General features: G+C 69.3%; 91 protein-coding genes, 1 tRNA gene and 1 pseudogene (1 of these 93 cut by a window edge). 53 read left to right on the top strand and 40 right to left on the bottom strand.

All coding sequences use genetic code 11. The annotated features are described in order from the left end of the window. The 9 genes from VEC11_RS02345 to VEC11_RS02385 form a co-directional block, all read right to left on the bottom strand. Positions 1-953, bottom strand: partial view of a glycerophosphodiester phosphodiesterase family protein gene (locus VEC11_RS02345; RefSeq protein ID WP_464128776.1) — the 5' portion only. 10 nt of this gene lie to the left of the window's left edge; only the first 953 of its 963 coding nucleotides appear in the window; its start codon is at positions 951-953; the stop codon falls past the left edge of the window. Continuing rightward, positions 950-1,516 (bottom strand): GNAT family N-acetyltransferase, encoded by a 567-nt coding sequence (locus tag VEC11_RS02350; RefSeq protein ID WP_464128778.1) that lies wholly within the window; start codon positions 1,514-1,516, stop codon positions 950-952. The genes VEC11_RS02345 and VEC11_RS02350 overlap by 4 nt, the downstream gene beginning before the upstream one ends. Beyond that, positions 1,513-2,439, bottom strand: coding sequence for a bifunctional riboflavin kinase/FAD synthetase (locus tag VEC11_RS02355; RefSeq protein ID WP_464128779.1), 927 nt, complete (start codon positions 2,437-2,439; stop codon positions 1,513-1,515). Before VEC11_RS02355 ends, VEC11_RS02350 begins: the two co-directional genes overlap by 4 nt. A 26-nt stretch (positions 2,440-2,465) precedes the next feature. Continuing rightward, a complete protein-coding gene (locus VEC11_RS02360; protein WP_464128781.1) occupies positions 2,466-2,933 on the bottom strand; it encodes a dihydrofolate reductase in 468 nt (155 codons plus the stop codon). Further along, a complete protein-coding gene (locus tag VEC11_RS02365) occupies positions 2,930-3,724 on the bottom strand; it encodes a thymidylate synthase (RefSeq protein ID WP_464128782.1) in 795 nt (264 codons plus the stop codon). Before VEC11_RS02365 ends, VEC11_RS02360 begins: the two co-directional genes overlap by 4 nt. Before the next feature lie 52 nt (positions 3,725-3,776). Further along, complete coding sequence (locus tag VEC11_RS02370) at positions 3,777-4,472, bottom strand: methyltransferase domain-containing protein (RefSeq protein ID WP_464128784.1); 696 nt, start codon at positions 4,470-4,472, stop codon at positions 3,777-3,779. Then, positions 4,462-5,589, bottom strand: coding sequence for a peptide chain release factor 2 (gene prfB, locus VEC11_RS02375; protein ID WP_464128785.1), 1,128 nt, complete (start codon positions 5,587-5,589; stop codon positions 4,462-4,464). Before prfB ends, VEC11_RS02370 begins: the two co-directional genes overlap by 11 nt. A gap of 31 nt (positions 5,590-5,620) precedes the next feature. Next, positions 5,621-8,095 (bottom strand): penicillin-binding protein 1A, encoded by a 2,475-nt coding sequence (locus tag VEC11_RS02380; RefSeq protein ID WP_464128787.1) that lies wholly within the window; start codon positions 8,093-8,095, stop codon positions 5,621-5,623. Between the two features lie 169 nt (positions 8,096-8,264). Continuing rightward, positions 8,265-9,119, bottom strand: coding sequence for an N-acetylmuramoyl-L-alanine amidase family protein (locus tag VEC11_RS02385; protein ID WP_464128788.1), 855 nt, complete (start codon positions 9,117-9,119; stop codon positions 8,265-8,267). A 433-nt stretch (positions 9,120-9,552) separates the two neighbouring features. Between VEC11_RS02385 and VEC11_RS02390 the strand changes: the two genes are divergently transcribed. From VEC11_RS02390 to VEC11_RS02405, 4 genes are all read left to right on the top strand, one after another. Then, positions 9,553-12,132, top strand: a complete 2,580-nt coding sequence (locus tag VEC11_RS02390; protein ID WP_464128790.1) for an Rne/Rng family ribonuclease — start codon at positions 9,553-9,555, stop codon at positions 12,130-12,132. Positions 12,133-12,198: 66 nt separating this feature from the next. Then, the gene (locus VEC11_RS02395) at positions 12,199-13,587 is read left to right on the top strand and encodes a M48 family metalloprotease (protein WP_464128791.1); all 1,389 of its coding nucleotides are present in this window, start codon (positions 12,199-12,201) and stop codon (positions 13,585-13,587) included. 14 nt (positions 13,588-13,601) lie between these two features. After that, complete coding sequence (locus VEC11_RS02400; RefSeq protein WP_464128793.1) at positions 13,602-14,348, top strand: DsbA family protein; 747 nt, start codon at positions 13,602-13,604, stop codon at positions 14,346-14,348. Positions 14,349-14,422: 74 nt separating this feature from the next. After that, positions 14,423-14,884 carry a VOC family protein gene (locus VEC11_RS02405; protein ID WP_464128794.1) on the top strand — a complete coding sequence of 154 codons (462 nt, stop codon included), beginning with the start codon at positions 14,423-14,425 and terminating at the stop codon, positions 14,882-14,884. Here the strand turns inward: VEC11_RS02405 and VEC11_RS02410 are convergent. Both VEC11_RS02410 and VEC11_RS02415 read right to left on the bottom strand, forming a co-directional pair. Further along, positions 14,871-15,533: an RlmE family RNA methyltransferase gene (locus VEC11_RS02410; RefSeq protein WP_464128796.1), complete on the bottom strand. Its 663-nt coding sequence runs from the start codon at positions 15,531-15,533 to the stop codon at positions 14,871-14,873. The two genes, VEC11_RS02405 and VEC11_RS02410, sit on opposite strands and share 14 nt — an antisense overlap. After that, positions 15,530-16,612, bottom strand: coding sequence for a Ppx/GppA phosphatase family protein (locus tag VEC11_RS02415; RefSeq protein ID WP_464128797.1), 1,083 nt, complete (start codon positions 16,610-16,612; stop codon positions 15,530-15,532). The genes VEC11_RS02410 and VEC11_RS02415 overlap by 4 nt, the downstream gene beginning before the upstream one ends. A gap of 323 nt (positions 16,613-16,935) precedes the next feature. On the opposite strand from VEC11_RS02415, the gene VEC11_RS02420 reads away from it, so the two are divergent. The 3 genes from VEC11_RS02420 (at position 16,936) to VEC11_RS02430 (ending at position 18,865) form a co-directional block, all read left to right on the top strand. Next, positions 16,936-17,009: transfer RNA gene (locus tag VEC11_RS02420), tRNA-Gln, on the top strand. An 85-nt stretch (positions 17,010-17,094) separates the two neighbouring features. Further along, positions 17,095-17,964, top strand: a complete 870-nt coding sequence (locus VEC11_RS02425) for a hypothetical protein (protein ID WP_464128798.1) — start codon at positions 17,095-17,097, stop codon at positions 17,962-17,964. Next, positions 17,945-18,865: a glutaminase gene (locus VEC11_RS02430; RefSeq protein WP_464128800.1), complete on the top strand. Its 921-nt coding sequence runs from the start codon at positions 17,945-17,947 to the stop codon at positions 18,863-18,865. The genes VEC11_RS02425 and VEC11_RS02430 overlap by 20 nt, the downstream gene beginning before the upstream one ends. A 379-nt stretch (positions 18,866-19,244) precedes the next feature. Here VEC11_RS02430 and VEC11_RS02435 read toward each other — a convergent pair whose 3' ends face one another. Beyond that, positions 19,245-20,012, bottom strand: coding sequence for a LytR/AlgR family response regulator transcription factor (locus VEC11_RS02435; protein WP_464128801.1), 768 nt, complete (start codon positions 20,010-20,012; stop codon positions 19,245-19,247). Between the two features lie 103 nt (positions 20,013-20,115). Beyond that, on the bottom strand, positions 20,116-21,201 hold the full coding sequence (locus tag VEC11_RS02440) for a sensor histidine kinase (protein WP_464128803.1): 1,086 nt from the start codon (positions 21,199-21,201) through the stop codon (positions 20,116-20,118). Between the two features lie 310 nt (positions 21,202-21,511). On the opposite strand from VEC11_RS02440, the gene VEC11_RS02445 reads away from it, so the two are divergent. Further along, positions 21,512-21,796 (top strand): hypothetical protein, encoded by a 285-nt coding sequence (locus VEC11_RS02445; RefSeq protein ID WP_464128804.1) that lies wholly within the window; start codon positions 21,512-21,514, stop codon positions 21,794-21,796. Between the two features lie 35 nt (positions 21,797-21,831). Here VEC11_RS02445 and VEC11_RS02450 read toward each other — a convergent pair whose 3' ends face one another. Then, positions 21,832-23,271, bottom strand: a complete 1,440-nt coding sequence (locus tag VEC11_RS02450; RefSeq protein WP_464128805.1) for a M6 family metalloprotease domain-containing protein — start codon at positions 23,269-23,271, stop codon at positions 21,832-21,834. Positions 23,272-23,596: 325 nt separating this feature from the next. Here VEC11_RS02450 and VEC11_RS02455 point away from each other — a divergent pair, with 325 nt between their 5' ends. After that, positions 23,597-25,012 carry a cytochrome ubiquinol oxidase subunit I gene (locus VEC11_RS02455; RefSeq protein WP_464128807.1) on the top strand — a complete coding sequence of 472 codons (1,416 nt, stop codon included), beginning with the start codon at positions 23,597-23,599 and terminating at the stop codon, positions 25,010-25,012. A gap of 37 nt (positions 25,013-25,049) precedes the next feature. Then, entirely contained in the window at positions 25,050-26,045 is a 996-nt protein-coding gene (cydB, locus tag VEC11_RS02460) for a cytochrome d ubiquinol oxidase subunit II (RefSeq protein WP_464128808.1), read from the top strand. Here the strand turns inward: cydB and VEC11_RS02465 are convergent. Beyond that, a pseudogene (locus tag VEC11_RS02465) lies at positions 26,046-26,429 on the bottom strand (diacylglycerol kinase). It abuts the gene before it with no gap. A gap of 65 nt (positions 26,430-26,494) precedes the next feature. On the opposite strand from VEC11_RS02465, the gene VEC11_RS02470 reads away from it, so the two are divergent. From VEC11_RS02470 to typA, 4 genes are all read left to right on the top strand, one after another. Then, on the top strand, positions 26,495-26,617 hold the full coding sequence (locus VEC11_RS02470) for a DUF2474 domain-containing protein (RefSeq protein WP_464128809.1): 123 nt from the start codon (positions 26,495-26,497) through the stop codon (positions 26,615-26,617). Positions 26,618-26,807: 190 nt separating this feature from the next. Further along, positions 26,808-27,233 (top strand): MarR family winged helix-turn-helix transcriptional regulator, encoded by a 426-nt coding sequence (locus VEC11_RS02475; protein ID WP_464128810.1) that lies wholly within the window; start codon positions 26,808-26,810, stop codon positions 27,231-27,233. 10 nt (positions 27,234-27,243) lie between these two features. Continuing rightward, the gene (locus tag VEC11_RS02480) at positions 27,244-27,828 is read left to right on the top strand and encodes a DUF922 domain-containing protein (protein ID WP_464128812.1); all 585 of its coding nucleotides are present in this window, start codon (positions 27,244-27,246) and stop codon (positions 27,826-27,828) included. Between the two features lie 85 nt (positions 27,829-27,913). After that, positions 27,914-29,752 (top strand): translational GTPase TypA, encoded by a 1,839-nt coding sequence (gene typA / locus VEC11_RS02485; RefSeq protein ID WP_464128813.1) that lies wholly within the window; start codon positions 27,914-27,916, stop codon positions 29,750-29,752. A 98-nt stretch (positions 29,753-29,850) separates the two neighbouring features. Here the strand turns inward: typA and VEC11_RS02490 are convergent, their stop codons facing one another. From VEC11_RS02490 to VEC11_RS02505, 4 genes are all read right to left on the bottom strand, one after another. Further along, complete coding sequence (locus VEC11_RS02490; protein WP_464128815.1) at positions 29,851-30,237, bottom strand: hypothetical protein; 387 nt, start codon at positions 30,235-30,237, stop codon at positions 29,851-29,853. Positions 30,238-30,288: 51 nt separating this feature from the next. Then, positions 30,289-30,672: a hypothetical protein gene (locus VEC11_RS02495; protein WP_464128816.1), complete on the bottom strand. Its 384-nt coding sequence runs from the start codon at positions 30,670-30,672 to the stop codon at positions 30,289-30,291. A gap of 379 nt (positions 30,673-31,051) precedes the next feature. Further along, positions 31,052-31,876 (bottom strand): hypothetical protein, encoded by an 825-nt coding sequence (locus VEC11_RS02500; RefSeq protein WP_464128817.1) that lies wholly within the window; start codon positions 31,874-31,876, stop codon positions 31,052-31,054. Between the two features lie 209 nt (positions 31,877-32,085). Then, a complete protein-coding gene (locus VEC11_RS02505; RefSeq protein ID WP_464128819.1) occupies positions 32,086-32,487 on the bottom strand; it encodes an EVE domain-containing protein in 402 nt (133 codons plus the stop codon). A 236-nt stretch (positions 32,488-32,723) separates the two neighbouring features. On the opposite strand from VEC11_RS02505, the gene VEC11_RS02510 reads away from it, so the two are divergent. Further along, on the top strand, positions 32,724-33,368 hold the full coding sequence (locus tag VEC11_RS02510; protein WP_464128820.1) for a cell wall hydrolase: 645 nt from the start codon (positions 32,724-32,726) through the stop codon (positions 33,366-33,368). On the opposite strand, the gene VEC11_RS02515 is transcribed toward VEC11_RS02510, so the two are convergent. Beyond that, a complete protein-coding gene (locus tag VEC11_RS02515) occupies positions 33,365-33,934 on the bottom strand; it encodes an alpha-ketoglutarate-dependent dioxygenase AlkB (protein WP_464128822.1) in 570 nt (189 codons plus the stop codon). The two genes, VEC11_RS02510 and VEC11_RS02515, sit on opposite strands and share 4 nt — an antisense overlap. A 98-nt stretch (positions 33,935-34,032) precedes the next feature. Here VEC11_RS02515 and VEC11_RS02520 point away from each other — a divergent pair, with 98 nt between their 5' ends. From VEC11_RS02520 to VEC11_RS02575, 12 genes are all read left to right on the top strand, one after another. Next, the gene (locus VEC11_RS02520; protein ID WP_464128823.1) at positions 34,033-35,109 is read left to right on the top strand and encodes a glycosyltransferase family 4 protein; all 1,077 of its coding nucleotides are present in this window, start codon (positions 34,033-34,035) and stop codon (positions 35,107-35,109) included. Beyond that, complete coding sequence (locus VEC11_RS02525; protein ID WP_464128825.1) at positions 35,110-37,305, top strand: amylo-alpha-1,6-glucosidase; 2,196 nt, start codon at positions 35,110-35,112, stop codon at positions 37,303-37,305. It begins immediately after the preceding gene. Between the two features lie 367 nt (positions 37,306-37,672). Continuing rightward, positions 37,673-38,734 carry an anthranilate phosphoribosyltransferase gene (gene trpD / locus VEC11_RS02530; protein WP_464128827.1) on the top strand — a complete coding sequence of 354 codons (1,062 nt, stop codon included), beginning with the start codon at positions 37,673-37,675 and terminating at the stop codon, positions 38,732-38,734. After that, positions 38,727-40,100 (top strand): bifunctional indole-3-glycerol-phosphate synthase TrpC/phosphoribosylanthranilate isomerase TrpF, encoded by a 1,374-nt coding sequence (gene trpCF, locus VEC11_RS02535; protein ID WP_464128828.1) that lies wholly within the window; start codon positions 38,727-38,729, stop codon positions 40,098-40,100. The genes trpD and trpCF overlap by 8 nt, the downstream gene beginning before the upstream one ends. Continuing rightward, positions 40,091-41,260, top strand: coding sequence for a tryptophan synthase subunit beta (gene trpB / locus VEC11_RS02540; RefSeq protein ID WP_464128830.1), 1,170 nt, complete (start codon positions 40,091-40,093; stop codon positions 41,258-41,260). The genes trpCF and trpB overlap by 10 nt, the downstream gene beginning before the upstream one ends. Continuing rightward, entirely contained in the window at positions 41,257-42,030 is a 774-nt protein-coding gene (gene trpA, locus VEC11_RS02545; RefSeq protein WP_464128831.1) for a tryptophan synthase subunit alpha, read from the top strand. Before trpB ends, trpA begins: the two co-directional genes overlap by 4 nt. A gap of 30 nt (positions 42,031-42,060) precedes the next feature. Then, positions 42,061-42,918, top strand: coding sequence for a 3-methyl-2-oxobutanoate hydroxymethyltransferase (gene panB, locus VEC11_RS02550; RefSeq protein ID WP_464128833.1), 858 nt, complete (start codon positions 42,061-42,063; stop codon positions 42,916-42,918). Positions 42,919-43,051: 133 nt separating this feature from the next. Continuing rightward, positions 43,052-43,867 carry a tetratricopeptide repeat protein gene (locus tag VEC11_RS02555; protein WP_464128835.1) on the top strand — a complete coding sequence of 272 codons (816 nt, stop codon included), beginning with the start codon at positions 43,052-43,054 and terminating at the stop codon, positions 43,865-43,867. Then, positions 43,864-45,183 carry an outer membrane protein assembly factor BamB family protein gene (locus tag VEC11_RS02560; RefSeq protein ID WP_464128836.1) on the top strand — a complete coding sequence of 440 codons (1,320 nt, stop codon included), beginning with the start codon at positions 43,864-43,866 and terminating at the stop codon, positions 45,181-45,183. Before VEC11_RS02555 ends, VEC11_RS02560 begins: the two co-directional genes overlap by 4 nt. Before the next feature lie 40 nt (positions 45,184-45,223). Further along, entirely contained in the window at positions 45,224-46,594 is a 1,371-nt protein-coding gene (gene der, locus VEC11_RS02565; RefSeq protein ID WP_464128838.1) for a ribosome biogenesis GTPase Der, read from the top strand. Between the two features lie 125 nt (positions 46,595-46,719). After that, complete coding sequence (locus tag VEC11_RS02570) at positions 46,720-47,136, top strand: Hpt domain-containing protein (RefSeq protein ID WP_464128839.1); 417 nt, start codon at positions 46,720-46,722, stop codon at positions 47,134-47,136. 66 nt (positions 47,137-47,202) lie between these two features. Next, on the top strand, positions 47,203-47,937 hold the full coding sequence (locus VEC11_RS02575; RefSeq protein WP_464128841.1) for a hypothetical protein: 735 nt from the start codon (positions 47,203-47,205) through the stop codon (positions 47,935-47,937). Here VEC11_RS02575 and VEC11_RS02580 read toward each other — a convergent pair. After that, complete coding sequence (locus VEC11_RS02580) at positions 47,934-49,214, bottom strand: DUF418 domain-containing protein (RefSeq protein ID WP_464128843.1); 1,281 nt, start codon at positions 49,212-49,214, stop codon at positions 47,934-47,936. The genes VEC11_RS02575 and VEC11_RS02580 overlap by 4 nt on opposite strands. Positions 49,215-49,310: 96 nt before the next feature. On the opposite strand from VEC11_RS02580, the gene VEC11_RS02585 reads away from it, so the two are divergent. Beyond that, the gene (locus VEC11_RS02585; protein ID WP_464128845.1) at positions 49,311-49,586 is read left to right on the top strand and encodes a hypothetical protein; all 276 of its coding nucleotides are present in this window, start codon (positions 49,311-49,313) and stop codon (positions 49,584-49,586) included. Positions 49,587-49,601: 15 nt separating this feature from the next. Here the strand turns inward: VEC11_RS02585 and bfr are convergent, their stop codons facing one another. The 6 genes from bfr to VEC11_RS02615 form a co-directional block, all read right to left on the bottom strand. Then, positions 49,602-50,081 (bottom strand): bacterioferritin, encoded by a 480-nt coding sequence (bfr, locus tag VEC11_RS02590; RefSeq protein WP_464128846.1) that lies wholly within the window; start codon positions 50,079-50,081, stop codon positions 49,602-49,604. 114 nt (positions 50,082-50,195) lie between these two features. Then, on the bottom strand, positions 50,196-50,366 hold the full coding sequence (locus VEC11_RS02595; RefSeq protein ID WP_464128847.1) for a (2Fe-2S)-binding protein: 171 nt from the start codon (positions 50,364-50,366) through the stop codon (positions 50,196-50,198). Between the two features lie 95 nt (positions 50,367-50,461). Beyond that, the gene (locus tag VEC11_RS02600) at positions 50,462-50,905 is read right to left on the bottom strand and encodes a hypothetical protein (RefSeq protein ID WP_464128848.1); all 444 of its coding nucleotides are present in this window, start codon (positions 50,903-50,905) and stop codon (positions 50,462-50,464) included. 61 nt (positions 50,906-50,966) lie between these two features. Next, positions 50,967-51,434, bottom strand: coding sequence for a hypothetical protein (locus VEC11_RS02605; protein WP_464128849.1), 468 nt, complete (start codon positions 51,432-51,434; stop codon positions 50,967-50,969). 36 nt (positions 51,435-51,470) lie between these two features. Then, the gene (gene purL, locus VEC11_RS02610; RefSeq protein WP_464128851.1) at positions 51,471-53,759 is read right to left on the bottom strand and encodes a phosphoribosylformylglycinamidine synthase subunit PurL; all 2,289 of its coding nucleotides are present in this window, start codon (positions 53,757-53,759) and stop codon (positions 51,471-51,473) included. A 48-nt stretch (positions 53,760-53,807) separates the two neighbouring features. Beyond that, positions 53,808-54,260, bottom strand: coding sequence for a CHRD domain-containing protein (locus VEC11_RS02615; protein WP_464128853.1), 453 nt, complete (start codon positions 54,258-54,260; stop codon positions 53,808-53,810). Positions 54,261-54,540: 280 nt separating this feature from the next. On the opposite strand from VEC11_RS02615, the gene VEC11_RS02620 reads away from it, so the two are divergent. Continuing rightward, positions 54,541-54,786 carry a hypothetical protein gene (locus tag VEC11_RS02620; protein WP_464128854.1) on the top strand — a complete coding sequence of 82 codons (246 nt, stop codon included), beginning with the start codon at positions 54,541-54,543 and terminating at the stop codon, positions 54,784-54,786. 88 nt (positions 54,787-54,874) lie between these two features. Here the strand turns inward: VEC11_RS02620 and VEC11_RS02625 are convergent, their stop codons facing one another. Continuing rightward, on the bottom strand, positions 54,875-55,237 hold the full coding sequence (locus VEC11_RS02625; protein ID WP_464128855.1) for a hypothetical protein: 363 nt from the start codon (positions 55,235-55,237) through the stop codon (positions 54,875-54,877). A gap of 172 nt (positions 55,238-55,409) precedes the next feature. On the opposite strand from VEC11_RS02625, the gene VEC11_RS02630 reads away from it, so the two are divergent. The 23 genes from VEC11_RS02630 (at position 55,410) to VEC11_RS02740 (ending at position 81,873) form a co-directional block, all read left to right on the top strand. Beyond that, positions 55,410-55,670, top strand: coding sequence for a hypothetical protein (locus VEC11_RS02630; RefSeq protein ID WP_464128856.1), 261 nt, complete (start codon positions 55,410-55,412; stop codon positions 55,668-55,670). A gap of 277 nt (positions 55,671-55,947) precedes the next feature. After that, on the top strand, positions 55,948-56,412 hold the full coding sequence (locus tag VEC11_RS02635) for a division/cell wall cluster transcriptional repressor MraZ (RefSeq protein ID WP_464128858.1): 465 nt from the start codon (positions 55,948-55,950) through the stop codon (positions 56,410-56,412). Continuing rightward, entirely contained in the window at positions 56,409-57,392 is a 984-nt protein-coding gene (gene rsmH / locus VEC11_RS02640) for a 16S rRNA (cytosine(1402)-N(4))-methyltransferase RsmH (RefSeq protein ID WP_464128860.1), read from the top strand. Before VEC11_RS02635 ends, rsmH begins: the two co-directional genes overlap by 4 nt. Next, positions 57,389-58,210: a hypothetical protein gene (locus VEC11_RS02645; RefSeq protein WP_464128861.1), complete on the top strand. Its 822-nt coding sequence runs from the start codon at positions 57,389-57,391 to the stop codon at positions 58,208-58,210. The genes rsmH and VEC11_RS02645 overlap by 4 nt, the downstream gene beginning before the upstream one ends. After that, positions 58,210-59,922 (top strand): peptidoglycan D,D-transpeptidase FtsI family protein, encoded by a 1,713-nt coding sequence (locus VEC11_RS02650; protein ID WP_464128864.1) that lies wholly within the window; start codon positions 58,210-58,212, stop codon positions 59,920-59,922. Before VEC11_RS02645 ends, VEC11_RS02650 begins: the two co-directional genes overlap by 1 nt. Then, positions 59,922-61,337: a UDP-N-acetylmuramoyl-L-alanyl-D-glutamate--2,6-diaminopimelate ligase gene (locus VEC11_RS02655; protein ID WP_464128866.1), complete on the top strand. Its 1,416-nt coding sequence runs from the start codon at positions 59,922-59,924 to the stop codon at positions 61,335-61,337. The genes VEC11_RS02650 and VEC11_RS02655 overlap by 1 nt, the downstream gene beginning before the upstream one ends. Continuing rightward, on the top strand, positions 61,334-62,713 hold the full coding sequence (locus VEC11_RS02660) for a UDP-N-acetylmuramoyl-tripeptide--D-alanyl-D-alanine ligase (protein WP_464128868.1): 1,380 nt from the start codon (positions 61,334-61,336) through the stop codon (positions 62,711-62,713). Before VEC11_RS02655 ends, VEC11_RS02660 begins: the two co-directional genes overlap by 4 nt. Continuing rightward, entirely contained in the window at positions 62,713-63,783 is a 1,071-nt protein-coding gene (gene mraY / locus VEC11_RS02665) for a phospho-N-acetylmuramoyl-pentapeptide-transferase (protein WP_464128869.1), read from the top strand. The genes VEC11_RS02660 and mraY overlap by 1 nt, the downstream gene beginning before the upstream one ends. Next, positions 63,780-65,087, top strand: a complete 1,308-nt coding sequence (murD, locus tag VEC11_RS02670) for a UDP-N-acetylmuramoyl-L-alanine--D-glutamate ligase (protein WP_464128871.1) — start codon at positions 63,780-63,782, stop codon at positions 65,085-65,087. Before mraY ends, murD begins: the two co-directional genes overlap by 4 nt. Positions 65,088-65,101: 14 nt before the next feature. After that, positions 65,102-66,298, top strand: coding sequence for an FtsW/RodA/SpoVE family cell cycle protein (locus VEC11_RS02675; protein ID WP_464128872.1), 1,197 nt, complete (start codon positions 65,102-65,104; stop codon positions 66,296-66,298). Continuing rightward, positions 66,295-67,455 carry an undecaprenyldiphospho-muramoylpentapeptide beta-N-acetylglucosaminyltransferase gene (gene murG, locus VEC11_RS02680; RefSeq protein ID WP_464128874.1) on the top strand — a complete coding sequence of 387 codons (1,161 nt, stop codon included), beginning with the start codon at positions 66,295-66,297 and terminating at the stop codon, positions 67,453-67,455. The genes VEC11_RS02675 and murG overlap by 4 nt, the downstream gene beginning before the upstream one ends. Beyond that, a complete protein-coding gene (gene murC, locus VEC11_RS02685; protein WP_464128876.1) occupies positions 67,452-68,870 on the top strand; it encodes a UDP-N-acetylmuramate--L-alanine ligase in 1,419 nt (472 codons plus the stop codon). Before murG ends, murC begins: the two co-directional genes overlap by 4 nt. Continuing rightward, positions 68,867-69,766: a UDP-N-acetylmuramate dehydrogenase gene (gene murB, locus VEC11_RS02690; protein WP_464128877.1), complete on the top strand. Its 900-nt coding sequence runs from the start codon at positions 68,867-68,869 to the stop codon at positions 69,764-69,766. The genes murC and murB overlap by 4 nt, the downstream gene beginning before the upstream one ends. Next, on the top strand, positions 69,733-70,683 hold the full coding sequence (locus VEC11_RS02695) for a D-alanine--D-alanine ligase (RefSeq protein ID WP_464128879.1): 951 nt from the start codon (positions 69,733-69,735) through the stop codon (positions 70,681-70,683). The genes murB and VEC11_RS02695 overlap by 34 nt, the downstream gene beginning before the upstream one ends. Then, positions 70,680-71,618, top strand: a complete 939-nt coding sequence (locus VEC11_RS02700; RefSeq protein ID WP_464128881.1) for a cell division protein FtsQ/DivIB — start codon at positions 70,680-70,682, stop codon at positions 71,616-71,618. The genes VEC11_RS02695 and VEC11_RS02700 overlap by 4 nt, the downstream gene beginning before the upstream one ends. After that, on the top strand, positions 71,618-72,886 hold the full coding sequence (ftsA, locus tag VEC11_RS02705; RefSeq protein WP_464128882.1) for a cell division protein FtsA: 1,269 nt from the start codon (positions 71,618-71,620) through the stop codon (positions 72,884-72,886). The genes VEC11_RS02700 and ftsA overlap by 1 nt, the downstream gene beginning before the upstream one ends. A gap of 130 nt (positions 72,887-73,016) precedes the next feature. Then, positions 73,017-74,516, top strand: coding sequence for a cell division protein FtsZ (ftsZ, locus tag VEC11_RS02710; protein WP_464128883.1), 1,500 nt, complete (start codon positions 73,017-73,019; stop codon positions 74,514-74,516). Between the two features lie 184 nt (positions 74,517-74,700). Then, a complete protein-coding gene (locus tag VEC11_RS02715; RefSeq protein ID WP_464128885.1) occupies positions 74,701-76,776 on the top strand; it encodes a tetratricopeptide repeat protein in 2,076 nt (691 codons plus the stop codon). Beyond that, complete coding sequence (locus VEC11_RS02720; RefSeq protein ID WP_464128887.1) at positions 76,721-77,866, top strand: deoxyguanosinetriphosphate triphosphohydrolase; 1,146 nt, start codon at positions 76,721-76,723, stop codon at positions 77,864-77,866. The genes VEC11_RS02715 and VEC11_RS02720 overlap by 56 nt, the downstream gene beginning before the upstream one ends. 309 nt (positions 77,867-78,175) lie before the next feature. Continuing rightward, positions 78,176-78,850, top strand: a complete 675-nt coding sequence (locus VEC11_RS02725; protein WP_464128888.1) for a hypothetical protein — start codon at positions 78,176-78,178, stop codon at positions 78,848-78,850. 98 nt (positions 78,851-78,948) lie between these two features. After that, a complete protein-coding gene (locus VEC11_RS02730) occupies positions 78,949-80,490 on the top strand; it encodes a DUF1800 domain-containing protein (RefSeq protein WP_464128890.1) in 1,542 nt (513 codons plus the stop codon). A 3-nt stretch (positions 80,491-80,493) separates the two neighbouring features. Further along, positions 80,494-81,645, top strand: a complete 1,152-nt coding sequence (locus tag VEC11_RS02735; protein ID WP_464128892.1) for a DUF1501 domain-containing protein — start codon at positions 80,494-80,496, stop codon at positions 81,643-81,645. A 54-nt stretch (positions 81,646-81,699) separates the two neighbouring features. Continuing rightward, positions 81,700-81,873, top strand: a complete 174-nt coding sequence (locus VEC11_RS02740; RefSeq protein WP_464128895.1) for a DUF1328 family protein — start codon at positions 81,700-81,702, stop codon at positions 81,871-81,873. On the opposite strand, the gene VEC11_RS02745 is transcribed toward VEC11_RS02740, so the two are convergent. From VEC11_RS02745 to VEC11_RS02800, 12 genes are all read right to left on the bottom strand, one after another. Continuing rightward, positions 81,866-82,264: a DUF4345 domain-containing protein gene (locus tag VEC11_RS02745; RefSeq protein WP_464128898.1), complete on the bottom strand. Its 399-nt coding sequence runs from the start codon at positions 82,262-82,264 to the stop codon at positions 81,866-81,868. The genes VEC11_RS02740 and VEC11_RS02745 overlap by 8 nt on opposite strands. Then, on the bottom strand, positions 82,261-82,548 hold the full coding sequence (locus tag VEC11_RS02750) for a hypothetical protein (RefSeq protein WP_464128900.1): 288 nt from the start codon (positions 82,546-82,548) through the stop codon (positions 82,261-82,263). Before VEC11_RS02750 ends, VEC11_RS02745 begins: the two co-directional genes overlap by 4 nt. Before the next feature lie 54 nt (positions 82,549-82,602). Continuing rightward, positions 82,603-83,604 carry a beta-N-acetylhexosaminidase gene (gene nagZ / locus VEC11_RS02755; RefSeq protein ID WP_464128902.1) on the bottom strand — a complete coding sequence of 334 codons (1,002 nt, stop codon included), beginning with the start codon at positions 83,602-83,604 and terminating at the stop codon, positions 82,603-82,605. 159 nt (positions 83,605-83,763) lie between these two features. Then, positions 83,764-84,471, bottom strand: coding sequence for an SPOR domain-containing protein (locus VEC11_RS02760; RefSeq protein ID WP_464128904.1), 708 nt, complete (start codon positions 84,469-84,471; stop codon positions 83,764-83,766). 38 nt (positions 84,472-84,509) lie between these two features. Beyond that, complete coding sequence (argS, locus tag VEC11_RS02765; RefSeq protein ID WP_464128906.1) at positions 84,510-86,240, bottom strand: arginine--tRNA ligase; 1,731 nt, start codon at positions 86,238-86,240, stop codon at positions 84,510-84,512. 93 nt (positions 86,241-86,333) lie between these two features. After that, entirely contained in the window at positions 86,334-86,711 is a 378-nt protein-coding gene (locus VEC11_RS02770; protein ID WP_464128908.1) for a surface-adhesin E family protein, read from the bottom strand. A 19-nt stretch (positions 86,712-86,730) separates the two neighbouring features. Beyond that, positions 86,731-87,141 carry a surface-adhesin E family protein gene (locus VEC11_RS02775; protein WP_464128910.1) on the bottom strand — a complete coding sequence of 137 codons (411 nt, stop codon included), beginning with the start codon at positions 87,139-87,141 and terminating at the stop codon, positions 86,731-86,733. A gap of 16 nt (positions 87,142-87,157) precedes the next feature. Next, on the bottom strand, positions 87,158-87,586 hold the full coding sequence (locus VEC11_RS02780; RefSeq protein WP_464128912.1) for a surface-adhesin E family protein: 429 nt from the start codon (positions 87,584-87,586) through the stop codon (positions 87,158-87,160). Further along, positions 87,583-88,017: a surface-adhesin E family protein gene (locus VEC11_RS02785; protein ID WP_464128913.1), complete on the bottom strand. Its 435-nt coding sequence runs from the start codon at positions 88,015-88,017 to the stop codon at positions 87,583-87,585. The genes VEC11_RS02780 and VEC11_RS02785 overlap by 4 nt, the downstream gene beginning before the upstream one ends. Before the next feature lie 13 nt (positions 88,018-88,030). Further along, positions 88,031-88,819, bottom strand: a complete 789-nt coding sequence (locus tag VEC11_RS02790) for a surface-adhesin E family protein (RefSeq protein WP_464128916.1) — start codon at positions 88,817-88,819, stop codon at positions 88,031-88,033. A gap of 11 nt (positions 88,820-88,830) precedes the next feature. Beyond that, positions 88,831-89,250 carry a surface-adhesin E family protein gene (locus tag VEC11_RS02795; RefSeq protein WP_464128917.1) on the bottom strand — a complete coding sequence of 140 codons (420 nt, stop codon included), beginning with the start codon at positions 89,248-89,250 and terminating at the stop codon, positions 88,831-88,833. Positions 89,251-89,283: 33 nt separating this feature from the next. Further along, the gene (locus tag VEC11_RS02800; protein WP_464128919.1) at positions 89,284-89,703 is read right to left on the bottom strand and encodes a surface-adhesin E family protein; all 420 of its coding nucleotides are present in this window, start codon (positions 89,701-89,703) and stop codon (positions 89,284-89,286) included. A gap of 1,100 nt (positions 89,704-90,803) precedes the next feature. On the opposite strand from VEC11_RS02800, the gene VEC11_RS02805 reads away from it, so the two are divergent. Further along, positions 90,804-99,764 (top strand): tandem-95 repeat protein (locus VEC11_RS02805; protein ID WP_464128921.1); only part of this gene is annotated, 8,961 nt, incomplete at its 3' end.

A 99,764-nucleotide genomic window follows, 5' to 3' on the forward strand; every position in this document is an offset into this window, starting at 1 on the left:
AAGGCCCGCCCGACATTCTCCATGTCCTCGACCAGCAGCATCCCCGTATAATCGTGCGGCACCTCGCCGAGCTGCTCGGGCTCGGTGAGGCCGACCCAGCGGTCGCCGGCCGTGCCGTCGCCGGGGATGAAGAAGCGGGCGCCGGCGCCGCTCATCCGGGCGAGGAAGCGATAGGGCCAGCCCCAGAGCGTGAAGCTGCCGTGCCGCGAGAGGATCAGGGTGGTGCCGTTGCACGCCTCCGGGACGGTCCCGAGCCAGCCCGTCCGGTAATATGGCGCCATGCAGGCCTCGCTCGCCCGGTTGTCGAGCACGAACCCGCTCTGCGTCAGCTGCCGCAGCCGGGCGCGGGCCGCGGGCGGGCCGGCAAAGCCGTGGCCCGGCCCGATCTCGACGCCGGCCTGCCGGAAGGCGGCCACCGTCGCGTCCGCGGCGCGCGCATCGGCGAGGTCGAAGATCAGGGTCGCCCGCCGGTAGGAGCGGAGCACGTCATAGACGGTCGGCATCGCGCCGATCGCAAGCCCGCGCAGCGGGAAGGTGCGGCCATTGTCCTGGCTGTAGCCATAGCCGATGTCGAGCGTGCGCAGATAGGAAAGGTCGCGCTCGGCGACCGCTCCGGTGCCGTTGGTCCGGCATTCGAGCCGGGCGTCGCGGAAGATCACCGCATGGCCGTCGCTGGTCGCGCGCACGTCGAGCATCAGCCCGTTGGCGCCGTCGCTCATCGCCTTGGTCAGCGCGCCGGCGCTGTTCTCGATCAGATTGCCGTGCTGGCCCGGCCGGACGTGGCGCGCATTGCAGTCGCCGGGCGCGTCGGCCGCGATCGGCTGGCCGCTGCCGCGATGCGCGATCAGGCTCAGCCGGCCGGCGGGCCGGCCCGCCAGCCAGGAGGCGTTGATCAGGCTCAGGGTCACGATGACGAGCGCCACCGCGATCAATGCATATCTGGATTTCCTCATGCCCCTGCCGACCGATGATCCTTGTAGACCGCTGTTTGCGTGAAGCTGTCCCAGCGCGTTGTCCAGATGTTGACGGTGCCGCCCAGCGGGGTGTCCCACTGGCCGGTGATCGCCGCCCCGAGCTTGCGCGCGACCCGTTCGCTGGCAAGGTTGGCCGGGTCGATCAGGTGGATGACATGGTCGCGGCCCAAGGCTTCGTGCGCCCAGATCAAGGCCGCGGCGGCCCCTTCCGCGGCATAGCCCTTGCCCCAATGCGCCGGGAAGATCGACCAGCCGATCTCGAAATCGGGCCAGCCTTCCGGCGCCCAGGGCCCGAGCCGGCCGACGGGCTGCCCGGTGGCGCGCTCGTCGACCATCCACTGGCCGTAGCCATTCACCGCCCACATGCCGGGCACGGTGGCGATTGGCCGCCACGCCTCCAGGCGGCTGAGCCCGCGTTGCTCGCGGGTGATGAAGCGGGAATAGCCGTCGTCGGCAAAGGCGGCCATCAACGGTTCGGTGTCCGACGGCCGCTGGGCGCGGAGGATCAGGCGCGGCGTGTGGAGGGTCGGGACCTCCGTCATCGCGCGAGGATCGCCTTCGCCGCCTCGCGGTCGCGCGCGATCTGCGCCTTCAGCGTCTCCAGGTCGTCGAACGCCGCCTCGTCGCGGATGAAGTCGATCACCTCGACCTCGATCACCTGGTCGTACAGGTCGCCGTCGAAATCGAAGAAATAGGGCTCGAGCAGCTCCCGGGGCGGGTGGAACATCGGGCGGGTGCCGAGATTGGCGACGCCGTTCGCGACGCGCCCGCCCGGCAGGAGGCCGCGCACGGCATAGACGCCGAAGCGCGGGCGCAAATAGCGGTCGAGCGCGATATTGGCGGTCGGATAGCCGATCGTCCGACCCCTCTTGTCGCCATGCACGACCATTCCCTCGATCGCGAAGGGGCGGGTGAGCAGGCGTGCCGCGCCCCGGCAGTCGCCCGCCTGCAGCGCCTCGCGGATCCGGCTGGAGGAGACGGGCTCGCCATCCTCGTCCACCGCCGCCACCGCATCGACCGAGATGCGATTGGCCTGGCCGAGCAATTTCAGCACCTCGACATTGCCGCCGCGGCCCTTGCCGAAGGTGAAATCCTCGCCGGTCGTCACGCCCGCGGCGCCGGCGCGGCTCACCAGATAGTCGGCGACGAAATCGGGCGCGGTGACGGCCGCGAGCTCGGCGTCGAACCGGTAGACCAGCATCGCGTCCGCGCCGGCCTCCGCGAACAGCCGCTGGCGCTGGTCGAGCGTGGTCAGCCGGAAGGGGGGCAAATCGGGCTTGAAGAAGCGGACCGGATGCGGGTCGAAGGTGGCGACGAGCGCCGGCTGCCCCTCGGCATGGGCGCGGGTGACGGCGCGGCCGACCACCGCCTGGTGGCCGCGATGAAAGCCGTCGAAATTGCCGAGCGCGACGATGCCGCCGCGAAACGCCGCCGGAACCGTCGAGCTCCCGTCCAGGCGCTCCATGCCGGCTCGTATAGGAAGCGGCAGCGCTAGCGGGAAGCCCGTTCGAGCCGGACGAAGCTGTGCGTCTCGAAATCCTCGCGCGAGACCTCGCGCCAGCGCGCCGGATCGAAGGGCGGCATCACCGCGTCGCCCTCGGGTGACAGCCGCACCTCGGTGAGCTCGACCGCGTCGGCGAGCTCCTCGAACATGCGGAAGATCTCGGCGCCGCCGATCACCGCGGTCTCGGGCACGTCGCCGGCGAGGGCGATCGCCTCCTCGCGGCTATGCGCGACCTCGGCGCCGGGCGCGGACCAGGCGGGATTGCGGGTCAGCACGATATGGCGGCGGCCGGGCAGGGGGGCCGGGAAGCTCTCGAATGTCCTGCGGCCCATGACCATGGGCTTGCCCATCGTCATCGCCTTGAAGCGGCGCTGCTCGCCCGGGATGTACCAGGGGATGATATTGTCCAGCCCGATCACGCCATTGTCGGCGCGGGCGAGATAGAAGGTGATCACACCGCCACCTCGGCCTTGATGTGCGGGTGCGGGTCGTAGCCCTGGATCTCGAAATCCTCGAAGCGATAGTCGGTGATGTCCGTCGGGCGGCGGAGCAGGCGCAGGGTGGGCAGCGGCCGCGGGTCGCGGGCCAGCTGCTCGCGCGCCTGGTCGAGATGGTTGGAATAGAGATGGCAGTCGCCGCCCACCCAGACGAAGTCGCCCGGCTCCAACCCGCATTGCTGGGCAAGCATGTGCGTGAGCAACGCGTAGCTCGCGATGTTGAACGGCACGCCGAGGAAGACGTCGGCGCTGCGCTGGTACATTTGCAGCGAGAGCCGGCCGTTCGCGACATAGGTCTGGAACATCAGGTGGCAGGGCGGCAGCGCCATCCGCCCGATATCGCCGGGATTCCAGGCCGAGACGATCTGCCGGCGCGAGCCCGGGTCGCGCCTGATCAGCGCGATCAGGTCCCTGATCTGGTCGATCTCGCGCCCGTCCGCCGTCTCCCAGCGCCGCCACTGCTTGCCATAGACCGGGCCGAGCTCGCCCGCCTCGTCGGCCCACTCGTCCCAGATGCTGACCCGGTTCTCCTGCAGCCAGCGGACATTGGTGTCGCCCTTCAGGAACCAGAGCAATTCGATCAGGATCGAGCGGATGTGGAGCTTCTTGGTGGTCAGGAGCGGGAAGCCCTTCGCCAGGTCGAAGCGCATCTGGTGGCCGAACACCGACAAGGTGCCGGTGCCGGTGCGGTCGGTCTGGCTGGCACCCTCGTCGAGGATGCGGCGCATGAGATCGAGATAGGGCTGCATGGAGTCGGATATGGCCGCTTCGGGCCGCCGCTCCAATCGAAAATCGTCCCCGTCAGGGGTTGCAGGCGGGAATCGCCGAAGGCTCCGGCCGGGGCCCGCGCGCCTCGAACTGGGCGAAATAGGATTCGCTGTCCGGCAGCCGCTCGAACTTGGTCAGCGTATAGCCGACCGCGTTGAACTCGCAGACCAGCAGCCGCTGCGGGGTGCCGTGCTGGCTGGTCGGGCGGTCGGCATCGACGACGATCACCCGGCCGTCGCTCTTCAGCGAGGGGCGCATGTTCCAGAGGAACTCCGAGGGCCGCGCGATCTCGTGATACATGTGGATCATGAAGATGCGGTCGAGCGAGCGGCCGGGGAGCTGCGGGTCGTTCGGCTGGCCGAGGCGGATCGCGACATTGTCGAGCCGCTCGCGGGTGATGCGCTGGCTGAGCGTCTGGATGGTCTGCGGGACGATGTCCTCGGCGAGCACGCGGCCCTTCGCCCCGACCAGAGGCGACAGGCGCACGGTATAATAGCCGCCCCCCGCGCCGATATCGGCGACGAACATCCGCTCGCGGACCTCGGCGAGGCGGCTGACCGTCTCGAACTCGCCGACCCGGTCGCGGGAATCCTCGTTGAGATAGCGCGACGAGATCGGCGCCACGGGCCGGTGCGGCTCGGGGAAGGGCGAGGCCTGGTTGTTCGCCGCGCCCCCGCCGCAGGCGGCGAGCGGGAGCAGCAGCAGGACGGGAAGCGCCCTAGTCCACATCTTCCACCTCGACCTTTTCGCCGGTGACGCGCTGCGAGAGGGCGGCGGCCATGAAGCGGTCGAGATCCCCGTCGAGCACGTCGGTCGGCGAGGTTGAGGTGACGCCCGTCCTGAGATCCTTCACCAGCTGATAGGGCTGCAGCACATAGGAGCGGATCTGGTGGCCCCAGCCGATGTCGGTCTTGGCGGCCGCGGTCGCGCTGGCCTCGGCCTCGCGCTTCTGCAGCTCGTTCTCGTAGAGGCGGGCGCGCAGCTGGTTATAGGCTTCCGCGCGATTCTTGTGCTGCGAGCGCTGGTTCTGGCACTGGACCACGATTCCCGTCGGCAGATGGGTGATGCGGACCGCGCTGTCGGTGGTGTTAATGTGCTGGCCGCCGGCGCCCGAGGCCCGGTAGGTGTCGATCCTGAGGTCCGCCTCGTTCACCTCAATATCGATATTCTCGTCGACCACCGGATAGACCCAGACGCTCGAGAAGCTGGTGTGGCGCCGTGCATTGCTGTCGTAAGGGCTGATCCTGACGAGGCGATGAACGCCGCTCTCGGTCTTCGCATAGCCATAGGCATTCTCGCCCTTGATCATGAGCGTGGCCGACTTGATCCCGGCCTGCTCGCCGGCATGATAGTCGATCACCTCGACCTTGTAGCCGTGCCGCTCGGCCCAGCGCGTGTACATGCGCTGCAGCATCTCCGCCCAGTCCTGGCTCTCGGTGCCGCCGGCCCCGGCATTGACCTCGATATAGGTGTCGTTGGCATCGGCCTCGCCGGCGAGCAGCGCCGCGACCTTGTCCTTCTCGGAGCGCTCCGCGAGCTCGGCCAGCGCCTTCACGGCGTCGTCGACCAAGCCCTCGTCGCCCTCGGTCTCGGCCATCTCCATCAGCTCGACCGTGTCGTCCAGCTCCTTCTCGATCGCGCGGGTCGCGCCGATCGCCTCGTCGAGCCGGCGTCGCTCGCGCATCACCGCCTGCGCCGCCTTGGGGTCGTCCCACAGGCCAGGGTCCTCGACGCGCCCGTTCAGCTCGTCGAGGCGCTTCAGGGCGCGGTCCCAGTCGAGAAAGCGGCGCAACAGATCGAGGGCCGACCGGATCTGGTCGATAGAGGCTTGCGCTTCGGCGCGCATGAGATGTCCTTTGAGTGGGTGGAGGAGGGAGTTAGTAAATCCCACCCTCTCTTTGCAAGAAATCGCTGTCGCCGCGGCGCTCGTTCGCATTGCTGGCCTGCGTCGGTGCGGCGCGGCGGGCGGCCGGGTCGACGACCTCGCGGGCGACGGTCCGCCGCGGCTCGCTCTCCGGCTTGAACGCCTCCCAGATGATCGCGGCGCGCGGATCGCTGGTCGGCCAGGCGCCGTAGACGCGCTGGCCGGAGCGGCGTTCGATCCGGACCATGCGGATGCCGGTCGGCGCGCGGAACGGGATGACCGGCATGCCCTCGAAGGCGGTACGGGCGAACTGGCGGAAGATCGGTGCCGCGATCGTGCCGCCCTGCGCATAGCCGCCCATCGGCCGCGGCCGGTCGAAGCCCAGATAGACGCCCGCAACCACCTGCTGGGAGCCGCCGATGAACCAGACGTTGGTCGGCCCCGAGGTCGTGCCGGTCTTGCCGAACAGCGGCCGACCCAGGTCGCGCAGGATCGTCGCAGTGCCGCGCTGGACGACGCCCTCGAGCATGTGGACGATCTGATAGGCGGTCATCGCGTCGACCACCTGGCGGGTGCGCAAGGGGGGCCGCGGCATCGGCCGGCCGTTCCAGTCCGGCGCGTTGCACCCCTCGCAGGGCCGCGTGTCCGCGCGCCAGATGACGCGGCCATTCCGGTCCTGGATATAGTCGATCAGGGTCGGGGTCAGCGCGCGGCCCTGATTGGCGAAGACGGCGAAGGCGTTGACCATCTTCAGCACCGTAGTGTCGCCGGCGCCCAGCGAGATCGGCAGATAGGGCGTCGAGCGATAATCGCCGACGTCCATCTGGCGGGCCCGCTCTATGACATTGGCCATGCCGATCTGGTTGGCGGTGCGCACCGTCATCAGGTTGCGCGACTGCTCGAGGCCCCAGCGCATCGTCTGCGGGCCGGCATAGCCGCCGGAGAAATTGCGGAAGCATTTGTTGTTCGCGCAGAACGGGCCGTCGATGATGATCGAGGCCGGGGTCATGCCCGCGTCCAGCGCCGCCGAATAGACGATCGGCTTGAAGGTCGAGCCGGGCTGGCGAAGCGCCTGGGTGGCGCGGTTGAAGCCCGAGCCGCGCACGTCCCAGCCGCCCTGCATGGCGAGCACCCGGCCCGACTGGACTTCCTCGGCGACGAAGCCGCCCGACACTTCGGGAATGGAGCGCAGGGCATAAGTGCTGCCGCTCTCGCCCTGCCGTTCGACCGCGATCACCGCGCCCGGGCGGAGCGCGTTGAAGGCGGCGGTGGCGGTGCCCCGCCTGGGCATGGCGGCGAGCGAGGCGGGGAGGGTGCCGCGGCTGCCGTCGGCAAAGCCGAGCTCGATCTCGCCGCCCTGCCTGGCGAGCACCACCGCCGCCCGCCAGGTCGGATAGCCGGGGCCGAGCGCGGCGCCGGCGAGGCGCTGGCGCCAGCCGTCGAGCGGGATGGAAAGGCCCGGGTCGCGCCAGCCCCGGCCGCTCTCGTAGCGGCGCAGGCCGTCGCGCAGCGCGGTCTCGGCCGCCTCCTGCATGCGCGGATCGTAGGAGCTGCGCACCCAGAGGCCGCCGGCATAGACGCTGTTCGGCCCGCTGGCCGCCTCCTCGCCATAGCGCGCGATCAGCGTGCGGCGGACCTCTTCCATATAATAGCCGCCGACATTGCGGACTGAATCCGGGCTGCCGCCGCGCGCCGTCTGCAGCGGCTCCGCCACCGCCGCGTCATGCTGGGCCTGGGTGATGAAATTGTTCCGCAGCATCTCGCTCAACACGAAGTTGCGCCGCTGCAGCGCCGCCTCGGGGTGGCGGACCGGATCGTAATTGGACGGGCTCTTCGGCAGCGCCGCCAGGAAGGCGCATTCGGCCAGGGTCAGCTGGGCCACATCCTTGGCGAAATAGGCCCGCGCCGCGGCCTGTACGCCATAGGCGTTCCGGCCGAGGAAGATCTGGTTCATGTAGAGCTCGAGGATCTGCTCCTTGGTCAGCGTCGCCTCGATGCGGCGGGCGAGGAAGGCCTCGCGGATCTTGCGGGTCACCGAATATTCGTCGCCGACGAAGAAGATCTTGGCGACCTGCTGGGTGATGGTCGAGCCGCCGCGCGCCCGGTCGCCGCTGCCGGACTTGGAAACATAGTCGATCACCGCGCCGACCAGGCCCGGATAGTCGATGCCGCCATGGCTGAAGAAGGTCCGGTCCTCCGCGGCGAGGAAAGCGTTGATCAAAGGCGCGGGGAATTCGCCATAAGCGAGCTGGACGCGGCGCTCCCGGGCGAAGACCTGCGCCGGGCTGCCGTCGATGTCGCGGACATAGGTGGGCAGCTCCGGCTGATAGTGGAGCAGGCTCTCCGCCGAGGGCAGGCCGCGCGCGAACATCAGCCAGAGCAGGAAATAGAGGATGAAGGGGGAGGCGAGGATCAGGACGATGATCTTCCCCCACCAGCGCCGCCACATCCAGCGCAGCAGGCGCCAGGGCGCGGTTGCGACGGCCATCAGCCGGCCGCCGGACACAGCCCCGCCTCCGCTCCCGAATCCGCCGCCTCCGCGGCGAAGGACGATACGCTGGCTGGCCGTGTCTGCACTCATGGCGGGGCGGGTCTAGCCGAAGCGCGCTGGCAGGTGAAGCGGGCGCGTGGGCCGCTGCGGCGAGGCCCGGCGCGGCTCAGGCCCCTGCGCCGCGCCTCAGCCCGCGCCGGGCGAAATGCGCCTCGATCGCGCGGCGCATGCCCTCGGCGATCTCGCGCCGGCCCGCGGCGGAATCGATATAGGCCGCGTCCGTCTCGTTGGTCAGATAGCCGCTCTCGAACAGGATCGAGGGGATGTCGGGCGCCTTCAGCACGATGAAGGCGGCGAAGCGGTGCCAGTCCGGCCGGAACGGGAAGACCGGCGCGGCCTCGCGGTAGAGCAGGCGCGCAAACTCGGCCGAGACGTTCATGCTCTCGCGCTGCGCGAGGTCGATCAGGATGAGGTTGACGTTGGGATCGGGGCTCATCCGCGCGCCGCCGACCCGGTCGGCCGCATTCTGCCGCTGGGCGAGCAAAGCCGCCTCGCGGTCGGAGGCGACCTCGGACAACGTATAGATGGTCGCCCCGCGCGCCCGGTCGTTCTCCGGCGCGGCGTCGGCATGGATGGAGATGAACAGGTCCGCATCGAGCCGGCGCGCGATCGCATAGCGGTCCTCCAGCACCAAATAGCGGTCGTCCTCGCGGGTCATCGCCACCCGCACCCGACCCGAGGCGGCGAGCGCGTCGCGGATCGCGAGCGCGATGGCGAGGGTGATGTCCTTCTCCGGCCGGTCGGTAAAGGGGGAGGCGGCGCCCGGATCCTGCCCGCCATGGCCGGCGTCGATGACGACCAGCGGCGGATTGTCACCGCGCGCCGGCGTCACGCGCGGCAGCGGGCCGCTCTGGTCGCTGGCGAGCGGATCGAGCGGGATGGTCACGCCCTGGCCCGGCGGCGCGGGCGGCGCCGGCGACGGCCAGAGCAGGGCCACCAGGGCATAGAGGAGCCAGTCCATCGCCGCGCACTTTGCCGTCCCCGGCCTTTCACGGCAAAGCAAAAACCCGCCACCGCGCCCCCGGCCGCGGAAATTCGCGGAAAAAAGCGCGCTTTTCCCCCTGCGGAGGTTGTCGCGGGGCATGGGCGATGCTAGCTCGGGCAAATCGCAGCCATCTGGCGCGATGAGATTGCGCCGGCGTCCCTCGCCGGCCCGCTAGGTTGACGCTGTATGTGGCATTTTTCCTCCAGGCTGACGCGCCGCCTTTCCGGCGACGGCGGGCTTGGCGGACGTCGGCCCGTCCCGGTGACGGGCCTGCCCCAGACAGCAGACGCAATGCTTTATCTTTCAACCCGGACACTGGACGCGCGGCCGGATTTCGCCGCGCCTCCGTCCATATTCGAGCGCGCGCCGCTTACTCTCGGGAGCAGGCTGCGCGCGTGGAGACTGTTTAATGACCATGCGCATGCTGATCGACGCGCGCCACCAGGAAGAGACAAGGGTGGCGGTGCTCAAGGGAAACCGGATCGAGGAATTTGATTTCGAGTCCGCCGAGCACAAGCAGCTCAAGGGGAATATCTATCTCGCCAAGGTGACCAGGGTCGAACCGTCCCTGCAGGCGGCGTTCGTCGACTATGGCGGCAACCGCCACGGCTTCCTGGCCTTCAGCGAGATCCACCCCGATTATTACCAGATCCCGAAGGAGGATCGCGAGGCCCTGCTCCGCGAGGAAGCCGAGCACGCCGCCGAGGAGGAGCGCCTGCGCGCTGCCGAGCTCGAGGCGGACGACGATGAGAACGAGGTGATCGAATCCGACGAGGAGCCGATCGAGGCCGAGACGATCACCGCCGACGGCGAGGGCGATGAGGGCGACGAGGAGGTCGCGGACGACACGCCGCCGCCCGCTCCCGAGGAGGCCGAGAGCGCCTCCGAGGAGAGCGCCGCCGAGACGCTGCGCCGCAAGCGCCAGAATCTCCGCCGCCGCTACAAGATCCAGGACGTGATCCGCCGCCGCCAGGTGCTGCTCGTCCAGGTCGTGAAGGAGGAGCGCGGCAACAAGGGCGCCGCCCTCACCACCTATCTCTCGCTCGCCGGCCGCTATTGCGTGCTGATGCCGAACACGTCGCATGGCGGCGGGATCAGCCGGAAGATCTCCAACGGAGCCGACCGCAAGCGCCTCAAGCAGATCATGGCCGAGCTGCAGCTGCCCTCGACCATGGGCTGCATCGTCCGTACCGCCGGCCTGTCGCGCACCAAGACCGAGATCAAGCGCGACTTCGACTATCTCGCCCGCCTCTGGGACGAGATCCGCGAGAATACGCTGAAGTCCGAGGCGCCGGCCCTGATCTACCAGGACAGCGACCTCATCAAGCGCGCCATCCGCGACATCTACAACAAGGATATCGACGAGGTGATCGTCGAGGGCGCCGGCGGCTATCGCGATGCCCGCGCCTTCATGAAACTGCTCATGCCGAGCCACGTGAAGCGGGTGAACGAATATATCGACCCGGTCCCGCTCTTCCAGCGCTACGGCGCCGAGGACCAGCTCAGCGCCATGTATCAGCCGCTCGTGCAGCTGAAGTCCGGCGGCTATGTCGTGATCAATCCGACCGAGGCTTTGGTCTCGATCGACATCAACTCGGGCCGCTCGACCCGCGAGCACAATATCGAGCAGACCGCTTACTCGACCAATATCGAGGCGGCGCACGAGATCGCCCGGCAGTTGCGCCTGCGCGACATGGCGGGCCTGATCGTCATCGACTTCATCGACATGGAAAGCTCCGGCCATATCCGGAAGGTCGAGAAGGCGATGAAGGAGGCGCTGAAGAACGACCGCGCCCGCATCCAGGTCGGGCGGATCTCGTCCTTCGGCCTGATGGAGATGAGCCGGCAGCGCCTGCGCACCGGCGTGCTCGAGGCTTCGACCCGGCCGTGCCCGCATTGCGACGGCAGCGGGCTGATGCGCACCGCCTCCTCGGCGGGCCTGTCGGCGCTCCGCATGCTCGAGGATGAGGCCGGGCGCGGCCGCGGCAGCCGGATCGTGCTGCGCGCGGGCCGCGAGGCCGGGGTTTACCTGCTCAACAAGAAGCGCGCCGAGATCGCCGAGGTGGAGAGCCGCTTCGGCGTCCTCATCGAGGTGCTGATCGACGACAATCTCGAAGGCGCCCGGATGAGCGTCGAATCGCACGGCCCGCCGCCGGCCGAGCGGCCGCGCCTCGCGGAGCGTGCGCCGGTCGTCGAGGAGGAGGACCTCGTCGAGGAAGAGTTCGAGGAAGAGGAAGAAGAAGAAGAGGAAGAGGCCGGGGAATCCCGCCGCGATTCCGGCCGCGGACGGGGCCGGGGCCGTGGCCGCGGCCGTGGGCGGGACCGGGACGACCGCGGTGAGCGCGGCGAACGCGAGGAAGGCGGCGATCGCGAGGCCGGCGACGAGCGCGATGACAGCGAGGACCGGGGCGACGGGGAAGGCCGTCGCCGGCGCCGCCGCCGTGGCCGGCGTGGTGGCCGTCGCCGGGATCAGGAAGGCGCTGAGGGCGAGGTCCAGCCCGTCGAGGCCGGGGAGGCCGACGAGACCGAGGAGGCTGTCGAGACGCCCGCGGCCGAGCCGGTCGCCGCGCCCGAGGAAGAGGCAGGCGAGCCCGCCCGCAAGACCCGCCGCCGCCCGCGCGCCCGCAAGCGCGACGAGGCCGAGGAAGCGTCCGAGCCCGCCGCCGCGCCCGAGCCGGCTCCTGCGCCCGCGCCGGAGCCGGTCGCCGAGGAAGAGGCGCCCAAGCCAAAGCGCGGCCGCCGCAAGAAGGCCGAGCCCGAGGCCGCACCCCCGGTCGAGGCGTTCGTCGAAACTCCGCTGGCCGACGAGGCGCCGGCCCCGGAGGCCGCTAACGATGCCGCGCCGCCCAAGCGTCGCCGCTCGAAGAAGGCGGTCGCCGAAGCCGCCGCCGAGGCTCAAGCCGCCGAACCGGTCGCTGCTGAGGCGGGCGACGAGGACGAGGACGGCACGCCTCGTCGCGGCTGGTGGCAAAGGACCTTTGGCGCCTGAGCGATCGGGGCTAAGATGACCCGGCTTTCATCTGGGGTTCAGGCTTTGACGGGGAGAGACGTTGCGATGGCTGATGCTCCCCACGCTGCGGGGCGGACGACCTGGTACGCCCGTCTGCTCATGTTCCTGGCGCTTGCGATCTTCGCGGGCGCGCAGCCGGCACGGGCCCAGTCCATCCTGCGCGACGCCGAGACCGAGGCGTTCCTGCGGGACATCTCGCGGCCGCTGATCGTCGCGGCCGGGCTCCAGCCGGAAAACGTCCGGGTGGTGCTGATCGGCAATAGCGAGATCAACGCCTTCGTCGCCGGGGGCCAGATCGTCTACATCCATTCGGGCCTCTTCACCTCGGCCGAAAATGTGAACGAGCTGCAGGGCGTGATCGCGCACGAGCTCGGCCACATCACCGGTGGCCACATCCTGCGCTCGCAGGAGGGCGCGAGCCAGGCGACAGGCATCATGATTCTGTCGATGCTGCTCGGCGCCGCGGCGATCGCCGCCGGCGCCGGCGAGGCCGGCATGGGCGTGATCGCCGCCGGCCAGCAGGCTGCGCTCGGCCGCTTTCTCTCCTTCACCCGTGTGCAGGAAAGCAGCGCCGACCAGGCCGGCGCGACCTATCTCAGCCGCGCCGGGATCAGCGGCCGCGGCAGCCTCGCCTTCTTCGAGCGGCTGCAGAATCTCGAATTCCGCATGAACATCGCGCAGGACAATGGCTATCAGCGCACCCACCCGGTGAACGGGGAGCGTATCGCCGCGCTGCAGACCCGCTACCAGGCCGACCCGGCCTGGGACCGGCCGACCGACCCCGCCCTCGAGGCGCGCTTTCGCCGGGTCCGCGGCAAGCTCAGCGGCTATGTCGACGATCCCGCGCTCGTCATGCGCCGCTTTCCGGCCAGCAACCGGTCCATCGAGGCGCGCTATGCCCGCGCCTATGCGTGGCATCGGACCGGCCATCCGGACGAGGCCAATGCCGAGGTCGCGGCCCTGATCGCCAGCGCGCCGCACGATCCCTATTTCCTCGAGCTGCAAGGCCAGGTCCTGCTCGAATCCGGCCATCCCCGCGAAGCGGTAACGGCGCTGCGCGAAGCGGTCGAGCGGTCGAACGACACGCCCCTGATCGCGACCCTGCTCGGCCATGCGTTGATCTCGACCGAGGATCCCGCCAATTTCGCGGAGGCCAAGCGCGTGCTGCGCATCGCCGTCGGTCGCGACAATGACAATCCCTTCGCCTGGTACCAGCTCGGCATCGTCTACGACCGCGAGGGCGACGAGGCGCGCGCCGCGCTCGCCACTGCGGAGCGCTACAATCTTCAGGGCCAGCCGGGCCTCGCCTTGCCCAATGCGGAGCGGGCGATGATGGGCCTGCCGGCCCATTCCGGCGACTGGCTGCGCGCGCAGGACATCGCCATGGTCTCGCGTACCGCCATGCAGCGCCGCAACCGACGCGACCGCCAATGACGGATGCAAAGGGGGTGGCACCCTCTCAGGGCGGCCCGGCGCTCGCGGGCTGGAAATTGTCGCTGCTCGCGGGGATCGGCGGCGTCCTGGTCGGCGCGCTCGGCGTGTCGCTCTACTTCAACCTCCGCGGCGGCGCCGGCCAGGCCCAGACCGAGGCGATCGTGCGTAACTATATCCTCGAACATGGCGAGATCCTGCCGGAGGCGGTGGAGCGGATGCAGCGCCGCCAGGCACGCGCCGCCGTGCTGCAGAATCGCGAGGCGCTGGAGCGGCCCTATCGCAGCGCCTGGGCCGGCGCCGAGAATGGCGACGTCGTGATGGTCCAGTTCTTCGACTATGCCTGCCCCTATTGCCACCAGATCAACGGCGACGTGGAGCGGCTGCTGCGCGAGGACAACCGGCTGAAGGTGGTCTGGCGCGAATATCCCGTGCTCGGCCCGAACAGCGAGGCCGCGGCCGTGGCCAGCCTCGCCGCCGCCGAGCAGGGCCGCTGGCGGCAGTTTCACGCGCGCATGTTCGCGCTCGGCCGGCCGACCGACGCGGTGCGCCAGCAGGCGATCCAGGAAGCCGGCGTCACGCTCCCCGCCTCACCCAGCGAGGCGATGCGCACCGAGGTGACCCGCAATGCCGAAATGGCCCGGGCGGTCGGCGCCACTGGGACGCCGACCTTCGTGATCGGCGAGCAGGTGCTGCAGGGCGCGGTCGGCTACGAGGCGCTGAAGGCCGCAATCGCCGAGGCCCGCGCGAACCGGCGGAGCTGAACGTTCGACGAGAACAGGGGGGACTAATGAGGCTTATTGCTTCGCTTCTGTTCTCCGTGGCGCTTATTCAGGAGATGGCGCCGGCCCGGGCTCAACCCGCTCCCGCCGTGGAGCCCGTCTTCACAACCAGCGGCGCGTTCTTCGCGGCCTCGGTGGCCGATCTCGACGCCAGCATCCTGTGGTATCGGGACAAGCTCGGCATGCGGGTGATCATGCGTCCGCCGCCGCGGGACGGGGTCACCATGGCCCTGCTGTCCGGCGGCGGGCTGGAGGTGGAGCTGATTCACGACCCGGCGGCGCGGCCGCTGCGCGAGGTCGCGCCCGCCATCCGCCACGCCACCCACGTCCACGGCATCTTCAAGGCCGGCATCAGGGTGGACGACTGGGACAGGCTCGTCGCGACCCTGCGGGCGCGGGGCGTCCCGATCGCGGTCGGGCCGTTCCCAGCACGGGCCGACCAGCGCGCCAACCTCATGATCCGCGACAATGAGGGCAATTACATCCAGTTCTTCGGCGACTTCGCTACGCGCCCTTGAACCCCTGCGCCACGACATACCATTCGCTCGAGCCCTTGCGGCTCGCGGGCGGCTTGGCGTGCTTGACGGTCGTGAAGCTGCGCTTGAGCTCGGCGACGAGATGGCTGTCCGCGCCGCCCGCGAGCACCTTGGCAACGAACGTCCCGCCGGGCGACAGTATCTCGCAGGCGAAATCCAGCGCCGCCTCGACCAGGCCCATCGTGCGCAGGTGATCGGTCTGGGGATGGCCGACGGTATTGGCGGCCATGTCCGAGAGGACGAGATCGGCGGGGCCGCCCAGGGCCGCCTTGAGTTCGTCCGGCGCCGCTTCGTCCATGAAGTCCATCTGCAGCAGGGTCGCGCCCTCGATCGGATCGGTCGGCAGCAGGTCGATGCCGACCAGCCCCGCCTGCGGCAGCCGCTGGCGCACCACCTGCGCCCAGCCGCCGGGCGCGACGCCGAGATCGACGACCCTTTTCGCGCCTTTCAGGAAGCCGAAACGCTCGTCCAGCTCGATCAATTTGTAGGCCGCCCGCGAGCGATAGCCGTCGGCCCTGGCCTTCTTCACATAGGGGTCGTTGAGCTGCCGCTCGAGCCAGCGCGTCGAGCTGACCCGGCGTCCCTTGGCGGTGCGCACCCGCGTGCGCGGGCCGCTCCCGCTCCGGCTCACAGCAAGTGCCCGTCGCGCGCCATCAGGGAGCGGAGGATGCCTTCGCGGATGCCGCGATCGGCCACGCCCAGCGTCTCGGCCGGCCAGATGTCCATGATCGTCTCGAGGATCGCGCACCCGGCGACGACGAGGTCGGCGCGCTCATGGCCGATGCAGGGGAAGGTGGCGCGGCCATCATGGTCCATGCTGGAGAGCGTCTCGGATACCTTGCGCATTGCCGAGGCGGGCATCTTCAGCCCGTCGACCGCGCGCCGGTCGTAGCTCGGCAAGGCGAGATAGACACTGGCGAGGGTGGTCACCGTGCCGCTCGTCCCCATCAGGCGGATGTCGCGCTTGTTCGCGGGCAGCAGGTCGACGAAATGGCGGAAGGCGTGGCGGACGCGTTCGCGCATCCGGCCATAGGCGGCGAGCCGTTCCTCGGGCGTGGCGAAATGGCGGCCCTCGCTCTCGGTCAGCGAGACGACGCCCCAGGGCGCGCTCCACCAGCATTTGATCCGCGGCTCGCCCTGGTCGGTGTCGATCAGCACGAGCTCGGTCGAGCCGCCGCCAATGTCGAAGATCAGGGCCGGACCGTCGCCGGGCTCGAGCAGCCGGTGGCAGCCGAGCATCGCGAGCCGCGCTTCCTCCTCCGGCGCGATGATCTCGAGGCAGATGCCGGTCTCGCGCTTGACCCGCTCGACGAAATGGCGGCCGTTGACCGCGCGCCGGCAGGCCTCGGTGGCGACGGAGCGGGCGAGGCTGACGCGGCGGCGGCGCAGTTTCTCGGCGCAGACCGCGAGTGCGGCGACCGCCCGGTCCATCGAGCCTTCGGAGAGCTTGCCCGAGGTCGCCATGCCTTCGCCGAGCCGGACGACCCGGGAGAAGGCGTCGATGACGGTGAACCCTTCCTCGGTCGGGCGGGCGATCAGCAGGCGGCAATTGTTGGTGCCGAGGTCGATCGCGCCATAAGTATGGCGGGGAACCCATCGGCGTGCGGGATTCTCGGCAGCTGCCGCCGGGTGGCCGGAAGGGGTTTCTGGAAGCTCCTCTGCCGGTCCTGGAGCCGGCGCCTGCGGAGCCTGGACGGCTTGCTGCGGCATCGAACGGACTTCTCGTTATGCTTTCGTTTCGGACGGCCGGAGCCGCCCGTGACTTGCCGCCTTTGTACATGAGGGCGACCGGCGCGGCAAGGACGGGTGGTTAACCGCTATCAAGCAGGGGCTGACGCCTGCACCAGTCATCCCGGTGAAAGCCGGGATCCATGAACTCCGGAGTTATGGAATTGGCGACGATGCCAGCGGGCCGGGTTCCAGAATCCGGTGGTCGCGGGTGCCGGCTTTCGCCGGGATGACTCAATGTGTGAAAAGCCGTTCTGCGGCCTTGACCCGTCGCCGGTCGCCGCCTATCTCGCGCGCCTTCCGGTTGCCCCGTCGTCTAACGGTAAGACTACGGACTCTGACTCCGTCTATCGAGGTTCGAATCCTCGCGGGGCATCCAGCTTCCCCTTCATCCGCCCTTCTCCGCCGCCCGCATCGGGCGTAAGCTTGGCTCGACTCCGGGGCCCGCTCGAAGGGGGATTATCATGCGCCGCTCGTTTCTGCTTGCCGCTCTCGCCGGCAGCCTCATCGCCAGCCCGGCGCTGGCCGACGTCACCGTCCGCTATCGCGCGGTGATACCGGAAAATGCGCCGGCCAATGTCCGCCAGCATCCGCCGACGCTCACCGTCTCGGCCGACGGCGCCGGCCAGGCGCGGATGGAGATGACCGCGCCCGGGGACGCCGGAGCGCAGCCGCCGGGCGTCGCCTTCATCACCCGGGAAGGCACGGGCTATGCAGTGCTGAGCGCGCCGGGCGGCGGGCCGCAGATCGTCGCCCGGGTCGACGACGCCCTGGCCCTGGTCGGCCAGTTCGCGGCGCCGCTGATCCGCGGCGGCTCGATGCAGGACGGGGCGCAGCAGGTGCTGCAGCAGCGCGTCGAGATCCATCCGGTCGGCCCGGAAGTGGTCAACGGCGTGCAGGGCAATCTCTATCGCATCGTCCTGATCAACGGCGAGACGCGCGCCCCGCCGATGGAGGTGGTCATCGCCACCGATCCGCGCCTGGCGCCGGTCGGACAGGAATTCGCCCGCTTCTTCGAATCGGTGCGGCCCACGATCGTGTCGCTGCTCGGCCGCGAGCCGCAGGTCTATATGGCATTGCGCGGCATGATGGGCCTGGGTGCTCCCTTGCGCGTCGGCGACCAGCTGCGGATCGATTCGGTCAGCACCGAGGACGTGCCCGACAGCCGCTTCGCCTTGCCCGGCCCGGCGATGAGCCGCGAGCAACTGCAGCAGATTGCGCAGATGATGATGGGGATGATGCGGCAGGGGCAGGGCGCCCAGATTCCGGGCATGCCCTCCGCAGCCCCGCCGGCGCCGGCCACGCCGCCTGCCAATGCAACAAATCCTCACTGAGGCGCTCGCCGTCGCCGCGCCGCGGCGCGCCGAGGGCAAGGTCGCCGACTATATCCCCGCGCTCGCGCGCGTCAGCCCGGACCGGCTGGGCATCGCCTTTGCCGGCGCGGACGGCGTCGTCCACGGCGCCGGCGATTGCGACGAGCCCTTCTCGATCCAGTCCATCTCCAAGATTTTCATGCTCGCGCTGGCGCTGGAGAGGGTCGGCGTCGATCTCTGGCGGCGCGTCGGGCGCGAGCCATCGGGCGGCGCCTTCAACTCGATCGTCCAGCTGGAGAGCGAGCAGGGCATTCCGCGCAACCCGCTGATCAATCCCGGCGCGATCGTCGTCACCGACGCCCTGATCGGCGAGCAGGGCTCGGCCGACGCGGCGATCGAGGCCTTGCTCGCCTTGCTGCGCGCGCAGTCGGGCGACCCGTCGGTGGCGGTGGACGAGGAGGTGGCGGCCTCGGAGAGCGAGACCGGCGCGCGCAACCGCAGCCTCGCCTGGTTCATGAAGAATTTCGGCAATCTCGCCAATCCGGTGGAGATCGCGGTCGGTGCCTATTTCCGCCAGTGCGCGGTCGCGATGAGCTGTCGCCAGCTCGCCAGAGCGGGCCGCTTCCTCGCCTTCGACGGCCGCAATCCCGAGACCGGCGAGGTGGTCTGTCCGCCGCACCGCGCCCGGCGGATCAACAGCGTGATGATGCTCTGCGGCCATTACGACAATAGTGGCGAGTTCGCCTTCCGCGTCGGGCTGCCGGGCAAGAGCGGCGTCGGCGGCGGCATTCTCGCCATCGCCCCGGGCCATGGCGCGCTCGCCGCCTGGTCCCCGGCGCTCAACGATTCCGGCACCAGCGCCGCCGGCGCCGCGGCGCTCGAGGCCGTGGTGGACCGCACGGGCTGGTCCGTCTTTTTCTAGGAAAAAGGCCCGGAAACCCGACCTTTCGTCGCTGCGTCCGCGCCTTTGGTCGACGAAATCCGCGCTGGTCGAACCATGTGTGACGATTGTCGCATCGTCGCTGCGCTCTGCCACAGGGGCGTCTAGAGCCAATTCATCGGCGCCGTTGGGGCGCCGTTTGATTTGGAGAGATCGAGATGACTGCCGACACGTTCCGCACCGTTTCCACCTGCTTCGCCGCGATGTTCGTGAGCGTCCTGCTGGTGGCCGCCAGCACCTCCACCGCGCTCGTCGCGTAACGTGGTGCCGCAAGACCGGAGGCCGGGGATCGGCGACCGGACGTCCTGAACGAGGGGCGTCCAGACGCCGCCCCGGTCATCCGCGCCGACTGAATGAAGCTCTATTCCAGGCCGAGCGCGGCCTTCGTCGCCGCCACATAGGAGGGGCCCACCTGGACCTCCGCCCCGCCGGCCAGCACCAGGGACAGCGACCGTCCGTCCCTCTTCACTTCCTCCACCCGGTCCGGCCGCACGAAGGCCGAACGATGCACGCGCACGAGCTGCGTGCCCGCGAGCCGTTCCTCGAGCGCCGCCATGGTGATTCGCAGCAGGTGGCTCCTGAGATCGGTGTGCAGCAGCACATAGTCGCGCGCCGCCTCGATCCAGTTGATGCTGTCGGTCGGCACCCGGCGCTGGCCGTGCCGCTCCGGGATCCAGAAGCCGTCGTCCGCGTCGCCCGCGGCCTGGCCGCCCGCGCGCACCGTCTCCAGCTCCGCCTCCAGCGCCGCCGCCCGGTCCTCCGAGGCGCGCAGCGCGCGACGGCGGCGGGCGCGTTCCACGGCCTGGCGCAGCCGGTCGAAGCGCACCGGCTTCAGCAGATAGTCGGCCGCGTCCACCTCGAAGGCGTCGGGCGCATAATGTTCGTGGGCGGTGACGAAGACCAGCTCCGGGCGCGGCTCGACGTCGATGTCGGCAGCGGCGCGAAGGCCGGTCCGGCCCGGCATCTGGATGTCCATGATGACGAGATCGGGCAGCAGCTCGCGGATCTTGTCGAGCGCCATATTGCCGTCGGTCGCGCGGCCGACCACCTCGACCCCCTCGATGTCTCCGAAAAAGCTGGTCAGCCGGTCCAGCGCGAGGGCTTCGTCGTCAACCAGCAATACCCGCATCGTTCCCGTCCCCGGCCTTCTCGCTGTGCGCGGATGCTTTCCGTCAGGCGGGCGCGCAAGTCAATTATTCGCGTTCTTTCCAAGGGGATTGGAATGCGTTTCGCTACGGGGCGAGCGTTACCCTGGGAATGGAGATGGTCGCGACGAAGCGGCCGTTGGCAGGGCCGGCGGTCAGCGAGGCGCGCTTGCCGAAGACGGCGTTGAGGCGGTGGCGGACATTGTCGATGCCGACGCCGGCGCCCTCGGAATCCGGTAGTTTGTCCGCCTGCTCGGCGGCGATGTCGTTGGCCACGCTGATCCTGAGCGCGCCATTGTCGAGCGCTGCGTCGATCTGGATCTCGATCGGCCTGGTCGAGCGGGCGACGCCATGCTTCACCGCATTTTCGACCAAGGGCTGGACGAGGAAGCTCGGCACCAGAGCATGGCAGGCCTCGTCGGCGCAGTGGATGTCGATCTCCAGCCGGTCCCCGAAGCGGACGCTCTCTATGGAAAGATATTCTTCAGTGAGCGCCAGCTCCTCGTCGAGCGGGATGAGCTCGGACGGCTCCGCGTTGAGCGAGGAGCGCAGGAAGGAAGAGAGCTTCTCGGTCATCTCCTCGGCATCGTCGTTGCGCCTGGTGACGATCAGGGCGGAGATCGAGTTCAGCGCATTGAACAGGAAATGCGGGTTGAGCTGGTAGCGGAGCGCCGCGAGCTGGGCCTGCTGTGCTGCGAGCTGGGCCTCGGCGAGCTGGCGCGCCTGCTGGATCGAGGCGCGGCGCGCATAATTGACGTGGAACAGGATCATGTTCACGCCGTAGACGAGGATATAGTTGAGCATCGACACGTAGTAGCGGTCGAAGTCGGTGGGGATGGCGCGCCAGGTCGCCACCAGATTGTTGGCGATCCAGGCTTGATAGACCGCATCGACCAGCGTGTTCAGCGCGGCGAAGAACAGCACGGCGGCGGCGCGCAGCGGCAGGCGGGTCCAGTAGGGCAGCCCGATCGTCGCCCGCGAGCTCAGGAACATGAGCAGGGAGAAGCCGATCGATACCAGGATCGTCGCGCAATCGATCACGACGCTCGTCCAGGAGTCTCCCGCGTGACGCTGGACGATTCGCGGGAGGAAGACGAGCAGCACGAACAGCCAGAGGGCGACCGTCGTGCGGATCGCGTCGGACCACAGGGCATGGCTCTTTGATGAAAGCACTTTTCGCTTCGGCCCCCGGACAGCAGGGCGCCTTTCCTGCCGCAAGAACGGCAGGGTGTCACGAACCATGTTCGCCGAGGTCGCCATATTTACCGGGAGATGTTCCATCGCATCATGACACCGGTGCCCAGGCCGGTCGATTCGGCCAATCGCGGTGGGACGAAGCCGACCGCCCGAGCGACGAACCTGCAGCCGGAGGCTTTCGTTTCGCCTTCGGTCGCAATCCGGTGGGCGGGCGACCGGCCGCGGGACCGGCGTTGAATGGCCCGTCCCTCCTCTTATATTCGTCGCATTCGCCCCGGAGTGTCGCATGAGGATCAAGCCGAATCGGACTGTCGTCGAGGCGACGGTGGAGCGCATCGCCAGGGATCCCGGCGGCTTCGGCTGCAACGTCGAGATCCTGGTCGCGAAGAGCAAGGCCGCCCAGGGCTTTGAGGACTTTCTCCAGGCAAAGCCCGGCAGCAAATTGACGCTGTTCGCGCCCGATCCGACGGGTATCAAGACCGGCAAGAGCTATGCCCTGACGGCATCCGTGCTCGGCGGTCCAAGCGGCGAGCGCGTCGTCCTGGAAAAGGCCGAGGCGAAGGGCGGGTAGCCTGCCGACTTTCCCGCCGCCGCGCTGCGGCCGCCCTAGACCGTCACGTCGACTGAAATGTCAGTTCCATTCTGGGTGATTCCGGACAGCGCGACGCCGGTGGCGGTGCCGTCATTGGCTCGGGTGTGCGGATGGGCGCCGGCATCGTCGAGCGCCGTGACGTTGCCGGAGCCCGGGAAGAGATCGCCCGGGTCGCCGTCATTCCTGGAGAATTCCAGCTCTCGCTTGCCGTCGGCCTGGATCAGCGCGACCCGGTAGGAGAGCGGGTTGGTATTGTCCGATTGCGTTTCGTCGATATGCCAAACGGCGAGGCCGCTGCCCGGCAAGCCGATGTCCCGGCCCTGCTGCTGCCGGTTCTCGATCAGGAAATATTCGCTGCCCGGGTCGCCGTTCGACCAGAGCCGGTAACAGGCACCGGCATCCTGCTCCAGCGGCGCGAGCGCGAGGGTCTCCGGCCCGGTGACGTTGACCGGCTGAATCCAGTTCAGCTGGGCGAGGCACCAGGCCGAAAGCCGGACCGGAGTCTGGCCTCCTCCGGCCCAGGAACCGCCGGCCATCAGGCACCAGTCGCCAAGGCCCTTGCTGCGATAGCTGGTGTCGTAAAGGTCGGGCAATCCGAGGAAATGGCCGAATTCGTGAGCGAAAACGCCCAGCAGCCCGTCCTCGGGCGCGGTGAAATAGGCGAAGGCGGAAACGCCGTCATTCTCGAACGCCTCGGGGAGAACCCATTTGTGGGACCAGATCATGTGGGGACGCCGGGTCCGGTCGCGCTCGGCCTCCGCGCCGCCGCCCGCATGGACAAGGAACAGTCCGTCCATGAAGCCGTCGCCATTCTGGTCGAAGGGCGCGAGGCTGTTGTTGGCGCAATATTTCTGAAGAACCTCATGGAGAAGGCCGGGCGTGTTGTTCGGGTAGTTGCCGCCGGTGCCACTCTCGCCGGCGGTATAATAGTCATAGGGGTGATCGGCCCGGATCCATTCTGTCACCACGCCGTCGATGTCGAGCGCGCCATAGGAAAGGTCCTGGTAGAAGCTGCGCATCGAATCCGGATTGCCGTCGTCGAACAGCAGGCTCTCGAAATGGGAGGCGGGCAGGCTTCCCTGATTGTCCTCGAAGTCGACCAGCAGCACGAGGCAGTTCAACCTTCCGGCCGCGCTCGGAATGGCGGCCTGTTGCGAGGGCTGGATGCCGCCCGTGTCGGCGACCGTGCTCTCGAAGCCGAGCACCAGCTTTTGCGGCGCCTCCTGCAGGGTGGCAGGCGGGTAGATGACCCCGTCGTTGAACCCGATCTTGCCAACCGAGGGAATGGCCAGGAGTCCGGCCATGGTTGCGATCCGCGCATCGGCGACGGACAGGATATTCTCCTGGCTGATCTGTTCGCTGATGTCGGCCATCACCTCGGGGCTGGCAATGCAGGTTGTCGGCCCGCCGGCATAAGATGAACCGCAGCAATGCCCCGTCGTGTGATTCGCCATTTTCCCCTCCCGCAATAATCGCCAAGTTAACATGTTCCACAGCGCGGGAACAGCGTGGCCGCATTACTGTCGGGTAACGGAAATGCTGGTGCCGGACTGCGCAATTCAGGTCCAAAGTGGAGGCTTTGAGCGTTGAGGGGCCTCGGAACGATTGTGCGCCCTGCGCGCCATTTGGTGTGGAATGCGGTCGCCGGGCGGTCAGTCTGCGTCGCCTCGGCGCGTGCGGAAAGTGCATCCACAGGGTCAGCTTTTGCACGCCCCCGGGAGGGGTGACATTTCCGCGCACGGCGCTAGGAGGCGGCAGGCAAAAGGAGCTTGGGGCGACGTGCCCGATCCGGACGGCATTGCACTCATTCTCGCGCGGGCCCAGTTCGCGTTCACCGTTTCGTTTCACTTCATCTTCCCCGCCTTCTCGATCGGCCTCGCTTCCTACCTGGCGGTGCTCGAGGCGCTGTGGCTCAAGACGGGGCAGGAAAAGTATCTCAACCTCTTCAAATACTGGCTGAAAATCTTCGCGCTCGCCTTCGCCATGGGCGTCGTCTCCGGCATCGTCCTGTCCTACCAGTTCGGCACCAACTGGTCGGTCTTCTCCGACCGCGCCGGGCCGATCATCGGGCCGCTCATGGCCTATGAGGTGCTCACCGCCTTCTTCCTCGAGGCCGGCTTCCTCGGCGTGATGCTGTTCGGCATGGGCCGCGTCGGCAGGAAGCTCCATTTCGCCGCCACCCTGATGGTCGCGCTCGGCACCTTCCTCTCGGCCTTCTGGATCCTGTCGGCGAACAGCTGGATGCACACGCCGGCCGGCTATGCGGTGAACGAGGCGGGCCAGTTCGTGCCGGCGGGGTCTTGGCTCGACATCATCTTCAACCCCAGCTTCCCCTACCGTCTCGCCCACACCGTGCTCGCCGCCTACCTGACGACCGCGCTGGCCGTGGGCGGAGTCGCCGCCTGGCATCTTCTCAAGGGGCGCAAGACGCCCGAGGTGAAGACCATGTTCTCGATGGCGATGTGGATGGCCGCTCTGGTCGCGCCCGTGCAGATCTTCGTCGGCGACCAGCACGGGCTCAACACCTGGGAGCATCAGCCGGTGAAAATCATGGCGATGGAGGGCCATTTCCACAGCCATCCGGAAGGCGCGCCGCTCTTTCTGTTCGGCCTGCCGGACCAGGCCGCGCAGGAAATGCGGCTTCCGGTCGCGATCCCGCGGCTCGGCTCGCTGTTGCTCGAGCATGATCTCAATGCGCCCATGCGCGGCCTCGATACGGTCCCGCTGGAGGACCAGCCGCCGGTGGCGATCGTCTTCTGGTCGTTCCGGATCATGGTCGGGATCGGCTTCCTGATCCTGACGCTCGGCCTGTGGAGCCTCGTCGCGCGCTGGCGCAGGAAGCTGCACGAATGGATCTGGCTTCACCGCATGGCGCTGGTCATGGGGCCGGCCGGCTTCGTCGCGGTGATCGCGGGCTGGGTGACGACCGAGGTCGGGCGCCAGCCTTGGGTGGTCTACGGCCTGCTCCGAACCCGGGACGCGGTCTCGCCGATCGCGGCGCCAGGCGTGACCGGCTCGCTCATCGCCTTCGTCATCGTTTATTTCTCGGTCTTCGCCGCCGGCACCTGGTACATCCTGAAGCTGATGCGCCACGCCCCGGCCGAGGGCGAGACGCCGCCCGCAGACCTGCCAATCCGCACCGCCGGCATCACGCCCGCCGCCGCGGTCGAGCGGGGCGGGGAGGAGGAGAGATGATGCTCCTTTCGAGCGTCCCTGCCGTGACGAGGCGCCAATGGATCTGACGATCATCTGGGCAATCATTATCGCCTTCGCCGTCGCGATGTACGTGGTGATGGACGGGTTCGACCTCGGCATCGGCCTCCTCTTCCCGCGCGTGCCGGTCGGGCCGGACCGCGACCAGGCGATGAACTCGATCGCGCCGGTCTGGGACGGGAACGAGACCTGGCTTGTCCTCGGCGGGGGCGGGCTGATGGCGGCCTTTCCCCTCGCCTATGCGATCATCCTGCCCGCCCTCTACGTGCCGATCATCGCCATGCTGCTCGGCCTCATCTTCCGCGGCGTCGCCTTCGAGTTCCGCTGGCGCGATCCCGCGCACCGCAAATTCTGGGACGCGAGCTTCTGCCTGGGCTCGCTGCTCGCCGCCTTCGCGCAGGGGATCACGCTCGGCGCGCTGCTGCAGGGTATCGAGGTGCAGGGCCGCGCCTATGCCGGCGGCTGGTGGGACTGGCTGACGCCGTTCAGCCTGCTGACCGGCGCCAGCCTTGCCGTCGCGTATGCCCTGCTAGGCGCCACCTGGCTGATCTGGAAGACCGAGGGCGCGCTCAACGCTCTGGCCCGGCGGCACGCCCAGTGGCTGCTGCCCGCCTTCCTGCTCATGGTCTGCGCGGTTAGCCTCGCCACGCCTTTCCTCGAGGCGCAATATCATGAGCGCTGGTTCAAATGGCCGGGCGTGCTCTTCACCGGCATCATGCCGATGGCGTTCGGTGGCGTCGCCCTGGTTTGCTGGGAGGGCATCCGGCGCGGGCGGGACTGGCTGCCCTTCGCCACCGCGCTCGGCCTGTTCGCCCTGACCCTCGCCGGCCTCGGCATCTCGATCTGGCCCGACGTCATCCCCGGGCGCGTCACCATCTGGCAGGCCGCCGCGCCTCATTCGAGCCAGCTCTTCATGCTGGTCGGCGCCGCCGTGCTCATCCCGGTCATCCTCGCCTACACCGCCTGGTCCTATTGGGTGTTCCGCGGCAAGGTCGGCGCGCATGGCTATCACTGATCAGCCGTGCGATCGGTCCAGCACCATCAGCGCACCGACAAGAGCCGCGCCAAGGCTCGCCAGCAGCACCGCGCCCGCAGCGGCATCCTTGGCGCATCGGATCTCCTCGTGAATTTCCGGATGGAGCCGGTCGATCAAATATTCGAGCGCCTAGTTCATCGCCTCCAGCGCGACGACGATGGCGATGCACAGGATGACGATCGCCCACCAGAGCGGGCCGGCGCGCAGCGCGGCCGCCATGCCGAGCGCGGCAAGGGCGAAGACGGCATGCGTGCGAAAGGTCTTCTCGCGCCGCCAGACCAGGCGGACGCCGGCCCAGGCATGGCCGAGGCGGGTGCGGAAGGCGCCGTTCTTCACGCCTTGCTGCCAGGCGACGGTCCCCACAGCCGCAAAAGGAGGATCGAAGGAAAAGCCGTGCAGCCGCGGCAGCGGGCTGGCACCGTCCCGGCATGAGGGACGGCGCGGAAGGGCCGCTCTGGCGGAAATGGGCCTGGTTCGTCGGCCTATGGGCGGCCGGTGTGCTCGTCGTGGGCGCCCTCGGCTATGCGCTGCGCTGGTGGCTGCACCCCTGAACGCCGATTCTATCCACAGCGCGTCCCCGCTTCGCTCCACAGGAAAAATCCCTGCAATCCGGCGCCCTGCCTGTGGATCCTGTGTCGAAGCGGGAAGCTTTCCAGACACTTGCCCTTATCGACTTATCCACAAGACCGTGCTAACAATTGGCGAAGCACAATCATTAGCTTTGCTAAGCGGGGATTCGGCATGGGGGACGGCCAGACTCGGGACGTGGCGGCGCGGCTCCATTCGGCGTCGATCCGGCTGCTGCGCACGCTCAGGCGCGAGGATGACGGCAGCGGGCTGTCCGCGCCGCGTCTTTCCGCTCTGTCCTGGATCGTGGCCGAGGGGCCGGTCTCGCTGGCCGACCTCGCCGCTGCCGAGCAGGTCCGCCCGCCGACGATGAGCCGGATCGTCGACGCGCTCGTCGAGCGGGGGCTGGTCAGCCGGGTCGCCGCGCCGCGCGACCGCCGCTCGGTCCGGATCATGGCGACAGAGGATGGCGCGAAGCTGATGGCCGGCGGCGGCGAGCGCCGCGTCCGCGCTTTGGTCGGCCGCCTGCACAAGCTCGCCGATTCCGAGCGGCGCGCGCTCGCCCGCGGCGTCGAGATCCTGGAGCGGGTCGCCCGCTGACCCCGTGACGATGCGCCGTCTCGCCGCCTTCCTGCTCTGCCTCGCCGCTGGTCTTGCTCTCGGCCTCGGCGCTGCCGTTGCCGGTCCGCCGCCGGCCACCGGACCGCTCGCGGGCATCCCCAATCTCGACGTCGACTATTATGAGGTGAGCGGGCGCAGCGTCGCCGAGATCAGGGCGGCGATCAACCGCGTCCGGCCGACCGACCCCAATGACGGCCAGCGCGTCGACGCGGTCAACCGCTGGTATATCAGCTGGCGCTGGCCCGGGAACGGCCGGGGCGGCTGCGACCTCGCCCGCACCGAGATCCGCTTCACCGCCACCTTGCGCATGCCGCGGCTCGTCAACCAGGCGAACACGCCCCGCGCCGTCGTCGCCCGCTGGGAGGCGTATCGCGCGGCGCTGGAGCGGCACGAGGCGGGCCACCTGCGCCACGCCTGGGACAATCTCGGCACGGTCCTCCGCGCGATCCGCGCCGGCAATTGCGCGACCGCCAACGACAATGGCCGCGCCGCCGTCCGCGTGCTCGCGCAATGGGACGTGACCTATGACCGCGAAACCCGGCACGGCTTCACGCAGGGCGCGCATTTCCCCTGATTTCGGCGCGCTGTGCCCTTGTTGCAGCGCAGCAAAGTCGCTATGGCCGCGGCGAACATTTCTCCCAATCGAGAGTTACCCGAAGATGAGCCTTCGCAACGTGGCGATCATCGCCCACGTCGATCACGGCAAGACGACCCTTGTCGACCAGCTGTTCCGGCAGTCCGGCACCTTCCGCGAGAATCAGCGCGTGGAGGAAAGGGCTATGGATTCCAATGACCTGGAGAAAGAGCGGGGGATCACCATCCTCGCCAAATGCACCAGCGTGGAATGGATGCCCCCGGGCGGCGGCGAGCAGGTGCACATCAACATCGTCGACACGCCGGGCCACGCCGATTTCGGCGCCGAGGTGGAGCGCATCCTCTCCATGGTCGACGGCGTCATCCTGCTCGTCGACGCCGCCGAGGGCCCGATGCCGCAGACCAAGTTCGTGACCGGCAAGGCGCTCGCGCTCGGCCTGAAGCCGATCGTCGTGGTCAACAAGATCGACCGCCCCGACGCCCGCCCGGCGGAAGTGCTGGACGAGGTGTTCGAGCTGTTCCTGACGCTCGAGGCCAATGACGAGCAGCTCGATTTCCCCACCCTCTACGCCGCGGGCCGCGCCGGCTATGCGGGCCTGACCGACGACGTCCGCTCCGGCGACCTGACGCCGATGTTCGAGACCATCGTCAGCCATGTCCCGCCGCCGCGCCTCGACGAGGAAGGGCCGTTCAAGATGCTGGCGACCCTGCTCGACCGCGATCCCTTCCTCGGCCGCATCCTCACCGGCCGGATCGAGAGCGGCACGCTCGACGTCAACATGCCGATCAGGGCGATCGACGTGGAGGGCAATGCGGTGGAGGAAGGCCGGGCGACCAAGGTCTTCGCCTTCCGCGGCCTGGACCGCGTGCCGGTCGAGCAGGCGAAAGCGGGCGACATCGTCGCCATTGCCGGCCTGACCAAGGCGACCGTCTCCAACACCATCGCCGACCCGGGCCTGACCCAGCCGCTGCGCGCCCGCCCGATCGACCCGCCGACGCTCGCGATGAGCTTCACGGTCAACGACAGCCCCTATGCGGGCCGCGACGGCGACAAGGTGCAGAGCCGCGTCATCCGCGACCGGCTCGAGCGCGAGGCCGAGGGCAATGTCGCGATCCGGCTCACCGAGAGCCAGGAGAAGGACGCCTTCGAGGTCGCGGGCCGCGGCGAGCTGCAGCTCGGCGTGCTGATCGAGACGATGCGCCGCGAGGGCTTCGAGCTCTCGATCAGCCGCCCCCGCGTCCTCTTCCGCGACGGCCCGAACGGCCGCGAGGAGCCCTACGAGACGGTCGTCATCGACGTCGACGACGAGCATGCCGGCACGGTCGTCGAGAAGATGGCGCAGCGCAAGGGCGAGATGACCGACATGCGGCCCTCGGGCGGCGGCAAGACCCGGCTGACCTTCACCGCGCCGAGCCGCGGCCTGATCGGCTATCATGGCGAGTTCCTCTCGGACACGCGCGGCACCGGCATCATGAACCGGCTGTTCGACCGCTACGGCCCCTATAAGGGCCCGATCCAGGGCCGGCAGAACGGCGTCCTCATCTCGATGGAGACCGGCGCCGCGGTCGGCTATGCGCTGAACGCGCTGGAGGAGCGCGGCATCCTGTTCATCGCCCCCGGTGACATGCTCTACGAGGGCATGGTGATCGGCGAGAACGCCAAGCCGCAGGACCTCGAGGTGAACCCGCTCAAGTCCAAGCAGCTCACCAACTTCCGCGCCTCGGGCGGCAAGGACGACGCGATCCGCCTGACCCCGCCAAAGCGGATGACGCTGGAGCAGGCGATCGCCTATATCCAGGACGACGAGCTGGTCGAGGTGACGCCGAAGGTTGTCAGGATTCGGAAGCGCTACCTGGACCCCCACGAGCGGAAGCGTCAGTCCCGCAAGGCCGAAGCCGCCTAAACGTCATTGCGAGGAGCGGAGCGACGACGCGGCAAGCCAGTCTGGATTGCTTCGCTTCACTCGCATGACGAGGAGCGGCTTCGACCTCAAAATCGTGACTAGTCCCGCGCCGTGCAACGGATCCGCGGCCCGCGCGGCTCGGGCGAGCGGGTCCAGGCGACCGCCCAGCCATGGCCGGACGGCTGCGGCAACTGGCTCCAGTCGAGCGCCCAGCCATGGTCGGCACCGGCGGCCGCGCTGACGAAGTCCGCCCGGCAGCGCTGGCCCGCGACGGTGAACCGGCAGGTCGCGAACCCCGGCCTCCCGGTCCGGCAGCTGAGGTCCGTCACGTCCTCCGGCGCGCGGACGCCGACGCCGCCCTCGCAGACGTCGATCAGCGCCCGGCAAATATCCGCCTGCCGCTCGAAAAAGGCGACGGCCGCCTCCGCGCGGCCCGGCAGCAGCGAAGGCGCCTGGGCGGCGGTGAGCAGGAGCAGGGCGAGCATAGATGCCATCCCGCCGGCCTGCAGCGGGTCAGCCAAAAGCGCAACGGCCGCTCAGTCGCGCGTCCGCGCCACGCCCCGCACCAAAGCGATGAAGGCCAGCGCGAACCCGGCGTGCACCACCAGGAAGAGCTTGGCGAGCTCCCGCGCCTCGCCGCTGAGCACGCCGTGCACGTCGTTGAGCGCGACCGCGCCGAAGCCGACCACGTTGGCGATCAGCACCGCCCGAAGCGACGGCGACGGCGCCGCGTCCCGCATCAGCCAGTTCAGCGCCGCGATGCCGAGCAGGGGCCCGCCGAGCAGCCGCAGCAGCGCCAGCAATTGCGGCGAGGCGTCGGGCGGGACGGCGCCGGTGCCGAACCTGAGCGGGACGAAGATCAGGGCGAGCCCGATCGCGGCGAGATAGACGGCGGAGAGGATGAGGATGGGTTTGCGCATTGAGAGACTCCGCGGATGATACGCCATTGCCCCGCCGGGGGTTCCCACAGTCAGGCGCCGACAGCGAGGCAGGTTCACGTCGCGGCTGCTGGCGCTGCCGGGCTGAGATAAGGAGAGGCGCAGGACGAACGAAGCCGGAGCAAACATTTTCCTGCAGGCTGCTGCCGTGCGACAATTCGTCGCCCCGGAGCTAGTCCGGGGCCGAACCAGGAGACTCACGACGCCCTGCGCCCCGCGCCTTTCGCTCGCTCGGAAAGCTGCCCGCCAGACATGCGGGCGCATCCCCATGGCCAGTGCGAACATTGGGAACCTTCCGCCAGCCCTGGACGCCAGGATGACACACGGATGGTATGTGACAGGTTCGTCAGCTTCGCCCCGCTCAAACCCCCATCAACCGCGGCGCCATCCCGTGCCACCATTGGGTATCCCACAAGCTGTGCACCACGAACGCGCAAGGCAGGAACAGTCCCAACCAGATCCACCAGGCCCGGTGCAGGCCGCGGTTGCGGATGAGGTCCCAGAGCAGCAGCGGGCTGATCGCGACCAGGGTCCAGAGGTCGGTGCCGAGCGGGCTGGCCGGCATGGTCGTCGGCAGCCAGGGGATGCGGTCGATCCCGGCGGGGATGGCGACCGCGGTGGCGAGGATCATCATGCGCTTGTGCAGGCCGGGCTGGCCCTTCCGCGCCCTGAGGCCGATCCAGATCAGGATCGGAAAGAGGATGCCGATGCGGAGCTGCAGCAGCAGGATGTTGTCGATGATCCCGACCACCGCCTGCAGCTGGGGCCGCGCCGCCGGCGGGGCGGCCTGGGCCGCGCCCCAGATCGAATGATAATTGGTGCTGGCGAGCAGGAAGCCGGCCACGACGATCGCCGGGACGAGCAGCAGGGAGACGAGGCCGAGCCGCATGTGCAGGGCGTTCCGGCCGGTCGCGACGAGCGTGGTCTGGGCGAGCAGCAGCAGCAGGAAGCTGCCCATCAGCAAGGCGTGGACGTGCATGACCAGCGGGAAGGGCGGCCGCGCGCCGGCCTGCACCGCCGCCGCCTTCTCGATCGAGCTGGGCACGAAGCCGGCGAGCACGATCATGATGAAGCTCGCCGCGGTGAAGACATAGACCCAGCGGTCGACCGGATGGGCGCGGGGCGTCCCCGACAGCAGATCCGGGCGGCGGCCGCCCTCCGGTGCAGTTTCGGCTATCGTCGCCATCGCGTTTCCCCCTCGCCCGGCTTTGGCGGGAAATCTATCAGCGGCGGCGGGGAAAGGGAATGGGCGGGGCTCAGGGGAAGGGCGCCGTAACGGGAGTGAATCCCGTGACGTCAGTCGCGTCCGGCTGCGCCGGCACCCTGGCGGCATGCGCGCTCTCTATGCGCTGCTCCGGCGGCTGCGATGCAGCCGGCGTCGCTCCGCTCGGGCGCTCAGGCGGCGCCGGCCATGTCCAGGACTTTGGCCCACTCATCGTCCCGCACCGGGCTCACCGAGAGGCGCGACTGGCGGATCAGCTCCATTCTGGCGAGGCCAGGCTCGGCCTTGATCGCCTTCAGCGTCACCGGGGCGAGCCTGCGGACGGGTTCGACGGGGACCTTCACCCAGGCGCCGTCCTCGCCGTCGGGCTTCTGCGCGCCGGCAATGCGCATGATGCCGACCACGGCCTTCTCCTCGCCGCTATGGTAGAAGAAGGCCTCGTCGCCGGGCTGCATGGCGCGCAGGTGCAGGCGGGCGGCATTGTTGCGGACGCTGTCCCAGTCCGTGCCGCCGTCGCGGACGAGATCGTCCCAGCTGTAGACGTGCGGTTCCGATTTCATCAGCCATCTGGCCATGAGGCTCTCCCTTCACGGGCTCCGCTAGCGCCGGGACGCCAGTTCCGCAACTCGTCCCGGCACGCACCCCGTTCGCCGCTGAATCCCGGGCCGCAGGTTGATTCACCGGGCCGGCGCCCGCAGTTACGCCCTACGAGTTTTCAACGAGCGGGTGCCGCCCCCGGGGTTCGGGAGGGTTGGCCGGTGCAAGACGGCGAGGCCTGGGTCTCACCGCCAGAAAGCGACCAAATTACAATATGTTCCGATTCGTCCGCGCCGCGGCGTTTGCTGCGTTTGCCTTTGTTTCGCTCAGCGCCACGCCGGCCACGGCCCAGGGCAGCATCTACGATCACGGCAGGGCCGGCACCGGCGCCAGCCCGCTCGGCATCAACAGCGCCGTGCCGTCGGCCGCCGTCGCCGCCCAGAGCAGCGTCGGCGCCTTCCAGCACATGGTCGGGCTCGCCGACGCGCCGATGCCGCAGCTCGGCTCGCTCGAGGCCGAGGTCGCCCGGCTGGCTGCGGTCGAGACCGCCGGCGCCGAGGAGGATTGCCTCGCCAATGCCGTCTATTTCGAGGCGCGCGGGGAATCGCTCGAGGGCCAGCTCGCCGTCGCCGAGGTGGTGATGAACCGCGCCCGCTCCGGCCGCTACCCGACCACCTGGTGCGGCGTCGTCGTCCAGCGCGCGCAATTCTCCTTCGTCCGCGGCGGCGTCATCCCCGCCGCCAACCGTTCGTCCGAGGCCTGGCGCCGCGCCGTCGCCATCGCCCGCATCGCCCAGCAGGGCTCGACCCGTTTGCTCGAGCCGAACGTGCTCTGGTATCACGCCAATTACGTCTCGCCCTCCTGGGGCCGCCGGCTCGCCCGCTCGAGCGTGATCGGGGCGCACATCTTTTACCGCTAGGGATTGCGGCGCATCGACCGGAAGGTGATCGCGTAGCGGCGCGTCTCGACCGGCGCGAGGCTGTGCTGCCACGCGGTCCGTGACGGCCCGCGCAGCAGGTAGAGCGAGCGCGGCTCCGCCCGCAGCGTGAAGCGCTGCCATTTCTCCCCCTGCCTGCGCCGGAAGCGGAGCGGCGCGGCGGACAACAGGGAAAGGCCGAGCACGTCGTCGAAGACCGGCCGGTCGCGGTGCCAGCCGAGCCCGGCCCCCTCGCCGTAGCGGATCACCAAAGCCTGTTCGAGCGCCGCCGGCTCGAGCCCCGCAAAGGCAGCGGCCCGCGCGCGCACCGGCAGCAGCCAGCCCGGGATCGGCGCCGCCTCCGCCAGGCCGCTGCCGTCGAAGCGATAGGCCCAGCCGAAGGACACGGTCTCCCTTTTGCCGAGGAAGCCCTGATATTCGAACGGCCGAAAGGGCAGGGCAGCGACCTCGCCGAGCAACGCCTGCTCCTCCGCCCCCGTCAGGAAATCCGCCTCGTAGCGCAGCCCCTCCGGCCGCCCGTGTCCCTCGAAAAGACTAAACTGGGTCATGACGACCGGAACGCGCGGGGCGGCGAGCGGTTGTCCCCGTCCGGAACCCGTTCCATCGCCGCATCGTTCTTTCGGGCGAGCCCGGAGGAGATGTAGCCTTGCGTATTGCCCAGATCGCGCCGCTCGCGGAGGCGGTGCCCCCCAAACTCTATGGCGGGACCGAACGGGTCATCTGGTGGCTGACCGAGGCCCTGGTCGGGCTCGGCCATGACGTGACCCTCTATGCCAGCGCGGATTCCGAGACGTCGGCGCGGCTCGTCCCCTGCGCGGAGCAGGGGCTGCGGCTCGCCGGGATCAACGACCATGTCGCCAGTCTGATCGCCATGCTGGAGCAGGTGCGACGTGATGCCGGGCGCTATGATGTGCTCCATTTCCACGTCGACTTCCTGCACTTCCCGGTCTTCCGCCATCTCGCCGACAAGTGCCTCACCACCCTGCACGGCCGGCAGGACCTGCCCGATTTCCGGCCCGCCTATCGCGCCTTCCCGGAGATGAAGCTGGTCTCCATCTCGGACGACCAGCGCCGCCCGCTGCCGGAGGGCAATTTCGCGGGCACCGTGCATCACGGCCTGCCGCGGGACCTGATCCCGTTCGACCCGCAAGGCGGCGACTATCTCGCCTTCCTCGGCCGGATCTCCCCGGAGAAGCGTCCCGACCGGGCTATTGCGATCGCCAAACGCGCCGGCCTGAAGCTGAAAATCGCGGCGAAGGTGGACCATGCCGATCGCGCCTATTTCGAGGAGCATATCGAGCCCTTGCTCCACGATCCGCTAATCGAGTTCGTCGGCGAGATCGGCGATGCCGAGAAGCGCGCCTTCCTCGGCGGCGCGCGCGCCCTGCTCTTCCCGATCGACTGGCCGGAGCCGTTCGGCCTGGTGATGATCGAGGCGATGGCGGCGGGCACGCCGGTGATCGCCTGGCCCTGCGGCTCGACCGCCGAGGTGATCGAGCATGGCCGCTCCGGCTTCATCGTCGACAGCGTCGAGGAGGCGGTGGCCGCGGTGGAGGCCGCGGCCCGGATTCCGCGCGCCGGCGTCCGCGCCGCGTTCGAGGCCCGCTTCACCGCTCGGCGCATGGCGCAGGACTATCTCCGGCTCTACGAGGAGTTGACCGGCACCGAGCGGACGGCCCTGTTCGGAAAGACCATGGTCGTCGCCGGCCGGGAACGCCACTGAATGAACGAGATCGCGCATGGCGAGGACTGGCCCCGGCAGGAGCCCGCCGCCGCGCCCGAAAGCTATCATATCGAGGCGACCAAGTCGCTCGTCGACCGGACGCTCCGGACGCTCAAGCATGACGACCTGTTCGGGGTGTTCGACAAGCAGGGCGACTGCGCGGGCGCCAAAGACGCGCCGGACGGCCTCTATTATCAGGACACGCGGTTCCTCTCGGGCCTTCGCCTGAGGCTCGGCGGCATGGACCCGCTGCTGCTCAGCTCGGTCCTGCTCGACGACAATGGCGCGATGGTCGTGGACCTCGCAAATGCTGACCTCCACGACGCGGACGGCCGGGTCTGGCTGCAGCGCGACGCCATTCATGCGAGCCGGGTAAAGTTCCTCTGCGACACCGCCTGTTACGAGCGGATAAGCGTGCGCAGTTTCGGCACGGTGGGGCAGCCGATCCTTCTCCACCTGTCATTTGCGGCGGATTTCGCGGACCTGTTCGAAGTACGCGGCGACCGCCGGCCGCGGCGGGGGCGGCTCGAAGCCTTGGCGGTCGATGGGCGCACGGTGCGCTTTGCCTATCATGGCCTTGATGCGGTCGAGCGGACGACAACACTTCATTTCGATCCGGCACCGGAAACCCTCACCGAGGAATATGCGCGCTGGGCGATGGATCTCGATAGCGTCGAGCGGTTCAATATTGTCATCAAGACCGTCTGCGCGATCGACGATAGCGGGGTCGAGGCGCCACATCTGCTAAGCGCCTATCGCAAGGTCAGGGCCGCACGAAAGCACCGCCTGCACGGCCGGGCCGGCATCACCAGCGCGAACGAATTGTTCAACACGGTGATCGACCGCGCCGCCTCCGACATCGACATGCTGCTGACCGAGACCGAGTGGGGCCTGTACCCCTATGCGGGCATCCCCTGGTACAGCACGATCTTCGGCCGTGACGGCATCATCACCGCAATGGAGCTGCTCTGGGCGGCGCCGGACATCGCCAAGGGCGTGCTGACCACGCTCGCCGCCCTGCAGGCGACCGAGACGGACGAGGCCGCCGACGCCCAGCCGGGCAAAATCCTGCACGAGACGCGCGGCGGCGAGATGGCGCGGCTGAAGGAGGTGCCGTTCCGCCTCTATTACGGCTCGGTCGACGCGACGCCGCTCTTCGTCATGCTGGCGGGGATGTACCTTCGGCGCTCGGGCGACCTCGAGACGATCCGGGCGATCTGGCCGAACGTGAAGGCGGCCCTGGCCTGGATCGACGGCGCCGGCGATCCGGATGGGGACGGCTTCGTCGAATATGCGCGGATGACGGAAAAGGGGCTCCAGAACCAGGGGTGGAAGGACAGCTTCGATTCCATCTTCCACGCCGACGGCTCGCCGGCGGAAGGGCCGATCGCCTTGTGCGAGGTGCAGGCCTATGTGTTCGCGGCGAAGCAGGCCGCCGCCGCCATGGCGCGGGCGCTCGGCGAGGATGCGGGCGGCTATGCGCGGGAGGCGGAGGCGCTGCGACAGCGTTTCGAGGACCGCTTCTGGCTCGACGAAATCGGCTGCTACGCGCTGGCGCTGGACGGCCGCAAGCAGCCCTGCCGCGTGCTCTCCTCCAATGCCGGCCATGCCTTGTTCGCCGGCATCGCCAGTCCGGAGCGGGCGGCGCAGCTGGCGCGCCTGTTCACCGGCCGGCGCTTTTTCTCGGGCTGGGGCGTCCGCACGATCGCGGCGGGCGAGCCCTGCTACAATCCGATGTCCTATCATAACGGCTCGGTCTGGCCGCACGACAATGCCCTGATCGCGATGGGGCTCGCGCGCTACGGCCATCGCGACGCGGTACTCACCATCTTCCGCGGGCTGGCCGAGGCGGCGCTCTACGACGAGTTCCGCCGGCTGCCGGAATTGTTTTGCGGCTTCTCGCGGCGCCGCAAGCGCGGGCCGACCAACTATCCGGTCGCCTGCTCACCGCAGGCCTGGGCGGCGGCGGCGCCCTTCGCTCTGGTCGCCGCGGCGACGGGGCTCGATCTCGATCACGAAACCGGCAGCGTGCGGCTGAACAATCCGGCGCTGCCGGCCTTCCTCGACGACATCGTGCTCAGCGACCTCCGGGTGGCAGAATCGCGACTGGACCTGACGCTGTCCCGCGCCGGCGACGACGTGACCACCGCCGTCACCCGGCGGACGGGCAAGGCCGGCCTGACGATCGTGAAATGATGGTGCTCCGGCGAAGGCCGGGGCGGTGGATGCAGCGCGCAGGGCGTGGCATTGTATCCGCAACGCTCCGGCGTTCGCCGGAGCACGGTCCGCCCGCTTTGTTCCACCACGCTGTTACTTGGCGGTTGACGCGGACGGGCCGAATCGGGATGCTAAAGGCGCGATGACCGAGACCATGATCCGCACCGGCACCCAGACCGCCTCTCCGGCGGCGGCCGCCGTGCATGCGTGGCGGTGGTGGGCCCCGAGCCCCGTCCCGGCGCGCCTGCATCGATGGTGAAGACCCTCTAGTCCGACCCCAAAGACCCGCAAGCCCGCCGCAACCCGGCGGGCTTTTTCTTTGCTTCACCATCGCAGGATCACCGACATGTACATGACCAATCTGGCGGCGGCCGAACCCCTCCGCGACACAGCCGAGCCGATCGAGGCGACGCTCGAGCGCCTCTATCTCGGCGCCTCGCTTTCCGAAGCGGAAGCCGAGGGCCTGTTCACCGCCCTCGTCGAGGGCAGGCTGGACGATCCGATGATCGCCGCCATGCTCGTCGCGCTCCGGATCAAGGGGGAGACCGAGGCCGAGCTGATCGGCGCCGCCCGCGCGCTCCGCGCCGCCGACCGCGACTTCGACCGGCCCGATTACCTCTTCGCCGACAGCTGCGGCACCGGCGGCGACGGCTCGGGGACGATCAACCTCTCCACCGCAGTGGCCTTCGTCGCGGCGGCGGCCGGGCTGCCGGTCGCCAAGCATGGCAACCGCTCGGTCACCTCGCGCTGCGGGTCGGCGGACGTGCTCGAGCATCTCGGCGTGAAGCTGGACGTGAGCCCGGAGGTCTCGCGGCGGGCGCTGGACGAAACCGGCCTCTGCTTCCTGTTCGCGCCGGCCTATCATCCAGGGCTGAAGCATGCCGGGCCGGTCCGCCGCGCGCTGAAGGTGCGGACGATCATGAACATCCTCGGCCCCTGCGTGAACCCGGCCGAGCCGCAGGTGCAGCTGCTGGGCGTCGCCGAGCCGCGGCTGCTGGAGCCGGTGGCGGCGGTGCTCGCCGCGCTCGGCGTCCGGCGGGCGACGATCGTCCATGGCGGCGGGCTCGACGAGATCGCGCTCCATACCGAGACCGAGGCGGTGCGGCTGACCGACGGCAGCATCGAGCGGACGACCTTCGCACCCGAGCAGGTGGGGCTCGAGCGCGCGCCCCTGGCCGCGATCCGCGGCGGCGGGCCAGAGGAGAATGCGGAGCGGCTGAAGGCTTTGCTGCTCGGCTATGGCACCCGCGCCGAGCGCAACGCGGTCGCGCTCAATGCCGGCGCGCTGCTGATGACCGCAGGCCTGGCCGAGGATCTGAAAGAGGGCGTGCAGCTGGCGCAGGCGACGCTGGGGTCGGGCCGGCCGCTGGCGGTGCTCCAGGGCCTGATCGAGATCAGCAATGGCTGAAGCGGGCGGCCTTCTCGCCGAGATCGTCGCCCGCAAGCGGCGGGACGTCGCGGCCCGGCTCGGCGGCGGCGTGCCTGCGGCCGAGCCGACGCGGCGGAGCCTGCGCGCGGCTTTGGCGCGGCCGGGCGCACGCTTCGTCATGGAGGTGAAGAAGGCCTCGCCATCGGCGGGGGCGATCCGCCCGGGCGCCGATCCGGCCGAACTGGCGCGTGCCTATCGCGGGGTCGCGGACGCGATCAGCGTGCTCACCGACGGACCATTTTTCGGCGGGTCGCTGGAGGATCTGGCAGCGGTCCGTGCAGTGTATGACGGACCGATCCTCGCCAAGGACTTCGTCGTCGATCCCCGCCAGGTGGCGGAAGCGCGGGCCTTTGGCGCGGATGCGGTGCTGGCCATGCTCTCGGTGCTCGACGACGCGGAGGCGCGGGCGGTGCTGGCCGCGGCCGACACGCTCGGCATGGAGGTGCTGGTCGAGGCGCATGACGAGACGGAGGTCCGCCGCGCGGTGGCGCTGGGCGCGCCGCTGATCGGAATCAACAATCGCGACCTGAGGACGCTGGAGGTCGATCTCGCGACGACCGGGCGGCTCTCGCACCTCGTGCCGGGAGACCGGATTCTCGTCGCCGAATCCGGCATCGCCGCGCGTGCGGACGTCGAACGGCTCGCGCCTTATGCGGACGCCTTCCTGGTCGGCACCGCGCTGATGCGGGCCGAACGGCCGGCCGAGGCGGCGCGGGCGCTGGCCTTTGGCCGCGTGAAGATCTGCGGGATCACCAGCCAGGCGGATGCCGACGCTGCGGTCGCGGCCGGGGCGAGCTTCCTCGGCCTGGTCATGGTGCCCGGCACGCCGCGCGCCGTGACCCGCGAGGCGATGGCGGGGATCGGCGGGGCGCCGCTCGTCGGCGTCTTCCGCAATGCGCGGCTGCCGGAAGTCGCCGTCTCCGCCCGCGCGCTCGGGCTCGCGGCGGTCCAGCTCCATGGCGAGGAGGACGCGGCCTATCTCCATGCGCTGCGCTCGCTGCTGCTGCCGGAAGAGACGGAGATCTGGGCGACGCGCGCGGTCGGCCGAGAGCTGGCTGCCGCGCGCCCGGGCGCCGACCGCACGCTCTTCGATACGCAGGTGGACGGGCGGACGGGCGGCACCGGCCGGGTCTTCGACTGGGACCGGATCAGGGACCGGCCCGAGCTTGGCGAGGCCCTGCTCGCCGGCGGGCTCAACCCCGGCAATGCGCGCGCCGCCGCCCGGGTCGGCGCCTGGGCGCTCGACCTCTGCTCCGGCGTCGAGGCCGCACCCGGGCGCAAGGACCCGGCCAGGCTCGCCGCCTTCTTCGAGGCGCTGCGGCCGGAGGCGCGGGCATGCGCCTGAGCGGCCGCTTCGGCGCTTATGGCGGGGCCTATGTGCCCGAGATCCTCGTCCCCGCGCTGGAGCAGCTCGAGGCGGCCTTTCTCGAAGCGCAGCAGGACCCGGCCTTCCATGTCGAGCTCGAGGACTTGCTGACCAAATATGCGGGGCGGCCGACGCCGCTGACGCGGTGCCGCAACCTCGGGGCGGGCAAGGCGCGCATTTATCTGAAGCGCGAGGACCTGCTCCATGGCGGCGCGCACAAGACCAACCAGGTGCTGGCCCAGGCCCTGCTGGCGCAGCGGATGGGCAAGACCCGGCTGATCGCGGAGACCGGGGCGGGGCAGCATGGCGTCGCCACCGCGCTCGCCGGCGCGCTCTTCGGGCTGGAGACGCGCATCTACATGGGCGCGCACGACGTCGCGCGGCAGCAGCTCAACGTCTTCCGCATGCGGCTGATGGGCGCCGAGGTGGTGCCGGTGACGGCGGGCGGACAGGGGCTGAAGGACGCGATCAACGAGGCGCTGCGCGACTGGACGGCGAGCTTCGCGGACACCCATTATCTGCTCGGCACGGTGGCGGGCCCGCACCCCTTTCCGCTGATGGTGCGCGACTTCCAGCGCGTCATCGGCCGCGAGGCGCGGGCGCAGATCCTGGCCGAGGAAGGCCGGCTGCCGGACGCGGTCGTGGCCTGCGTCGGCGGCGGCTCCAACGCGATCGGCCTGTTCAGCGACTTCGTGCCGGACGAAGGGGTGCGGCTGGTCGGGGTCGAGGCGGCGGGGAAGGGGCTGGACGGACCCGAGCATGGCGCGACCCTGCAGCGCGGCCGGCCAGGCGTGCTGCATGGCGCCGGGACCTATATATTGCAGGATGCGGACGGGCAAATTTCGGAAAGCTGGTCGATCTCGGCCGGGCTCGATTATCCGGCGGTCGGGCCGGAGCATGCCTTTCTCCAGGACAGCGGCCGGGCCTCCTATGTCGGCGCGACCGACGCCGAGGCGCTCGCCGCCTTCGCCTTGCTGGCGCGGCATGAGGGGATCGTCTGCGCCTTCGAATCCGCCCATGCCGTGGCGCAGGCGCTGACGCTGGCGGAGGAGGGGGCGGCGGTGATCCTCGTCGGCCTGTCCGGCCGCGGCGACAAGGACATGGAGCAGGCCCGGCGCCTGCTGGCGCTGCCCGAATGAGCCGCTACCAGGCCATGTTCCGGCGGGCCGGCAATGGCGGCGTGTTCGGCGCGTTCGTGATGCTGGGCGATCCGGATCTCGAGACCTGCGCGGCGATCCTCGACCGGCTGGTCGCGGGCGGTGCGGACATGATCGAGGTCGGCATCCCCTTCTCCGACCCGATCGCGGACGGGCCGGTCATCCAGGCGGCGGCGGTGCGGGCGCTGACGAACGGGGCGACGCCGGCCCACTGCTTCGCCTTGCTCAAGGCGTTCCGCGCGCGCCATCCGGCGGTGCCGGTGGGTATCCTGACCTATGCCAATCTCGTGCTCGCGCGGGGACTCGACGATTTCTACGCGCGGGCGGCCGAGGCGGGCGTCGACAGCGTGCTCGTCGCCGACGTGCCGGTGCTGGAGGCCGGGCCCTATGCGGCGGCGGCGCGGGCGCATGGCGTCGCGCCGGTGCTGATCGCCGCGGCCAACACGCCGCCGCAGCGGCTGCGCGAGATTGCGCGGCTCGGCGGCGGCTATACCTATTGCGTCGCCCGGGCGGGCGTGACGGGAACGGACCGGGAAGCGCGGTTCGACCATGACGTCATGCTCGGCGTGCTTCGTGCTGCCGGCGCGCCGCCGCCGGTTTTCGGGTTCGGAATCTCGCAGCCCGATCAGGTCCGCGCGGCGCTGGCGGCGGGCGCGGCGGGGGCGATCTCCGGTTCGGCGATCGTCGGGCGCGTGGCCCGGGGCGAGGATGTGACCGGGTTCGTCCGGGAGATGAAGGCCGCCACGCTTTGATGCGCCGCAACAATCGGCTAGACCCTGCTTATGTCCACCTACACGATCGACACCGCGACCAGCCGGGCGACGCCGACGCCCGCGCCGGGCAAACGCCTCACCGCGCCCGCCATCCTCGCCCGCAAGGGCGGCGAGCCGATCGTGGCGCTCACCGCCTACACGATGCGGATGGCGCAACTGCTCGATCCGCATTGCGACCTGCTGCTGGTCGGCGATTCCCTTGGGCAGGTGATCTACGGCCTGCCCTCGACCATTCCGGTCAGCCTGGAGATGATGTGCGCGCATGGCGCGGCGGTGGTGCGCGGCTCCTGGCATGCGCTGGTCGCGGTCGACATGCCGTTCGGCTCCTATGAGGAGAGCCCGGAGCAGGCCTTTCGCAGCGCCGCCCGCGTGCTGAAGGAAACGGGGGCGGCGGCGGTGAAGCTGGAGGGCGGCGAGGCGATGGCCGGGACGATCGCCTTCCTGTCGAAGCGCGGCATCCCGGTGATCGGCCATGTCGGCCTGACGCCGCAGGCGGTGAACGCGCTCGGCGGCTACCGGGCGCGCGGCCGCGACGAGGCCGAGGCGGCCAAGGTGATCGCCGATGCGCGCGCCGTCGCCGAGGCGGGCAGCTTCGCGATCGTCATCGAGGGGGTGATGGAGGAGATCGCCGCCGAGGCGACGAAGGCGGTGGCCTGCCCGACCATCGGCATCGGCGCTTCCGCCTCCTGCGACGGCCAGATCCTCGTCACCGAGGACATGATGGGGCTGTTCGAGCGGACGCCGCGCTTCGTGAAACGGTTCGGGGACATCGCCTCCGAGATCAGCGCCGCGGCGGCGGGCTATGCCGCGGACGTGAAGAGCCGTGCCTTCCCCACGGACGAGCAGATCTATCGGGGGAAGAAGTAGTATTCCGTTTCCACCGCACCATGGCTAAGGAGTTGGCGGGGCACGCGCCCGCGCGTTAGCGCTGCGGGCCGGAGAGGTGTGTGGATGGGCGGCCCTGGCCTTTGTGCAGGCTCCCCGAATCGGAGACTTTAAGTTGGCGCTCAAGCCGAACGACGGTGAGACTTTCCTGAAAGAGGTGGATGAGGAGCTGCGCAGGGAGCAGCTCACCACCTTTTTCACGCGCTACGGCCGGTGGATCGCCGCCGCGGCGGTGCTGATCCTCGCTGCGGTCGGCGGCTGGCTCTGGTGGTCGAGCCGGCAGGCGGCCGCCCGCGAGAATGCCGGCGAGAATCTGATCGCGGTCATGGGCCAGATCGGCGGGGACAACCAGGCCATCGCCGCCGCGCAGCCGCAGATCAATGCGCTCGCCGAGAACGGCATCGAAGGCTATCGCGCCGCCGCTTTGTTCGCCCGCGCCACCGGCCAGGCGCGGAGCGGCAACGTCCAGGCAGCGGTCGCAACGCTGCGCGCGATCGGCGACGACCAGAGCCTTGACCAGGTCTATCGCGACGCCGCCCTGATCCGCCGCTCCCAGCTCGAATTCGACACGCTGCCGCCGCAGGAAGTTATCCGCCGCCTCACCCCGGTCGCCACCGGCAACGGCGCCTGGGCCGGCGCCGCCGGCGAGATGGTCGGCGCCGCGCATCTCAAGATGAACCGGCCCGATCTTGCCGGCCCGGTGTTCGTCCGGATCGCGCAGGACCAGAAGGCAGCCGCCTCGCTGCGCGAGCGCGCCGCGATGATGGCCGGCTCGCTCGGCTTCGATCCCGCGCCCGATGCGCCCCGTTCCACTGCGCCGGCCCGTCCGGCCTCCGCGGCACCCGCCGCAAATGCCCAGGCGCCCGCGGCATCCGCCGCTCCCGCCGCGGCCAATGCCCAAGCTCCCGCAACGAGGGAAAAAGCCCGATGAAGCGTATTGTAGCCGCCCTGGTCTGTCTCAGCCTGCTCGCCGGGTGCGGCGTCTTCGGGCGCGGCCGCCGTCCGACCACGCCGACCGTCGGCCAGCGCATCCCCGTCCTCGGCAGCGAGGGCACGGTCGAGGCCGATCCCCTGCTCGCGGCGATCCCGGTCACCGTGCCGGCAGCCGTCGCCAATACGGATTGGGCGCAGTCCGGCGGCAATGCCGCGAAGTCGATGGGCCATGTCGCGCTTGGCGACGCGCCGCGGCAGGTGTGGAGCGTCTCGATCGGCAACGGCAACAGCTTCCGCACCCGCCTGGTCGCCGAGCCCGTCGTCGCCGACGGCCGCGTCTACACGATCGACACGCTCGCCCGCGTGCGCGCCTTCAACATCGAGAACGGCCAGGAAATCTGGACGCATCAGGTGCGCGGCGAGAACAGCCCGCCCGAGGCCTTGTTCGGCGGCGGCGTGACCTTTGACGGCGGCCGGATCTACGCGACCAACGGCGCCGGCGACGTCGCCGCGCTCGATGCGGCGACGGGCAACCGGATCTGGATGGTGAAGCCGGGCGGCCCGCTGCGCGGCGCCCCGACCGTCGCCAACGACACCGTCTATGCGCTGAGTCAGGACAGCCAGCTGTTCGCGCTGAACGCGCAGAATGGCGAGAATCGCTGGACCGGCAACGGCTCGTTCGAGCTGGCCGGCGTGTTCGGCAGCGCCGCCCCGGCCTTCGCCCAGTCGACCCTGGTCGCGGGCTTCGCCTCGGGCGAGCTCACCGCCTATCGCTACGAGAACGGCCAAGTCGTCTGGCAGGACGCGCTCGCGCGCACCGGCATCTCCACCCAGGTCGGGCAGCTGTCCGACATCGACGCCGATCCGGTGATCGACAATGGCCGCGTCTTCGCGATCGGCCAGGGCGGCCGCATGGTCGCGGTCGAACTGATCACCGGGCAGCGCGCCTGGGAGGTCAATATCGGCGGCCTGTCGACGCCCTGGGTGGCGGGCGACTGGATCTTCGTGGTGACCGACCGGGCGCAGCTGCTCGCGGTAGCCCGTTCGTCGGGGCGGATCCGCTGGATCTCCCAGCTGCCGCGCTTCCGCGATGCCGAGGACCGCGAGGGACCGATCTACTGGCGCGGTCCGATCCTCGCGGGCAACCGGCTCATCCTGACCGGATCGAACGGCGACATCATCCTCGCCTCGCCGGTCGACGGCAGCATCCAGACGACGTGGCGGCACGGCCGGCCGATGTCGCTCCCGCCGATCGTCTCCAACAACACCCTCCTCGTCCTCGACAATGAGGGCAGGCTGACGGCCTGGAGATAGGTTGACCCAACGGAGCTGAACCGGCAGGGCAGCGGGCCTTATGGCCAAGCTGCCCACCGTCGCGATCGTCGGCCGTCCGAACGTCGGCAAATCCACCCTGTTCAACCGGCTGGTTGGCAAGAAGCTGGCGCTCGTCGACGACCGGCCGGGCGTGACCCGGGACCGGCGGGAAGGCGAGGCGACTTTGCTCGGGCTCGACTTTCGGGTGATCGACACGGCCGGCTATGAGGACGAGGATCCCGAGACCCTGCCGGGACGGATGCGTGCGCAGACCGAGGCGGCCGTCCGCGAGGCGGATGCGGCCCTGTTCCTGATCGATGCGCGCGCCGGCGTGACGCCGCTCGACGAGGAGATCGCCCGCTGGCTGCGCGGCGAAAGCACGCCCGTCGTCCTCGCCGCGAACAAGGCCGAGGGCAAGGCGGGCGAGGCGGGCATCCTGGAAGCCTGGTCGCTGGGCTTCGGCGAGGCGATCGCGATGAGCGCCGAGCATGGCGAGGGCACGGTCGACCTGTTCGAGCATCTCCGCCCGCATATCGAGCGCGAGGATCAGGAGGAGGACGAGGAGGAGGCGGGCGAGGGCCCGCTCAAGCTCGCCATCGTCGGCCGGCCCAATGCCGGTAAGTCCACCCTGATCAACCGCATCCTCGCCGAGGATAGGCTGATCACCGGGCCCGAGGCCGGGATCACCCGCGATTCCATCGCCATCGACTGGGACTGGCAGACGCCGGACGGCGCGCGGCGGGCGGTGCGCCTGATCGACACGGCCGGCATGCGCAAGAAGGCGAAGGTCGAGGACAAGCTGGAGAAGCTCTCGGTCGCCGATGCCCGCCGCGCGGTGGATTTCGCCGAGGTCGTCGTGCTGCTGCTCGACGGCACGCGCGGGCTCGAGGCGCAGGATCTCAGGATCGCGGACAATGTCCTGCAGGAAGGCCGCGCGCTGGTCATCGCGGTGAATAAATGGGACGTTGCCGAAAATCCCTCGTCGCTGTTCAACGGCATCAAGGCGGCGCTGGAGGAGGGGTTGAGCCAGGCGCGCGGCGTGCCCCTGCTCACCGTCTCGGGCAAGACCGGCAAGGGCATCGACCAGCTGCTCGGCGCCGCCTTCGAGGTGCGGGAGGTCTGGTCGAAACGGGTGTCGACCGGGCAGCTCAACCGCTGGTTCGAGGATGCCGTGGAGAAGAACCCGCCGCCCGCCCCCGGCGGCAAGCGCATAAAGCTGCGCTACATCACCCAGGTGAACACGCGCCCGCCGAGCTTCGTGCTGTTCGGCACGCGCACCGACATGCTGCCGGATTCCTATCTGCGCTATCTGGTCAACGGCATCCGCCGCGAGCTCGGCTTCGGCGCCGTGCCGGTCCGCCTGCAGGTCCGGGCCTCGCGCAATCCTTTCGGCGAGCGGTCGAACAACTAGCCGAGTTCTTTGGCGACACCCGCTTTTCACTGTGCAGCTACGGTGTTTCGGCCGGGCCAGCGTCAACATCCTGTTTACGGCTCGCGGGTAGAATTGCCGTACCGGAACGCTGAGAGGAACAGGCGGTGGACGAGCTCGTCGACTGGACGACATTTTCGCGCATGCGCACGCAGCTGGGAGCGAGCTTCGTCCGCATCCTCGGCTATTTCCGCGAGGATGGCGAAAAGGCGGTCAGCCGGATCGAGGAGGCGATGCGCCGCCAGGATTCCACCGGCCTCATCCTGCCCGCCCACACGCTGAAGGCCGAGGCGCGCCAGTTCGGCGCGGAGCCGGTCGCCGCGCTGGCCGAGGAGATCGAGATTGCCGGCCGCAGCGCGGTCGAAGGCGGCTTCTTCCCCGATCATGTCCTGCCGCAGGTCGCCGAGTTGCGCCCGCTCTACCAGCGCACGGTCGAGGCGCTGGAAGCCGAGACCAACCCGCTCGCGGTCCGCCGCCAGACCTTCGGCCGCGGCCCGTCCAACCAGGAATTCGGCCGGCTCTGAAACGCCTGCGAACGGGATTGCCTCGTCCGCGGCCCAGGGCCTAGATGGGCGCGGGAGTTCGTGCCGATGCGTAAGACCTTTGCCCTGATCGCCGCCGCCCTGCTCGCCTCCGCTGCCGCCCCGGCGCCGGCGCAGGAGGTTACGGGCTTCCTGACTTTGGAGCAGATGCAGGAGGCGGTCGCGCGGATGCGTGACCAATTGTTCACGCCCGGCGACGCCGTGCCCGGCTGGAACCGGGGCGGGGCCGACCCCGACGCGGTGCTGCGCGAAGCCGGCGTGGACCGTTTCTATTACCGGATCCACGGGACCGGCGGCGACGCCGTCGCGATCCTCGTCGACCGGCCGCTGGCCAGCATCGTGCCGGCCGACTGGCGCGTCGTCGACACCTATGGCGATTCCTCCGCCCGGGTCGAGAATCCGGTCATCCAGTTCGATCCCCTGTCGGACCGCTACGTCATGGCCGTCCGGGCGGGGAGCGAGCGAAGGGGCGGCGTCGACTGCATTTCCGGCATCGCCAATGCGACGCTCTACGAGCGGCCGGGCCGGGCGGCGGGGCCGGACGACGACACCATCCCCCTGTTCTTCCGGCTCGGGCTGCTCGCGGCCGAAGGGCAGATCGTCTGCACCCGCTATGACGGCGACCGGACCAGCGGCTGGCGGGGCCGGAACTTCACCCAGGACGGCCGCCGCCTGGCCGCCCTGGACGACGAATTCGAGCGGATCACCATCATCCCCGCCGCGCCGATCGATGGCCTCGTCGTCCACCGCCGGCCCCCGCCCCAGGGGCCGAACGGGACCTAGTTCTTCCGCATCGGCTGGAAGCTGAGGCGCGCGAGCGAGCGCCACAGCCATTCGAACGGCCCATAGCGATAGCGGTCGAGCCAGGGCTTCGACCAGAGCAGCATGATCACCCAGGCGCCGATTACCGGCAGCCAGAGCTGGATGCGGGTGAGATGGCCGAACAGGCCGAGGCCGTAGCCGTAGAAGATCGTGGTCATCAGGATCGAGGTGCCGAGATAGTTGGTGAAGGCGGCCCGTCCCGCCGCGGCGATGCGTTGCGTCAGCCAGCCGCTCCGGCGGGTCAGGAGGATGATCGCGGCGGCGATCGCGAGGATCATGAAGGGGCGAATGGGCACGGTGGCGGTCAGCCAACCCACGACGAGCCAGAAAATCGAGAAGTTCTGATGAATGAGCCACCAGGCCAGCGCCGCATAGAGCGGGATGCCGACGCCGAAGCCGATCGCGGCGACCTTCAGGTAGCGTTTTCTCTCCCATGCGCCGGTGAGAAAGCCCGATCTCAGCGCGGCCATGCCGAACAGCATGTAGGCGAGCGTCTCCCAGCCGAATTGCCAGATGCTGTTCAGCGGCAACATCCACTCCTTGGTCAGCTGGTGGTGGACGATGTGCCCCCAGGAGCCGCGATACAGGTCGAGCACCTCCTGCAATTGCTGCGGCGTATAGAGGCCGAGCCCCTTCTGCATGTTCGCCCAGGCCTCGACCGCCTCGGGACTGGCATTGGGCGCGAGCGCCAGCGTCTCGGTCATGGTGACGGCGAAGGCGAAAAAAGCGGTGAGGGCGAGCTGGGCGACAAGCAGGATGAGGCCGAGGATGATGAGCTTGGTCGCCTCCATGCGGCGGAAGAAGAAGGCCAACATTCCGATCGGCGCGTAGAGCGCGAGAATGTCGCCATACCAGATGAAGAAGAAGTGGATCAGGCCGAAGACGAGGAGCCAGAACATCCGGCTGTAATGGACCCAGGCCGGCGACGCGCCGGAGGCTTCCGCACGGTCGATGACCAGCAACATCGAGGCTCCGAACAGGAAAGAGAACAGACCCCGCATCTTGCCGTCGATCAGGATGAAGCTGAACACCCAGGAGCCGAGGTCCGCGGCGCTTTCCGTCCCGTAGGCGGCCGGGTTCACATAGGCGGCGCCCGGCATGGCGAAGGCGACGATGTTCATCGCCAGGATGCCCATCACCGCGACGCCGCGGACGATGTCGAGCGTGGCGATGCGCGAGGGCGAAGCGGCAGCGGCGCCGGGCGCGGCGGGGCCTGCGGGCATGGCGGGATCGGTCATCGGGTCCCCTCCCGGATGGTCAGCGAAGGATAAACCATGTCCGTTCAGGATCAATTGCCATTCCGCCGTCACAAGCGAGCGGCTATGAACGCCGGCATGTATGAATGGCTGATCATGGGGATCACCTTCGCGGGCGCGCCGGCGCTCGTGCTGGCGCGGCGCTGGGACGCGGTCGCCGCCGGCCAGACCATCCCGCGCCTCTGCGGTCCGACCCCGGTCGAAGCGCCGGCGCCCGGGCCCGAGCCCATCGCCGTGCCCGAGCCGGGCCTTACGCCCGCGCCCGCCTTCCTGCGGCTGGGCCGGATCGACGAGAATATGGACGCCGACCGCCGCGCGCGCCGGCACGAGGGCCTGGTCCGCGCCGGCTTTTGAGGACGGCGACCCTTCCTATTCTTCCGCGGGCTTCGACTGCAGCTGGATGTAGTTCTGCAGGCCCATCCGCCCGATCATCTCGAACTGCGTCTCGAGGAAGTCGATATGCTCCTCCTCGCTCTCGAGGATGCGCTCGAAGACCTCGCGGCTGACATAGTCCCGCACCGTCTCGCAATGGGCGATGGCGCCGCGCAGCTGCTCGCGGGCCTCATATTCGAGGTCGAGGTCGGCGCGCAGGATCTCCTCGACATTCTCGCCGATGCGCAGGCGTCCGAGCATCTGGAAATTGGGCAGCCCCTCAAGGAACAGGATGCGCTCGGCGAGCGTGTCGGCATGCTTCATCTCGTCGATGGACTCGTGCCGCTCATAGTCGGCGAGCCGCTTCACGCCCCAATTGTCGAGCATGCGATAGTGCAGCCAATATTGGTTGATCGCGGTGAGCTCGTTCTTCAGCGTCTCGTTGAGCAGCTGGATTACCTGTTCGTCGCCCTTCATGGCACGGCCTCCGCGTCGTCGTTCACCCGGCGCATCATAACGCACGGACGCGCGAAAAGGCACCGAAAAATGGCGGAAAACTGCGGAATTTTGGAGTGAGACTGAGTCTCAGTCTCAGGCGGCGCCGCGCTCCTGGGCGATGATCTCGCGTGCGAATGAGAAGCATTGGCCGCAGCGCGGCTTGCAGCCGCGGGCCCGGTAGGCGCTGGTCGGGCACGAGGCGCCATTGCGCGCCGCGGCCCGCACGTCGCCTTCCCGAATCGCGTTACAGACGCAAACGATCATGGAGATCGATATAGTCGATAATGCGACACGTTCGCAATAGCGATTTGCGGATGCCCAGCCTTCGTCATTCCAGCGAAATGGATTGACGAGAGAGGCTAGGTCGAGCTCACTCCCGGTCCCGTCCCGCGCAGCTCCTTGCGGATGACGAGCTTGAGGCCCGACCAGATCTCGTCCACCGCGCAGACCTTTGTGTCGACCAGGCCCATCGGAAGGGCGACCTCGCGGATCACGTCCTCGGTGATGTCGGTGGGCATGCGCGAGGCCCTTTTCGGCCAGGACACCCAGATGAAGCCGGCTGGCGCGAGATGGGGGAGGAGGCGCTTCAGGTCCGCCTCCATGTCGGCGCGCTCCGTCACGAAGATATGGGCGGCGTCGATCGGCGGTTCGGGCCAGAGCAAATGGGTGAGGGCGACGCGCGAGCGCTCGATCTCGGCGCGGACGCTGCCCGGCATCTCGTCCCACCAGGTGCGCATGCCGTTCTTCAGCGACAGCTTGCTCGCCAGCGGCGTGCCGGAATAGCCGGAAAGCGCCATCCTCATCCCTCCCCGTTACGGTAAATCTACCGTAACCCCGGGAAGGCGCAACAAAAACAGCAGCCTGTCAGGCGAAGGCGCTGCGGCTCCGGAAATGCCTGGCGGTGACGAGCGCGATGGGGATGCCGACCAGGACGATGTGGCAGAAGAGCTGGGTCGCGATCGCCATGGCCGAGGGCGGCAGCGGGGTGTGGAAGCGCAGGGGGACGACGATCCAGTTCATCGCCACATAGGTCGCGACGCCGTAGAGGACGCCCCAGAGGATCGGCTTCTGCCAGAGCGCGCGAAGCCTCGCCGCGGCGACGACGAAGATGGTGACCATGATCGCCATCAGGGCGAAATGGACAGCGAGACCAAGCACCGAGCCGGCCGTCCCCATGCCGGTCGCGCCGGGGAAGGGGCCCGAGCCGACATAGCGCAGCATGTTCATCGGGTCGCGCCCGTAGAGCAGGGTCAGGGTGATTGCGGCGAGGATGTCGAGCGTGCCGGCGATCAGGGTCGCGGTGACGATCGGACGGGCGAGCGAACGGGCCATGAGGCGGTCTCCTTCAAGGACGGCCCGAGCCCGGGGCTATGCCGCCTTGCTACCACCCATCAGCCTCGGGAAGAAGCCCTCATGCGCGGCGCGCAGATCGGCGAGCGAGACGTCGCAGCCGACCTCCACGGCGTGGTTGCCGGGGGCGCTCATCCGCCAAGCGATGATCTGCTCGCCGGTCTGCAGATTGACCATGCCGGTCGTGCCGATCCGGCGATGCCCGACGGCCTCGCCAATGGCGACCTGCAGCCGGGGGAGATCGGCGGTCGTGACGACATAGCGGCCCTGGCCCTCGTTGAACCAGCGCCCCGTCAGGCCCGCATCCGCCATCTCGTCGAGCTCGGCGCCGAGCCCGCCGGCCAGCGCCATCTCGGCGACGGCGACGGCGAGCCCGCCGTCGGCGACGTCGTGGGCCGCGGTGACGAGGCCGTCGGCGATCAGCCTGCGGATCAGTTCGCCGGCGGCGCGCTCGGCGGCCAGGTCGACGGCCGGCGGCGGCCCGTCCTCGCGGCCGTGCAGCTCGCGCAGCCAGAGCGACTGGCCGAGATGGGTCGACCCGTCGCCGATCAGGACGATCGCCTCGCCCGCTGCCTTGAAGCCGATGCTCGCGGCCTTGCGCCAGTCCTCCATGAGGCCGACGCCGCCGATTGCCGGCGTGGGGAGGATGGCGCTGCCGCCACCCGTCGCCCTGGACTCGTTGTAGAGTGAGACGTTGCCCGAGACGATCGGGAAGTCGAGCGCGCGGCAGGCCTCGCTCATCCCCTCGAGGCAGTGGACGATCTGCGCCATGATCTCGGGGCGCTGCGGATTGGCGAAGTTGAGGCAATTGGTGACCGCGAGCGGGGTCGCCCCGACGGCGCTGAGGTTGCGATACGCCTCGGCGATCGCCTGCTTGCCGCCCTCATAGGGGTCGGCATAGCAGTAACGCGGCGTGCAGTCGGTGGTGATGGCGAGCGCCTTGTCGGTGCCGTGGACGCGGACAAGGGCGGCGTCGCCGCCCGGGGGCTGGACGGTGTCGCCGCCGACCTTCTGGTCATATTGCTCGTAGATCCAGCGGCGGCTGGCGAGGTCGGGCGAGGCCATCAGCGTCAGCAGGTCCGCGGCGATGTCGGGGCTCGGCGGCAGCTCGCCGAGCGGCTTCACCTGGGCCCAGGCCTTATATTCCTCGCGCGAGAGATGGGGGCGGTCGTAGAGCGGCGCCTCGTCGGCGAGCGGGGCGAGCGGGATGTCGGCGGCGATCTCGCCGTTCCAGGTGAGGACCATATGGCCGGTATCGGTGACCCGGCCGATCACCGCGAAGTCCAGCTCCCACTTGCGGAAGATCGCCTCGGCCTCGGCCTCGCGGCCGGGCTCGAGCACCATGAGCATGCGCTCCTGGCTCTCGGAGAGCATCATCTCATAGGGCGTCATGCCGGTCTCGCGGCAGGGGACATTGTTCATGTCGAGCTCGATGCCGACCCCGCCCTTCGAGGCCATCTCGACCGAGGAGGAGGTGAGGCCGGCGGCGCCCATGTCCTGGATGGCGACGATCGCGTCCGAGGCCATCAGCTCGAGGCAGGCCTCGATCAGCAATTTCTCGGTGAAGGGATCGCCCACCTGGACGGTGGGGCGCTTCTCCTCGCTGTCCTCGGAGAAATCGGCGCTGGCCATGGTCGCGCCGTGAATGCCGTCGCGGCCGGTCTTCGAGCCGACATAGACGATCGGATTGCCGACGCCGGACGCGGCCGAATAGAAGATCTTCTCGGTCTCGGCGACGCCGACGGTCATCGCATTGACCAGGATGTTGCCGTCATAGGAGGGGTGGAAATTGACCTCGCCGCCGACCGTGGGCACGCCGACGCAATTGCCGTAGCCGCCGATCCCCGCAACCACGCCGGCGATCAGGTGGCGCATCTTCGGATGGTCGGGCCGGCCGAAGCGCAGGGCGTTGAGGTTCGCGACCGGGCGCGCGCCCATGGTGAAGACGTCGCGCAGGATGCCACCGACCCCCGTCGCCGCGCCCTGATAGGGCTCGATATAGGAGGGATGGTTGTGGCTCTCCATCTTGAAGATGCAGGCCAGAGCGGTGCCGTCCGGCGCCTCGCCAATGTCGATCACGCCGGCATTCTCGCCCGGCCCCTGGATCACCCAGGGCGCCCTGGTGGGGAGCTTCTTCAGGTGGATGCGCGAACTCTTGTAGGAGCAATGCTCCGACCACATGACCGAGAAGATGCCGAGCTCGGTGAGATTGGGCTCGCGGCCGAGGGCGTGAAGGACGCGCTCATATTCCTCGGGGCTGAGGCCGTGCTGTGCCACGACCTCCGGCGTGATCGGAGATTCGGTCATGGCGGGCTGTTAGCGAGCCCGCCATGGTCCGCCTAGTCCGGAACAGATCTAGCTTGCGGGGCCGAGCTGCCCGCGGATCGCGCCGTTCGGATATTCGCTGGTCGCGACCATCACGAAGAAGGCGCTCGGGTTGGACTGGATCTCCCGCGCGAGATCCTCGCCGATCTGCTTGCAGTCATAGCTGTCATCGTCGTCCGGCCGCTCCAGCCGCGCGACCGGCTCGCCGGCCTGGCCATCGCGGCCGCGATAGATCTGGGCACTGGTCACGTCGGCGAGCGAGCGGACCTCGAGATCGGCGCAGAGACGGTTTGTGGCGGTTTCGAACTCGGCGCGGAGCCGGCCCCAGCCGTCGCGGTCGCCGCCGCCCGGCATGTTGCTGCCGCTGAGCGTGGCCTGGACATCCGGTCCCGCGAAGGCCGCGGCGGTCATCGCCGAGCCGGTCAACATGAGCATGCCCCCGAAAGCCGCCAGGACCGGGCGGCGCAGACTGTTCTTACGCATGACTCTTCCTTTCCCTGAACGTTGCGCCCGGCAGCAAAGGCCGCGACGCTTTCCGGCAAGCAGAAGGCAGGGCGGGTCGGCTGGTTCCTGCTGTAACGATAAAGCGAGGCGCGCTGCCGCCGGGGCGCTCGTCTGAGCGGTGCGGAGGCGCAGGTTACGACGGCGGAAGGAAATCCCCAGCCGACGCCCGCGATTTGCGCGGAGCAATGGATACGGATACGAAATCGTTCGTTAGAAAGAACGCTTCACTGTGCCGCGCCCACGTCCAGGGGAGGACAGCGTGATCGTAGCGCATATCGTGGTCAACGGGGCGCCGGATCCCGAGGACAACAAGCTCTGGGGGCAATATAGTTTCGTGGCGCTGCCGCGCCCCGGCGAGCGGATCGAGGTGCCCTATGACGGGTTCATGGAGCGCCTGCTGATCGAATCCATCCAGCACCGCCCGGCACCGCATCCCCTGCCGCAGGGCCAGACCCTGCTGCGGACCGAGGCCGAGGCCTTCGTCTACGCCCGCTGGGAAGGCTAGGCGGGCAGGGCCCGGGAGCAGACCCGCAATGAAAAGGCCGGCCCAAGGGGGTCCGGACCGGCCTTTCAAATTCGGCGTGACGCCGGGTCTAGGTGTGGCAGGACTTGCCGTTGATGGTGACGTTGTCGCCGCTGCCGCTGACCGACTGGCCTTCGGCAGTGAACGGACCGCCGGCGGCGCCCTCGAGCCGGGTGCCTTCCGCGCTGCTGCTGCCCCGGCGGAGCATGGCGGAATTGTCGCTGTAGAAGGTGACGTAGAAGAGGCTGTTGTCCGAGCAGCGATAGATCTTGTTGGCCGTGATGGACGGCGGCAGATCGGTCGCATTGAGCTGGGTGGTCGGCGCGTTGGTGTCGCGTTCGACCGTGTTGATCTGGACCGGGTCGTTATTGCATCCGGCGAGTGCGAGGAGAGCCGCGCTGGCCGCTGCGGCGAGGTAAGGTGTGTTGCGCATACCATGATCCTTCGCGGGCGCAGCAAATGGCGTCAAGATCGAAAATTGTGGCAGTCTGTCGTTTTCGGACGCCTGAATTCGACCAACCGGCGCCGCCGTTCGACAAACGTCAGTCTTTGCATTACCTTGCCCGCCAGTGGACAGTGCGCGGCAAAAAGCTGGCAATCAGCGGGTGCGGATCGGGCTCACCGGTCTGGCCTCGGTCTTTCTCGCCGTGCTTCTCGCCGCGGTCTTCACCGGCCGCACGCACGAGGAATCGCCGATCGCGAACGCAGTGACGCCGGCGGGGCCGGGCGCTGCCACGCAGCCCGCGGCGCCGGCGCAGTCGCCGCCGGAGGAGCCGCTGGCGACGCTCGGCCTGACCCCGTCCAACCCCGATACGAACAGCGCCGCGCAGCCGGCGCCGAACAGCCCGCCCGCCGGCCGGCGCTGAATCGTGTACGGCGCAAGACAGAAATTCACTTACTTATCCACAGGAGGCGCGCCGCCCTGACAGGAGAGGCGCGGGCGCAACAAAGCAGGAACATCCCTTCTGGTGTCCGTATTTCCCACAAAATCCCATTAAATCCCTTTTAATCCCATGCCTGCTTTGTTATCCACCGGGCTGGATTTGAAGGGGCGTTTCCTGTTGGACCGCGCTTGCGACGCGGCGCTGCATCGCAAGGGCCCGTGAAACGGGGGAGCCTCGGTCTGGGGAGCGGACTGAGGGCGTGGATTCGGAGATTTTCCAGGGCAATGCGCTGAGCGCGGTGGACGGCAAATCCCGCCTGTCCATTCCCGCCTTCATCCGCAACGCCCTGATCCCGGCCGAGCCGCGCCACATCCATCTCACCGTCCATGGCCGCGCGCCCTGCCTGATGGTCCATGGCGACAATTATTCCGCCCATATGCTGGCCGAGCTCGACAAGCGCGAGAACGGCGCCGACCCCGACGCGTTCGACGATGCGGAGCGCGGCCTCTGGGGGATGAGCGAGCGGCTCAACTGCGACGCCGGCGGCCGGATCGTGCTCAGCGGACTGCTCCGCGAGGAGGGCCGGATCGAGGACATGGCGCTGTTCGTCGGCCGCGGCCGCTATGCCGAGTTGTGGAATCCGAAGGTCGCGGTCGAGGTCGGCGGCGACCGGCTGAAGACCATCGCCTCCTATTATCTCCGGCAGCGCGGAGGGAAGGCATGAGCGCTCCCTCTCCGGCCCCCTCCGCGCGCCACATCCCCGTCCTCCTCGACGAGGTCGTCGCGGCGCTCGCCCCCGCCCCGGGCGAGACCTTCGTCGACGGCACGTTCGGGGCGGGCGGCTACACCAGGGCAATCCTTTCCAAGGGAGCGGCCCGCGTCCTCGCTTTTGATCGCGATCCCGAGGCGATCCAGTATGGCGAGACGCTGGCCGCTTCGAGCGGGGGGCGCCTGACGCTTGTGCCGGAACGTTTTTCCCGGATGCGTCAGGCGCTTGCCGCCCGCGGTGTCGACAAGGTCGACGGGGTCACGCTCGACATCGGCGTCTCCTCGATGCAGCTCGACCAGGCCGAGCGCGGCTTCTCCTTCCAGGCCGACGGCCCCGCCGACATGCGCATGTCCCGCGAGGGCGAGAGCGCGGCCGACTTCCTCAACCATGCCGACGAGGGCGAGATCGCCGACGTGATCTACCAGCTGGGCGAGGAGCCGAAGGCGCGGCGAATCGCACGGGCGATCGTCGCCGCGCGGCCGATCGAGCGCACCGCCCAGCTCGCCGAGATCGTCCGCAGGGCGGCCGGCCATCATCCCGGCATGAAGAAGGATCCGGCCACCCGGACCTTCCAGGCCATCCGTATCCACGTGAACCAGGAACTCGCCGAGCTGGAGGGCGGGTTGGCGGCTGCCGAGCGCGTATTGTTGCCCGGCGGCCGTCTTGCAGTCGTGACCTTTCACAGCCTCGAGGACCGGATCGTGAAGCGCTTCCTGAAAGCGCGGAGCGGGGCAATGCCGGCCGGCTCGCGTCATCTCCCAGCGGCGCCCGAGAGCCGGCCGGCGCCTACCTTCGAGGCGGTCGGCAAGGCGGTCAGGCCCGGGACGGCCGAGCTGGAGGCCAATCCGCGAGCCCGGTCCGCGACGCTGAGGGCCGCGCGCCGCACCGACGCGCCGGCCTGGGGACAGGAATCTGGAGAGGGAGCAGAGCGATGATCGCCAGGGGTTTCAGGCCGGTCGTCTGGGTGTTCATGATCGGCGTCGCCGTGCTCGGCTGCTACATGCTGAACCTGCGCGTGGCCGCGGAACGGGCCGAGCTTGCGAAGCTCGACCGGCAGATCATCCTCGCCCAGCAGAATATCCGCGCGTTGCAGACCGAGGTCGGTACGCGCAGCCGGATCCCGCAGCTCGAGGAATGGAACAACGACGTGCTGGCGCTCGCCGCGCCGGTGACCGGGCAATATGTCCAGCAGAATGTGAGCCTCGCCCGCTTCGACACGCGCCAGCCGCAAATCTCCGACCAGGCCGAAGTGCGCATGGCCTCGGCCGAGACCGGCGCCGCGCCGGCCGGCGACGCCCCGGCCGCGACGCCCGCGCCGCAGCGCGCCGTCGCCGCGCCGCGCCCGCCAGTCCAGGCGGAGGTGCGCCGCGCCAGCCTGTCGGTCGGGCCTGCAGCGCCGGCTCCGGCCAAGCGCGAGGCCGCTGCGCCGCCGCGCCGCCAGCCGGAGCGCGCGGTTCGGGTTGCCGCCCGCGACGACATCCGCCCCGGTCCGCGTGAGGAGCGCAGCCGCACCGCCGCCCGCGATGAACGGCGCCCGGCCCCGGTCCGCACCGCCAGCCGCGACGAGCGGCGTCCGGCGCCGGTCCGCACCGCGACCCGCGACGAGCGCCGCACCACGCCGGCGCGGACCACCGGCCGCGCTGCGGCCGCGCCTGCCCGGGGCGCCTCGGGGCGCCTGCTGGCCAGCCAGCGGCCGGCCCGCGCGCTGCGCAAGGACGAGCGGCCCGAGCGCCGCCGGAGCGCGCGGGACTGATGGCGACGCTCGCAGCGGAGGCCAGACGCGCCCGCGCACCGGTCGAGCAGCCGCAGCAGGGAGGGCTGGCCCTCACCTATCACCGGCTGATGCTGGTCATGCTGCTGTTCGTCGGCGTCACCCTGGTGATCGTCGGCCGGCTGGCCATGCTGCAGGTCTTTACCGACCGCACCGCGCATGCGGCCGCGGTTGATCCGCTGCTGCCGGCGCGGGGCGACATCGTCGACCGCAACGGCGTGCCGCTGGCGCGGACGATCGATGCCTGGGCGATCGCGGCCCGGCCCCGCGACATTATCGGCGACCGGGCGGCGCTCGCGCAGCAGCTCGCCCGGCTGATGCCGGAGCGAACGGCCCAGCAATTTTATGCCCTGCTCTCCGACCGGCGGCGGACCTTCGTCTACCTGGCCCGCCCGGCCGCGCCCGAGCTGGTGCAGGCAGTCAACGCGCTCGGCGAGCCCGGCCTCGTCTTCAACCGGGAGCCCGAGCGGCTCTATCCGCAGACCGCGCTCGCCGGCCATGTGATCGGCTGGACCGCCGAGGGTCGGGGCGGCATCGCCGGGATGGAGAAGGTGCTGCAGGACCGGCTCGTCGACCCGGCGCAACGCGGCCGTCCGGTCGCGCTTTCGCTCGACACGCGCGTGCAGGCGATCCTCGAGTCCGAACTCTCCAATGGCGTTGCCACGATGCAGGCGGCGGGAGGCAGCGGCATCGTGCTCGATGTCGACACGGGCGAAGTGGTCGCCATGGCGTCCGCGCCGATCATCAACCCCAACGACGCCGGCCGCGCGGGCCTGGAAGCGATGATGAACCGGGCGACCGTCGGCGTCTACGAGCTGGGTTCGACCTTCAAGCCGATCACCATCGCGGCCGCGATCGAGGCCGGCGTCGTGCGCTCGATGAACCAGCGCTACGATGCGTCCGCTCCGATCCAGGTGGGCCGTTTCCGGATCCGCGACGACCATCCGATGGGACGCGCGATCACCATTCCCGAGCTCATGGTCCATTCCTCCAACATCGCCACCGCCCGGGTCGCCGACGAGATGGGGCCGGAGCGGATGCAGGCGGCCTTCCGCGCGCTCGGCTTCAACACTATGGTGCCGATCGAGATCGAGCGCGGCCGGCCGATCTGGCCGCACGACTGGGGTCGGCTGACGGTGATGACCTCGGGCTACGGCCATGGCGTTGCAATCTCGCCGCTTCACCTGGCGCTGGCTTATGCCGCGCTGGTCAATGGCGGGACGCTGCGCCCCGCCACCCTGCTTCGCGTCGAGCCGGGCCACGCCGCGCCCGGCCGCCGCGTCTACCAGGAATCGACAAGCTACCGGATTCGCCAGCTGCTGCGGCTGGTGGTGATGCGCGGCACGGGTCGCAACGCCAACGCGCCCGGCTTCCGCGTCGGCGGGAAAACCGGCACCGCTGAAACAGTATCACGAACCGGCGGTTATAACCGTCATCAGAACGTTTCGACCTTCGCCGCGGCTTTCCCGATGGACGCGCCGCGCTATGTGGTGCTCGTCATGATCGATTCGGCGCGGCCCACGGCTGCCACTTCAGGCCAGACCACGGCCGCCTGGACCGCTGCACCCATCGTTTCCCGCGTGATCTCGCGCGCCGGGCCGCTGCTCGGCATCATCCCCGACATGAGCCGGGACATCCCGACCGGCGACCTGATGCCGCCCGAGCGCGGCAATGATGAAAATGCGGGGCACTGATGAACCTGGGCGCCCTGACCGGCAGCGACGAGACGGCAGCGGTCACCGGCTTCGCGATCGACCATAGGAAGGTCGCCCCGGGCACGGTGTTCGGCGCCTTCCGGGGCACGCGCTTCAACGGCGAGGACTATATCGCCGACGCCGTCTCGCATGGCGCGGTGGCGATCGTCTCGAGCCCGGAGGCCAGGGTCGAGGGCGCGGTGCATATCGCCGATCCGGAGCCGCGGCGCGCCTTCGCCCGGCTGGCAGCGAAATTCTTCGCGCCCTTTCCGGAGACGGTGGTCGCGGTCACCGGAACGAACGGCAAGACCTCCAACGTCGAGCTGGTCCGCCAGCTCTGGCGCATGGCCGGGCATCCCTCGGCAAGCATCGGCACGCTCGGCGTGACCACGGCGGACGAGCAGGTGAAGACCGGGCTGACCACGCCCGACATCGTCACCTTCCTCTCCAACATGGCCGGGCTGGAGCGGATGGGCATCCAGCATGTCGCCTTCGAGGCGTCGAGCCACGGCCTCGCCCAATATCGCAGCGAGGGGCCGAAGCTGGCCGCGGGGGCGTTCACCAACTTCACCCGCGACCATCTCGACTATCATCTGACCATGGAGGCCTATTTCGAGGCGAAGATGCGCCTCTTCGAGGATGTCCTCGAGCCGGGGGCCAAGGCGGTGGTCTGGGCCGACGATCCCAAATCGGGCGAGGTGATCGCGCGCTGCAAGGCGCGGGGGCTGGAGGTGCTGACCGTCGGCACCGGGGGCGAGACGCTGAAATTGCTGAAGCGCGAGCCGACCCAGCTCGGGCAGAAATTGACGATCGAGGCCGGGGGGAAGACGCACGCGGTCACCCTGGCGCTGATCGGCGCCTACCAGGCCTATAATGCGCTGACGGCCGCGGGGCTGGTGCTCGCGACCGGCGGCGAGCTGAAGCCGACCCTCGCCAACCTCGCCCGGGTGCATCCGGTGCGCGGGCGGCTGGAGCGGGCGGTGATAAGCAAGGCCGGCGCGCCGGTCTATGTCGACTATGCGCATACGCCCGATGCGATCGAGAGCGCGATCGAGGCGCTGCGGCCGCACGCCAGGGACCGGCTGATCATCGTCTTCGGCGCCGGCGGCGACCGCGACGAGGGCAAGCGGCCGGAAATGGGCGCGGCGGCGGTGCGGCTGGCCGACCGGGTGATCGTCACCGACGACAATCCGCGCTCCGAGGATCCGGCCCGGATCCGCGCGGCGATCATGGCGGCGGCGCCGGGCGCGACCGAGGTGGCCGGCCGGCGCGAGGCGATCCGGCTCGCGATCGGGGAGGCCGGCCCCGGCGACATCGTCCTGCTCGCCGGCAAGGGCCACGAGCAGGGCCAGATCGTCGGGGACAAGGTGCTCCCCTTCGACGACGTCACGGTAGCGCGGGAGGAAGCGGCATGAGTCCCCTCTGGACATCCGCGGAGATCGCCGAGGCGACGGGCGGCAGCGTGCACGGCCATTTCGACGCGGCCGGCGCCACCTTCGACAGCCGCGAAGTCGGGCCGGGCGACCTGTTCATCGCGATGAAGGGCGAGGCGACCGACGGGCATCGCTTCGTCGCGCAGGCCTTTGCGGCGGGCGCGGCCGGCGCTTTGCTCAGCGAGGAGGTCGATGGGCCGCACGTCCATGTGCCCGACACCACGCTCGCCCTGAACAACCTCGCCTGGGCGTCGCGCGACCGCTGCCAGGGCAAGGTGATCGGGGTCACCGGCTCGGTCGGCAAGACCGGAACCAAGGAGGCCCTGTACGCCGCGCTCGACCGGGCGGCGCCGGGCCGCGCGCACCGCTCGGTGAAGAGCTACAACAACCATACGGGCGTGCCGCTCAGTCTCGTCCGGATGCCGCGCACGACCAGGTTCGGCATCTTCGAGATGGGCATGAACCATGCGGGCGAGCTGGCCGCGCTCACGCGGATCGTCCGCCCGCATGTCGCGATCGTGACCACGATCGCGCCGGCGCACCGCGAATTCTTCGCCAGCGACGAGGCGATCGCCGACGCGAAGGGCGAGATCTTCCAGGGACTGGAGCCGGGCGGCACCGCGATCATCCCGTTCGACAGCCCGCATCGCGACCGCCTGATCGCGGCGGCGCGGCCCTCGGCGGCGAACATCGTCACCTTCGGCCTCGGCGAGGGCGCGGACGTCCGCGCCGCCTATGTCGTGCGCGGCCCCAAGGGCGGATCGCTGGTGACGGCGCAGCTGCCGGACGCGTCGCTGAGCTTCACGCTCTCGCCGCCGGGCGAGCATTGGGTGGCCAATGCGCTGGCCGTGCTGGCTGCCGTCGAGGCGGTGGGCGGCGATCTCGCGGCCGCCGGCCTCGCGCTCGCCGATCTCGGCGGGTTGAAGGGCCGCGGCGAGCGGCATCGCCTGAGGGTCGACGGCGGCGAGGCTTTGCTGATCGACGAGAGCTACAACGCCAATCCGGCCTCGATGGCGGCGACCTTGAAGGTGCTCGGCGAGGAGCAGGTGGACGGGCGGCGGATCGCGGTGCTCGGCGCGATGCGCGAGCTCGGCCCCGACAGCGACGACTTCCACCGCGCTCTGGCCGGGCGGCTGGAGGAGGCCGGCGTCGATTATGCGATCCTCGTCGGCCGGGAGATGGAGGCGCTTGCAAAGGCCCTTGGCGGGCAACTCAAAATGGCGCATGTGCCCGACGCGGCGTCCGCCCTGCCGCTCGCCCGCGCGGCGATCGGACCGGGCGATGCCTTGCTCGTCAAGGGATCGAACTCAATCGGGCTTGCCGCGCTCGTCGAAGCGCTGGCGGCCGGGACGGACTGATGTTTCTCTGGATCGCAGAACAGCTGGGCTATCCGAGCTTCCTGAACCTCTTCCGGTACATCACCTTCCGCGCGGGCGCGGCGACCTTTACCGCGCTCGTGCTCGGCCTGCTGATCGGGCCGAAGTTCATCGGCTGGCTGCGCGTCCGCCAGGGCAAGGGCCAGCCGATCCGCGAGGACGGCCCGCTCTCCCACCTCGCCAAGCGGGGCACGCCGACCATGGGCGGGCTGATGATCCTGACCTCGATCACCGTCTCGATGCTGCTCTGGATGGATTTCTCCAACCGCTATCTCTGGGCCTGCCTGTTCATCACCGTCGGCTTCGGCGCGATCGGCTTCATGGACGATTATGACAAGGTGAAGAAGCGCCACCACAAGGGCGTCTCCGGCAAGGTCCGCCTCCTGGCGGAATTCGTGATCGCCGGCATCGGCTGCTGGATCATCACCTATGGCGCCGGGACGCAGCTCTACATCCCCTTCTACAACGGGCCCGTCGTCGACCTGGGGCCCTTCTACATCCTGTTCACCGCCTTCGTGGTGGTGGCGTTCGGCAATGCGGTGAACCTGACCGACGGGCTGGACGGCCTGGCGACCATGCCCGTGATCATCGCCAGCCTCGCCTTCATCGTCATCGCCTACCTGGTCGGCAACAAGATCTTCGCCTCCTATCTCGGCATCCCGTTCGTGCTGGGCGCGGGCGATCTCACCGTGCTCTGCTCGGCGATGGTCGGGGCGGGGCTCGCCTTCCTCTGGTTCAACGCGCCGCCCGCGGCGGTCTTCATGGGTGATACCGGGAGCCTCGCGCTGGGCGGCGCGCTCGGCGCGATCGCCGTCTCCACCCAGCACGAGATCGTGCTCGGCATCATCGGAGGCCTGTTCGTCGCCGAGGCAATGAGCGTGATCATCCAGGTGCTGGTCTACAAGCGCACCGGCAGGCGGGTCTTCCGGATGGCGCCGATCCACCACCATTTCGAGCAGAAGGGCTGGTCCGAGCCCACCGTCGTGATCCGCTTCTGGATCGTCGCCTTCGTGCTGGCACTGGCCGGCCTGTCGACGCTGAAGCTGCGGTGATCACCAGCCCGGCCTTTCGCGGCAAACGCTATGCGGTGCTGGGCCTGGCCCGGTCCGGGCTGGCGACGGTCGAGGCGCTGGTCGCGAGCGGGGCCGAGGTCACGGCGTGGGACAGCAAGGAAGAGGCGCGGGCGAACGTAGGCGAGGGCGTCACGCTCGCCGATCCGCTGGAGATCGACCTGGCCGGCTATGACGGCGTGGTTGTCTCGCCGGGCGTGCCGCTCAACACGCACCCGATCGCCGCGAAGGCGAGGGCGGCGGGCGTACCGGTGATCGGCGACATCGAATTGTTCGCCCAGGCGCGGGCGGGGCTGCCGCCGCACAAGGTGGTCGGGATTACCGGGACCAACGGCAAGTCGACGACCACGGCGCTCGTCCACCACATCCTGAAGACCGCGTGCGTGCCGACCGAGATGGGCGGCAATATCGGCCTCCCGATCCTTGCGCAGGATCCGCTCCCTGAGGGCGGCGTCTATGTGCTGGAGCTGTCCAGCTACCAGATCGACCTGACCTTCAGCCTCGATTGCGACGTCTCGGTGCTGTTGAACGTCACGCCGGATCACCTCGATCGGTACGCTGATTTCCGTGCCTATGCCCTGTCCAAGCGGCGCCTCTTCGAAATGCAGTCAGCTGGCCATGTCGGCATCTTCGGCGATGCGGATGAAGAGGTCTGGCAGATGTGCGACGGGCTCGACGTAGAGGCATGGTCTTGGCCGGGACGCGATGTGCGTTTGGGCTATCCGTGGCCAAGTCTGAAGGAGCGCCAAAGGGAGTGGCCCGCGTTGCAAGGGCCGCATAACCTGCAAAATGCCATGGCGGCCATCGCCGTGGCCGAGACATTCGATATCTGGCCTTCCAAGATTGAAGAAGGGTTGCGCACCTATCCCGGCCTGCCACACAGGATGGAAAGGGTCGCCGAGCGGAACGGCATCCTCTTCGTCAACGACAGCAAGGCGACCAACCCGGATTCCGCGGCACCCGCGCTGGCCGCCTATCCGTCTATCCACTGGATTGTCGGCGGACTCGCCAAGACTCATAGCCTCGGCCCCTGCGAGGCGCAGCTGGGCCATGTCCGGGGCGCCTATACGATCGGGGATTCGGGGCCGATGTTCGCGCAATTGCTCGCCGGCAAGGTGCCGGTGACGGAATGCGGGGTGCTGGATGCAGCGGTCGAGGCGGCGGCGGGGGCGGCCAAGGCGGGAGAGGTGGTCCTGCTCTCGCCGGCCTGCGCGTCGTTCGACCAGTTCAGGGATTATGAGGCGCGGGGCCAGGCGTTCCGCGAAGCGGTGGGGGCCCTCTCATGAGCATGACGGCGAGGATGAAGATGACACCGGAGCGTCCCCAGAAGGCGCCGCGCTACGGCCGGTCCGACCGCAGCAGCGGCGCGAAATGGTTCTGGGAGATCGACAAGGTGCTGGTGATCCTCGTCGCGGTGCTGATCGCGATCGGGCTGATCGCCGTCGCCGCGGCCTCGCCGGCCGCCGGCCAGCGCCTCTCCGGCGAGGGCACGACGGTCGCGCCGCTTTATTATTTCTACAAGCAGCTGATGTGGATCGCGGTGGCGATTCCGGTGATGATCTTCTGCTCGATGCTGCCCAAGCAGACCGCCCGGCGGCTCTGCCTGCTGGGCGCGGCGGTGCTGCTCGCCTGCCTGTTCCTGGTTCCGGTCGTCGGCACGGAAGTGAACGGGGCGCGGCGCTGGCTGCTCAGCGGCTTCGCCCAGTTCCAGCCGTCCGAATTCCTGAAGCCGCTCTTCATCGTCGCGATCGCCTGGCTCCTTTCGCTGAAGGAGAAGGACCCGTCGCTGCCGGTGGTGCCGCTGTCGGCGATGCTGACCGGCGTGGTCGCGATCCTGCTCATGCGCCAGCCGAATTTCGGCGAGACGATCATCTTCGTCTCGGCCTGGGTGCTGCTGATCACCCTGTCCGGCGCGCCGATGAAGTTCCTCTACATGCTGGGCGCGGGCGCGGTTGCCGTCGTCATCCTCGCCTATCTCTTCTACCCCGTGGCGACGCAGCGGATCGACGGCTTCCTCTTCTCCGAGGGCGATACCTATCAGGTGGAATCGGCGCTCCGGACGCTCACCCATGGCGGGCTGTTCGGGGTCGGGCCGGGCGCGGGCACGGCCAAGTTCCACCTGCCCGAGCCGCATACCGACTATATCTTCTCGGTGATCGGCGAGGAGTTCGGGATCATCGCCTGCCTGGCGATCGCCATCCTCTACATGACGATCGTCGTGCGCGTGCTCGTCCGCCTGCTTGCCGAGGAGGACAAGTTCCTCGTCCTCGCCGCCGCCGGCCTGGTCGGCCAGTTCGGGCTGCAGGCCCTAATCAACATGGCGGTCAACGTCCATATCGCCCCGTCCAAGGGCATGACCCTGCCGTTCATCTCCTATGGCGGCTCCTCGATGATCGCGCTCGCCATCGGCTTCGGCCTGCTGCTCGCCTTCACCCGGCGCAACCCGCATCTGGCCTCGAGCAATTATTCCGTGACCTGGCGGGGGCTCGCCAGATGATGTCCCGCCACTATGTCCTCGCCGCGGGCGGGACCGGGGGGCATATGATCCCGGCCCATGCGCTCGCCGAGGAGCTGCTCGCGCGCGGGCACCGGGTGGCCCTGATCACCGACGACCGGGGCGCGCGCATCCCCGGCCTGTTCGACAATGCCCAGGTCCACATCCTGCCGGCCGGGCGGCTGGCGGGCGGGCCGGTCGGCTGGCTGCGGGCGGTGAAGGCGATTCATACCGGCCGGGCGATGGCGCTGCGGCTCTACGAGACCTTCCTGCCCTCGGCGGTGATCGGCTTCGGCGGCTATCCGGCCTTCCCCGCCTTGCTGGCGGCAAAGCGCGACCGCATCCCGACCCTGATCCACGAGCAGAATGCGGTGCTCGGCCGGGTGAACCGGCTGATGGCCGGCCGCGTCGATGCCGTCGCCACCGCCTATACGCAGGTCGAACGGCTGCCCGCCAAGGCGCAGGACAAGGTGCATCTTGTCGGCAATCCGGTGCGCGAGGAGGTGCTTGCCCTCCGCGACCAGCCGTTCCCGGCGCTGGACGCGGACGGCATCTTCCGGCTGCTGGTGATCGGCGGCAGCCAAGGCGCCTCGATCCTCTCCGAGGTCGTGCCCGAGGGGCTGGCGCTGCTGCCCGAGCATTTCCGCCGGCGGCTGCAGGTCACCCAGCAATGCCGCGACGAGGATATCGAGCGGGTCCGCGCCCGCTACGAGGCGCTCGGCATCCCCGCCGACCTCGCCACCTATATGGAGGACCTGCCCGAGCGGCTCGGCTGGTCGCACCTGATCATCGCGCGCTCGGGCGCCTCGACGATCGCCGAGCTGACCGCGGCCGGCCGCCCGGCGATCCTCGTGCCGCTGCCGAGCGCGACCGACGATCACCAGACCTTCAACGCGAAGGAGATGGCGCGGGCGGGCGGGGCGCGGATGATCCCGCAGCCGAAATTCACGCCGGTCGAGCTCGCCAAGCAGATGCAGAAGCTCGGCCTCGAGCCCGGCGCGCTCGCCAATGCCGCCGAGCGGGCGAAGAAGGCGGGGCGGCCGAACGCGGCGAAGGACCTTGCCGACCTGGTCGAGCGGACCGGGCGCGATCCGGGCGCCGATCCCAATTTCGTGCGCGAGAACGTGCTGCGGCCGATGGCCGGGGCGGTGCCGGCATGAAGGGTGCGGGCATCGATATCGGCACGATCCATTTCGTCGGCATCGGCGGCATCGGCATGTCGGGCATCGCCGAGGTGATGTGCATCCTCGGCTACAGCGTGCAGGGCTCCGACATGAACGAGTCCTATGTCGTCGAGGGCCTGCGGAAGAAGGGCATCCCGATCGCGATCGGCCACAGCCCGGACAATCTCGGCGACGCCGCGGTGGTGGTGATCTCGACCGCGGTAAAGAAGAGCAATCCCGAGGTGGTCGCGGCCTATGAGCGGCGCATCCCGGTGGTGCGCCGCGCCGAGATGCTCGCCGAGCTGATGCGGCTCAAGCTCAACATCGCAGTGGCGGGGACGCACGGCAAGACGACGACCACCTCGATGATCGCGGCGATGCTGGATGCGGGCGGGATCGATCCGACCGTGATCAACGGCGGCATCATCAACGCCTATGGCTCCAACGCCCGGCTCGGCAAGTCCGACTGGATGGTGGTCGAGGCGGACGAGAGCGACGGCAGCTTCCTGCGGCTCGACGGCACGATCGCGGTGGTCACCAATATCGATCCCGAGCATCTCGATCATTATGGCGGCTTCGATGCGGTGAAGGACGCCTTCGTCGAGTTCGTCGAGAATGTGCCTTTCTACGGCGCGGCCCTGCTCTGCGTCGATCATCCCGAGGTGCAGTCGATCATCCCGCGGCTGAGGGACCGGCGCGTCGTCACCTACGGCTTCGCCGCCCATGCCGATGTTCGCGGCGACAATGTGACGCCGGTGCCGGGCGGCAACCGCTTCGACGTGAGCCTGCGCGACCGTCATGGCGAGGTGCGGGTGATCACCGGCATCGAGCTGCCCATGCCGGGCCGGCACAATGTCCAGAACGCGCTCGCCGCAATCGGCGTGGCGGCGGAGATGGGCATCGCCGACGAGGTCATCCAGCGCGGCTTCGCCAGCTTCGACGGGGTGAAGCGCCGCTTCACCAGGGTCGGCGAGGTCGATGGCGCGATCGTGATCGACGATTACGGCCACCACCCGGTCGAGATCGCGGCGGTGCTTTCGGCCGCGCGCGAGGGCGCCGAGGGCCGCGTCATCGCGGTCGTGCAGCCGCACCGCTACACGCGCCTCCGCGATCTGATGGGCGAGTTCCAGGGCGCGTTCAACGATGCCGACATCGTCATGGTCGCGCCGGTCTATGCGGCGGGCGAGGAGCCGATCGAGGGCGTGGATAACGAGGCGCTGGTCGAGGGCCTGAAGCAGCGCGGCCACCGCGCCGCCTGCACGGTCGACGATGCCGCCGACGTGGCGCGCCAGCTCGCGGGGCTGGCGGCGCCGGGCGACATGATCATCTGCCTCGGCGCCGGCGACATCACGAAATGGGCGGCGGGGCTGGCGGACGCGATCCGCGCGCGGCGCTCGGGGGCGGCGGCATGAGCGCGGTCGAGACCCTGCCGAAGGTGCGCGGCCGGCTGACCGCCGACGCGCCACTCGCGCCCCTGGTCTGGTTCAAGTCGGGCGGCCGGGCCGAGTGGCTGTTCGAGCCGAAGGACGTCGCGGACCTGCAGGACTTCGTCGCCGGGCTCGATCCGGCCGTGCCGTTGATGGCGCTCGGCCTCGGCTCCAATTTGATCGTGCGCGATGGCGGCGTACCCGGCGTGGTCGTCCGCCTCGGCAAGCCCTTCGCCACGGTCGAGCGGCTGGACGCGACGAGCCTGCGCTGCGGCGGCGGGGCGAGCGGCATCCTCGTTTCCTCCACTGCGCGCGATGCGGGCATTGCGGGCGTCGAGTTCCTGCGCTCCATCCCGGGGACGGTCGGCGGCTTCGTGCGGATGAACGGCGGCGCTTATGGTCGCGAGGTCCAGGACATCCTCGTCGAGTGCGAGGTGGTGTTGCGCGACGGCCGGCTGCGGCGGCTCGCTCTGGACGAACTGGGTTATACCTACCGGCACAGCGAATTGCCCGAGGGCAGCGTCGTCGTCTCCGCCATCTTCCGCGGCCAGCCGGGCGAGCCGGCCGCGATCCAGGCCGAGATGGACCGGATCGCCGCCGCGCGCGAGGAGAGCCAGCCTTTGCGCAGCCGCACCGGCGGCTCCACCTTCAAGAACCCGCCGGGGAGCAAGGCCTGGCAGGTGATCGACCAGGCCGGCTGCCGCGGCCTTCGCGTCGGCGAGGCGCAGGTGTCCGAAAAGCATTGCAACTTCCTGCTCAACCTTGGCAGCGCGAGCTCCGCCGACATCGAGGCGCTGGGCGAGGAAGTGCGGCGCCGGGTCAGGGCCGACAGCGGCGTCGAGCTCGAATGGGAAATCCAGAGGATCGGAGTGGGTGTTTAGTGCGTAAGCTTCACATCGCAGTGCTGATGGGTGGCTGGTCGGCCGAGCGGGAGGTCTCGCTGGTGACCGGGGCGGGCGTCGCCGATGCGCTGGAGAGCCGCGGCCATCGCGTCACCCGGATCGACATGGGGCGGGACATCGCCCAGCGGCTGCTCGAGGCCGCGCCCGATGTCGTGTTCAACGCTTTGCACGGCACGCCCGGCGAGGATGGGACGGTGCAGGGCATGATGGACCTGATGGGGTTCAAATATACCCACTCCGGCCTCGAGACCTCGGTGATCGCGATTGACAAGGAGCTCACCAAGATGGTCCTCGTGCCGGCCGGCATCCGCATGCCGGCGGGCGAAATCGTCGAGAGCGAGAGCCTCTATGCGGGCGACCCGCTGCCGCGCCCCTATGTGCTGAAGCCGGTCAACGAGGGCTCATCGGTCGGCGTCGTGATCGTCACCCGCGAGGGCAATTATGGGGATCCGATCGGTCGCGACGTCAGGGGTCCCTGGCAGGAGTTCGACCGGCTGCTCGCCGAGCCCTTCATCCGCGGGCGCGAGCTGACCGTGGCGGTGCTGGGCGACGAGGCGCTGGCGGTGACCGAGCTCAAGCCCAAGACCGGCTTCTACGATTATGACGCCAAATATACGGACGGGCTGACCGAGCATGTCTGCCCGGCCGACGTGCCCGCGGACGTCGCCGAGGCGATGCTGCGCATGGCCCGGGACGCGCACCGGATTCTCGGCTGCCGCGGCGCCAGCCGCTCAGACTTCCGCTGGGACGACGAGCGGGGTGCGGAAGGCGTCTATCTGCTCGAGGTCAACACGCAGCCCGGGATGACGCCGCTCAGCCTCGTGCCCGAGCAGGCGCGCTACCGGGGCATCGACTATCCGGAGCTGTGCGAGCGTTTGGTGGAGATGGCGTTATGAGCGCACGGGCGATCAAAGGGGGCGGCGGGACGTCGCGGTCCAGGAGCAGCGGCGGCGGGCGGGCCGTCCAGACGCGGCGGAAGGCGAAGCAGCCGGAGGGCATGTTCGAGGGCCTCGGCCTCGAGCCGGGCACGGCCCGCAAGCTGCTGCGCTGGTCGTTCCTGGCCCTGGTCGTCGTCACGCTTGTCGCCACGGTCATGGCCTTTCGCCTGCCGCAGCTGGCCGCGCTGGCGATCGGCGAGGGCGTGGGCAAGCTCGGCTTCACCCTCCGCCACGTGGAGACGCGCGGCAATCACCGGGTCTCGACCCAGGCGATCTACGATATCGCATTCAGCCAGCAGAGCGCGGCCATGCCGCTCGTCGACCTGGACGGGACGCGCGAGCGGCTGATGCGCCTGCCCTGGATCCGCGAGGCGCGCGTGTCCCGCCGGCTCCCCGACACGCTCGTCGTCGAGGTGATCGAGCGCGTGCCGGTCGCGGTCTGGCAGCAGAATGGCCGCTTCAGTCTGGTGGACGCCGAGGGTGTGGTGCTCGAACCCGTCGGCACGGCCATGCCGCAAATGGTGCGGCTGATCGGGCCGGACGCCAACCGCCATTACGCCTCGCTCAGCGCCCTGCTCGACGCCGCGCCGCGGCTCAGGCCGATGGTGACCGACGCGGCCTGGATCGGCGGGCGCCGCTGGGACCTGCACTTCCAGGGCGGCGAGACATTGAGCCTGCCCGAGGGCGAAGCTGAGGCGCGCCGCGCGATCGAGCGCTTCGCCCAGCTCGACCAGCGCGACAGCCTGCTCGGCCGCGGCTTCGCCCGGATCGACATGCGCGATCCGCGCCGCGCCTATATCCGCATCTCCCGCGAGCCCGGGGCCCGCGTCCCCGAGGCGCCGGCCGCGCCGTCGCCGGGCCAGCCGCCGGCCGACCTGTCGGAAACCATTTGATGGCACGTCGGCCCGTCCAGACCCAGCCCAGGACCCTCGTGGCGGCGCTCGACGTCGGCTCGTCCAAGGTCTGCGCGCTGATCGCCGAGCCCGGCGTGGACGGGAAATTGCGCATCCTCGGCACCGGCCAGCGCGAGAGCCGCGGCGTCAAGCGCGGCTTCATCGCCGACATGGAGAAGAGCGAGATCGCAATCCGGGAGTCGATGGAGCAGGCGGAGCGCATCGCCGGCACCCAGGTCGACCAGGTGTTCATCGGCTTCTCCGCCGGCGGGATGATGAGCGACATGGTCGATGTCGAGGTCGGGATCGGCGGGGGGCGCATCTCGGACGAGGATATCGACAATCTGCTCGCCAAGGGCTGGTCGGCGATCGGCCGGGAAGGGCGCCAGCTGCTCCATGCCCTGCCGGCCTTCTACACGATCGACGAGGTGAACGGCGTCAAGCAGCCGCGCGGGCTCCATGCGGAGAAGCTCGGCGTCAACATCCACGTCATCACCGCCGATCCGGCGCCCTGGAAGAACCTCAACCTCTGCGTCCGCTCGGCCCATCTCGGCGTCGAGGCGACGGTCGCTTCGCCGGTGGCGGCGGGCAAGGCCTGCCTCTCCGAGGAGGAGCGCGAGCTTGGCGTGGCGCTGGTCGAGCTGGGCGGCGGCGTCACCAACGTCTCGGTGTTCGCCGGCGGGATGCTCGTCGGCCTCAAGTCGCTGGCGATCGGCGGCGGCGACATCACCGACGACATCGCCGCCGCCTTCGGCACGCGCCGCGTCGAGGCCGAGCGGATCAAATGCTTCTACGGCTCGGCGATGACCAGCCCACGCGACAATCACGACATGATCGAGCTCGCCCCGATCGCGGGCGGGCAGGAAGGGGTCGAGGCCTCGCGCATCACCCGCGCCCAGCTCGTCTCGGTGATCCGCCAGCGGCTCGAGGGGCTGATGGCGCAGATCGAGGAGGCGCTGAAATCGATGGGCTTCGGCGGCGCGATCGGACGACAGGTGGTGCTGACGGGCGGAGGCGCGGAGCTCAAGGGGATCGCCGACTATGCCCAGGGGGTTCTTGGCCGGACGGTGCGGATCGGGCGTCCCAACATGCCGGGCTTGCCGGAGGCCCATAGCGGCCCGGCTTTCTCGACCCTGGCGGGCCTGGCCCAGTTCGCGGCGTCGGGCGAGATCGACCTCAGGATCGGGTTCGGGCCGAAGGAAACGGGCGAAAAGGCGTCGGGCAACTGGCTCCAGCGCCTGATTGCGGCATTTCGGACTCAGTATTGAGGGAAAGTGGATAAAACTGTGGATAGAATGACGGTTTCGTTAACTTTCCGCTCGCTCCGAAGAATCGCTTCGGGCAAAAGCATTTAGGAGGAGAGCGCCGGTCCTGGACGGCGCGATGGGGAGACTGGTTATGAGCATCGATTTCATCCGTCCGGAAGTGGAAGAGCTCCGCCCGCGGATCAGCGTGATCGGGGTCGGCGGCGCCGGCGGCAATGCCATTGCCAACATGATCCAGGCGGACGTCCAGGGGGTCGACTTCATCGTCGCCAACACCGACGCCCAGGCGCTCAACCACAGCCTCGCGGACCGCAAGATCCAGCTCGGCCTCAGGATCACCCAGGGCCTCGGCGCCGGCTCCCGCCCGGAGATCGGCAAGGCCGCCGCCGAGGAGGCGATCAGCGAGATCGAGCAGGCGCTGGAAGGCGCGCACATGTGCTTCATCGCGGCCGGCATGGGCGGCGGCACCGGCACCGGCGCCGCGCCGATCATCGCCAAGGCGGCCAGGGATCGCGGGATCCTGACCGTCGGCGTCGTCACCAAGCCGTTCAGCTTCGAGGGCCTGCGCCGCGGCCGCAGCGCCGAGGCCGGCATTGCCGAGCTGCAGCAGCATGTCGACACCCTGATCGTCATCCCGAACCAGAATTTGTTCCGCATCGCCAACCCGAACACGACCTTCAAGGAAGCGTTCCAGATGGCGGACGAGGTGCTGCAGCAGGGCGTGCGCGGGATCACCGACCTGATGGTCATGCCCGGCCTGATCAACCTCGACTTCGCCGACGTCCGCTCGGTCATGTCCGAGATGGGCAAGGCGATGATGGGGACGGGCGAGGCCGCCGGCGACAATCGCGCGATCGAGGCGGCCGAGCAGGCGATCGCCAATCCCTTGCTCGACGGCGTCTCGATGAAGGGCGCGAAGGGCGTCATCATCTCGATCACCGGCGGCGAGGACATGCGCCTGATGGAGGTGGACGAGGCTGCCAACCATATTCGCGAGCTGGTCGATCCGGACGCGAACATCATCTGGGGCTCGGCCTTCAACAACGATCTGGACGGCAAGATCCGGGTTTCGGTGGTCGCCACCGGCATCGGCGCCGAGGAGGTCATGCCGATCCCGCAGCCGGCCAAGGTCTTCGCCTTCCCGGCCGCGCGCCAGACCACGCCCGAGCCGAAGGCCGAGGAACCGGCGATCGAGGAAGCGCCCGCCGCTGCCCCGATCACGCTGACCCCGCCGGAGGAGATCGCCGCCGAGGCGCCGGCCGAGGCGCCGATCGAGCTGGCGGCCGAAGCGGCCGAGGAGCCCGAGATGATGCTCGACGAGAGCATGGCCGAGACGACCGAGGGGCCGTCCGACGAACTGCTGCTCGGCGACGAGATGACCGCCGACGACATGGCCGAGACGCCGCAGCCGGCGACCCGCGCCTGGCTGACCCAGGAGGAGCCGGCGCCGGCCGCCGAGCCCGAAGCGCCGCGTCCGGCCGGCACGCTCTTCGAGCGCATGTCGAGCATCGCCCGCGGCGCGCAGAAGGCGCAGGTGCCCGAGGCCGATGCGGCCGAGACGCCGCGCCTGAAGACGGGAACGCGCGATCCGCTGGACATTCCGCGCTTCCTCAACCGGCAGAACAACCAATAAGCCGGACAGTCCGGGACGAAGGCGGGGGCGGCAGATTTGCCGCCCCTGCTTTTTCAGGGGCTTGAATCCGCAAGCGGCCTCCCTTCGCCGTCCCAGGCGAACGTCTGACCGCAGCGCAGCGTCGCAGGTCATTGCCGGTACAGCTTCGGCCCTGTCTACCGGGCGCGTTATGTTTTCATCGAAGATGCGGGGGATACGCCGCGGCTTCTTGCCGCTGGCGCTGGGGAGTGTCTGGATCGCGCCGGGGGCGCTCGCGCAGGACCGTGCGGCCCTGCCGCCGGGGGCGATCGTGCAGCCGCTGGACGATGGTGCGGGCAGCGAACTGCGCCGCAACCTGACCACGCTCGCCCAGAATCCGCGGAGCGTCAGCGCGCTGAACGGCGCCGGCGCGGCCGCGCTCGAGATGGGCGATTTGGACGCGGCGCTGAACTTCTTCGGCCGCGCGGCCGATGCTGATCCGCAGAGCGCGCGGGCGAAGGCCGGCATGGCGCAGGCGCTGGTGCGGCTGGAGCGGGCGAGCGAGGCCCTGCCCCTCTTCACGGAGGCCGTGCGCATGGGCGCGCCCGAATCCGAGATTGCCGCCGACCGCGGCCTGGCCTGGGATACGCTCGGCTTCCCGGCGCGCGCGCAGGCGGATTATGCGCTCTCGCTGCGCCGCGAGGACGATCCCGAGGTACGCCGGCGCCTGGCATTGTCGCTCGCGATCAGCGGCCAGCGGGCCGAGGCGCTGCGGATGATCGATCCGCAATTGCGGGCCAATGACCGGGCCGCGTGGCGGACCCAGGCTTTCATCCTCGCGCTGACCGGCGATGCCGCCGGGGCCGGCCAGACCGCGCGCAGCATGATGCCCGGCGCCGCCGACGCGCTCACCCCCTTCCTGCAGCGCCTCGCAACCCTGAGCCCGTCGCAAAAGGCCATGGCCGTGCATTTCGGCCGGTTCCCGAGCGACGGCCGGGCCGGGCGCTTCGCGCAGGCGGACGTCGCCGCCGATCCGGGCGCGCTCGCCATGGCGCAGGGCAGCGTGCCGATGGGCCGGACCCGCATCCGCGGCGGCTCGTCCTCCTCGGTCGACATGGCCGCGGGCCGACGCCGGCCGGATGCTGAGGACAACAGGCTGACCACGCAGATCCGGCCGGCGCCGACGCGGAGCGCCGAGGCCGCGCCGCGCCGCCAGTATAGCGCGCCTTCCTTCGCCCAGCTCGAGCCCACGGGTGCGGGCGGCCCCTCGCCGCAGCCGCAGCGTTATGCCTCCGCCCAGTCGGGCAGCCCGGCGCCGGCCTGGCCGACGCCGGTGCTCGACGAGCGGCAGAACGCCTATCCGAGCCGGCCGCCCTCGCCGCCGCCGCCGCGGCCTTCGCCCAACGTCTATCCGCGGCAGGACAATAGCAGCAGCCCGGGCTTCTCGCTGGTGCCGCAGGGGCGCGCGCTCGGCCGCGCTCCCGAGGCCGCGCCGCAGCGCTCGCTGCCCGATTTCAGCATCGTCACCTCGGCCGTGGACGAGCTGAAGGACGAGGAGCGGACAGAGGTCGCGGCCCCGGCCCGCAGCGAGCCCGCGCGCACGACCCGCCGCGCCGAGGCGAACCCGGCCCCGACCACGCGCAGCCGCACCCGGCAGACGCCGGCGCAGGCCAATCCGAGCCGCGTCTGGGTGCAGGTCGCGACCGGCAGCAACCGGGCGGGCCTGATCTACAATTACGGCCAGTTCCGCCGGCGCGCGCCCGCTTTGCTCAACGGGCGGGCAGCCTATGCCGGGCCGAACCGGATGGTCGTGGGCCCCTTCCCGAACGAGGCCGCGGCGAACAGCTTCGCGCGCCAGCTCAGCGCGCAGGGCGTGCCGGCGCACAGCTGGACAAGCGAGGCCGGGCAGCGGATAGACCAGCTGGCAGCCGCAACCAATGAACCCCGCTCCACCGCCCGCACCCGCACCGCCGCCACCGAGCGCTCCAGCGCCGGGGGACGCAACGGGCGCGGCGGCAGCGCCCGCAACGGCGGCAAGCCGGCCGAGCGCACCGCCGCCAGTACCGGACGGAACCGGAACGGCACCGCAAACAGCCGCACCGGGAACAGCCGAACCGGAACCGGCAACAGCCGCGCCGGGCGGAACAGCCCCGCCAACACCCGCGCCGCCAGCGCCGCCACCGGCCGCAACACGACCGGACGGAGCGCCCGGGGCGGCAAACCGGCCGCCAGCGCCACCGCTCGCAATGCTCGCGGCGGATCCTCGGGCCAGCCGCGGTCGTCGACACGCCGAGGACGATAGGGCGAGCCGCGGACCGCGCGACGCCTTCCAGCGCGACCGCGACCGGATCATCCACAGCGTTCCGTTCCGCCGGCTGCGGCACAAGACGCAGGTCTTCGTCGCGCCCGACGGCGACCATTTCCGGGTCCGCCTGACGCATAGCCTGGAGGTCGCGCAGATCGGCCGGACCATGGCGCGCGCGCTCGGCCTCAATGAGGACCTGACCGAGGCGCTTTGCCTTGCCCATGACATCGGTCACCCGCCCTTCGGCCATGCCGGCGAGGACGCGCTGCAGGCGGCGATGGCGGATGCGGGGGGCTTCGACCACAATGCCCATACGCTCAGGCTGCTGACCCGGCTGGAGACGCCCTATCCGCGCTTCGACGGGCTGAACCTCAGCTGGGAGACGCTGGAGGGCCTCGCCAAGCATAACGGCCCGGTGACCGGGCCTCTCCCCTGGGCGCTGGCCGAGGCCAATGAGGGGTTCGACCTCGCGCTCGAATCGTGGCCAGGCCTGGAGGCGCAGGTCGCGGCGATCGCCGACGACATCGCCTATGACAATCACGACATCGACGACGGCCTGCGCGCCGGCCTGTTCACGCTGGCGGAGCTGCTCGAGGTGCCGCTCGTTGCCGAGGCCTGGGCGGCGGTGCGTGCGCGCTATCCGGACGAGGTCGAGGCGCGGCTGGCCCCGGAGCTGGTGCGCGAGCTGATCGGGCGGATGGTCAATGACGTGCTCGGGGAAACCGAGAGGCTCGCCGCGGGGCTCAGTTCGATCGCGCAGGTCCGCGACGCCGGCCGCCAGCTCGCCGGCTTCTCCCCCGCCATGGCCGCGCAGGAGCGGCTGCTGAAGCAATTCCTCCACGCGCGGATGTATGACGCGGCAGAAGTGAAGGCGGTCCGGGTGGAGGCGCAGGCGATCCTGACCCGGCTGTTCGAGACCTATCGCGCCGATCCGGGCCTGCTGCCGGAGCCGTGGCGGCCGGGAACCGGCGATCAGGTGGCGGTCGACCGCCGCATCGGCGACTTCATCGCGGGGATGACCGACCGCTATGCGGTCCGCCAATATGAGGCGCTGAACGGGCCAACGCCGATAAGGGAAAGGTTTTGAAATCGCTGGCGAGGGCGGCGAAACGAATGAAAGGCAGGACTTCTTGGGGAGGCCGGGGATGAGTCTGAAGCTGCTGGCCGTCTGCGCAGCATTGTCGTTGGCCGTGCCGGCCTTGTCGGCGGCCGGACAGGGCGCTCTCGTGACCCCCCGGGCGAGCCGCCGCAGACTCGGGACCGCCTTTCGCCGGAGCGCCAGGAGACCCTGGCCGGAGTCCCTTTGTCCATCGTGCAAAGCAGGGGTCTTGCGGCCGGCAAGGCTGACTTCGAACGCCGGCTCGCCGCCGCAAGGGCGAGGCATGGCGCGCAGAGCGTGGAGGTCGCCGACCTGCTCACCTCCTTCGGCGTCGGCCTCTACAACATTGCCTCCTCCACGGATGACCGGCAGCTCAAGGCGGAATCGATTCATTATCTCGAGGCCGCAATTGCAGCCTATCGCGCTGCCTTCGGCGATGCCCATCCGGAAGTGGCCCTGGCCCTCAACAGCTATGCGGATGCCCAGATCGCGCTGAACCGGGAGAATCCTCCGCCAAGCGCCGAGACCGCGCTGGAGGAAGCCTATCGGATCCGCCTGCGTGCGCTCGGGCCGACCAATTTCGAAACGCTGGCGAACCTGCGGTACCTCGCGATGCTCCGCAGCCGCGCCTCCTGGACCCGGGGCGAGCCTGCCCGCATCGAGGCCGCGGCGGCCTTGTTTCTCGAACTCATCGCCCGGTCGCCCGCTCATGCCCAACCGGAATATATCTCTGCCCCCGCCGGGCGTGTGGCCCTCGCGCTCATGTATGCACAGAACCGCATGCCGACCGAGGCGCGGGAGCAGCTTCGCCTTGCCGTGGAGCAGGCCGGGAGCTGGCCCAGGTACGAGCGATGCATGTTCACTGCGATTGAGACCGACCGGATCGAGAGCATGTTGGCCGGCGCGCCCGCCGGTACGCCTGACATGATGCTGATCGCGGCGGAGCGGTGCTTCGTGCCGGACGACGAATGAGGGGGGCGACTGGTCGGTTCGGCCCGTCGTTTCCGCATGATGTCTGACGAAGGACATATGGGGCTGGCGCGTTAGAAGGGGCGGGAGGATCGGCGCCGATGTCTGTCTTGTCTCTTGCTTTCAACCGCTTCGGGCTTGGCGCGCGGGCCGACGAGGCCGCGCCCGACGATGCCCGGCGCTGGCTGCTCCAGCAGTTCGACCGGTTCGAGGCGCGGCCCGCGCCGATCGCCGCGGCGCCGCAGCGACGCGAGATAGCAGGGCAGCTCGCGGCCTATTTCGACGAGGCGCGAACCGAGAATCGCGCGCGCCGGCGCGCGCGCCGGCGCGGCGAGACGCAGCCGCAGCCAACGGCCGGGGCCGACGACATGACGATGACCGGGCCCGCGATGCGCGGGCAGCGTCCGGGCATGGACGGCGAGAACGACCAGCTGGCGGGCCTGCCCAACTCCGCCCGCCGCTTCATCCGCCAGACCTCGCGGCGCAATTATCTCGCGCTCGTCCGGGCGCGGACCAATGTGGCGCTGACCACGCCGGCGCCGTTCGTCGAGCGGATGGTGCATTTCTGGGCCAATCATTTCGCGATCTCGGCGGACCGGCTCGTCACCATCGGCATTGGCGGCCTGCTCGAGTTCGAGGCGATCCGCCCGCACGTGCTCGGCCGGTTCGAGGACATGCTGTTCGCGGTCGAGCGGCATCCGGCGATGCTGCTCTATCTCGACCAGGCCCAGTCGATCGGGCCCAATTCGGAGGCTGCGCAACTCGGCCAGCGCTTCGCCCGCTTCCGCCAGCAGGCGCAGGTGCAGCGGCGCGGGATCAACGAGAATCTCGCCCGCGAAATCCTGGAGCTGCACACGCTCGGGGTCGACGGCGGCTATACGCAGGCAGACGTCACCGAATTCGCGAAGGCGATGACGGGCTGGACCGTGGCCGGGCTGACCCGCGGCCCCGCCCAGCGCTTCATCGGGGTCGAGGGCAATCCCGGCGACTTCGTCTTCGCCGGGCGGATCCACGAGCCGGGGGCGCGGACGGTCCTCGGTCGCGCCTACCGGCAGGACGGCGAGGCGCAGGCGAGCGCGGTGCTTCGCGATCTCGCCGCCGATCCCCGGACCGCCCGCCATCTCGCGACCAAGCTCGCCCGCCACTTCGGCGGCGACGAGCCGCCGCCGGCCATGGTCCGGCGGCTCGAACAGGCCTGGCTCGGCAGCGGCGGCGACCTGCCGACCGTCTATCGCGCGCTCATCGGCTCGCCCGAGGCCTGGGCGACGACGAGCGCCAAGTTCCGCACCCCCTGGGACTGGTCGATCGCGACCTTGCGCGCCGTCGGCACGCGCCAGGTGGAGGCGCAGCCGGCCGTCGGCCTGCTCAACCAGCTCGGCCAGCCCGTCTGGCGGCCGGGTTCGCCCGCCGGCTTCGACGACATCGCCGCCAGCTGGGCGGGCCCGGACGCGCTGATGCGGCGGGTCGAGGCGGCGGAGCGCATCGCCGCGCGCACCGGCGGCCTGATCGATGCCCGGACCTTGGGGCCGCGCCTCCTGCCCGATGCGCTGACGCCGGCCACCCGCCAGGCGATCGCGCGGGCGGAAAGCCCGGGCCAGGGGCTGGCGCTGCTGCTGGTCGCGCCCGAATTCCTGAGGAGATGATCGATGTATGATCGCCGCACCTTCCTCGCCCAGTCCGCCGCCGCCGCGGCCCTCCTCGTCGCGCCCGGCGTCTCGGTCGCGCAGGCCGCGACCGACCGTCGCTTCGTCTTCATCATCCAGCGCGGCGCCGCCGACGGGCTGGGCACCTTGGCGCCGACCGGCGATCCCGGCTTCGCGCCCCTGCGCGGCGCCTTCGCCCAGGATTTCGCGAACGGCATCCGGGCGGGCGACTTCTTCACCCTGCACCCGAACCTGGCGGAGGCCGGGCGGCTGTTCGCGGCGCGCGAGGCGCTGTTCGTCCATGCCGTGGCCTCGCCCTATCGCGACCGCTCGCATTTCGACGGGCAGAACATCCTCGAGACGGGCGGCCGGGCCGCCTATGCCCTGCGCGACGGCTGGATGAACCGGCTGCTCGGCCTGCTGCCGGGCGGGCAAAGCCGGGCGATCGCGGTCTCGGCGACGGTGCCGATGGTGCTGCGCGGGGCGCGCGAGGTCGGCTCCTACGCGCCCTCCGCCCTGCCCGACGCCTCGGACGACCTGCTCGCCCGGGTCGGCAATCTCTACGAGAGCGACCCGCAGCTCCATGCGGCCTGGCAGCAGGCGATGCAGACGCGGAGCATGGCCGGCGACATCGCGGACGCGGGCGGACGGAACGGCGCCGCGACGGGCCAGCTCGCCGCGCGGCTGCTTTCCGGCGCCGGGGGGGCGCGGGTCGCGGTGATCGAGACCGGCGGCTGGGACACGCATGCCGGCCAGCGCGCGCGGCTCGGCCAGCAGCTGCGCGGGCTCGACGCGATGCTCGGCGCGCTCAGGACCGGGCTCGGCGCCGACTGGGCGAACACCCTGGTCGTCGTCGCCACCGAGTTCGGCCGCACCGCGGCGCCCAACGGCACCGGCGGGACCGACCATGGCACCGCCTCGCTGGCCATGCTGTTCGGCGGCGCCGTGGCCGGCGGCCGCGTGATCGCCGACTGGCCGGGCCTGGCGCAGGCTTCGCTGCACGAGGGCCGCGACCTGAGGCCAACGCTCGATCTCGACACGCTCATCGCCAGCGCGGTCGCGCAGCATTACCGGCTCGACATGGCCCGCGCGGCACGGGCCCTGTTCCCGAATATCGCCGCTGCCCGGGCGGTGGAGGGGCTGGTCCGGACCTGAGCTTGGGAGCCTTTGCCGGGGGCGGTTCGTTCTGCCCGGCAAAGGAGATTTGTCATGTTGAAATGGGCGCTTATCTTTTTTGTGGCCGCTCTGGTGCTCGGCCTGCTCGGCTTCGGCGGCCTTGCCGGGGCCTCGATGGGTATCGCCAAGGTCCTGTTCGTGGTGGCGCTGGTGATCGCGCTGGCGATGCTGCTGCTCGGCACGACGATCTACCGCAAGGTCACCTAGCGTAGCGGCGGGCCACGCGCGCCTGCCAGAGCAGCAGCAAGGGGACGACGCCCAGCTCGGCGGCGAGCGCGAGCCAGTGGCCCGCCGAGGGGGCGTCGCCCATGGCCATCCCCAGGGCGCGCGCCAGGCCGCCGATGATGACGGCCGCGCAGACCCAGCGGAAGCGGGCGGTCCGCCGCTCGATCGCCGGCACGCAGGAGGCCAGGACCAGGCCGAGGCCGAGGAACAGGCCGGACAGATAGCGATAATGGCTGGCGAGGTCGGGCGGCGCCTGCGCGGCCCCGACCATGGCCGGCCCTTCGACGATGCCGCGCAGCCCGAAGATCAGAGGCGACAGGCAGCCCAGCGCGACGGCGGCCTGGAGCAGGCGTCGCTCCGTCCTGCGCGTCAATCCAGCCGGTCCAGCCCGCGGCGGTGGCGGAGCAGCATCAGCGCGGCCATCACGCCCATGCCGAGCAGGAAGGGCGAGCCGTACATCAGGATGTCCGCGCCCGGCTGGCCGGCATGGCTGTTGCCAATGTTCCAGGAGGCGCCCGAGATGATGACCAGGGCGATGGTGGAGATAGACCAGGCCGGACGGCGGCCGATCACGCTGCGTCCCGTGAGCACCGCAATCACCGTCGCGAGGAAGGCCGCGGCCTGGACCGCCAGCATGACGATGATGATCGCTTTCATGGTGCCACCTCCATTCGCCTGAAGGTGACATGATAGCCGAAGCGCGGCAATCACTCAGGCGCAGGCGAGCAGGGCGTCGCGCTTGCCGATGAGCGCCTCGAGGTCCGCGGGCGCCGCGTCGAGCGTCATCGCGCGGGCGAGGCGGGCGGCGGCGGCTTCGCCCATCTGCGGGAGGGCATTCGCCAGCGCCTCATTGTCCGCCGCCTCGCCCGAGCAGTGGAGGACGATGTCGACGCCCGCAGCGAGGGCCGCCTGCGCGCGCTCGGCCAGGGTGCCGGAGAGAGCGTCCATGGCGATGTCGTCGGTCATCAGCAGGCCGTCAAAGCCGATCTCGCCGCGGATGACGTTCGCGACAATGGTTGGCGACAGGGTTGCCGGATGCCGGCGATCCCATGTCGGGTAGAGGATGTGGGCGGTCATCGCCATCGGCGCGCGGGCGGCAAGCGCGCGGAAGGGGGCGAGGTCGGCCGCCAGCGCCTCGGCGGACGCTTCGACGATCGGGAGATGATGGTGGCTGTCGGCACCGGCCCGGCCATGGCCCGGCATGTGCTTGATGATTCCGGCGACACCGCCCGCGGCGAGGCCGTCCAGCACCGCCCGGCCGAGCGCGGCGACCTGCATCGGCTCGGCCCCGAAGGCGCGGTCGCCGACGACTGCGTCCGCGCCGGAGTGGAGCAGATCGAGCACCGGCGCGGCGTTGGCGTTGATGCCGGCCTCGCCGAGCAGCAGCGCCATCGCCTGCGCATTGGCCCGCGCCGCCTCGATCGCGCTCATCGGCGCTTTTTCGTAGAGCGCGGCGAAGCGGACGGCGGCGGGGAATTCGGGCCATAAGGGCGGCCGGAGGCGGGCCACCCGGCCGCCCTCCTGGTCGACCAGGATCGGCAGGTCGGCGCGGCCGGAGACGGCGCGGAGCGTGTCGGTCAGCGCGCGGAGCTGGGCGCGGTCGACGATGTTGCGGCCGAACAGGCAGAAGCCCGCCGGATCTGCGTCGCGGATCAGGCCGCGCTCGGCATCGGTGAGGACGGGGCCGCTGAGGCCGAGGAAGGCGGGGAGCATGGGGCCTTTTAGAAAATGATACACCCCGATTGAAACCCGTCGTTCGCCCTGAGCCTGTCGAAGGGCTGTCCTTCCTGCTCGGCAACAGGAAGAAAGGCAGGGCTTCGACAGGCTCAGCCCGAACGGAGTCGCCTGGCGTCAGTCGGTCGCGACCGGGCGTCAGTTCACGATCGTGCAGGCCTCGCCGGCGGCCTGCAGGCGGCGGCAGACATTCGCGCTGTCGGGGCCGGAGGCGCGCAGGCGGTGGAGCGTGCGGCCGCCGGACTGGACCGCAACCAGATGGTGCGAGAGCGGCGCGAGATAGCGGAAGCGGCCGGCGAGCGCGCGCCAGGCATTGTTGGCCGCGGCCGGGGTCGAGAAGGCGCCGAGCTGGATCGCCGGGCCGCTCGGCGCCGGGGCCGGACGCTGCGGCTGCTGCGGGGCGGGGGCCGGGCGGGCCGGCTGCGGCGCGGGCGCGGGCGCCTGCTGCGTCGGCCGCGCCGGCTGGGCGGGGGCGGCCGGCTGCTCGGCGACGCCGTTGACGTTGAGATTGCCGCGCGGCGTATTGCCCTCGCTGGCGGCGACGCTGGTATTGCCCTCGCCGGACAGGTTCATGCCGCCCGGATTTTCGGGACGCTGCTTGTAGTCGCCCTTCTCGGCGGTGATGATCTGGTTCTCGTCGGCCTGGCTGCGATTGCCGAGCCAGTAGAGACCGCCGACGATGACGCCGATCGCGATCAGGCCGATGACGAGCGCCGCGACCAGCTTGAAGGCCGAGGGGCCGTCGCGGCCATCGTCGTCTTCCTCGACCGCCTCGAGCCAGGGCAGCCGGTCCTCGTCGGCCAGCACGATCTCCTCGGCATCGGGATCGGCGCGGTTGTCGCTCATCGGGGCATCCCCTCCGTCGGCCGGGCGTCGCGGCATGACTACATCTCCGTGGCCGCGGTCACCCCCATGATGCCGAGCCCATTGCGGACAATTTGCCCGATTGCGTGTGCCAAAGCCATACGCGCGCGTGTCAATTCGGGATTCTGTGCCAGGAGGAAACGCTTCGAGGGGTCGTCGTTACCGCGGTTCCACCAGGCGTGGAAGGCGGCGGCGAGGTCATTGAGATAGAAGGCGATCCGGTGCGGCTCATGCGCGGCGGCGGCGCCTTCGACCTGGCGGGGAAAGGTGGCGGCGAGTTTGACCAGCGCCAGCTCCTCGTCGTCGAGAAGGGACAGGTCCGCCTCGCCGGCGAGGTCGATCCCCTCCTCCGCCGCGCGCTTGCCGAGCGAACTGATCCGGGCGTGGGCGTATTGGACGTAGAAGACCGGGTTGTCCTTCGACATCTCGACGACCTTGGCGAAATCGAAGTCCAGGGGCGCATCGGCGCGGCGGGTGAGCATCATGAAGCGCACCACGTCCTTGCCGACCTCGCGCACGACGTCCGCCAGAGTGACGAAATTGCCGGCACGCTTCGACATCTTCACCGGCTCGCCGGCGCGGAACAGGCGGACCATGTTGACCAGCTTCACGTCGAGATCGACCTTGCCGTCGGTCAGCGCCGAGACCGCGGCCTGGACGCGCTTCACGGTGCCGGCATGGTCGGCGCCCCAGATGTTGATCAGATGGTCGGCGCTCTCGGCCTTCTGCAGATGATAGGCGGCGTCGGCGCCGAAATAGGTCCAGCTGCCGTCCGACTTCTTCATCGGCCGGTCCTGGTCGTCGCCATATTCGGTCGAGCGGAACAGCGTGAGCTCGACCGGCTCCCACTCGTCATGCGGATCGAGACTCTTCGGCCGCTCGAGCGCGCCCTCGTAGACGAGGCCCTTCTCGCGCAGGGTGGCCATGACCCGCTCGGCGGCGCCGCTCTCCTGCACGTCGGCCTCGGAGGCGAAGAGGTCGTGATGGATGCCGAGCAGGGCGAGATCGTCCTTGATCAGCTCGACCATCATCCGAACCGAGGTCAGCCGGAACGCCTCCAGCCACTCCTCCTCGGGCGCGTCGGCGTAGCGGTCGCCAAATTCGGCGGCGAGCTCCTTGCCGACCGGGACCAGATAGTCGCCCGGATAGAGGCCCTCGGGGATCTCGCCGACCTCGCGGCCGAGCGCCTCCAGATAGCGCAGGTGCGCGGAGCGGGCGAGGACGTCGACCTGACCGCCGGCATCGTTGACATAATATTCGCGGGTCACGCCATAGCCGGCATATTCGAGCAAAGCGGCGAGGGCGTCGCCGACCACCGCGCCCCGGCAATGGCCCATATGCATCGGCCCGGTCGGGTTGGCGGAGACATATTCGACGTTGACGGTCTGGCCGGCGCCCATGGTGGAGCGGCCATAATCGTCGCCCGCGGCGAGCATTGCGCGCAGCTCCTCCTCCCAGACCGCGCGGTCGAGGCGGATGTTGATGAAGCCCGGCCCGGCAATCTCCGCGCCCGTCACCTCGTCGAGCGCGGCGAGGCGGGGCGCGATCAGCTCGGCGAGCGCGCGCGGATTGGTGCCCGCGGGCTTGGCGAGGACCATCGCGGCATTGGTGGCGAGATCGCCGTGGGAAGGGTCGCGCGGCGGCTCCACGGCGACGGCGTTTCGCTTCAGCCCCGCCGGGAGTTGCCCGTCCGCCTCGAGGGCGTCGAGCAGGGCGTCGAGATGCGCGGCGAAGCGGGCGTAGAGCGTCACGTCTGGTTCCATTCCAACGGGGAGCGGAGGCCCTAGACGATGCTGCCGCGAAATTGAAGCGCACGGTTCCGCAATGGTGCGCCGGCCCGCTTCCTAGCCCGGGGTTCGCCGCGGGCAATATTCGGCGAGGATCGTCGCATTGGGCGAGCCCGCCCCGACCGGCCGGTCCTGCGCGGCGAAGCCCCGGGCGGGCCGGTCCTCCATGGTGGCGCCATCGGCGTCGAAATAGCGGACGTGCAGGGTGACGAAGCTCTGCCGCGCGCAATTGTAACGGTTGCGGGTGATCCCGCTCTTCATGCCGCTCGGCTGGACCCGGGCGAACAGGGCCCGGATGGTGATCTCGAACATGTCGCCGTCGCGCCGCAGCGAGGCCGGATCGACGAAGACCTCGCCGCGCTCGGAGCGGTGGACGGAGCGCCATTGCGGCGCCTCCGCCTGGACGAGGGCCGCTGCTGCGATGAGCTCGATCATCCCTGCTCCTTTCGCCGGCCTAGCGGGCGCAGAATTCGTCGATCAGGGCGGCGCGGGGGGAGCCCGCCGGCGCCGGCTCGGCCGCCGCCAATCCGGCCGGCGCGTCGTGCACGATGCCGCCCGCCGCATCATAGCCGGTGAAGTGAAGCACCCTGGTCGTCCGGGCCACGCAGTCCAGCCGCACCCGGGCCACGAAGCGGGCGACATTGCCCCCGATCGGCGCGGTCGGCACGGTGAGCGTGTTGATCTCCACGACATTGCCGTCGCGGCGGGCGGAGGCGGGATCGACATAGCCGGAAGCGTCGGTGATCGCCCGTACCAGCTGGACCTGCCGCCAGCGGGGGCAATGGGGCGGGCCGGCATCGGGCTGGCCGACATGGCAGGGGTCCGCCGCCTGGGCCAAAGCCGCCGCCAGCACGAGCTCGATCATCGTCCTGCCTCCTCCTTCACGCGCCGGTGGCGGTGCCGCAAAATTCGTCGAGCACCTGGGCGTAGGGCGTTCCCGGCGCCGGCCGCGCGGTCCGGTCAGTGGTGACCGGCGCCTCGAAGATCCGGCCGCCATTTTCGTCCCAGGCGCTGAGATGGACGACGGTTTTGGTCCGCGCCGCGCAGTCGAGGCGGATGCGCGCGTTGAGGATGCGCGCGCCGCCGGCGAGCGGGCGGTTGAAGACGGTGCGGAGCATGATCTCCACGTTCGTGCCGTCGCGGCGGACCGAGGACGGATCGACATAGCCGTCGCCTTCCTCGGCCCGGCGGACGAGGCGCCACCCGGGGCAGCCGGGGCCGGGGGCGGCGACGCGCGCGATCGAGTTGCACGGGTCCGTCGGCTCTGCCGCGCCCTGCGCCAGCGCCGCCGCGATCATGAGCCCGATCATGCTACCTCCCTCGACGCAGGGGCCTGACAATAACCAGCAAACAAGGTCGCGATCGGCGTATTCGCCTGAATCGGGGGAGACGAGAATCCCGGAGGCGGAGGCCCTTCGACTATGAGAGCGCCGGCGGAATCGAAGACTTTGATGTGCAGCGCGACTGCGGTTCGCGTCGCGCAATCGTAGCGCAGGCGGGCGACGACGCTGCGCAAGCCGGAGGGCTCGCTTCGGGCCGCAACCGCCCGCGTGTCTATCTCAATCGCGGCAATGCTATGCTGCAGCGACGCCGGATCGACATAGACCCGGTTGCCATCGTCGGTCTGGACATAGAGCCAATTCGGGCACCTCGCTGGCCGCGGCGTGGCGAGCTCGGCAGCGTGGCAGGGGTCGGACGCCTCCCCCTGGGCCAGGGCCGCCGCCATCATGAGCTCGAGCATCGTCTCTCCCTCCTCAGCGCGGGCAGAATGCGTCGATCATCATGCGGCCGGCCGTGTGGCCCACCGGCTGCTCGGCCGCGGTGTCGCCGGTCAGGTCCTCGTCGATCATCGGGGCGCCGTCGTCGCGGAACACGGTCATGTGCCGCATCGATGCGGTCCGCGCGGGGCAATTGAAGCGCAAGGTGGTGATATGGCTGCGCACGCCGTCCGGCCTCACCGCGTGGAATCGCATCAAAGTCCTGACGGTGACGCTGTCGCCGCTGCGCTCGGCCGGGACGGTATCGAAGAACAATTCGGCCTCGTCGTCGCGCGACGCGGAGCGCCATTCGCCGGCGGCCGCCTGCAGCGCGGCGAGCCGGGCGCGCCGCTCCGTCGCGTCCACTGCCGGGCAATATTCGCTTATCAGGCCGGCGAGCGGGCTGCCGTCGATCAGCAGCTGCGGCCGGGCGTCGTCGCCGGTGACGGCCGTTTCCGACATCCGGATGCCGGCGGCGGTGTAGACGGTGATGTGCACCAGGCTCAGGGACATCGCCCGGCAGTCGAAGCGGAGCAGGTTGATCCCGCTTCGCCCGCCGTCCGGCCGGTCCGACGAGAAGACGATCCGGGTCGCGATCTCGAACGCGTCGCCGCTGCGGCGAAGCGAGGCCGGATCGACGGACATGCTGCCGTCGCCATGGCTGTTCACCGGTCGCCATGCCGGGCAGGCGGGCGGCGCCGGCGCAGGCGTGGCGACGGCATTGCACGGGTCGGCCGGCTGTGCGGTGCTTTGCGCCAGGGCCGCCGCGATCATCAGCTCGATCAACTTTCCCTCCCTCAGCGCGGGCAGAATAAGGCGATCATGTCGCCATAGGGCGTGCCCTCCATCACCTGCTGCGGCTGGGCGGGTGCGGCCGGGCCGTCGAAGATCTTCACGCCCTCGCCGGTGTAGGCGACGATGTGCATGATCAGGCTCGTGCGGCGCCGGCAATCGAGGCGGATGCGCGAGTTGAAGCTGCGCGCGCCGTCCCGCATCGCCTCGCCGAGGATCGCGCGGTTCACGATCTCGACGATGTCGCCGTCGCGGCGCACCGGGGCGGGATCGACCGCCGTGCTCCCCTCCGGCGTCTCCCGGAGCAGCCGCCACTGCGTGCAGCCAGCAGGCAGGGCGGCCGGGCGCGGCACGGCGTTGCAGGGATCAGGCGCCGGCGGCGGTGCCTGCTGGGCCAGCATTGCGGCGATGGTCAGCGCGATCATGCCTGCTTTCTCCCGTTCGGCAGGGGCCTTGCGTCAGCGTGGGCAGAATTCGGTGAGGAGCCCGGCCATGGGGCTGCCGGCAGGAACCGGCTCCGGGTCCGCCGCGTCGCCGCTGGTGTCGCCTTCGACAAGCAGGGTGCCGCTCTCGTCATAATAGGCGCTGTGACGAAGCGCCCAGGTGCGGGCCGCGCAGTCATAGCGGTTGGTGGTGACGCCGCTGCGCATGCCCTCCTCCTCCTGCGGCGTGGCGTAGACGATGCGCGTGTCGATCTCGAAGCCGGCCGCGTCGCGTCGCACCGAGGCGGGATCGATGAACAGCTCGACCTGGTCGTCGCCGGCCAGCCGCCGCCATTGCCGGCAGGTCGCGGGCCGTGCCGCGGGAGCGGCCGCGTGGCACGGATCCGGCCCCGCCCCGGCCTGGGCCAGCGCCGCCGCCATCACCAAGTCGATCATGCCCGATCCTCCCCGTAGCAGCCTGACGGCAAACCGCTCCGGCGGCAAGCGGGGAGCGACGGAGCAGTAACGAGCCTGATCCAGATTTGGTTTATTTCCAGGAACGCCGGGCGGCGCCGTCCGTTTACCATGTCGACCATTGCGGTCCGTCTTGAATCTCTCCCTGAACCGGCGAGGCCGCCCGTCACCAGTCCGGGCGGCCTTCCCATTTCGGGGCCCCGCCGCAATTCGAAATCCAGTCTGCGGCAAACCCTGCAGGATTTTCCCGGTAAGCGATTGACTTAAATCAGTCCTGGCATAGCCTCGGCGGTTTGGGGCAGCGGCCACTGCTCCGAGTCGTGGCGTCTTCATGGCCGAAGACAGGAACGACACGCCCCCCTCCGGGACGCCCCCCCGAGTCCGGCGACGACGTTCTCGTCGCCGAGGGGAGGGTTATGCCCGTGGCACGCAGCAGGCTTCGCACGTCCAGCGAGATCAATCCGGCGATCGAGAACAGGCTGAACGGGGGGGATGAATTTGCGCTGGTTGGGAGCGAGATCGGGCGCATTGATCCCGGTGGGTTGACGAGCGCGTTCCTGTACGGCGACCTCTGGATAAACGAATTTCACTACGACAACGCGAGCACCGACACAGGTGAGTTTGTCGAGGTTGCAGGAATCGCCGGAACGAACGTCGCTGGCTGGCGCATCATTCATTACAACGGCAATGGCGGCACCATCATAAGCAACACCACCTTGTCGGGCACTATTCCCGACCAGGAAAACGGAATTGGGACGCTTAGCTTTCTAATTCCGGAGCTTCAGAACGAAAACGAAGGGATTGCGCTCGTGCGCCCTGACGGGTCCGTAGTAGAGTTCATTTGCTACGAAGGCGCCGTCACCGCGACCACGGGTCCAGCCAATGGGATGAGTGCGGTGAATGTCGGTGTGGATGAAGATCCTGCGCCGGCTGCTGGAAGCTCGATAGGCCGCATCGGGACGGGCAATCGGCCGTCAGAATTCACATGGGCGGTGATCGTCGACGACAGTCCGGGGGGAGTGAATAGCGGGCAGACCTTTGATGCTCTTCAGCACGGCGCGCTCTCCATCGGCAATGTTGTTATGGACGAAGGCAATGCGGGCACGACCGTCTTCAGCTTCACCGTCACCCGCACCGGCGGCACGGACGGCGCCGTGGGCGCGAGCTGGACGCTGAACGCGCCGGGCGGGGCGAGCTTTGCCGACAGCGCGGACTTTGCCGGCTTCCCGCAGAGCGGCACGGTCAGCTTCGCCGACGGCGAGGACACGGCGACGATCATTATCAACGTCCAGGGCGACTTCGACTATGAGGACCCGGAGGACTTCACCGTCACCCTCTCCGTGCCCACCGGCGGCGCGACCATCTCCGGCGACACCGGCACAGGCACGATCCTCAGCGACGACCCGGCGATCGACGGTACGCCCGGCGACGATGCCGGCCCGGGCGCCCTCGTCGGCACCAGCGGCAACGACCTGATCAACGGCCTGGCCGGCGACGACGAACTGTTCGGCGCCAACGGCAACGACACGATCAACGGCGGCGACGACGACGACTTCCTGAGCGGCGGGAACGGCAACGACATCATGAGCGGCGACGACGGCCGCGACTTCCTCGACGGCGGCGCCAATGACGACATGCTGTTCGGCGGGCTCGACCACGACCGGCTGCAGGGCGGCGCCGGCAACGACAATCTGGACGGCGGCGAGGGCGACGAGCAGCTGATCGGCGGGACGGGCAACGACGTCATCACCGGCGGCGACGGCTTCGACCGGGCCAGCTATTTCACCAATGTCGGCGGGCTCGGCGTCAACGTCTCGCTGCTGCTGCAGGGCAGCGCCCAGAACACGCTCTCGCAGGGCAACGACACGCTGACCGGCATCGAGCATCTCTCGGGCACCGCCTTCTCGGACACCCTGACCGGCGACGACGGCGACAATTGGCTGTGGGGCGCGCAGGCCAATTTCGGCGGCGACTTCTCCTCGACCAACAATGACGCGATCTCCGGCAATGGCGGCAACGACCTGATCACGGTCGGCATCGGCGACCATGACGTCGACGGCGGCGCGGACGAGGACACGTTCCGCTTCACGGAGAATACCGCGATCGTCGAGAACGGGATTACGGTGTCGCTGGCCATGCAGGGCGTCGTCCAGATCACGGGCTATGGCGGCTGGCGGCTGACGAATTTCGAGAACCTTTCCGGCGGGCAGGGCGGCGACACGCTGACCGGCGACGACAATGCCAACCGGATCACCGGCGAACGCGGCAACGACGTCATCGCCGGCGGCGGCGGCAACGACACGCTCGCGGGCGACCTCATCTACGACATCGACACGCACGGCACCGGCTGGTCCGGCGCGCCACGGCTGATGATCGCGCTCGACGATAGCGGCCTGCCCGAATCCGGCGGCGACGACAGCCTCGACGGCGGCGACGGCGAGGACACCGCGCTCTATCTGTTCGACGGCGGCGCGGGCACGCTCAGCATCGTCGCCGACGGCAACGACTATCTGGTGCTGCGCAACATGGAGCAGGTCGCGCGGATCAGCTTCTCCGGCGCCACGACCACGGTCACCGGGCTCAATTCGGGCGCGATCATCGGCACCGACACGCTCGTCAACGTCGAGCATATCAGCTTCGCCATCGACGGCACGCCGGCGATCATCTTCGACGTGCCGGTGGCCAACACCGCACCGGTCGGCGTCGACGACAATTATTCGGTGGCCGAGAACGGGGTGCTTTCCGCCGTCGGGGGACGTGGCTCCCCCCAGGGCGTGCTGGCCAACGATATGGATGCCGACTTCAACCCGCTGACCGCGACGCTGGTGGACGGACCGCAGCACGGATCGCTCACCTTCAATCCCGACGGCACCTTCATCTACACGCCGGACGCCGGCTATGACGGTCCGGACAGCTTCACCTACAAGCCGAACGACGGCACCGAGGATGGCAACGTCACCACCGTCTTCATTACGGTCGTCGCCGCCAACGAGCCGGCCGTCGCGGTCGCGGACAGCTATTCGACCGACGAGGACACGGTGCTCAACGTCGCCGCGCCGGGCGTGCTGGCGAACGACACGGATGCCGAAAGCAACGCGCTGACGGCCGTGCTGGCGAGCGGCCCGTCGCACGGCATGCTGACCCTGAATGCGGACGGCAGCTTCGACTATGTTCCCGAGGCGGAGTTCAGCGGCGTCGACAGCTTCAGCTACTGGGCCTATGACGGGAATTCCTTCGGGGTGCCGGTCACCGTCGAGATCACCGTCAATGCGGTCAACGACGCGCCGGCCGCCCTCGACGACAATTATGCGACGGACGAGGACACGACTCTCTCCATCGCCGCGCCGGGCGTGCTCGCGAACGACACGGACGCGGAAGGCAATGCGCTCACCGCCGTGCTGGTCAGCAGCGTCTCGCACGGCACCCTGACGCTGAACAGCGACGGCAGCTTCGACTATACGCCGGACAGCGATTTCAACGGCGTCGACAGCTTCACCTACAGGGCGAATGACGGCACCGCCGACGGCAACGTCATGACCGTTTACCTGACCGTCAACCCGGTGAGCGACGTGCCGGTCGCGACGGCCGATTCCTATATGACGGACGAGGATACGCCGCTCATGGTGGCGGCCATGGCCGGCGTGCTCGCGAACGACACCGACGCCGACGGCGACGCGCTGTCCGCCATCCTGGTCGACGACGTCCTGCACGGCACGCTGTCGCTCAGCGCCGACGGCAGCTTCCTCTACACGCCGGACGCCGACTATCACGGCGCGGACAGCTTCACCTACCGGGTCAATGACGGCACCGCCGACGGCAATACCGTGACGGTTTCCATCAATGTGAACCCGGTGAACGACGCGCCGGCCGGCGTGGCGGACAATTATTCGACCCTCAAGAATACGGTGTTGACCGTTTCCGGCCCGGGCGTTCTCGGCAACGATACGGACGCGGAGGGGGACGCGCTGTCCGCCACCCTGGTAGACGACGTCTCGCACGGCACGCTGACATTCAATTCCGACGGCAGTTTCAGCTACACGCCCGAAAGCGGCTATGTCGGGTCCGACAGCTTCACCTACCGGGCCAATGACGGGACCGCCGATGGCAATATCGTCACGGTCAGCCTCAGCATTGACCCCGCGAGCGGCGTCCTGAACCCGGTCGGAGGGGACATACCGGGCAATACGCATAACAGCTTCCACGATTTCACCGCGGTCGCGGCACTCGCGAACGGCGGGTATATCCAGGTGTGGTCGGCCGGAACGGAAGGGACGACCATCGTCGACGGCAGCGGTTCCGGGATCCTGGGCCGGCTGTTCGACAATGCCGGCAACCCGATCAGCGACATGTTCCTCGTCAATGCCTCGGGAATTTTCGGCGGGGCCGGCTCGTTCGGAAGCCAGTTTTTCCCGTCGGTCACAGCGCTGGCCGACGGCGGCTTCGTCGTCGCCTGGCAATCGCCGCATGAAGGCAACGGCAGCACCAGCATCTTCGCGCAACGCTTCAACGCGAGCGGCAGCCCGGTCAACGTCGACGGCAGCACGGCCGCGCCCGGCGCGGACACCATGTTCAAGGTCGACAGCCTCGAGCCTTCCCAGCAGAAAGCCGTTTCGGTCGAGGCGCGCCCGGACGGGGGCTTTACCTTTACCTGGACGCAGTCGACCGACACCACCAGCAGCCCGCTGAACAACGACATCTTTTCGCGCACCTACAGCGCCACCGGGGTCGCGTCCGCGGTGCAGCCGGTCAACGTCAACACCACCAGCCACCAGATCGTGCCGGACGTGGCCTTCCTGGACAACAATACGGGCGTCATCGTCTGGCAGTCGCTGAACACGGCCACCAATACGTGGGACGTGTTCGCGCGGAGGCTCGACGCCAGCGGCGCGGTCACCGGCGGCGAGATCCAGGTCAACACGACCACGGCGAGCAACCAGTGGGGCGCGTCAATCTCCGCGGTGGACAGGGACGGCAACGGAACGACCGACGGATATATGGTCGTCTGGGCGTCGAACGGACAGGATGACCCCTCCATTCCGGCGTTCGCCGACAATAGCGGCATTTACGGTCAGCTGTTCGACGCCAGTTTCTCGGCGGTCGGCTCGGAATTCCGGATCAGCGACCCGCTGAGCCCGATCGACCCGAGCTTCCGCGACCAGTTCCATCCGGCCGTTGCCGATCTCGGGGACGGCACGTTCGTGGTGACCTGGGATGGCGAGAACGCCCCGACGCAAGTCGTTGCCCGGCGGTTCGACATGACCGGCGGCAGCACGCCCGTTGCGACCACCGGGACCACCCAGGTGAGCCTTGCCGGCGGCCAGAACGACTTCAGCCCCTTCATCGGCCTCGACGGCCAGCTCTACGGCTTCAGGACCGACTATGGCGGGCGCAACACGCTCTCCCGGCTCTCGAACGGCGACCTCGTCGTCACCTTCGCCCGGGACGGCAGCGTTTTCTCGCGGGTCATCGAGACCGGCCTGAACACGGCGCCGCCCAACGCCGCGCCTGACGCCGTCGACGACAGCTTCACGATCAACGGAAACAGCGGCGCCAATGTCCTGGACGTGCTCGACAACGACACGGACCCGACCAACGACTCGCTGACCATCCAGCTGGTGAGCCAGCCGGTCACCGGCGGCACGGTCTCGATCAGCGGCAATCAGATCCTGTTCACGCCGACGACGGGCTTTGTCGGAACGACAACGTTCACCTACCAGATCTGGGACAATAATGTGGCGCGGCCGGGCGTCGACACGGCGACCGTGACGGTCGAGGTGCTCACCGTCAACAACCCGCCGACCGCGGTCGACGACGTGCTCGCTGCGACCGAGGATACGCCCGTCACCTATGCGGCCGCCGACCTGCTCGGCAATGACAATGACGGCGGCGACGGCGGCCCCCTCGTCATCACCGCGGTCTCCAACTTCACGGGCGGCGTCGCCGTGCTCAACGGCGACGGCACCGTCACCTTCACACCGGCGCTCAACTTCAATGGCGTCGCCGGCTTCGATTATGTGGTCAGCGACGGCAGCGGCACCGATACCGGCCATGCGACGGTGAACGTGACCTCGGTCAACGACGCGCCGGTCATCGGCAGCCTCAGCAACGACACCGCCTCCTTCATCGAGGGCGGCGCGCCGGTGCGGCTCGACTTCGGCCTCATGGGCCCGAATGCGACGGTCACCGATGTCGACAGTCCCGATTTCGACGGCGGCTTGCTGACCGTCGCCATCACCCTCGGCCTCGCCGCCGGCGAGGACGTGCTCGGCATGGACGGCAGCGGCGTCGTCCAGCTGTCCAACGGCAGCAATGTCGGCAGCCAGATCAGCATCGCCGGCGTGGTCTTCGGGACTGTGACGGCGTCCGCGAACGATTCGATCTCGATCAGCTTCGACGGCGACGCCACGCCGGCGCGCGTGCAGGAGCTGCTCCGGATCTTCGCCTATACCAACACCAACACGCTCAACCCCTCGACCGCATCGCGCCGGATCACCTGGACCCTGGTCGACGGCGACGGCACCGCCAATGGCGGTGTCGACACGCGCGTGATCAACAGCTTCGTCGCGGTCGCGGGCGTCAACGACGCGCCCTCGGGCACCGACGCGACGTTCAGCCTCACCGAAGATACATCGCGGACGCTGAGCGCCACCGATTTCGGGTTTAGCGACGTCGACGGGCACAGTCCGATCGGGGTCATGGTGACGACCCTGCCGACCGCCGGCACCCTGCTCCTCAACGGCAGCGCGATCACGATGGGCAACACGTTCGTCACGCTCAGCCAGCTCAATGGCGGCCTGCTGGTCTTCCAGCCCGCGTCGAACGGCAACGGCGTCGGCTATTCGAGCTTCACCTTCCAGGTGGTCGACAGCGGCGGCACGCTGAACAGCGGCCACGATACGGACCAGACGCCCAACACGATCACCTTCGACGTCACCGCAGTGAACGACGCGCCGGTGAACAGCGTGCCTGGCGCCCGGAGCGTGGATGAAGACGTCAGCCTGCTCTTCGCCGCCAGCAACGGCAACCTGATCAGCGTGGCCGACCTGGACTCGGGCGCGGAGGATATCACCGTCACGCTGACCGTGCTGCACGGCACGCTTGCCGCCAACGGCCATGCGGGGCTGACCTCGCTGACGGGCAACGGCACGGCCACGGTCGAGATCGTCGGCACCGTGGCGGAGATCAACGAGGCCCTGAACGGCCTCGTCTACACGCCCGACCCCGACTATAACGGCCCGGACACGCTGCAGATCGTGACCAGCGACAATGGCAATAGCGGGACGGGCGGCACGCTTTCCGACGCTGACAGCATCGCGATCACCGTAAACTCCGTGAACGACGCGCCCGCCGGGACGGACAACACGCTCATCGTCAGCGAAGACGCGACCTACACGCTCTCCGCCGCCGATTTCGGCTTTAGCGATCCGGTCGAGGGCGACGACTTCGCTGGCGTGCTGATCACGACGATCCCGGTCCAGGGCACCCTCTTCTTCGATCCCGACGGCCCCGGAGGAGCGGATCCGGTCGATGTGGTTGCGGGCGAGTTCATTAGCGCTGCGGACATCGCACTCGGACGGTTCTTCTACCGGCCGGCCCCGAACGCCAACGGCGCTCCCTATTCGAGCTTCACCTTCCAGGTGCGGGACGACGGCGGCACCGCCAATAGCGGCGTCGACACGGACCAGTCACCCAATACGATCACCTTCAACGTCACGGCGCTGAACGATGCGCCGACGATCACGCTCGGGACGACGGCCATCACCATTCCGGAGGAGGGCGCCTTCTCGCTTTCCAACGTCTCCGTCGCCGACGTCGACGCGACGACGCTGTCGGTGACGCTGAGCGTGGCGCATGGCGCGCTGACGCTCGGCAACGTCACCGGGCTCAGCTTCACCGCCGGCGACGGCAATTTCGACGCGACCATGACCTTCTCCGGCACGGCAGCGGCGATCAACGCGGCCCTCGCCTCGGGCCTCGCCTACAATGCGGACCTCAACTATTTCGGCCCGGACGCGATCAGCATCCAGATCACCGACAATGGTGAAACCGGGAGCGGCGGCACGCAGGTGGACAGCGATTCGATCGCGATCACCGTGACGCCGGTGAACGATGCACCGGCTGGGACGGACGTCGCCCGGACGATCGCCGAGGACGGCAGCTATACCTTCTCCGCCGCCGATTTCGGCTTCACCGACGCGATCGACAATCACGGCTTCTTCTCGGTGGTCATCACGACCCTGCCGGCGAACGGCACGCTGACGCTGAACGGCAACGCGCTGAGCGCGGGGGCGGAGATCGCCGTCGCCGACATTCCGAACCTGGTCTACACGCCGCTTCCGAACGGCAATGGCGCCGGCTACGGCAATTTCACCTTCCAGGTCCGGGACAATGGCGGGACGGCCGATGGCGGCGTCGACCTCGATCCCTCCGCAAACACCTTCACCCTGAACGTCAGCGCCGTGAACGACGCCCCGACTGTGACGATCGCGCAGCCGCCGGCCGTCTGGAGCCAGGCCCCGGTGCTAGACTCCAGTATCGGTATCAACATCTCCGAATTCGTGCAGGCGGAGAATTTCACGCTCGGCGCGTCCACGGCCCTGTCGAGCCTAACCCTCTACCTGATGGAACCTGACAACACGTTCGAGGGCATTTTGGAGGGGTTCGGCGGATCATTGAGCTTCGCCATCTATCAGGATAATGGGTCAAACCTCCCGGGAACCCTGATCGTCAGCGGCGCCGATCTCTCGCCGGTGCTGACCGACACGGGGGTGAACAGCAGCTTCGGCGACGTGTTCCAGGCGGTGATCGACCTCGGCGCTGTCCCGCTGTCGGCCGGCAATTACTGGATCGCGTTTCACGAAGGCCTGTGGCAGTCGCCCTCCGACGGCAGTCGGATCTTGTTGGCGATCACCAACAGCGACATGTCGGGCGTCGGCCGTGCCTTCACCACCAACGAGACCAATCCGGACGGCACCTATGGGCTGGTGGCGGGGAGCATTGGCTTCTCGCTCGCCGGCCCGCCCCTCAGGGCCACCGAGCAGGTCGCCTTCGACCTCAAGGGCCAGATCTCGGTCGCCGACGTGGACGCCGGGACAGCCGATCTCACCGTCACCCTGTCGGTCGACTACGGCATCCTGACCGTAACGGCCGGAGGCAGCGGCGCGAGCGTGGCGGGCAGCGGCACCAGCAGCGTCACCATCACCGGCACGCTCGCGGAGATCGCGGCCCTGCTCGACACCGACGCCACCAGCTTGGTCAGCTTCACGCCGAACACGGACAACCCGCCGCCGAGCGCGACGCTCACCGTGACTGCCAATGATGGCGGCGCGACCGGCGCCGATCCGGGGCTCAGCGGCGGGACCGGCGACGAGGAGGGCAGCGCCCAGCTCGTCATCCCGATCACCGCGATCAACGACGAGCCGACCAGCGCGAACGTGACGATCAACGGGGTCAGCGAGGACGATCCCTACACCTTCCAGACGAGCGACTTCCCGTTCAGCGACGTCGACGGCAACGCCCCGTTCACGGTGCGCTTCACCTCCTTGCCGGCCGAAGGCGACATCCTGCTGAACGGCGTCGCCATCCAGGTGAATGACGAGATCGCCTACAGCGCGATCGCGGCGGGCATGCTGACCTTCCAGCCCGACCCGGACGAGTTCGGCTCGCCCTATACGAGCTTCACCTTCCAGGTCCGCGACAATGGCGGCGTGGCCAATGGCGGCGACGACCTGTCGGCCGTCTACACGGCGACCGTCAACGTCACCCCCGACAATTTGCGGCCGGTGGTTGACCTGAACGGCGGCGCTGCCGGCATCGACTTCACGACGACCTATAACGAGGACGGTCCCGCGGTCGCGATCGGCGCGGGCGTGGCCGTGTTCGACCAGGATCTGATCCCGTCGGGCGGCAATATCACCGGTGCAACGATCACGCTCACCGACCGGGTGGCCGGGGATACTCTGGTCATCACCGGCGCGCTGCCCGGCTTCATCGTGTCGCAGACAGCCGCTGCGGGCTCGTTCACCATCGAGATCACCGGCACC

The organism is Allosphingosinicella sp. (genome assembly GCF_035626655.1).
GTDB lineage: Bacteria > Pseudomonadota > Alphaproteobacteria > Sphingomonadales > Sphingomonadaceae > Allosphingosinicella.

Coding starts and splice junctions, on each gene's coding strand:
- VEC11_RS02380 (WP_464128787.1), bottom strand. CDS start 8,095: ATGGCCGTCGCAACCGCGCCCTGGCGCCTGCTGCGCTGGATGTGGCGG.
- VEC11_RS02800 (WP_464128919.1), bottom strand. CDS start 89,703: ATGATCGACTTGGTGATGGCGGCGGCGCTGGCCCAGGCCGGGGCGGGG.
- VEC11_RS02435 (WP_464128801.1), bottom strand. CDS start 20,012: ATGCGGGTATTGCTGGTTGACGACGAAGCCCTCGCGCTGGACCGGCTG.
- rsmH (WP_464128860.1), top strand. CDS start 56,409: ATGAGCGCTCCCTCTCCGGCCCCCTCCGCGCGCCACATCCCCGTCCTC.
- trpA (WP_464128831.1), top strand. CDS start 41,257: ATGAGCCGCTACCAGGCCATGTTCCGGCGGGCCGGCAATGGCGGCGTG.
- VEC11_RS02595 (WP_464128847.1), bottom strand. CDS start 50,366: ATGATCGTTTGCGTCTGTAACGCGATTCGGGAAGGCGACGTGCGGGCC.
- VEC11_RS02500 (WP_464128817.1), bottom strand. CDS start 31,876: ATGGCGACGATAGCCGAAACTGCACCGGAGGGCGGCCGCCGCCCGGAT.
- panB (WP_464128833.1), top strand. CDS start 42,061: ATGTCCACCTACACGATCGACACCGCGACCAGCCGGGCGACGCCGACG.
- VEC11_RS02645 (WP_464128861.1), top strand. CDS start 57,389: ATGATCGCCAGGGGTTTCAGGCCGGTCGTCTGGGTGTTCATGATCGGC.
- murG (WP_464128874.1), top strand. CDS start 66,295: ATGATGTCCCGCCACTATGTCCTCGCCGCGGGCGGGACCGGGGGGCAT.
- VEC11_RS02775 (WP_464128910.1), bottom strand. CDS start 87,141: ATGATCGAGCTCGTGCTGGCGGCGGCTTTGGCCCAGGCGGCGGACCCC.
- VEC11_RS02560 (WP_464128836.1), top strand. CDS start 43,864: ATGAAGCGTATTGTAGCCGCCCTGGTCTGTCTCAGCCTGCTCGCCGGG.
- VEC11_RS02575 (WP_464128841.1), top strand. CDS start 47,203: ATGCGTAAGACCTTTGCCCTGATCGCCGCCGCCCTGCTCGCCTCCGCT.
- ftsZ (WP_464128883.1), top strand. CDS start 73,017: ATGAGCATCGATTTCATCCGTCCGGAAGTGGAAGAGCTCCGCCCGCGG.
- VEC11_RS02525 (WP_464128825.1), top strand. CDS start 35,110: ATGAACGAGATCGCGCATGGCGAGGACTGGCCCCGGCAGGAGCCCGCC.
- VEC11_RS02395 (WP_464128791.1), top strand. CDS start 12,199: ATGGCTGATGCTCCCCACGCTGCGGGGCGGACGACCTGGTACGCCCGT.
- VEC11_RS02585 (WP_464128845.1), top strand. CDS start 49,311: ATGTATGAATGGCTGATCATGGGGATCACCTTCGCGGGCGCGCCGGCG.
- VEC11_RS02425 (WP_464128798.1), top strand. CDS start 17,095: ATGCGCCGCTCGTTTCTGCTTGCCGCTCTCGCCGGCAGCCTCATCGCC.
- VEC11_RS02625 (WP_464128855.1), bottom strand. CDS start 55,237: ATGCGCAACACACCTTACCTCGCCGCAGCGGCCAGCGCGGCTCTCCTC.
- mraY (WP_464128869.1), top strand. CDS start 62,713: ATGTTTCTCTGGATCGCAGAACAGCTGGGCTATCCGAGCTTCCTGAAC.
- VEC11_RS02385 (WP_464128788.1), bottom strand. CDS start 9,119: ATGGACTGGCTCCTCTATGCCCTGGTGGCCCTGCTCTGGCCGTCGCCG.
- nagZ (WP_464128902.1), bottom strand. CDS start 83,604: ATGCTCCCCGCCTTCCTCGGCCTCAGCGGCCCCGTCCTCACCGATGCC.
- VEC11_RS02490 (WP_464128815.1), bottom strand. CDS start 30,237: ATGCTCGCCCTGCTCCTGCTCACCGCCGCCCAGGCGCCTTCGCTGCTG.
- murB (WP_464128877.1), top strand. CDS start 68,867: ATGAGCGCGGTCGAGACCCTGCCGAAGGTGCGCGGCCGGCTGACCGCC.
- VEC11_RS02515 (WP_464128822.1), bottom strand. CDS start 33,934: ATGACCCAGTTTAGTCTTTTCGAGGGACACGGGCGGCCGGAGGGGCTG.
- VEC11_RS02740 (WP_464128895.1), top strand. CDS start 81,700: ATGTTGAAATGGGCGCTTATCTTTTTTGTGGCCGCTCTGGTGCTCGGC.
- VEC11_RS02650 (WP_464128864.1), top strand. CDS start 58,210: ATGGCGACGCTCGCAGCGGAGGCCAGACGCGCCCGCGCACCGGTCGAG.
- VEC11_RS02600 (WP_464128848.1), bottom strand. CDS start 50,905: ATGAGGATGGCGCTTTCCGGCTATTCCGGCACGCCGCTGGCGAGCAAG.
- VEC11_RS02675 (WP_464128872.1), top strand. CDS start 65,102: ATGAAGATGACACCGGAGCGTCCCCAGAAGGCGCCGCGCTACGGCCGG.
- VEC11_RS02450 (WP_464128805.1), bottom strand. CDS start 23,271: ATGGCGAATCACACGACGGGGCATTGCTGCGGTTCATCTTATGCCGGC.
- VEC11_RS02355 (WP_464128779.1), bottom strand. CDS start 2,439: ATGGAGCGCCTGGACGGGAGCTCGACGGTTCCGGCGGCGTTTCGCGGC.
- VEC11_RS02505 (WP_464128819.1), bottom strand. CDS start 32,487: ATGGCCAGATGGCTGATGAAATCGGAACCGCACGTCTACAGCTGGGAC.
- typA (WP_464128813.1), top strand. CDS start 27,914: ATGAGCCTTCGCAACGTGGCGATCATCGCCCACGTCGATCACGGCAAG.
- purL (WP_464128851.1), bottom strand. CDS start 53,759: ATGACCGAATCTCCGATCACGCCGGAGGTCGTGGCACAGCACGGCCTC.
- VEC11_RS02735 (WP_464128892.1), top strand. CDS start 80,494: ATGTATGATCGCCGCACCTTCCTCGCCCAGTCCGCCGCCGCCGCGGCC.
- VEC11_RS02660 (WP_464128868.1), top strand. CDS start 61,334: ATGAGTCCCCTCTGGACATCCGCGGAGATCGCCGAGGCGACGGGCGGC.
- VEC11_RS02750 (WP_464128900.1), bottom strand. CDS start 82,548: ATGAAAGCGATCATCATCGTCATGCTGGCGGTCCAGGCCGCGGCCTTC.
- der (WP_464128838.1), top strand. CDS start 45,224: ATGGCCAAGCTGCCCACCGTCGCGATCGTCGGCCGTCCGAACGTCGGC.
- VEC11_RS02715 (WP_464128885.1), top strand. CDS start 74,701: ATGCGGGGGATACGCCGCGGCTTCTTGCCGCTGGCGCTGGGGAGTGTC.
- VEC11_RS02780 (WP_464128912.1), bottom strand. CDS start 87,586: ATGATCGGGCTCATGATCGCGGCGGCGCTGGCGCAGGGCGCGGCAGAG.
- VEC11_RS02415 (WP_464128797.1), bottom strand. CDS start 16,612: ATGCCGCAGCAAGCCGTCCAGGCTCCGCAGGCGCCGGCTCCAGGACCG.
- VEC11_RS02350 (WP_464128778.1), bottom strand. CDS start 1,516: ATGACGGAGGTCCCGACCCTCCACACGCCGCGCCTGATCCTCCGCGCC.
- VEC11_RS02770 (WP_464128908.1), bottom strand. CDS start 86,711: ATGATCGAGCTCATCGCAGCAGCGGCCCTCGTCCAGGCGGAGGCGCCG.
- murC (WP_464128876.1), top strand. CDS start 67,452: ATGAAGGGTGCGGGCATCGATATCGGCACGATCCATTTCGTCGGCATC.
- VEC11_RS02510 (WP_464128820.1), top strand. CDS start 32,724: ATGTTCCGATTCGTCCGCGCCGCGGCGTTTGCTGCGTTTGCCTTTGTT.
- trpB (WP_464128830.1), top strand. CDS start 40,091: ATGCGCCTGAGCGGCCGCTTCGGCGCTTATGGCGGGGCCTATGTGCCC.
- VEC11_RS02695 (WP_464128879.1), top strand. CDS start 69,733: ATGGGAAATCCAGAGGATCGGAGTGGGTGTTTAGTGCGTAAGCTTCAC.
- VEC11_RS02580 (WP_464128843.1), bottom strand. CDS start 49,214: ATGACCGATCCCGCCATGCCCGCAGGCCCCGCCGCGCCCGGCGCCGCT.
- VEC11_RS02760 (WP_464128904.1), bottom strand. CDS start 84,471: ATGAGCGACAACCGCGCCGATCCCGATGCCGAGGAGATCGTGCTGGCC.
- VEC11_RS02470 (WP_464128809.1), top strand. CDS start 26,495: ATGAGGGACGGCGCGGAAGGGCCGCTCTGGCGGAAATGGGCCTGGTTC.
- VEC11_RS02730 (WP_464128890.1), top strand. CDS start 78,949: ATGTCTGTCTTGTCTCTTGCTTTCAACCGCTTCGGGCTTGGCGCGCGG.
- VEC11_RS02700 (WP_464128881.1), top strand. CDS start 70,680: ATGAGCGCACGGGCGATCAAAGGGGGCGGCGGGACGTCGCGGTCCAGG.
- cydB (WP_464128808.1), top strand. CDS start 25,050: ATGGATCTGACGATCATCTGGGCAATCATTATCGCCTTCGCCGTCGCG.
- VEC11_RS02785 (WP_464128913.1), bottom strand. CDS start 88,017: ATGCTCGAGCTCATGATGGCGGCGGCCCTGGCCCAGGGGGAGGCGTCC.
- VEC11_RS02795 (WP_464128917.1), bottom strand. CDS start 89,250: ATGATCGCGCTGACCATCGCCGCAATGCTGGCCCAGCAGGCACCGCCG.
- VEC11_RS02390 (WP_464128790.1), top strand. CDS start 9,553: ATGACCATGCGCATGCTGATCGACGCGCGCCACCAGGAAGAGACAAGG.
- bfr (WP_464128846.1), bottom strand. CDS start 50,081: ATGAAGGGCGACGAACAGGTAATCCAGCTGCTCAACGAGACGCTGAAG.
- trpCF (WP_464128828.1), top strand. CDS start 38,727: ATGGCTGAAGCGGGCGGCCTTCTCGCCGAGATCGTCGCCCGCAAGCGG.
- VEC11_RS02475 (WP_464128810.1), top strand. CDS start 26,808: ATGGGGGACGGCCAGACTCGGGACGTGGCGGCGCGGCTCCATTCGGCG.
- VEC11_RS02405 (WP_464128794.1), top strand. CDS start 14,423: ATGGCGCCGGCCCGGGCTCAACCCGCTCCCGCCGTGGAGCCCGTCTTC.
- VEC11_RS02370 (WP_464128784.1), bottom strand. CDS start 4,472: ATGTGGACTAGGGCGCTTCCCGTCCTGCTGCTGCTCCCGCTCGCCGCC.
- VEC11_RS02495 (WP_464128816.1), bottom strand. CDS start 30,672: ATGCGCAAACCCATCCTCATCCTCTCCGCCGTCTATCTCGCCGCGATC.
- trpD (WP_464128827.1), top strand. CDS start 37,673: ATGTACATGACCAATCTGGCGGCGGCCGAACCCCTCCGCGACACAGCC.
- VEC11_RS02445 (WP_464128804.1), top strand. CDS start 21,512: ATGAGGATCAAGCCGAATCGGACTGTCGTCGAGGCGACGGTGGAGCGC.
- VEC11_RS02430 (WP_464128800.1), top strand. CDS start 17,945: ATGCAACAAATCCTCACTGAGGCGCTCGCCGTCGCCGCGCCGCGGCGC.
- VEC11_RS02615 (WP_464128853.1), bottom strand. CDS start 54,260: ATGCGTAAGAACAGTCTGCGCCGCCCGGTCCTGGCGGCTTTCGGGGGC.
- ftsA (WP_464128882.1), top strand. CDS start 71,618: ATGGCACGTCGGCCCGTCCAGACCCAGCCCAGGACCCTCGTGGCGGCG.
- VEC11_RS02365 (WP_464128782.1), bottom strand. CDS start 3,724: ATGCAGCCCTATCTCGATCTCATGCGCCGCATCCTCGACGAGGGTGCC.
- prfB (WP_464128785.1), bottom strand. CDS start 5,589: ATGCGCGCCGAAGCGCAAGCCTCTATCGACCAGATCCGGTCGGCCCTC.
- VEC11_RS02605 (WP_464128849.1), bottom strand. CDS start 51,434: ATGGCCCGTTCGCTCGCCCGTCCGATCGTCACCGCGACCCTGATCGCC.
- VEC11_RS02655 (WP_464128866.1), top strand. CDS start 59,922: ATGAACCTGGGCGCCCTGACCGGCAGCGACGAGACGGCAGCGGTCACC.
- VEC11_RS02720 (WP_464128887.1), top strand. CDS start 76,721: ATGCTCGCGGCGGATCCTCGGGCCAGCCGCGGTCGTCGACACGCCGAG.
- VEC11_RS02480 (WP_464128812.1), top strand. CDS start 27,244: ATGCGCCGTCTCGCCGCCTTCCTGCTCTGCCTCGCCGCTGGTCTTGCT.